The organism is Streptomyces sp. NPDC048383 (genome assembly GCF_040651775.1).
In the GTDB taxonomy this organism is placed as follows: Bacteria; Actinomycetota; Actinomycetes; order Streptomycetales; family Streptomycetaceae; genus Streptomyces.
Window position 1 is genome coordinate 1 of sequence record NZ_JBEZKS010000039.1, and the last position, 80,808, is coordinate 80,808.

Below are 80,808 nucleotides of genomic sequence, written 5' to 3' on the forward strand. Positions count from 1 at the left end.
GGCGGGCGAGCTGCGCCGGGGCCGTGCCGGACCGCGCCGAGGCCGGGCGCCGGGCGCAGGCGGCGGGGGCCCGGCGCAAGCCGGGTCCGGGGCAGGGCGGCGGGCGGGCAGCGGCCGGGGCCGGGCAGCAGGCGGCAGGAACCGGGCGCGACCGGGCCGGGGCCGCGCCGGAGCCGGGTGGGCGCAGCCCGTACCAGGAATGGGCCGCGAAGGTTGGTAAAGCGCAGTACGAGTTGATGAAGTTGGATGCCGCGATCGTCGAGAAGGACGACGGCCAGGAGGACGGCTCACTGCCGACCTGGTTGTTGCCGAAGCTCCCGGCGAACACCGCTGGGCATCATCAATCATCCGAGCGAGACGTTGACGTCAAGGAGCGTCAGGACTCCGGGGCGACGGGGCCCTGGACCAGTCGCAGCTGGATCAATGCGAATCCGCGGCGGGGTCTCCCCGTGGTGGTGGTCCCGCAAGAAGGTGATGACCTTCCGCAGGCGACGTGCGACATAGCCCCCTGGTGGGACGAGTAAGCAGCCGACCGTCAGAGTCGGTCGGCAAGAAGCAGTGCGAGCGGTCCGCCCTGGAGGAGGAAGCGGCCTTCGGTAGCCGCCGTGATGGCATCTTGCATCGGCCACCACATGAGTTTGAAGTCGGCCTCGGAGGGCTCCAGCTGCTGAGGCCCCAGGGTCAGCCCTTCGGCGATGAAGAGATGGACCCGGGCGGTAGATCCAAGGGTGATGGCGTACGAGCCCAGGGGGCGCCAGGACTGCGCGGTGATCCCTGCCTCTTCGCGCAGTTCCCGGTGCCCGCACTCTTCTGGTGTCTCGCTGGGCTCCATCCGGCCGCCGGGGAGGAAGAAATACTCGCCACCGTGGCGGGGAAATCGTGACGTGAGCAGGGCGACCAGGCCGTGCTCGTCTCGGGCTACGACTACGGCGGCGTCGCGCATCTCTGAGTCCATGTGTCGAGCGTAGGGACCGTTAGACGAGCATGGCGGCGAACGGCACATTCATCACCGTCGGGTGGGCGATTCCGCGGCCGTGGTGGCCGTCTTCACCGAAGGCGTCGCCGTGGTCCGCGCAGATGATGACGAGCCACTGCTTCTTCGTGGTGAGGCCGGCGACCAGGCGCCCGAGGTGCCCGTCGGTGTAGGCCAGGGCCGCCGCTTGGGACTCCCATGTATCGGTGCTCTGGCCGAGGTAGTGACTGTGGGGGACATGGGTGGCGGAGACGTTGACGAACAGGAACAGCCGCCGGTCCTCGTACTTGAGGGCGAGGCCGAGGGCTTCGTCGACCTGGTGGCGGGTGGAGTCGGGCTCCGGTGAGCAGAACTCCGGGCGCCAGTGGTCCTCGTCGAACAGGTCCGGCAGGACGGAGCCGAGCGGGGTTTCTCGGGAGAAGTAGGTGACCCCACCGACGCACACGGTGCGATAGCCGTGCTGGACGAGTCCGGCCAGCAGGCTCGGAGCGTCGAAGACGAACGTGCCCGGGTTGACGGTCTTGAACGCGGGCGGGCGGCATTCCCACATACGCGGGGGCTGCTCGGGCTGCGGGAGCTTGGGGAGGAAGCCGGAGAAGAACGCCATGTGCGCGGGGAGGGTGAAGGTGCCCGGGGTGCGCCGCTCCTCCCACTGGCCGCCGGGGAGGAGCTTGGCCAGGTGCGGGGTTTGCCCGCCGTGCATGGTGGCCCGTGCGACGTCGTAGCGCAGGGAGTCGAGGGTGACAAAGAGGATGTTCGTGCCGGACTCGATGACCTCGGCCGTACTGATCACTGGGCGGCCTCCGCGTAGGGCTGGATGGAGCCCTTGCATTCGGCGTTGACGGGGAGGGGGATGCGGTCCTCGGCGATCATGCGGCGGATCAGGTAGAGGCTGGGCCGTTCCGTCAGAGGGACGCCCGCGCGATCGTAGAGGGTGATGGTGACCTGATCGACGGTCGTGGTGACGCGCATCCCGGGGGCCCGGTCCGCCTCCTTCATGGCGATCACCAGTTCGTCCTCGTCGGCGACACCCAGGTCCAGAATCCGGCTGGCGTAGTGCTGGGCGTTGATGGCGCCCTGGCACAGGAGGTCGAAGAACTTCGCGGTGGCCGGCTGGCCGTCGTGTGCGACGACGAGCTGGTCGGCTCGGAGGGTGACGACGAAGCAGGCTGCGAGCCACCAGGCTGCGGCGGGGTGCATCTCGTCGGGGAACCTGCCGGTGGCTCCGCCGTCGCGGATCACCTTGTCGGTGTCGATGGGGTTAAGCACGCTGGCTCTCCAGGTAGGCGGTGATCAGGTCGGCGAGGTCGTCGAGGGTGAGGCCGTCGGTGTCGAGCACGGTCGCGGTGGGGTCGTCGCTGGCGACGGCCTCGAAGTTGGTCGTGAGCTGCTTGAGGCGGCCGGGGATGGCGAACAGGTCGGTGTCGTCCTGCTTGGTGTCGCCCTTGACGGCCATGCGCTGGCGCAGGGTTTCCTCGGAGCACCGCAGGTAGAAGGTGTGGTCGGGGACGACGAGGTAAGGCCGGAACGGGGCGATCAGCCGGTCTACTTCGGTGATGTCGACGCCGTGGATCGCGGCCTGGCAGGCGGTGACCGAGGACGCGTAGCGGTCGGCGATGACGGGGCCGATGGCGAGGGCGCGGCGGATGCGGTCGGAGACGTGCAGGAGTCCGGAGAGGTAGAAGGCGAGGTTCGGCAGCGGGCTCATGCAGTGGGCTGCGTCCGACCAGCCGGAGTGGGGCGGGGCCAGGGTGTGTATGCCGGAGCCGTTCAGGCGGTGGGCGAGGATCGCGGTCAGTGCGGACTTCCCGACGCCGGAGACGCTTTCCAGCGCGATGAACGGGACGTCCTGGTCGTCGTAGGGGACGGGGGCGAAGGCCGGGGGCAGGGCGATGGTCTGGCTCACAGGGTCCCCTCGGTGAAAGCGGTGACGTGTCCCGCGATTGCCTCGGCGAGGCGTCCGGGGTCGTCCAGGAGGTGCTTGACGTCCAGGCGCAGGTCGTCGCGGAGGAGGCAGGGTTGGATGCCGCCGGCGTGGTCGGCGCGCAGGGCCCAGAATCCTTCGACGCACTTGGGGCGGATGGGGCAGGTGCCGCACTGGCCGACGTGGTGGCGGCCGAGGTCGCGGTGGATGACCTCGATCTCGACGCCGTCAATGTCGAAGATGCGGCGGCCCTGGCCGACCCCGACGATCTCGATCCGCTCGTTGCTGGTGAGGGTGCGCAGGTGGCTGATGATGTCGTCGGCCGGGACAGCGGAGGAGGCGCGGGCTTCGTTGAAGTCGGTGCCGACCAGTTCGATGAACTGCACGGGCATGCGCCGGTTGAGGGCGAAGGCGAGGATGTCGCGGACCTCGTGCGCGTTCTCCTTCTGGAGGAGACAGTTCAGCTCGACGTGTTCGAACATCTCGCGGGCGGCTTCGGCGCCGTCCAGGACACAGTTGATTCCGATGCGGGTCCCGGCGACGGCCTTGAAGCTGTCGTCGGAGAAGTAGTGCAACGACACCTTGATCTTGTCGAGCGGCGCCGTCGCGAGCCACGACTGGTGGGTACGGACCAGCGTGCCGTTGGTGATCAGCGTGTACGAGCTGTCGGAGCCGCTCGGCCGGAGCCCGGTCAGTACCTCGCGGGCCAGCGGCGACGCCAGCGGCTCACCGCCGGTGAAGAAGATCCGCTTAAGGCCGGCGTCCATCATCGCGTTGATGAGGGTGAGGAAGTCGGCGACCCCGTAGTGGCGCTCGCGGGGCTTCTGGGTTCGGTCCATGCGGGTCAGGGGCGGGGGTACGTCGGCCTCGTTGTGGCAGAACCAGCAGGCGATGTTGCAGCGCGGCGTCAGGGAAATCCGGCCCTGGCCTCCCAGAGCGGCGAAGTTGCGGAACGCGGTCCAGTCGGTGCTCGGTTCGGCGAACGGTAAGAGCGTGGTGGGCACGGTGGTGCTCCTCTCGGCGAAGCGTGAGTGGTGCAGATGGGCGTGGTCTACCTGCCGGGGTCGCCGGCCAGGGCCAGGACGACCACCAGGACGCCGACGGCGATCACGTAGAGCAGGACGGCCAATTGCTGGCGCCAGCCCCACGGGTTTTGGCGGTCTAAGGCAGAGTTCATGCCCCGGGCTCCTGGACCGGCTCGCCCGCGAAGCCGCGCAGAAATCTCTCGATGCCGGATTCGGCGCGGGCCCGGAGGGCCGGGCTCGGGTCGGGGCTTTCGGGGGCGTCCCAGGGCGCGTACTCGGGCTGGTCTTCAAGCTGGCGGGCGAGCGGACGGCGACGGAGAGGCTGCTGGGGCATGGGGCGTGACTCCTTGCCTGCGGTGGAAGCAGCAGGGCACCGTGCGACGCGGGAGACGGTGTGGTGCCCTGCTGCGAGGGGGAGTCACTAGGGGGCCGATGAACACCCCGAGTGACGTTCCATCACCGTAGGGAAGGGCGCGAGCTGACCTCAATGAAGTTGCGCAGAATTGCGTTATCTCACCCGCAGGCGTCGATGGCGTCCTCGATCAAGGCCCGCGCCGCATCGCCGTAGACAGCCATCTTCGCCAGGCCGGCGAACGCCTTCGCATAGTCGGTGAGTTCGCGGGGCTGCGAGACGTTGATCTCGGCGGTCAGGGTTTCGACGGCGACCTGGCGGTCGTCGAAGAGGTAGAACGCTTCCAGAGGCCAGATCACGCGCTGGGTGGTGGTGGGGATGATGCCCAGTGACACCGAGGCCAGGGGCTGCACCGTGAGGAGGTGGCGCAGCTGTGCGACCATCGTCTCCGATCCGCCGAAGCGGGCCCGCAGGACCCAGTCCTCTATCACCACGACGAAGCGGTGCCCGCCCTGGTACAGGAACCGGGAGCGTGCGACGCGGGAGGCTACTGCCTCGGTGACGTCGTCCGGGGTGCCCTGGAAGGTGGTGATTGCCTGCATGAGCGCGGTGGCGTAGGCGGGGGTCTGGAGGAAGCCGGGCACAGCGTTCGACACGTACACCCGACATAGGCGGGTCTGTTCATGCCGGGTCGTCCAGTCCTCCTGGGCCGTGCGCATACCGTTGCGGTGCAGCTTGCGCCACTCCTGGTACATGGAGTCCACGACGCGAGAGGTGGCGATCAGGTCGCCGACCTGATCCTCGGCCCCGCAGACGGCACACCAGGTGCGGATGTCCGCGTCCGAGGGCGCCATCTCGGCCTTCTGGATCCTGGTCGTCTTCGCGGGATGCCAGCCGCACCGGGCGGACAGCTCGCGCCCGGTGAGACCGGCGTCCTTGCGGATGTGGGACAGGCGTACAGCGAGGGCCTCGCGGGCCGACTGCGCGCGGGAGGAGGGGGAAGAGGGCATTGGAACTGTCGGGTCGGGGCTAGACGGTGTACTCGGCGTGAGGGATCGCGCGCTCCCACACCGTTTCGAAGGCGTCGGTGACCATCTTGACCACCGCCGGATTTTCGGTGAACTCGTGGCCGGCCCAGTCGCCCTCACCGGTCCACCAGTGGAACATCACCAAGCGGTCGTCGATCAACCACAGGTCGTTGCCCGGCAGGGCGATGTCCGACGCACGACGGCGGGGCAGCCAGCGGACATCCTCGCCGATCGCGATGTTGACGGGGGTGAGGGCGTGCTCGTAGCGGATGTAGTCGGTGACCGGCTCGGAGACGATCCGGGCCCGCCGCATGACCACGCCGCGGCCGACCGCCTCGCGGGCGATCGGGGTCCAGCCCACCCAGAGCGGCGACTCCGGGTCCAGGTCAGCCTCGCCGGTCGACAGGAACCGGTTGAAGGTGTCGGCCTCCTCGCCCACGCTGTAGACGTCGCGCATCTCCAGGTGGGCCGCCGTGTGTCGGGCGGAGCCGAGGAGTTCAGAGAAGTCCGGCGCTTTCTGCGTCATCGAGAGCCTTCCTCAGGATCGCGGCCATACGGAGCGGCACGCGGGTCACGTTCTCACCTTCGGGAATACCGGTGTCGTGGCCGGATACCCACTCGGTCGTGCTGATCTTCGTCAGCAGTTCCTCGTCCGGACCCCAGCCCTGGATCACCAGCTCCCGCTTCACGTCGTCTACCCACACGGTGGGAGATCCGCCGCCCGTGGTGTTGGGGTCCATCCCGCCGAACCGTAGCGTCACGGGTCTCTCCCTTGTCCAGGTGATTGCGAGGATTTGCGGACGACGCTCGTGGAGGCGAGGGAGGTCGTCAAGAGGGAGGGTCGGAACGGCCGTGAGGTTGGCCGGATTTGAGTCCGGAAAATGCCGAAGTCCCCGCCTGATCCGGACCGCCCCATCCGGGAGTTTTCCGCACCGGCTATGTCCCACTGTGGGAGGATCTGCCGGTCGGAACCAACGAAAGAGGCCATGATGCGACGAGCCCGTTTCCGCACAATCCTGACCGCGTCCGCCCTGGCGGCGGCGTCGGTGGCCGCGTCCCTGGTCGCGGCGCCGACCGCGCAGGCCGCCGGGAAGTCCTGGGGGCCGATCCACGCCCGCGTCTCCGCCGGGAACGTTGCCTCCGCCAACGGGGACTTTGCCAACAACGGCGGCGTATACGCCACCGTCGGCGCGAACTGGCGTGACCTGCGGGCCGGGGATGGGGATCCGGTCTACGTGGAGGCCGAGTTCTTCTTCCTCAAGAACGGCAAGTGGGAGAGCGCCGGGTCCAGTCAGACCTTGCGTACCGACACCAGCGCGTCCGGTTCCCTCTCCCGTCGGTTGCGCCAGGACGCGCACGGGGCGCGCGCGGTGATCAAGGTGTGTGTCGACCGGACGCGGTGGGCAGACCTGTGCTCGTCGGAGGCGGTCGTCTCGTTCAGCTACTGACTCCGGGAACGACGAAACTCCCGCTGGCCAGCGCGGTGCCGGGGCGGGGCCTGGCGATGGGCGGGATCAGTCCCAGCCGCTGAGACCGGTCTGGCCGGGGAACGACTTCTTGCAGTCGTTGAAGCTCCAGGAGTTGCTGCTCGACTCGTTTTCGCAGCGCTGCCGGTCGTTCATCGGGCCGTCCTCGGCGCCGCAGCCGGCCAGGCTCGCCAGGCCCACGATCGTCAACACGACGATGTTGATCAGCAGGGCCGCAGTCAGTTCGGATGCCGGCTGATCCAGTTGGCGAGCGCCAAGATTTCCTCCTCGGTCCGCGGGGGACGCGAGTGTCGCTGATCTTCTGTACGTTCGGAAGGGGGCGAACGACGAAGACCCCCGCCGGCCGGCTCGCTACCGGTGCGGGGTCTCATCGTGAGGCTGTTACTCGCAGGCGACGCCGTCACCGTCGCGGTCGAGGTGCCTGCCGTATCCGGGGTCACCCCGATGGATGGGGGCGGCGCCGGCCGCGCGCACGGCGGTGCAGTGAGCATTCTGACCCGACCAAATTCGAACGGAGCAGAAGCTCCGCCCCAGGTCGCTCAGGGAACCGATCACCTTGACCCATTCCGATGTCCAGCGACTCACCACCCTCTTTGCGGCAGCGGCGGCTATCTTCGTCCACTCGCCCGGCCGGCGGGATGGGACCGTGTCGGGGGTGAAGTCCCGGGAAGCCTCCGACTCGGGAGAAATGGATGGCATGGGCAAGACAGGGTTTCTCGTAAGAAGGATTGGCCCCGGGGATGAACGCGGCGGGCGAGCACGCAAGGGAGCGGCGAACGGACATGCGGTAAAGGCTGTGTGAGGACGTCAAGGAGGGGGCACACGGCCCTCACCTACCGGAAGGAACAGTGATGTTGGGTATAGCGGCCGCAGTCCTGTTCTTCATCGCATTCTTGATCAACGCGGCGGAGATCTCGACGAACCCGTGTCACATCAGACAATGTCATGATCCTCGGACTGATGCTACTGGCCCTCCACGTTGCCGGAATCGGTAACGGTTGGAGCACCCGCTCCCGTCGTCGCTGACGATCCGGGCTGTCCCGCCCCGCACGCGCGACAGCCCCTTCGATGTCCCCGGCAGCCGACTCGCCATACCGGCAGTGCGGATGGCGGCCGGACACCGCCGGACCGAGCTCACCCTGACCACCAGCCCGCAGCTCACCGACCCAGAGGTCGCGTCCATCCCCTGTACGGCGCTGTCAGCCACCCTTCGATCGCGCCGAATGCACCGCTGCATGAAGTGACCGGAACCGGGTACCCGCCGTACTCCCCGCACCAGAAGGAGACTTCATGCTTACCACCGTCCTGGCCGCCGAGAAGGAGACCGGCCCCCTCCTGCTCATCATCGTCGGAGTGGCCGTGGCCGCGCTCCTCCTGGCGGGCTTCTGGTGGGGCAGCAGGCGCGCCGCCCGACGACGCAAGCCGCCCGTCGAACCCCTCCAGGGCACCCAGCCCCGCCAAGCCTCCTGGCAGACCCCCCAGGACGATCCCGAGCAGGGCCACCCTCACCGCTGACCACCACATCCGCGCGACGCTCCGGCTGCCATGACAACGAAGCCCCTGTTCAGGCAGCACGTCCCACGGAGCAGGCGCGTCATCCCTGCGGGCCAACAGATCGCCACGGTTGCGCCTCGGATTCTCTCGGCTGCCTGCGCCAACATCGACTTCACCGGCGATCGCAACACCATCCCCCCAGCCCCTCCCGACCGTCGCACGGGTTCGGGTCCCGACCATCAGCGCACCGGAACCACGACGCGGGTCCCATCGGATCCCTCTCGTGACAGGACGCGACCGGCCTGAACCGGGGCGCCGGCCGGGTCCTGTGTGGGCTGTCCGTCGTCGTCGCCGGTTCCCACACCCGCACCCCAACACGCCCCCGATCCCTCGCCAGCCCTGGCGGGCGGATGGCAGCACGCTCCGGCACGTTCCCACGGGACGCGGCCACGGGCGCCGTCAACGGGCCGTAGGAACAACCGTCGAGAGGCAGTGAGCAGCACCGCTGCGGCTTCTGCTTTGTGCGGCGGCCGGGCTCTCGGAGTCGACAGGTGCAAGGACGCCGCTATGACGATCATGATGAAGGGGGCCAACTCCCCACTACCCAAAGGCCCCTTCCGCATTGCCGTAACGCGTGCGGCACGGCCGGACACCCCTGCGGTGGCCGCCGTGGCGGTGCTGCTGGACGGCACGGGCCGGATCCGCGGGGTGGCTGACGTGGTGCTCGGGGACCGGACCCCACACCCCTCCACTCGGTCCGCCACAACGGCGGGGCGGCCGTCGGCGAGTGCCTCGTACAGGTGCTGGAGGTTGACGAGGAAGCGGTAGAGGCCGCCGTGCAGCGGGTCCTGATCGTCGTCCTCGCGGTGGGCGGGACGTTCGGTGCGGTGCCGGGGCTGTCCATGGAGGTGTTCGGTGGCGAGGGCCGGTCGGTGGCGGCACGAGGTCGCCGACGCAGGCGCGGAGAGCGCGCTGGTCCTCGGCGAGTTCTACCGCCGCGACGGGGCTTGGCGCTTTCGCGCGGTGGGCCAGGGCTACGGCCACGGACCGGACGGGCTCGCCGCCGACTACGGCATACCCGAGCACGCCCTTCCGGCAGCACCGGTGTCGGGCCCCGCGATGACCGAGGTCCGCAAGGACGATGCCGCGCCGCCACACTCGAACGGAAGCGAACCGGCTCGGGCCGGGGATGCCCCTGAGCAGGTCGGGAGCCAGCTCCCGGCCGCGAGGCCGGCTTCTCTGGCGAAGCTCTTGGGGTCGTGGGTGGCGGGACAGGAGTCCCCGGCCGTGCCCTCGCCCGAGGTGTTTCACGAGGTGCACGGTGAGGGCGACCGGGTCCTCTCCCTCGGCGGGCCGGCCGCCAAGGGCCTTCTCATCATCGAGACGACCGTGCCCGGGGGCGGGCGCTTCACCCTCACCGCCCTCGAACGTGACTGCGCGGACTGGTGCTCATCGACACCACCACGCCCCTGGATCGGGCCCGGACCCTGGCCGTCCGCGACGGGCGCGCCCTGCGGCTGCGCGTCACCGCGGAGGAGGCCTGGAGCCTGCGGGTCTTCTCGCTCGGGGCGGCCCGTCGGCTCGCCAGCACCCTCTCGGGTACCGGCCCGGACGTCCTCCTTATCGAAGGACCGGCCGCCGACCTGACCCTGGACCACCATGAGTCCCAGGACGCTCCCTTCTAACTGATCGTTTCAGAATGAGATTCGGAGTCGTCGTAAGCAGATGATGCTGCAGGCGAGTTGGAGGAGACTGAGGTGGAGGTCGGCGCGTATCTCGTAGCGGATTCGAAGACGTTTGAACTGGTGGAGCCAGGCGAAGGTCCGCTCGACGACCCAGCGGGTCTTGCCCAGGCCGGAGCCATGGAGTGTGCCCCGGCGGGCGATCTTGGGCGTGATCCCGCGGGCGCGGATCAGGCGCCGGTACTTGTCGAAGTCGTAGCCGCGGTCTGCGAAGAGGCGGCGGGGCCGGTGACGTGGCCGTCCGCGAAGCCCGCGGATGCGGGGCACCGCGTCGAGCAGAGGCATCAGCTGGGTGACGTCGTGACGGTTTCCGCTGGTCAGGGAGACGACGAATGGGGTTCCGTGTCGGTCGACGATGAGGTGGTGCTTGCTCCCCGGACGGGCGCGGTCGACTGGCGAAGGTCCCGTGTGAGCCCCCCTTTGAGAGCTCTGACGTGCGAGGCGTCGATCGCGGCGTCATCCATGTCCAACAGCCCGGAGGTCCGCAGCTCGGTCAGCAGGACTTCGTGGAGGCGGGGCCACACGCCGGCCTCGGTCCAGTCCCGAAGCCGCCGCCAGGCCGTCACACCGCTGCAGCCGATCCGCTCGGCGGGAACGTCCCGCCGGCTCACGCCCTTGCACAGCACGTAAACGATGGCCCTCAAGGCGGCACGGTCATCCACCGGCAGCCGCCCGGGATACCGAAACCGCCTGGGCGGCCGCCCCGGCAACAACGGGGCCACACGTTCCCACAGGTCATCAGGCACGAGATCAGCAGACACACCCCAGATCCTGCCGACAGCACACCCAACTGCCAAGCCCCTCAACGAATCTCATTCTGAAACGATCAGTAAGGCGTCACCGACCCGCAGGTCGTCGACTCGTTGATGCGGATGGCCACGGAAGCGAACCAACAGGGCTGGTGGGTCGCCTGCAGCGACGTCCCCTACGCCATCTACATCGGCCTGGAGACAGAAGCCTCCTCCATCCGCTCCTACGAGCCCCCGGTCATCCCCGGGCTGCTGCAACCCCCCGCCTACGCCCGAGCCGTCATCGAGGAAACGATCCCGCTCGCTACCGCTGATCAGATCGCCACGCGTCTTGAGGTCCGGCTACGCCGACAGGCCCGGGCCCACCACCCGGGCCGACCCTTCCGCTTATGGGTCGTGCTGGACGAATCAGCCTTGCGCCGCGTGGTCGGCAGCCCGGAGACCATGCGCGAACAACTGGAGCACCTGACCCATCTCGGCGCACAGCCGCACATCACCGTGCAGGTACTCCCCCACGACGCCGGGGCCCACCCGGGCGTGGCGGGACAGTTCTCCATCCTCCACTTCACGGACACCGCCAGCGACGCCGGCGCCTGCGCCGGCGGGACGGTGTACCTGGAACGGTTCACCAGCGACCTCTACCTGGAAAAACGATCCGACATCCGGCACTACAACGTCATGTACGACCACCTCCAGGGCCAGGCCCTGGGCCCGGAGGCCACCCGCCACTTCATCACCCGAGCCACCGAGGAGCTCCTGGCCGGATCGCCGCGCGGCCGGTCGTGATCACCGCACCGGCCGCGGGCTGGCGGTCATCGCCTCGGAAGAGGTCGGCACCCGCCATTCACAGAGTCAGGCCGCCCAGGTCGCGAACCACCTGAGCAAGGGTCCGGATAGGGTCGGATTCCAGGGCGCTTGACCAGACCAAGCCCCATCTCAGGCACGGCCCGTCGTGGACAGGCAGATACACGATATCCGGGCGAGCGTGAAATCGAGTGACGTGGGCGGCGAGAACGGTGACGGCTTGGCCTGTGCCGACGATGGTGAACAAGTCTTCCAGGCTCGGCACGACGATGCGGCGCTCAATAGGGCGTCCGCTGGGGGTGCAGAAGGGCGAGAAGGCATCCTCCCAGTAGTCCGGCAGACTGTCCGGGCCTTTGAGGACGCCGTGGTCGCCGAACGCTTCGGCGGACACCGACCGGGCACCGGCCAACTCATGGTCGGGTTCCACCACCATCACGCGAGGCTCCGTGAAGAGGACCGGTCCGACGGTCAGATCCGGCTCTTCGACAGGAAGCCAGGAGACCAGGACGTCGATCTCCCTGGTGCGGAGCGGCTCGAACGGCGTCGGGAAAGGAACACTGCGGATCTGGAGCCCCCACTTGGGACAGCGGGCGCGGAAGGCCTGCCAGTAGGGCCGCAGTTCGTAGGCGTTGCTGGACAGCACGCCGATGCGGAGAACGCCCGTCTTCCCCTGAGCGGTCAGCCTGGCCCGCTCCAGACTCTCGCTCAGGCCCTGATAGATCGGCCGGAGATCGGCTCTCAACTGTTCGCCGACTGTCGTCAGCCGTACGGACCGGCTCGTACGTTCGAACAGTTCCGCGCCGACCCCGCGCTCCTGTTTCTTGATCGCCTGGCTGACTCGGGCCACCGAAACTCTCAGCCGGTCAGCAGTCCTACCGAAATGAAGCTCCTCTGAGAGAGTCAGGAAGATCTCAATGTCCCTGATGTCCACGCGGCCCCCCGATCGTGAACCTCTAGGTTAATGCACCGTGTCGATCTTCGCCGTTGTTCCGGAAGTGCCCGGATGTGACGCTGTGCCGGTCAAAAGACCCGATGGCGGTGCGACCGGGGGCCCTATGAAAATCACGAACGGCTCCGTGTCACTGACCGTCGATGACGTCGCCGCGGAGCTCGTCCTGCTACGCCGCGGCACCAGCAGGTGAGCGGGCTCATCGGGGCGCTCAGCGTCGACGACATCGCCGCTGAGGAGGCGCGGCTGAGTGCGGAGAACGCGAACATCTCCATGCCGCCGCGCACCGAGCCGTGCGGCGCGCGTCCTTCAACTCAACGACGCCAAAGGCGACCCGGCGCCCTGGGCGTCGCACTGAAGGCGGACTGGCCGGGCGCACATCCTGGACGGTCTCCGCGTGGACCGTACGACTGGCCCAACCAGGACCACGAACGACGCCGTGAGCACCGTCTACCGGTGACGTCCGGCCAACCACGAGCCTCTTGGACAGCATGTTGTCCCGGTCAACGGCCCATTACTCATCGTCTCGACGTGCAGGCCTGCCAGTCTGCATCGTCGTATCCCTAGGGGGAATCACACGTGACGTCGCCGTCGTTTTGGAGCAGGCGCCGGATATTAACCACCATGGCCGGGGCAGTTGCTGTCCCCGCCCTGCCGTCCATCCTGACCGCCAGCCCGGTCCGTGCCGCTGCGAGCAGCCCCACCGCCACGGATAGCGGCCTGCCCGACACCGATCGGGGCAAGGCCGTGTGGGCGTACAAGACGGGCGGCCGGGCGGTCCGCGAGGCCGCTGCCGTCGCCCTCGGCGGCCCTCCGGCCGCCGTCTCCGCCTTCCTCGCCAGCGAACTGTCCGTCGCGCAGGCGGATGACGACCGCTTCGGCATCCTCGCTGTCCTTCCCTACGCGGACAAGTCGGTCCGCGAATCGGCCAACGCGGCTTTGTCCGCCGGGGACATGGCGATGGCCTCCTACCTGCGCGACGGCTATACGCAGTCTCTGGAGACAGATCTGCGGGCGGCGGTGTTCACCGTCATGAACAACAGCGGCCTCGCCGTCAAGCGGGAGGGGACCAAGGCTCTGGAGTTGGGCACCCCGGCGGCTCTGAGGGAGTTCCTGGCGGAGACTCAGCACACCGCGCAACAGGAGGACGAAAGGGCCGAGGTCTTCACGATCCTCACCACCGCCTCTCCTGAGGTCAAGAAGTACGCGGAGCGTGCCCTGAGCGAAGGGTCGCCCCAGGCAATCCACCAGTTCCTCATCTCCGGCCAGTACATCGCGCGTGCCCGCGACGAGGAAGCCGCGACGATCGACCAGTTGGTCGAGATCGTGATCCGGGAAGGCAATCGGGCGAAGCTGCAGACAGAGCAGGCGGTTGCCGCCTCCATCGGGGCGAAGGAAGCCGCCGAGAAGGCGAAGGCCGCTGCTCTGAAGGCGGCGGATGAGGCGAGGGCCGCCCAGAACGATGTACGGAAGTCGGCCAGGGCGGCGAACGACGCCGCGAGCGCCGCACGGGGCGCCGCCAGCGCCGCCAACACCGCGATCTTCGCTTCCCGTACCGCTCAAGCTGCCTCGAGCCGCGCAGCGCAGGCCGCGCAGGCTGCTGCCGGCGCCGCCGCTTCCGCGGGCAATGCCGCCGCCCGGGCTTACAACGGGGCCATCGCCGCTTCGAAGGACGCAACCAAGGCCGCGGCCGCGCGCCAGGCCGCCCAAGCTGCACGCGACGCGGCCGGCCGCGCGCGTACTACGGCCAAAGCCGCCGGCCAAGCGGCTGATGCCGCCCGGCAGGCGTCCTCCGCAGGTTCCGATGCCGCGATCGCGGCCCGGAGCGCTGCGGGCGCCGCCAACGCCGCCGCCGACGCCGCCGCCGCCTGCGCCGGCGTTGCCCAGTCTCAGGCCGCCAAGGCGAAGGCGGCGGCAGCCGAAGCCGACGCTGCCGCCGCCCGGGCCACCCGCGCCGCGGGCACCGCCCAAACCTTGGCAAACAGGGCCGCCACCGCCGCCGATCTGGCACGCGCCGCCGCCGAGAGCGCCGCCGCGCACGCGGAGAAGGCCGCAGCTGCGGCGGACGAGGCCGCGGCGAACGCGGGCAAGGCGATCGAGTACGCCAAGCGGTCCACCGCCCATGCCGAGGCCGCGGTGCAGGCGGCCACCACGGCCGCCGACGCGGTCAAGGAGGCTCAGGCCGTGGAACAGGCGGCCCGGGCGGCGGAGACCGCCCGTATCGCCGAGGACACCAAATGGGGGATCGAGGAGGCCCGTCTCATGGCGCGGGCCGAGATCGACGAGACCAACCGGGTCATCAGGGAGCGCACGCAGGCGGACAAGACCGACACGGACACCAGGGACCTCATCGCGTCCGCCGCGACGGCGTTGCAGGGCGGTGATATGGCCACGGCTGTAACCACCGGCCGGAAAGCCGCTGTCAGGCTTCTGGACTCGACGGGCACGTGGACGCAGCAAGCCGCTGAGTTCGCCCTCGCGGGCTCCGACCACGATGTCGCCAACTGGATCGAAGTCGACCGCCTTCTCGCTGAGCAGCAGGATGACCGGGAGAACGTTCTGGCCGTTGCCAGGGTGGGCTCGGCCGTCGTCGCCGAGGCTGCCCATCAGGCCCTGGCCAGTGACGCCCCGAATGCCGTCCGCGACTTCCTCACCATGGGGGTCGTCGAAGCCACCGCGACGCAGAACCGTGTCACGGTGTTCGAGATCCTGAACCAGAACCCGGGCACGGCCGTCAAGGCGAAGGCTCAGTTGGCGCTGAGCGAGGGAAGTGCCGCCGCCCTGCACCGTTTCCTCACCGTCGAACTGGCGGAGGCCGTGAAGGAGGACGACCACGTCGAGGTGTTGAGCCTCCTGTCCTCCGGCGGCCTCTACATGCGGGCGGCCGCGCAGATCGTTCTGGAGGGCCCCGCCCGCATGCGGCGGCACTTCGTCCTCCGCGACAAGTTCAACATCACCCGCCTGGATCAGGATCACGCCGTTCACGTCGCCGCGATACGCGCTTCCATCGCCCATGCCGCGAAGGTCGCGGCGAAGGCCCTGCAGGACGCCGCTCTTGCCTCCAAGGCGGCGGCGGAAGCCCGCCAGGCGGCAGCGGAGGCGTCCGCGTGGGCGGCGAAGGCCCAGGGGTACGCCACGGACGCCGTCAACTCGGCGCAGGAGGCGAAGAAGAACGCGGACGCCGCTGACGCGTCGGCAGCCGCAGCGGCCCAGTCAGCGGCCAGTGCGAAGCAGGCGGCATCTGTGGCCCAGGGCGCGGCCCGGTCCGCGAACTATTCGATGCGGCAGGCGATGTCGTCGGCGCACCAGGCGGTTGCCTATGCGGCCGACGCGCAAGCGTCCGCCACTTCGGCGGGCGCCTCCGCCACTCAGGCAGGTCAGGACGCACAGGCCGCTGCCGACGCCGCCAGTGATGCCCGCCACATCGCGACCGTCAAGCGGAAGGCCGAGGTGGCGGCAGACGCGAAATTGGCGGCCGAGCGGGCGAAGCAGCACGAGGCGAGCGGAACCAATCCCTCGCAGAATGCCGACCAGGACAAGCCCTGGTACGTGGATTGGGGACTGTGGCCCGGGGACGTCAGCAGCGACAAGGACTGGGCCAAGGTCACCAAGCACTGGAGCACGATCACCGGCACCGCCTCAATCGTGCTCGGTATCGGTGCCGCCCTTACTACCCACAATAAGCCGCTCTCGGGAACCCTCGAAACGGCGGCTCTCTTGCTCAACGGCGTCTCCGTGGTCCTCAAGGGGGCGAACGTCTACTTCACAGGCAGCGCGTACGGCTGGCGCAGCGCCGAATTCCATACCTCGCTCGGCATGTTCATGCTCGGTGGGGCCTCCTTCGTCGGAAAGAAACGCCTTCTCGGAAAGTCCGGTGCGGCCAAACACATCGGTGAAACGGTGGCCGAGGGAGTTGAGGTGCTGATCGTCGCCATTGGCTGGGCGGCCTGGTAGGCACCTCAGGCGTACCAAAATCTCTCTGAATGAAAAGGAACTGACAAAATGAAGCCCGCACAACGCCTTATCGCGACAACTGCTGCGGCCATGGCTTGTATCGCCGTCGCCGTTACCGTCACACACGCCAGTGAAATCCCCGCCAGTGGTGCGGCCGGCGTGACCAGTGACCAGCCTCCGTACGCCATCGAAGACTTCGCCTACCCGGATGCCGCCAGGATCCAGACCGAACTCGGCATCACCCTCAAGCGCGGTGACGGGCACATCACCCTCGCCGACTGCGCCTCCGCCACGGGCCTGATGGAGGTGTACTCGCGAACCAAGGGCAAGATCTGCTTCCGCGTCTCAGGGAAATCCGGCCACCTCAGCCTGGAAATACCCGCGGTCTACGGCATGAAGGGTGACGCCTCTCATCAGGCCGATGTGACGCTGACCGCCGAGGGCAGCGAGCAGAATATCACGGTGGCCCCGAACGAGTGGAAGGGCGTCGGGGAAGCCGCGGACCCTGAGCGCCGGGACCACGTCCTCGTCGAGATCTCCGTTTCCGAGTGACCACCCCGTCCCGCCGCCTGTTCGAAGGAAGACTCATGTCCGCTCACCGTCCACGCCCCGTGTGGATCACCGCCACCGTCGCCACCGCTGCCGCTGCCGCTGCCGGCATCCTGACGGCCGGATCGGCTTCAGCCGTCATCGGTACGCCAGCGGCTGACGGCCAGTACACCTATACCGCCCGCATTAATGTCGGTGAAGGCGACACCACCCGCGCCTGTTCCGGTGTTCTCATCTCCGCGCAGTGGCTGCTCACCACCGCCAGCTGCTTCGCCGACAATCCCGGCGATCCGGTCCCGGCCGGCAAGCCGAAGCTGAGAGCCACCGCGACCCTGGGCGCGAACGCCCAAAAGGTGACGCTACTCGTACCCAGAACCGACCGCGACGCAGTACTGGCGAAGCTTGCGCAGCCGATCGCGGGAGTAGCCCCCGCCAAGCTTGCCGCAGCTGCTCCTGCCCAGGGAGCCGTCGTATCGACGGCCGGCTTCGGGCGCACGAAGACCTCCTGGGTACCCGGCACGGTGCACACTGGCACCTTCGACACCCTCTCCGTGGACGCGACCACTCTCGCGCTCAAAGGCAAGGGTGACACCGGCGACACCATTTGCAAGGGCGACGCCGGCGGCCCCGTACTCAATGCGAGCGGCGAGCTCATCGGGCTCAGCAGCCGCTCTTGGCAGGCCGGGTGCCTCGGCACCGACCCGGCCGAGATACGCAACTCAGCCATCGCCGTACGCGCCGACGGCCTCGGCGACTGGATCCAGCAGAGCCTCGCCCTGCCCAGCGACTCACAGATCGCCTCGGGCGACTTCAACGGCGATGGCAAGAAGGACCTGGCCGCCCTCTACGACGCGGGCACCAACACGGACGGCAAGTCCCGCTCCTCGCTGTACACCTGGTTCAGCAACGGCACAGGCTTCAACGCCCCCGTGAAGGCGTGGACCTCGTCGGGCGCGTTCACCTGGGCATCGAGCAAGCTGACGGCCGGCGACTACAACGGCGACGGCAAGGACGACGTCGCCGTGTTCTACAACGGCGGCAAGGACGCCGAGGGCAACAACAAGTCGCTGCTCTACACCTTCAACAGCACCGGCGCCGCCTTCGCCTCGCCCCGCAACACCTGGACCTCCAGCGGCGCCTTCTCCTGGGGCGCCTCGAAGGTGACCTCCGGCGACTTCACCGGAGACGGCAAGGACGACATCGCCGTCCTCTACGACCGCGGCACCGACGCCGAAGGCAAGGCCTCCACGGGCCTGTTCTCCTTCGCCAGCGACGGCACCAACTTCGCCGCGCCCCGTACGGTGTGGACGAGCCCGGGCAGCTTCAGTTGGCCCGCCAGCCAGCTCACCGCCGGCGACTACAACGGCGACAAGAAGACCGACATCGGCATCCTCTACAACGGCGGCAAAGACGCCCAGGGCAACAACGAGACAATGCTGTTCACCCTCAACAGCACCGGCACCGGCTTCGGGGCCGCCCGCAACACCTGGACCTCCGGCGGTTCCTTCTCCTGGGGCGCCTCCAAGGTGACCTCCGGCGACGTGACCGGCGACGGAAAGGACGACATCGCAGTCTTCTACGACCGCGGTGTCAACGCCGAGGGAAAGCGCTCCGCCACGCTGTTCACCTTCCCCAGCGACGGCACGAATTTCGCAGCCCCGCAGGAGGCCTGGGCCAGTACTGGCAGCTTCAGCTGGTCCGCCAGCCAGCTCACCGCCGGCGACTACAACGGCGACAAGAAGACCGACATCGGCATCCTCTACAACGGCGGCACCGCACCCGACGGACGCCCGGCCGACACTCTCTTCTCGTTCCTGAGCACCGGCACCGGAATGCAGCCCCCCGCCAGCCGCTGGAGCGGCGGCGTCAGCTGACCTGCGCCCCTGCCTGAGCAGGGGTCGGCCCGGCACAAGTACTCACCGGCCTGGGCAGCACTCGGCCGCCCCTTTCTCCGAACACAGCGAGCCCGCTGTGGGTGATCTTCATGACACCCACAGCGGGCTCGCCGCGAACCACGTTGCTCGCGCGTAATGCCACGCGGTGGGCACGGCTGCCTGCTGGAGAGTGGGGGCAAGGGCGGCCAAGACCTCAACCGCCTCGGCGATGTACCGGTAGACGGTGGCCAGCCCGATCCCGAAGCCGGCCGCGAGCTGGGCGTACGTGTGCCCGCAGCGCAGATGGGCCAGCGCGAGCAGAGCCTGTCGGTCCGCGGTCAGGCGGCGCCAGCGCGTGCCGCGCTCACGACGCCGGGCTCTCAACAGGTCAGACAGGTAGCGCAGGGTCGAGTTGGACAGATCGATCCCCGATGGGTAGACAAGCACGTGAAGCTCCGGGCGGACACCAGCGGCGTGCGTTCCGGGCCAGACAGATGTCCGGGGAACGGGCGGCCGAACTGGAGGCGCTGGGGATCGTGAGGGACACCGCCGCCGGCTTCGAGCGGAACCTGGATGCCGCGCGGGCCTACTACGAACTCCATTGGCGTCCACGGACGCCAAACCGAACGGTGTGAGTGATCGTGCAATCCTTCAGGCGCCGTTCGTGCTGTGCTGGCTGCCGGTTCAGGTTCCTCGGGCGGTTGGCAAGTTCCTGCGGAGGGGGAAAGTTTATGGCTGAGGTGCGGACTCGTGTTTCCGCGTATGCGCTCGCGGTTGAGAACGGGCGGCTGCTGCTTGCCCGGCTGTCTGAGGCGTCGCCGGTATTTGCGCCGGGCCTGTGGCATCTGCCAGGTGGCGGGATCGATCACGGTGAGCAACCGGTGGAGAGCCTGGCACGTGAGCTTCGCGAAGAGACCGGGCGTGAACTAGTTGATGCACGGTTGGTCGATGCACGGACGTATGCAGTCACTCGGGACGGGGTGGACTGGCATCTGACTGGGCTGTTCTATGCGGTCGAACTCAAGGTTGATGCGCGGGAGGTGGTCGAGATTGACGGTTCTACCGACGCGGTGAGCTGGATCTCGCTGGCGGACCTGAAGGAGCCGATGCTCTCTCCGGCGGCCGTCGACGGCGTGCGGATGGTCAGCGGCCGAAGGGGTCCGGACTGAGAGATTTCGCAGGTCGCGGGGGGTAGGAGGTCGTTAGTAATAGCGCTTTCCGTTCGGTTAGGCGTCGATAGACGGGCAGTCGAACGGCTGCGGAGGGATCTTCAGGCGGCTGCCGCAAGAGCGGTGGTGGCCGCCTCGGCCCGGCGCTGTTGGCGGGCGAGGCGGCGGGACATCAAGGTGATGAAGGTCCACTGGATGTGGGCTTCGGCGTGGGACGTCAGGCGTTCGTAGTCCCTTGCATTGCGCCTGGCCCGCATAGTCCACGAGTTGCTCCGCTCCACCACCCACCTCTTGGGCAGCAGGACGAAGCCGTCGGCGTCATCGGGGCGGAGGACGACCTTGATGGTGATGCCCAGGGTGTGCTGGGCCCAGGCGGCGAACTCCTCGCCGCGGTAGCCGTTGTCCGCCCAGACCAGCACGATCTCGGGGTGTTCGGCATGGAGCCGGGTGAGCAGGATACGGGCAGCGTCGCGCTCCTGAACGTCCGCGGGGGTGACCAGCAGGGTGACCAGAAGGCCGCCTGGTCGACAATCAGATGTCGCTTCCGCCCATCGATACGTTTGTTCGCATCGAATCCGCGGGTGGCCTGGGAAACGGTCTCCGCGCCTTTGACGGACTGGGCGTCGATGATCACGCGATGCGGCGGCTATTGAATGGCAGGCGGGCCGGGTGTAAGGGGGAGCCGGCTCCACCGGGCCGGGCGGGCGTACCGTGGAAGTGCGGGTGACCGTCCCCGGCACTGTCGCGAGTGCCGTCCCGCACGGACTGCCCGCGCGTGCCCGACCTCCCAGGACACGCCCGGGTGAACGTGACCCCCTTCATCCACCCGCACCCGAGCGACAAGGCCCCGCTGCACCGTGGTGCAGCGGGGCCGACGTCGGTCCGGTCGTACTGCCCCCAGAGCGCCTGACTGAACCCGACCCTACCCAGGCACAACCGTCAGGGACCCGTACACGGCCACCTGCGGGCACAACCGCCAGGAACTCACGGACTCAAGAACTCAGGGACTCGACACAGCCAAGGGTTCACCTGTGGGCAGCAACGGCAGGGACTTCAACACAGGCAGCAGGCAGGACCGAACACCAACCCGAGAACCAGACAGCACCCACCAACACCCACGAGCAACCCAATCCACAGAACGAACAACCAATCAACTACCTACAAGAACCCAAAAAGAGAAAGTCCGGGAAGTCACCACCCGCAGAACGGCACCTGACCAGCCACAACTCGGAACATCACCAGAGTCACCTTCCCCCCATGGTTCCCCCTCCATTTCCCCCTCCAGGTTCCCCCCATGGTTCCCCTGATGTTTCCCCCTCCATCGAGGAAGTGCCCAGGGGTTCAGGCGGTGTCGCCGCGCCACCGGAACGGGCCGCAGGCGGCATCGTCGGGGGCGTTCAGCGCGGCCGCCCGACCCGTACAGGCCGAGATCAGCGATCAAGAGCGCACCTCCCGCCCGATCCGCAACCGTCCACCCGGTCACGTCGAGCAGCTGACCATCGAGCGGGCCGCCGACCAGTAGGAGAACGGCAGGGCGAGCCCGGAGGGGTGTGCGTCCCGCCGCTTACAACGCCGCACACCCCAACGGTTCCGAGCCCGCCCGCCGACCACGCCGGCGCGGGTTACCGGTTACCGGCCGGGAGCGCCCCGCCCCTGCCCTGAGCAGCGCGAACCCGCACACGAGGGGGCTGTAACCGGTAACTCGCGCCGGCCGCCCTCGCCGGTCGGGTTCGTGGGCCGGGAGAATGGACCGGTGAGCACCAGGCGTCGCCAGCTCGGTACCGGCCCCGAGTCCGACGATCCGCAGATGTCCCGCGCCCGGGATGACGTTCCGCGCGCCCGGCTCGCCGCCGAGCGGCCGGCCGACGTCCAAGCCGTCACCGCTCCCCCCGCCCGCGGCACCGGCCGACGCGTCCTGGGCACCGGCCCCACCCCGCGGTGACCTCACCAAGTACCCGGTGACCTCACCGATAACCTCCCCAGCCCAGGTCAGCGGTCTCCGAGAACCTGCACCTCACGGACGTCGACCGTGAACGCGATCCGCAGGCTTTCGGTGAACCGGTCAGCTCGACCGGGAGTCGTCATCTCACCGGGTACTTAGAGCGTCCGCCAGTAGGACGTGACCACGGCTGAGTGATAGTCAAACAGGCACGTTGTCCCCATCGTGGAATTGTTAACGCTTTGCGACCGAGGGGAGACCGTGCCTGCCTGCGGCTCGCTGCAGGGGTGAGCCGCAGGCTCGGGCCGGGTCAGCTGAGGGCCTTGGCCAGGCGAGTCAAGCCGTCTGCGATCTCGGCGGGGGTGTGGGTGGTGAACGACAGGCGCATCGTCGCCGGGTCCGGGTTGCCGACGAAGAAGGGAGCTCCGGGGACGTAGGCCACGTTGCGGGCGACCGCTCGCCGGAGCAGGGCGGTCGCGTCGTGGCCGGAGGGAAGTCGGGCCCAGAGGAACATGCCGCCGTCCGGCCGGTTCCAGCTGCTGTCAGTCGGCAACGCGTCGGCCAGTCCGGCGAGCAGGGCGTCGCGGCGCTCGCGGTAGGCGTCGCGGACGGTGGCGAGGTGAGTGTCCAGGTCGCAGTCGGCGAGGTAGCGAGCTGCGGCGGCCTGGTCGACCGTGGACGTGTGCAGGTCGGCGGACTGCTTGGCGATCACGCAGGCGCGCCGGAGCGCGGCCGGGCCGCGCAGCCAGCCGAGCCGCAGCCCGGGGGCCATCACCTTGGAGAAGCTGCTCAGCAGCACCGTTCGGTCCTCTGCGCCAGCGCAGCCTGCGATCCATTGCACCGGTTCGCCGCTGAAGCGCAGCTCGCCGTACGGGTCGTCCTCGATGACCCAGAGCCCGTGCTGTGCCGCCACCTCCGCGACCGCTCGCCGGCGCGCGAGCGGCAACGTCCGGCCGGTCGGGTTCTGGAAGTTGGGCACCAGATACAGCAGTTTGGGCCGTTCCGCCGCGACGAGCGCGTCCAGCGCGTCCGGCACGATGCCGTCCGCATCGGTGGGGACCGGGATGATCCGCGCGCCCGCGAGTCCGAAGCACTGCAGCGCGGCCAGATAGGTCGGATCCTCGACCAGGACGATGTCGCCGGGCTCCAGCAGGGCCGAGGCCAGCAGCGACAGGCCCTGCTGCGAGCCGCCGGTGATCAGCAGGTCCTCGGGATCGGTCGGCAGGCCGCGCGTGGTGAGCCGGGCGGCGACGGCCGATCGCAGCGACGGGTCGCCCTCTGTGGTCGAGTACTGCAGCACCTGCCGCGGTGACTCGCGCAGCACCGCGTCGTAGGCCGCGCGGATACCCTCCGCGTCGAAAAGCTCGGGGGCGGGCAGGCCACCCGCGAACGAGATGACGTCGGGGCGGGCGGTCAGCGCCAGAATCTCCCGGACGGGGGAACCGCCCACGTCGGCGGTGCGGGCGGCAAGAGCGGGGACGGCGGCGGTGCCGGCATCGGCTGTGGTCGTCATATCCGCTCACCCTACGAAGACTGGGGCCTTCGGCCAGGGGGATTTCACGATGCGGTCGCCATGCGGCCGCACACGGTGGCGGCCATGCGAAATAGCTGACAGCGTCCGCCGGGAGGGCACGACCAGGGCTGGGTGGTAGTCAGACAGGCACGGCGCCCCCATCGTGAAGTTGTTGATGCTCTGTGACCGGGGAGGGACCGTGCCTGCTGTTCCAGCGTGCATCCTGGAGCCGCTGCGTGAGGAGTTACTTGCGTTGCTGCCTGTGCATCGCGATGACCATCCGTGGGGGTGCCACAACCCCTCCGGCAGCGTTGGGGGCGCGGTGAACCGCATCAAGAAGATCAAAAGGCAGCTCTATGGCCGAGCCGGATTCGAACTACTCCGCAGGATGATCCTGCTCCAGTGACGCTCAGGGACGGCTCCCCAAGATCTGTGGCGGACCGAGTTTCTCAAGGCACCTGCTCATTCAGGCGAGTCGGGTCGGCGGCTTGCGACAGTGCTGTCACAGCTTCGAAGATCGCTTGACCTTGCCCTAGAGGGAGAGAGGACAGTGTCTGAGTCGATCACATGAGCAGGCGGTCTGCGCTCGCTGGTCAGACCAGGACGAAGAGGGGGAGTTCGCGTGACCGCGACCTGCGTCATTCTCGACATCGGCGGCGTGCTGGAGATCACGCCGGAAACGGGATGGGTGCAACGGTGGGAAGAGCGGCTGAGGCTGGCTCTGGGCACTGTCCATGAACGGATGCACGAGGTGTGGCGGGCTGGGAGCGTTGGGAGCATCAGCGAGCGAGAGGTGCACGAGCAGGTGGCGGCCCGTTTGGGTCTCGACGCCCCCCAGGTTGCAGCCTTCATGGCTGATCTCTGGGCGGAGTATCTAGGGACGCCGAACGAGGAGTTGATCGACTATGTGCAAGGGCTGCGCGGAAGCTGCAGGCTGGGCATCCTGAGCAACAGCTTCGTCGGCGCCCGGGAGAGGGAGACGACGCTTTACCACTTCGACGAACTGGTGGAGCAGATCGTCTACTCGCACGAGATCGGTGTCGAGAAGCCCGACCTACGGGCCTTCGAGGCAGCATGCGCCAGCTTGGATGTGCGGCCGGAAAACTGCCTGTTCATCGATGATGTCGCAATCAACGTTGCGGCCGCCCAGGCGGCGGGCATGCAGGCGCATCTGTTCGAGGACAACGCCCGGACCGTAACGCGCATCGCAGCTCATCTGAATGCCGGGCCCTTGGCCTCAGAACGGGTCCCGCTCGGATGACGTCGGCCTGGCCGGTCTTCAGCGGTTGCCGGCCAGGCGTTGAATCGGTTGACCAGCGCGCCTCTGCGTCTTCGGCTCGGGCGCGGGTGCTGGCGAGACGGTAGGCGTCGGTGCGTCCAACCAACGGGGCTGGCGGGGTTCGTGATCATCCCTTGTAAATCGAACGATACCGTGACCCTCCGCAACGGCTACCCAAGATCTGTGCCAGAACCGAGAAATGAAGTCGGTGCATGAGGGCGGCCCGCCGCCGACCGCTTGATTCTGACCCTGACGGTGCAGGTCACTGGCGGTTCAGCCGGAGCATCGGAGAACCGTCCCGTTCGCGGCGTCACCGTGACGGACCCGCGAACGGAAGCCTGGGGCTCCGAGCAGCTGCAGCAGGCAGCGAGAGCAGCCGCCGTCGCCAGGGAGCCGTGCTGAATGGTCCTCAGGCCAGCGCTTCCATGCCCATGTGGCCCATGACGACGATGGAGCTGAGCTCTCCGTCTTCTGTACGGCCGAGCCAGGCTACGGAAAGTCCTTCAGTGGCGGAGAAGGTGATGAGGTCTGCGCCCCAGGCCTCATCGCGGACCATCTCGAACTCGCCACCGCCCACGCTCTCGGTATCACGGGACACGAGAGTGCCCCGTGCTGCTGTCCTGCGCTGCTCCCAGAACGTGCGGAACGGCGCTGTCAGCGCAGGCCAGGCTGTCGCGTCGCCGAAGCTGCCCGTGGAGGTATCCGTGTTGAATCCGACCTCGTCACCCTGACGAAGGCGTTCGATGTCATCGCCCGCGGCGAGGCCCATCTCCCAGACCGCCACCGTGCCCTCCCACACGCACAAACGCGTCGCGGCTACCTCGCGGCCGGAGAAGTGCTCCCCCATGAACTCGTACGGGGCCTCCGTCCATGCCGCATCCACCCCGTATGCACCAGGTGGGATCCGAACCGTGAGCTCCCGCGGCTCTCCGTCCTCGTCCTCCAGCCATGGGGTGTCCACCACGAGCCGGCCGCTCGGCACGCGGATCGACGTCACCCGAGCCACCTCTACCACCTCAACGAACGTCCGTTGATCATCACTCCGCACCCCCAACCGGGTGCCCGGCGTGAACACCGCATCGAGATAGGCGCGCACCTCCGGCGCCGCCACCAGTCGACCATCCCCCACGTACGCCACCCTGTGTCCTCACCACGACCCAACCAGAACTTACGACGATAGGCCCACGCTCGGACGTCGCGTCCGACTACAGTTACCCCCGCCAGTTCAGACGAGGCACCGAGGCAGAAAGCAGCGGAGGTCAGTCAGCCTTGACTGACTCTTCGGCGCGAGCTCGGGTGCTGGCAACGACGGTAGGAGTCGGTTCCGGTCTCGATCCCTGGCAAGCACCCCAGCGACTTCAAGACTCGTGAACATCACCCGGGCGTGGATCCGGGCCAGCCGCCTCCGCCAGGTTCGCTGCATCCGCCAGCGCGCGCAGACCGCGGGGGGCACGAGCAGGTTCATACCAGTCGGGATGGCCCGGTATGGCACCCCAGTCCACTTCGTTAATCGCATCCAACACGACAGCATCCTCGCACCTGGCTGCTACCCGCAGCCCCAGGGCCGGACGAGGCCACGTGGGTCATTCCGTTAGGAGTTCTTAGCCCGCGTCCCACATGCGTTCCAGAGCGGCCGCGGTCCGGGCGCTGCTCCTGGCGCGAGCCACGATCCCCGTGCACACGTCGTGCAGGGCGGCGGGATCCTTGAGGAGGTGGTCTTCGACGACTGCCCAGCCGGGAGTGCCACCGGGCGTGGCCAGGGGTACGACGTGGTGGTCGGTACGGCCGGTGATGAGGACGGCCAACAGTGCCAGGTACTCGCGTTGCAGGCGGGGGCCGAAGCCGTCGTCGTCCGGGCCTGCCAGTGTCGCGGGCTGCCCGCCGGCCAGCAGGACGCAGGTGGCCTCGGCCGCCCGGACCACCGCCTCGAACCCGGCCGGGCCCAAACGGATGCGTGCCTCGCGGAGGTAGAGGTCGAGCAAGTCGGGCGCCTCGCCTTGGGTGTTCATCCCTCTCCTTCATACCCGGATACTCGTAGCGACAGTACGCCCAGCCGGAGGCACTGTCCGGCGCGGGCGTACCCACGCCGACCGGACCGGTTGGGGGCGCGTGTGAACGCGCCGGGCTCAGTGCGCGGAGCCCGAAGTGGCGGACGGTGAGCGGCTCTACGGGCAACGGATGGCGGGCTTCGACCTCGCGATCATTGAACGAGGCGCACGTCACCGCCGGAGACTTCGGGCGGTCTTGGGCTGCGATCACGACAACGTACGGATCCCGGCGGACTTCCGGCTCTACCTGACCGCGCTGCCGCGCGTCCTCGCCGTGGCCCGCCCGCAGGGGCTTCGATGGCGGATGACCTGGAGGGCACGTACGCCGCGTGGCTCGCGGAGCTGGGGCTCTCGAAGGCGATCGAGCGGCAGATTCTCGCCGGGTTCGAGATCGACGTGCTGGAGATCCGCGATCCCTCACCGGTTCTCGGGGAGTCGGAGTAGGCGCGGCGGGGCCGGCGCCTGGCGCTCCTGCCGCGCGATCCCGTTGGTGACCTCCTATGACGTCCACGAACGGGTCTGGAACCCGCCGATGCCGCTGCTGTTCCAACGCGAAATCGGCACCGAACACCGCGCTTTCACTCCGACCGCGCTCCGCAAGCTTCTGATCAACGCGCTGGCCACCACGGGCCTGACCGATGCCGTCGGCGAACCGCTCGTCTTCTCCCCGCACGACTTCCGCAGGATCTTCGTGACCGAAGCCATCATGAACGGCCTGCCACCGCACATCGCGCAAGTGCTCTGCGGGCATCGGAGTCTTGACACGACGATGGGCTACGAGGCGATCTACCCAGCCGAGACCATCGAGGCTCACCGCGCCTTCATCGCCCGTCGCAGGGCTGCCCGGCCCAGCGAGGAGTACCGAACCCCCACCGAGGAGGAATGGGACGCTTTCCTCGCGCACTTCGAGAAGCGCAAGGTCTCCATCGGCACCTGCGGTCGCGCCTTTTTAAGCCCTTGTGTTCATGAACACGCTTGCGTTCGTTGCTCGCTTCTCCGGCCGGACCCGGCCCAGCGCGGCCGGTGGGAGGAGATCCGCGACAACCTCGTCGCCCGCATCGCCGAGGCCGAGCGCGAGGGCTGGCTCGGGGAGGTCGAAGGGCTGAGGGTCAGCCACATGGACCGACGAGCTTCCGGCGGTACGGCGATCGACCTCGGCATGCCACGCATAGCCCCAGCTCAAATTACACAGGTGGAGGGAACGGCTTCGCTGACACAATCACTGGATGACCAGCAATGACATCCGGTTCGACTGCCGGCACCATGTCGACGGCGGCCCCCTCGTGGTCGTCCCCCGCATCGACGGAGCACCACTCACAGAGCTGATCGACGGGTTCGAGATCGCCGCCGGGATGCAGCCCGCAGGCGACGCCTATGGCGGTCTGATTCCGGACAACCTCCGGAGCTCTATCCTGGACCACTTCCTCGGGCGGTCCACCGATGTGATGGGGCCGAAGACACCCGTTCTAGGCTGCGATTGCGGAGTGTGGGACTGTTGGCCGCTCATGGTTCGCATCACCGCGATGGCCGACCTCGTAACCTGGGACCTTTTTGAGCAACCCCACCGCAAGGAACGCGACTACACGGCCTTCGGCCCGTTCCAGTTCGACCGTCGCCAATACGATGACGCCCTGCGCGCGCTGAACGCCGCAATCGGCCCCGACGAGTCGTAGCCCGTACCCGCCACCGATAGTTCAGAGAAGCCTGCGTCCGCTGCTCCCTCCTCCGGCCAGACCCGGCCCAGCTCGGCCGGTTGGAGGAGATCCGCGACAACCTCGTTGCCCGCATCGCCGAGGCCGAGCGCGAAGGCTGGCTGGGAGAGGTTGAAGGGCTCCGTGTCAACCTGGCCGGAGCGGAAGACAAGCTCGCGCAGATCACCAGACGCGCAGCCAGTACGTCGGTCGCCCTCCCGATGCCGACGCTCCGAAGGGAGCCGTGAGCATACCCGGGATGACGGCGCCTGCGCCAACGGGACGAAGCGTTGCTTTTTCGCTATGCACCGGAGGACAGCCGGCTCGCGGCCTGGTCCCATGCCTGAGGCTCTATCAGGTCGTCCCTGTCGAAGGCGTCCTCCTCGAACCAGCCCGTCCCCGCGAGCCATGTCTCCAGCCACGCTGCGAGGCTGGCGGAGTCGAGGAACCAACACTGCTCCCACGATCCGCCGCTGTACGGGTTCGGCTCGAAGAGCAGGACCTGACCGTCCTCACTGAGACAATCAACGCCTGCATACATGGCACAGCCCCAGGTCAGGATCGGTACGACGCCTTCGGGCCACTCCGGATGCTCCACCCCAACGGACGCTTCACGTCGCGTCAGGTATTCGCCAACGACGCTGGAGCCCGAACCAAGCAGTGGCAGCAGTCGGTAGTCAGGGCCGAAGCCGCCGTCAGCGACCTCGCGATACAGGCGCGCAAGTAGGGGATGCAGCGCGATGCCCAGTTGCCCCTCGGCCTCCGCAATCTGGGCTTCGTCGACAGGCGCCGGAAGGTCCTCGCTGTCCGATGCGGCCCGGGTGGCAACACGTTGCACGAGGTCATCAATGTCGGTCATGGCCGTGATGCTGTCAGAGCCCACTGACATCTCGGCGGCCAGGGCCGCCGGGCGGACAGATGGGCGACAGGAAGTCCGGCCAGCGCAGCCGCGGCCTCCGTCCGGGCAGTCTCGGCTCTCTCCTACCCCCGCTCCTCGATCCCGGAGCAGGCCGGACGGGCGCTGGGTGGTTAAATGTGGATCTTGAATGGGTGCGGAAACGATGGAGATCAGGGTGAAGTACCTCGTGCGGGGGACCGTGTGTGCGGTGGCGCTGGTGGCGGCGTTGACAGGTTGTGGGGGTGGCGGGGATGCAGATGCGGGCGCGGCCGTAGGCATCGCCGGAATCGGAAGCGGCGGTGAGAAGGGCAAGAAGACCTCCGGCACGCTGTCCGTGCCGCAAGTCCGGTCGGCGCTCCCGACCAACGAGACCCTCGGTGGTGTCTGGGTCGGCGACGACTTGGCGGTGGTTGACGGGGAGCCGGCGCGACAGCACTGCGCCGAGGAGACCGGCACCCCGTGCGACGGGATGGTGGCCGTGGGCCACAAGGAGGCCGCGGTCAGAGGGAACGCGGACAGCGACGCGGTCGAGTTCACTCTCTTCTCGTTCGATTCGCAACAGGCCGCGAGCGCGGCGGTAAAGGGCCTGGCCGCGAAGATACGCAACCGCGAGCCCGCGCCCGAGCCGACGCAGGTCGCGGCCGGCGCTGACGAGACCGAGGCGTTCACCAACGGCAATCACGGTACTCGTGTCGTCATGCGCGTCGGCAATGTCGTGGCCTACGTCCAGGCGAGTCTTTACGCCGACGACGGCGCACGGCAGATGGCCCTGCTTCAGGTCGACCTGATCAAAAAGGCCGCCTGACGCGAAGGAACGGCCTGAGTAGGACCAAGGCGGAATGGGTGTCCCGGTCGATCGCTTCGGCGTCCCGGGCCGCCTGTTCCAGGCGCTCGCGGTGGGCCTTTTACCAGGACGAGTCGGCCAGGGCCGTTGTTGGCCGGCTCCATGCCCACCGCGCCGTCGATCAGCGCGCGGAGGAGTAGCGGCAGCGGCCCGCGGGCGCCGAGTGAAATTCCCCGCTCGTCCTGAAGGGTCATCGCTGAGCCGAGGCCGGTGCCCGCGGCGGTTGTCACTCCGCGCGCGTGCGGAGGACTGCGGCATGGCCGACGGTCACCTCCGCGTCCCTCTCTGGCCCGTGGACAGCGCAGTGAACCGGCGGGATTTCCGCAGGGCGGCACCGTGCTGGACCACGCACCAAGCGGCGCAACCCCCAAGGGGTCCCGCCAACAAGACCCCGAGCCCGGGCCCATTCAAGGAACCCCAGCACCTCCAGCAGAACCCGTCGTACAGGCTTACGGCAACGGTGCGCGCACCGTCGTGCTGCCGCGCCCCGGCAGTGGGCCTCGTCTGCGTGCAGTCCGCCGCCGAGGACCTCAAGAAGGCTGGAAGAGCGAGTAGTCGCGGTGTGTGACGGCGTAGAAAACTCCGCCGAGTCCGCCGATGACGTCGGCGGCGGCGGGGAAACGGCCGCCGCCCGAGCATCGCGTCAAAGCCCCCGCCTCCACTGCGAGGGCGCTTCTGGAATTCGAGGCCTTGGCCGATGACGACGATCCGCACGCGTACTCCGACCCGAAGAAGATGTCCGGTTCGGGGTTCGCGAGGAGCTCGTCGAGTGGAAGGAGTTGTTCGGCGGCCGCGACCACGCCGGGGATCTCGTCGGTCGGGCAGTCCTCCGTCAGCAAGTACCAAGCGGTCGAGTCCAGGGGCGCCGCCCCGATGCGGCGCAGCACGGTATCCCGGTAGGGCAGGCCGAGGGCGCGGGCGGCCCAGGGCGCTTGGTGAGCGTGTCGGATCGTCGTCATCGGCCAAGGCCTCGATCACCGTTCGGCGGGACTCCGGACGGTCGATGATGGCGGTGATCTCCGCTCCGGCTCGCGCCAGTTCGCCCTCGGGTGGCTTGCCGAGGGCGAACCAGTCCCGGATGCCTGTGAGGGCGAGGAGGTCCTGCGGAGTCACGGGGGTGGCCGTCAGGTGGCGCAGGTAGTGCCGCAGGGCGGGTGCGGCGTCCTCGTACGCGTCGAGGGAGGCTCCGGGGCCGTCCATGTCGGTGAGTGCGTGGATCAGTCGGGTGGCGCCCTTGAGGGTCGGTTCGTCGAGTCGCTCGCGGGCGAGTACTCCGGCGAGGTCCCCGGTGCGGGCGGCGACGAGGCAGAAGTAGCTGTCCAGGACGTCACCGGTGCAGGCGTCCCGGATCAGCCACTCCCTGATGTGTGGGTGCCGTGCGCCGTCGAGGTGCTCGACGGCGGACACGCGTTTTGCCCAGCCCTTGGTCGCGCGGGCCAGCGGGAACACGGCGAGCTGCGGGTCGCTCGGCCGGGACGCGGCGAGGGCGGTGCAGGCCTCGTCGCTGAAGTTGGGGTGCGCGCCGACCTCGCGCAGCAGCGCGCGGTCCCCGGCCGACGGGTGCCGGCGATGGTCAGCAGGACGAGGCCAAGCCGGACGAGATTGCCGTGGGCGGCTTCTGTGACGCAGCGAAGGCCGAGGGCGTGCACCCGCTCGCTCGGCGGGGCGCTCGCGCGCAGGAGGGCGGGGAGGTGGGGAGCGTGGTCGTACCAGACGAGCCGGCGCACGCGCCGGTCCAGTGCGGCAAACACATCCGGTGCGGCTTCGGGGTGTGACAGGGCCTTGCGGACCAGGGCGACGATCCGCGGCCGGGCCGTCGGGCGGCCGCTTTCACGGCGGCTGGGGGCCGAGGTTCGGTCGGGGGCGGGGAAGACGCTGAGGTTGTTCACCGGGCGGACACCCGGTGGTCCTTTCGTTCGTTCATGAGCTGATCTTCACTGGCGACGGTCTGTGGTGGCAACAGTGTTTTTCGAGACTTGTTCGACGCGTGCCGGATCCTCGGGCTCTTCGCTCCGAAGGAGACCGGCCGATGTTGCGGGGAAGGATCGGCCTGTCCCGTCTTTACCGGCTGATTCGGTGATCAAGACAGGGGAACCGGCTACCGCCGATGGACAAAACCCGCACGCCCGAACCCTGGCGCATTGCCGACGCGCTCTGTCCGGGCCCGTGCACGGTGGCCGCTTTCGGGGCGGCGGACTCGGGTCGGCCCGTCGGTCGGCGGTTTCGATCGGAGCCGGCGTTTCGGCGGCGAGCTCCTCCGGGTTGCGGAAGGCCCGGGTGCTGAGCTCCGCACGCGGGTCTGCCGCACGGCGGCTTCTGCGGCCGCCCAGCCCGTGAGTAGCAGCTGCCGGGACGACACGACGCCGCCATGATCAGCTGCCCACCCCACGACGCGGCCAGCAGCTGACGCCCCGACACCGCGCGCGGCACCGGACAGGGAGGGCGGCCTACCGCTGCGAGCAAGGAATGGGTAGTGGCCGTTGCCCCGGTCACATGCAGGGGCAACGGCCACTACCCTTTGGATGCGAAAAGGCATCATTGAGTGCCTGATTGAGAACCGGATCCCTCGTGAGCGCCGTGCCTGGACCCCAGTGGCAGATCACTGAGGGTGGGGCTTGGAACGAGTTCTCGACCGGCGTCTACATCGCTGCCGACTTCGAGGAACGTGATCCGCTACACCGGAAGCGCGATCCGCAATGGGTCGGTCGGCGACCGCGTCCAAGAGCACGTACTGCCCGGACGCGCCGCTCGGTGGACCCGCCTGATGGTGGTCCCGCTAGCGCCGGACACCGAGGAAGACCTCGTTCGAAGGATCGAGGGTCGGATCGGAACGGTCCTGCGGCCGCTCGACACCAGGCGACTCCCTATGCTCGGCGCTCCCCGGCGACCGGCCTCACACAGGACCTCCAAATAACCGAAGGAAGAGGACACACCGAAGGCCCCCAGCGCGGAAGCGTTGGGGGCCTTCGGCATCTGCGGTCACAGGTCGATTTTGCGGCCGGAGTGAGGGACGCGGGTCAGGCGATGTCGCGGATCACCGCGACGACGCGCTTGGTGACCTCGTCCAGGCCATCCGATGCGCTGGTGCAGTCGAAGTACTCCATGAGGAAGGTCGGCTCCGGGCTGTCCCCTTGGACGTAGAAATCTCCCTCGTGATCCACACCCACGATGAATCCGGCGCCGTCCGGAGCGGTGATCTCGCCGGTGACGCCCCAGTAGCCGGACTCAAGATCCCCCAGCGCTGACAGCCAGGGTTCACGAACAGGCCTCGCCGACAGCGCCGGCGCGCTACAACTAGGGCTGGCCAAGGCCACGGCGAAAGGGGAGAACGATGGAGGTCTTGCAGTGGGGGGCGCGGGCGCTGATCGTCGTGGCGGTACTCGTCGCCTGGCACCGCTACCGCTATCCGGGCGGCTGGGGTCCCGCCTTCAGCCGCACCTACGCACCCGAACGCCGGGAACTGGCCCGAGCTCGTCGGCGCCTCACGGCCCGGGCCGTTCAGGCATGGTTCCAGCGGACCGCCGTCCAACTCCGCCTCAGCTCCGCCCAAGCCGCCCGTCGTCGCCGCGTCACCGCCGCCGAACAGGCCCTGCGCGAAGCCCAGAATCCTGGCAGCGGTCCGGTGGTGGGCAATCTCGGCACCCTGATCCTGCACCAGCACACTCTCTCGATCGGTGAGGAAGAGGAGCTGCCACTGGCCGACCTCACCCTGCGGATCCATCACGGGCCCAAGAGCCACCACCTGATCGTGACCGAGGCGGACGGGCACGTCCGTCACGTTCCGCTATCGCATAGCGAGCACGAGGAGGACGCCGTACACGTCTTCGTCACTCTCGTCACGAACACCGCACGCCTCGACGCGGCCTTCCAGGCAAGCCTGGAAGACCGCGTGAACGCAGCCCGAGCAGCACTGGCCGAAGTCGAGGGCGACACCGCGGAGGAGGACGCCGTCCGCACCGAGCTCCACGACATCACACAACAGCACCAGCTCGACCCGGAGCAGGCAGCCGCACTCTCCCGCCTCAAAGCAGCACGTCAAAAATGGAAAGACGCCACCGGCCGACTCCCCGCAAGGTGATCAAGCAGCCACGATTCACACGGGGCATCCCCCACGCGCCGCAGATGCGGCCTCAGCCGCCGTACCAGTACGGCGGCGAGCCAGGTCGGCGCACCGGATCCCGCCGCCCGGGTGCCACTCCATAACCGGCTCGGCAGACGTACCGTGCTCCTCGCACCAGTGGGCCGGAACAGCACCACCACAGCCATGTCGCTTGCACACGCAGGCCTCTCCCAGGCCCGCGTACGCCAGCCCATGGCGCACCACCCCGCCCGCCTGCCCGTCCGAGGCGGCGCCCCGGAGGGCGGCCGGCCACGCCAGGGTCACCTTCAGTCCCCCCGACCCGTTCCTGAACAGGTCGATCAGCCGCACCTCGCCGGGCACCGCCAGCGGGGCCGCCCCGGGCACGGTCAGCCTGCGCAGCGACGCTCCGAACTCCCCGGCCGTGAGCTTGGCCAGCTTGTCGGCGTCGTCCTTGGTGGTGCAACCCGTCAGCTGGTCCCCGTCCTCGGCCTCGTCCGCCAGGAGTAGCAGCGGGCCGTCGAGCAGGAGCCTGGTCGCGCCTTCGGCGCCGTCGAGGAGCAGCATGGCCGGCGGGATCTGCGACGGGATCTCGATCTTGTCGTGGTCGAGGAGCCAGGCGGCCACCGCGCTGCGGTCGAATTCCGGGTGGACGTCCGTCCCGCCGACCGGGTCCGGGAAGTCGGCGTGCAGCCGGCGCCAGTTCACCACCGCGGCGCGGCCGACTCGGGCGATCCGCGCCACCTCCGCCAGCAGCACCACGTCTCGCCCGGGTGCGACCGGCGCGAGGCCCGCGAGCGGAGAGCGACGGCCGGCGGGCACCGTGCGCAGTGCTTCCCAGTCCACTCCGGGCCGAAGGACCGGGAGCAGGGCCAGATCGGCCCCTGAGTAGAGGGGGCCTTGGTCAAGCCGCCGTGGGACTTGTAGTCGATCACCACGGAGCCCGCCGGGGAGATTCATCCGAGCCTGACGACCTGGTCGTAGTCGACCCTGCGCACGCCGAGGCAGCGGGCGGCCTGGTCGGGGCCGAGGGGGACGTGGCGGTCCAGGAGCGGGGGCAGGTCCCGGCGGCGCGCCTTGACGGCGGCCTGGTCCGAGTGGACGTCGGGGAAGACCGGCTCACCGCCGAGGTAGGCGAGCAGGCCGGCGCGGACAAGGTGGCCGACTGCGGAGGGCGGTCACGCGCGGACGGCCGCACGGCAGCGGCTGCCCCAGCGCCTCGGTCAGTCGCTCCGCCGCCCAGGACTCCCCCGCCGGGCCCCGCAGCGCCGCCCGGATCCCTTCCGCGTCGGCGGCCTGGACCACCGCACGCGACCACTCCCCCGGCCGCGCGCCGACCGCGGGGACCAAGCTCGAGGCGAGTGTCCACCGCCAGGCCGCCGCCGACACCTTTGGCCGGCCCGCCCGCCCCGTACTCGTCGCATGACTCACACATCACGCATCTCCCGTTCTCGCGCTCCGAAGCAGCGAGGCAGAGAAACGGGGAGCAGGGCCAGGAGTATGAGGAATGAGGCACGCCCGGGGACGCCGCCTGCGCCGTACAGCATATGGCAGCCGGGGCGTGAACGAAGGTTCGCCGGGTATGCGCGGTCACACGACGAAGCGTCACCGCACTATCGAAGAAGTGGGGCCCAACCATGATGATCGCTGCAATCATCGCCGTCTGCGTGGTACTCGCCGTTCTGGCGTTCTTCCTACCGCGCCTCTCCAAGCACCCCGAGCGCGGCACCCAGAAGACCCTCGGCCTGGGCTCCCGCGCGGGCGGCAAGGCCCCCGGCCCGCTGGGCCGCCTCTTCAGCAAGCCGTTCCGCAGCAGTTCGAAGGCGGTCGGCAAGAGTGGCTCCGCTGGCCGCCGCATTCGGGGCCACATGCCATTCTGACCTCGCGCCCCTATCAGCCCGGCCCCCGACCCCCGTCGAGCTCGAGGTCCCGGAGCGAAACCGCGGCACCGCCCGAATACGTCCCGTGTCTCCCCCGGTGCCGACTCCGCTGGACGTCCGACGGGCCGCTGCGGCACGCGCGCGCTCCCACGTGGGTCACCTCGTCCGCCGAGCACCAGCGGCGTCCGCAACGACGGGCAGCCCCAGTGCTGTCCCACCGACCCGCCTCGCCCATCGACGGCGGGCCGCTGCGGCACGCTCGTGAACGGCAGCCCTCACCGACGGCCTCTCACGCGCACTGGCACGTTCGACCACGATGCAAGTAGAGGCCGCTCGCGCCCACTCAACCGAGGCGGTCGGAGTCGTCCCTACGGGTACCCAAGACGCCGGCCGGGCGGTGGCTCCCGGCACCACCAGCCCGGCAGCTCACGTCGGCCCCACGACGCTCCAGGTGAATTCGCCCCCGCCAGCGCCCACCGCCTCCGCCAGCTCCTCGACGCTCAGATCGATCCGTCTGCCGTCCGCCATGCGGGATCGGCCCAAGGACGCCGCTACCACGTCATCCACGGTCTCGTCGTACGTACCCATCTCGTGGTCCAGCACGCCGCTCTTCCCGCCTTCCATCGGTCGCCCCGGAAACAGCTCCCGGGGCGACCGATCCATTCCTTCGAGTGGTCACATGCGGGCGCTGCCGTAGCCAGTTCGCCCACGGCAGACGCCTACCTCTGGGAAGGACTGGAGACCTACTCCTCGACCATGTCAACGTACGACCGCTTCGAAAAACCACAGGTCAACGAAGGGTTTGCTGTTCGTGACGCTTACCGCCACAGCCCCGTACCATGTCCCCGCCGCACTTCGTCACTCGGCGCTCGGCGACCGCGAGTGGCTGCTCGACTGCCACTGTGCGGGCCCGGTCGTAGACCTCCTCAAAGGCCGGGGGTGGGACGTCATCCCCGACCTCGCCGCCAATGTCCACTGCTCCAGCCCCGACCAGCGTGTGTACGTCGGGTTCCTCCCCGAAACCAAGGAGGCGGAGCGCGGCGAGTTGTGGCACATCCAGGTCAAAGAAGCCGACGGACGGGTGGCTTGGAGCCAGACCTTCGGGTCGAGCGTCCCGGCCCAGGCCGTCGCCGGGTTCCTCGCGGCACTCATCGCCTTCCCCAACCGCCACTGCGCCTGCGTCCGACCTACGCCGCCTCCTTCACCAACTCAGGAGTCTCTCTTGCCTCGCGAGATCACCGTTCGCCAACTGATCCACCAGCTCCAGGCAGTCGACCCGGGTCTCCCCGCGTACTTGGCCATCAACCCGGACTGGCCCCAGACCCACCGCATCGGTCACGTCATCGAGATCAGCGGCCCGAACGGCGCTGTCTACCTTGCCGAGCGACTGGGCCGACGTGTGAACCGCTGGTCACGCTCGCAGTTCGCGGCGGGCGCGAAGAGCCCTCCGGGCCCGCCCTTGCTCCTCGGCAATGTCACCCAACGCCCGGACGAAGAGGAGCGCGGTCTTGCGCGGACACCCAGGTCGTGGGAACCGGCTCGCTGACGCATCGGGGCACGGAGCGGACGAGAGCACCGCGTACGCCTGGAGGCATAGGGTGGGATGGACGTCACCGCCTACCTCGGCCTGGCCTCAGCGGACGTCACCCTCGCCACGTGGCCGAGCCTTCACGGGGACTGGACCCCGGTCGTCCACCCCACTCTGCTGGAGACCATCGGTCTGCACGCCGCGCTGTCCGTGGCCATCGACGCGCTGCGCCTCGCCAACCACCTTGCTGCCGAATGACTCCAAGACGCGTCTCGAACGCCGAGGGGCTGTCCCGACCCGCCGTTCATCCTTCTACTCGACCCACCCCATTACGACGACGAACTCCGCGCCCTGATCGAGTGGGTGGAAGGAGTCCTTGTCCCCTGCTACCTCGGCGAACCGAGCGCCGACACCCGCTGGTGCCCCCGCGTGGTCCGAGCACCCGTCGCCATCGCCCCTCTCCACGCCTGCTGGCTCGCCTGGCAGGAACTCACCGACGCCGCCACCTGCGGATACACCGGCCTCAGCACATGGCACCGCGACCACCTCGACCCCTGCATCCGAGAACTCCACGCCCCGAACGGCCTCTTCGCCAGGTGCAACAAGGGCGAGCACCAGATCGACCACCGCATGCCCAGCCTCGTCCCCAGTACGTGGAGCCGCGGCGTGTGACCGGGACGGTCGGGGCCTCGTCTCACCCCACGCGGTTCACGACAGACCAGCCGAGGTGAATCTCCGGGCTCGCAGCCACTCAGCGCTGCAACGAGCCCAGGCCGATGAAGTCCGTGATCATGGGGAGCGTGTCCTCGTGGGTGAGGTTCGGTACCACCAGATCCGCGCCGGCCGCACGCAACTCCTCGACCGCGTAGGCGCCGGTGGCGACGGCCAAGCAGGGCAGGCTGTTGGCATGAGCTGCCCTGATGTCATCGACGGTGTCGCCGATGACGAGTCCGTTCGCACTGGGGGCGCCGAACGCGGCGGCCCCATGCGCCACGAGAAGTCGTCGATCGCGTGCACTGTCGCCAAATCCACCGGTCCGCAGCACAGCCGTCAGCCCGAGTCGGTCCACCTTCCAGCTGGCCACCTCGCGTGCGTTGCCAGTGCTCAGCCCTGCAGCAATGCCGGCTGCGTGGACGTTCCTGACGAGCTCGGTCGCCCCAGGCAGCCCCTCGTCGACGTAGGAACCGGGTTCCATGAGGTCTAGGTGCCCGCCCAACCGACGCAGCATGAGGTCGATCGCCTCGGCCACCATGGCGTCGCTGTCGGGAGCGCCGTGGATCCGCAGCATGGCAGCGATGGTGCCGGCATCGGTGAAACCCGAGAGGTTGGTCTCTCGGTACCACAGATCCCCGTCGGCGTAGCGGAAGTCTTCGACTCCGTCACAGAGCTCAGCCACGGCTTCTCGCATGGCACCCATGTGAGCGCGTTGCAGACCTGACCCGGGGCGTACGAGCGTGCCGTCCAGGTCGAAGAGAACGAAGGGGCGAGTGTGCGCCACTGCGGCGTGCATGGAACCTCTCTCACGAGTCTCTTACTGGGAAGCAGCAGTCAGGGTGCCAGCAGCTCGGCGCAGGCCAAGGCGTAGCCGACCCACTCCGAATCGTCGTCCTCCACGGCCCAGCAGGCGGAGAGCACGGCCTGGGCGTAGGCCCAGGAACGGACTCGGGCTCGGTCCAGGCCCAGTTTTTCCGACATCTGGTCGATGCGGAGGCTGAGGAGAGCCCGGACATCGGGCGTGCGGATCAGCGTCGGTGCCGGGTTGCGCAGCAGCGCTCCAAGGTCGAACGCACGCTCGCCGACGAGGCCTTTGGGATCAATCGCCAGCCAACCACGCGGGGACAAGAGGATGTTTCCGTGATGCAAGTCGCCGTGCAGCAGTACCTCCTCGTCCCCCGAGGCGGCGAGTTCGGTGTAGCACTGCCGGGCGTGGGCCAGCCGATACTCCGCGATCGCTCCGGCGGGCAGCCGTTCCGGGCGGAGCAGTGCCTCTCCCCAGGTCAGGACATCGGGAAGTCCAGCGGGCGGTACGCGCCGCCACAGCTGCGCCAGTACCTTCGCCGCGATGTCGTTCGCCCGGTGCTCGTGGTGCGGAAACAACTCGGTGAGCGTGGTGCCGGGCAGTAGGCGCTCAAGAAGGACGGCTCCCAGAGCAGGGTCACGTTCGAGTACCCGCACGCTGCCGTGTCCACCGTACGCGTCGAGGACTGCAAGTTCGCGGTGGTACTCAATGGAGTCGGGAGGGCTGACCTTGAGTACGACCGGTTCGTGCCCCGATCGCGTCGCCGGACATACATAGTTGAAGGTGAGCGTGAACTGCTCGGGTTCGAGTTCGAGGTCCCACGCAGAAAGGCAGGCGGCCACTTGGCTTGGGAGGGCTTCGGCTCTGGCGGAGCTCCCGCCACCAGTTGTCCCTGAAGCTGCGTTGCTGTCGTTCATCGTCTGGGGCTCCTCCGTCGTTGCGGCACCGTAGGCAGACGCCTGCGCCTGTATCGCACTCTGCCCTGGGTGAGCATGGCTCGGCCGAGTGTTGCCAACCACTGGACGTCCTGTTCGGTGACGGACAGGCGGAGTGCTTTGGGGGAGACCCGTACGGGCCCAACGGACCGTCAGTGCCTCGTCCAGCGGCCGCGCCCGCCCGAAGTCAGCCCGAGGCTGGGTGGATTCGATCGCGGCGAGTTCTTCGGAGGTCCAGCCGAGAAGGAAGCAGGCGATGGCGAAGTCCTGAGCGACCTGTTCCCAGAGCTGTCGATCGGCGGTGTCGGCCGCGGTGGACGGCCGTCGGATCAGCGCGGTTCGCGAAGCGGTCAGGGCGGCGCCGATGCCGATGCCCAGACGTCGGCACGCGGTGGCCCAGTCGAGGTGGATGACAGAGCCACCGTTCTCCGCCCCGTCCCGGAACTCGATCCGCGTGCTTCCCTCCCGGAAGTGCACGAACGGGACGGCGCCGTATTTCTCTGGCGGTGTCTGCCGGAGCCATTCATCCGGGTTCGGTACATCAGGCAAGTAGCAGGCGGATCGACGTGGGCCTTGGACGGCGCAGCCACTGAGACTGTCTCCGTCGTCGTGCTCGACGAGGTGCGGCACGATCTGGTAGCCGGAGATTCGGTATGCGTCCCTGAACTCGCCGAGGACATCGTCGTCGCCGTCGAAATCCATCGGTACGCCGCGCAGATAGTCGTTGAACTCGTGTACCCGGTCGGATGGCACGCACACGGCGAGAGTGGGAACGTACTCGCCTGTCACGAGCGGGGCCCAGCGCCGGCCGGCGGCGGCAGCGGTCCGCGCTCGAAAGCTCGCTGACCTGGTGTGACGATGAGGGACAGCGGACGGCAGCGGCCGTCCGCGCTCAGGTGGAGCTTGCTGGTGAACCCGCCGCGCGAGCGGCCCAGGCCCTCGCCTCCAGCACCACCTCCACCAGGCGGGCGTGCAGACTGTGCCACGGCACTTCGTCCTGATGTTCTGGCTCCTCGGCCCCCTTTAAGCCGGGCGTCGGCGGTGGGTCGGTGCGAGCGCCCGCCGCATGCTGATGCGCCCGCACGATGGTGGAGTCGACCGAGATGTCCCAGTCGATCTCGCCTGCGGCGTCGGCCGCGGCCTGGACCTGCTGGAGGAGACGTTCCCAGGTGCCGTCGGCCGACCACAGGCCGTGGCGTTCATAGACGGTCTTCCATGGACCGAACCGTTCGGGCAGGTCACGCCACTGAACCCCGGTCCGCACCCGGTGCAGGATCCCGTCGATCACCGGCCGGTGATCCCGCCACCGGCCACAACGCCCATTGCTGACCGGCAGGAATGGCCGCAGCCGTTCCCACTCGGCATCACTCAGATCACCCCGCCCCATGCTCCATTCAACGGCTGGGACATACCGGCCGTCACGTGACCGGCACGACACCCTCGCACCGGGCGACCTTCGGCCTGGAGAGGAGAACCCGGCGGGTCGGCAGGTCGATTTCCGTGACGACGACGGTGACCTTCTCGCCGGCCTCGAAGTCTTCCACCGGACTCACCGCAGGCCGACCGGGGCCTTCCCTGCTGGGGACCAGCCCGGCGATCCCATCCCCGAGGCCGACGATGATGCCGAAGGGAAGCACCTTCTCCACCGTCCCACGGAGTTCCTGGCCCACCGCTGTGCAGTCGGCGAAAGCCCGGAGGGGGTCGGACTCCAGTGCTCTCAAGGACAGTCTGGCCTCCGCGTTGTAGGTGTCGAACTGGAGGAACTCGCACGAAACACGCTGGCCTACCTGAACGACATCGGTGGGGGCGTCGATGTGCCGCCATGACAGTTCGGGGATGACGATGAACCCGACACCGGGGAAGAGCGGGTGGGCAGGCCCGTCGTCCAGGGCCACGAAGACCCCGAACCGCTCGATTGCCGCAACAGTGCCGGACAAGATGTCGCCACAGTGCAGGGACTCCAGGAACGCCCAGAGTTCCGGGCTCTCAGACTGCCAATCCATACCGTCACCCTGGCACACGACATCGCGGGCCGACCATGACCTCGACAGACTGAAGCCCCGCCGTGCCCCAGCAACCGGAACCATGATCGGCCGGACAGGTCCTAGCGGCGGGTGATGCTGGATTTCTTGCCGGAGGCCCGGGTGATGGGCGAGGCGCCGGCGTATGCCTTGAGGCCGCGGGCGTCGGCGAAGCGGTGCCGGTCGTCGCCGATCTCGGCGAGTACCCGGGCGCCGAGCTGGGTGCCGAGGCCGGGGAAGCTGAGGATGGCCTCAGCTTCCGGGTGCTGAGGGAACACCTCCTCGACCGCCTCGGCCAGGTTGTCGGTGGCGGTGCAGGCGGCCTCCAGCTGGACCAAGAGGGTGAGCATCTGCTTACCGAGCGCGTCCTCGACCAGCGACGGCTGATGGACCCAGTCGGCCCGGAAGACCTCGTGGAGCCGCTCGGCTTCGGCTGCGATACCCCGCCAACCGCCGGCCCGCTTGAGCGCGGCCTGTAGCTGCGTGCGGGTCAGGCGAGCGGGTCGGTACGCACTCCACGCGGTTGTGAACTTCACGCCGGCCCGTAGGTGCCCGGGATCAGCCGCGGTGAGGTGCTTGGCGACGTATCGGGCCTGGTCGGGGCGCAGGGTCACGGTGCGCAGTCGGCCCGTGGTGTCGGTCAGGCCCAGGGGGTGAGGTCGTAGATGGCATCGCACAGGGGGTCGGTTGCGGCGTGCACCTGGTGGGCGGCGAGGGTGGTGGTGTCCTCGGGGCGTAGGAGGGCGGCGAGTTTGGTGGAGGCCCACCAGCCGACGGTGCGGGGTTCACGGGTGGTGTCGGCGAGGTCGATGCCGATGGTGCGGTGGTCGTGGTCGAGGTAGACGCGGACGATGTCGAGGTGGCAGTGGTCGAAACCGGCCAGAATATAGAGGTTGGGGTCGATGGTGGGCGGTTGGTTCTGCCACAGCGGGTCGCCGGCCAGGTCGGCGATGAGGTAGTCGATGCCGTCGTCGAGGGTGACTTCGACCTGGTCGGCAACGATGGTGCCGATGAGGGTGGCGACGTCGATGTACGGAAGTCCGTCCGCGCCGGCCGGGGGCATCGTGGCCGGGGTCGGCACCTGAAGCAGCTCCCCGCATTACTGAGGATTTCAGGGCGGGGTCGGTGGGTTGATAGCCAGGCCGGTGGCGGTGAGGCAGCCGTCGATGAGGTGGGGTCGGAGCTGGATTCTGCGTAACTCGCGGCGGAGTTTGCGGTCGAGGTCGTCGGGGGTGTCGAAGGCGGTGTTGGCCGTGGCTCTGCGCACGAGAGACCAGACGGCTTCAACCGGGTTCAGGTCTGGTGCGTATGCCGGGAGGCGGATGGTGGTGAGCCAGTCGTGTTCGGCCTCGTAGCGTTTCAGCCCGGCGGCCAGGTGGGTGTTGAGATTGTCCCAGACCACCACGATGGGGCCGCCGAGCTGAATATGGGCCCTCACCAGCAGGTCGCGATAGTCCTGCCAGGAGAAGCTCTTGCGGGCGCCCTTGAGCAGGAGATGGTTGCGGGGACGGTGGATGAGACGGCTCTTCTCGCCGGGTTTGTAGCAGCACAGTGCGGCGACCGAGGTCCGGCGGCGGGAGCGGCCGCGGACGCGGATGACGGGGGTGTGTCCGCGCCGGCCCCAGGTGCGGGCGCGGGGCGGCGTCATGGAGAATCCGGCCTCGTCCTCGAAGACGATCCATGCCCCGGAGGCCGCCGCGAGGCTTTTACCTTTGGCCACACCTCCTTCTTCCACAGCTCGACCGCGTGCTCGTCATGTTCGAGTGCTCTGCGGGCGGGTGCCTGCCAGGACCAGCCGTGCCGTTTCAGCAGCCGCCACACCGTCGGCACCGAGAGAGTCACTTGCAGCCGACGGCGGATCACCGTCTGGACCCGGGCAAGCGTCCACCGCTCATCGTCGAAGCCCTGCGCTGAGGGGCCCGTGCCGAGTTCTTCCTCCAGCGCGGCGAATTGGGCATCGGTGATGGTCGGGGAGTTCGCCGGGCCCGCGGAGCGCAAGGCCTCCATGCCGATCACCGCGGTCTTCTCACCCGCCGCGAACCGCCCACCGGCCTGAAGCCGGATCCCCTCACGAAACGCCCGACGCTCAGCGGTCAGGCCCCCACCCTCCGGATAACGCATATCACCGGCATACCGCAGGGATCATGAACCGTCACTCCCCGACGACAACCCGCAAAGCTCAGTAACAGCCCCTACAGCTGCGGGAGCACCTCTGTCGGCGTCGGTGAGCGCCGTCCTCGAGCCAGAAGAGGTAGGCACGCAGGTGCGGGACGAGGTCGCCGGCGAGGTACGCGGCGTAGTCGCGGGCGGCAGCCGGCGTGCGCTGCCCCGACTTCACGTCATCGGCCTCGAACCTGCGGCGTTGAATTGCCAGGTATTCCCGGATGCGGCCCCGGTCGCGCCACCACTCCCGGACAGCTGTCGGTGTCCAGTGCACGTCACCGTCGCAGCCGTAGCCGTAGCCGTAGCCGTAGCCCATCATCGGATCGTCCTCTGCAGCACCGACCCGCTGCCAGAGCTCTTCCGTCGTCCGCGGCTGACGGTAGACGTACTCGGCGAAATACCTGACTTCGTAGAGCACAAGTTCCGGTGCGTGGATCCGGCCGGTACCGCAGTTGTCGGTGTCGGCACCGTAGAACGGGCCCGGGACGTTCATCCACTTCCGGTCCGCCCACTCACCACGGAACGACATGCGCGCGTCACCGAGGAGGGGCACGGGATCGAAGTAGGTTTCCACAGCGGCAGGGTGCCAGCGTCCGGCAAGATGTGAAAGAAGCGCCCTGGTCTAGTCATCTCGGCAGGGTGGAGCCGGGGCGGCGCCCGCCGACCCGCCTTCGTCATGACGTCTCCAGCAGCCAAGGGCTCGCAGAGAATCAACATGCTGACGTGATCTCCGTGGTGTTGCTGTTCGTGAGGAACGCGGTGACGTCGGCGGGTGTGCGGAACCTGGCTGTCGAGGGTCGAACGGTGTAGCCGTGGTCGGCGAGTAGGGGCTGGATGTGGTGAACGGCCCGGGTGATGGTGCTGCCGTTGACGCCGAAGAGCTGGGCGATCAGGTCTCGGGTTCCGAGTTGGCGCAGGTAGAGAACGCCGGCCAGGACTCGATCCGCGGTGGTCAGCTTGTCCTTGGCGCCGGCTCCGCGAGCCCGGATGCGCTCGCTTCCTCGCTGATGGGACCGTCCTCTTTCACGTACTGTAGGAGTTCTTAGCCTGGCAGAGACAGCAACGGAGCCGCGTACTGACGAGGCCGTTCGACGATCAGCCGATCGCGCAGCCGACGAGCAGCGCCGCCGGTCAGGCCCAGACCTTCGGCGGCGGCCCTGTAGGTAACGTAGCGGGCCTGCTGGTGCTGCTCTTGCAGCCGCTCCAGCCAAGTGTCTATGCGGCGCAGGGCCTCTTCGACCGAGCCGTCGGGGGAACCGGCCTCGTGCAGTCGAAGTGCGCGGTCGCGTTCCCGCTGGAGCTCGGAGAAGCCGCAGACGTCGAGACTGATCTGCTCGGCGGCCTTTAGACTTCCGTTGCCCGAGAGGTACAGCTCCCGGGCAAGCCTGTTGCGCTGGAGGACTCGCTCTGTGCTGATCCGGTAGACCCTGGCGCTGGCATCGGTGAGGTTGACCGGGAGCCCGGTGTCGCGGACGACGCAGCTGCCGCGCAGTCCACGCGCGGCAGCTGCCAGCAGCGCGCTGGCCTCGGACGGGTGCCAGTTGAAGACGTGGTCCACGCTGTGGGTGTCAAGGTCGGTCAGCGCGAACCAGTCGTCGCCCATGGCGGGCAGCAGATCTTGCTCGGGGATCTCGCAGTCCAGCCCAGGGCCGGCGAGGTACAGGTTGGCGTTGACCCCGGCGGTGGCGCACGCGGCCATCACCAGGGCGTCCGGGAGCGGGCTCAGCAGCGTGGGCTCGTCACCCCGCGCGAAGACGTCGCCGCCGATGTCGACGACCTTCACCTCTGAGGCCCCGTACCGCTGTGCTGCTTGCGCGATCTGGCGAGCCAGCCCCCGTACTCCACCGTACGGGTTCAACAGGCCCAGCGTGATGGGGAGCTCGGCGGCCAGTCGGGGGAGGGTGGACCCGGCCGGCGCGATGGGGGTACTGCGTGCGGTGATTTCCGTGAGGTGGGGGGTCAGGGCGCCCAGGCCGGAGAAGTCGCGGTCCGAACGAGGGCCGGGAATCGGGTCGACCACCAGGCGCTCCCACGAGTAGCTGAGCACCACGGCGGGTTCGTCGCCGTGGAGTGCACTGTGCACGAGCGTCGTCCCGATAACGTCGCCGCCGCCGCCCGCAGCAATCAAAAGCTGAGTCATGGCTTTTCCTCTTTAGTAAGTAGTCCGAGTCACCGATTCCGGTAATTCGAGGCCGCTCTTTCCGATGCCAGCGAGTCTCGTCCGTGAAACGGGAAAAGTCGATGCGAGTCGATGTCAGGTTCCTGCGCCGGCAGGACCCTGCAGTTCGAGGAGTGTCCGGCACGCGGTGGAGTGACGCAATGCTCGGGGCGGATGACTGTCGACACCGGCCCGCTGCCCGGCGCCTACCCCATCTGACCTGCGAAGTTGCTGGAGTGGCGGACTCCGCGAGCGGAACCGGGCGAGGCAGAAGACTGCCATTGCAGGACCCTGACAGCTCAGATTGCTGACATGGTGGGCTCGATGGGCAAGAATTCAATGCATCAGGAGCGGCTCATAAAAAAGGCCGCTCCGAAACTCGATCAGAGCAACACGCTGTTTCCTGTGCTACATGTTGAAAGGGAATTTCGATGAACAAAAACGGCGCCTTTTCCGCCCGCCGCACCGTGACCGCCGCCCTGCTCGCGCTGATCGTCTCCCTCACCGTCTCGGCCGGCACCGCGCAGGCCGCCGAGGCCGCGACTTCGACCCCCGCGAACGCCATCAAGCTCACCAATGGCTGGGGCTGATCCGTGTACATCGTTACGGTGCGCCTTGGCGCCGGTCGCAGCTCAGGTGCGTCACCGATGAGCGCGTCTCTGCTGTCGGACCTGTTCTGGGTGCATGCCGACCCGCTCGACGGTCTGGAACACATCTACGCTTCGTGCGATGTGCGGGGCGCGGATCTGGTGATGTTCTTCCTCAGGCCCCGGCTGGCACTCGCGGAGGTTGCGGCTGAACAGCTCGCGCGCCGCTGCCTGGCAGGCGCGCGACAGCTGACCGGCTGGGATGTCCGGCGCTGTGGTGCGGACCTGGTCCCCGTATTGGCCGAGCGTGTGCTGCTGAGCCCCGGCGCCGCACCGGTCCGGTGACAGCGGATCAGTCTGCGCGGAAAGACGAAAACGTGCCTCCGACCGGACACGGGGTCCAGCCGCAGGCACGAGTTCATTGCACACGTTGCGTCTTGGTTCTTTTATTGCCCCTCAACTATTAGTGGTGTGGCGGTTTGTTCCCTCCCTGGAGCCAGCCGCGCTCGCCGGCGATGACTCCCGCTTGAAACCGGCTCCGGGCGCCGAGATGATCCATGAGCTCGGCGGTGATCCGCCGAGCGGTGCGTACCGAGACCCCCAACTTGCGGGCCACCACGTCATCCGTGTGCCCTTGGGCCAGCAGTCCGAGTACGGCATGGGCCTGTCTCGCCAGCCCGGAACCAGAGTGCTTCTGGCTGTGCGCGTCCATCGGAGTGGCTTCCTGCCAGACGTGCTCGAACAGTGCACACAACGCTGCCACCAGGCCGGATCCACGCAGGACGAGTGCCCCGACCGTGGCGTTGTCGGGGTCTGTTGGTACGACGGCGGTCTGACGGTCGTAGATCGTCATCCTCATCGGGAGCGAGGTGCTCGTCCGCACCGACCCACCCATCGACACCAGCCATCGCGCGTACTCAACGGTCGCAGTCGAGTTGACGATGCTGGCGAGATAGACGGTGCGCATCTGCACACCACGCTCCAGATGCTCCCGATCCAGTGGTTTGCTGGCCTCCATGGTCCGTACGGTCTGCGGTCCGCCGTTCGCAAAGGCCATGAGCTCTCCCTTGCACACACGGGCCAGCTCGCCGATCCTGTACCGGATCTCCTCGATCCCGTTCCACTGGTCGACATCCGGACGGCGCCGGGTCGTCTGCAACTGATCCCAGTCAGCGAGGATCCGGGCGACGGTTCCCTTCGTGACAGCCAGATCCTTCTGGCGTTCCGCCAACTCCTCCTCTTGCTTGGCCAGCAGGCTGGTCAGGCCGACATCGGGACTCACCGCGTATCCGCTGGACCCTGCACCGCTTCCCTGGGCTATCAGCGCCATACGGGCCAGATCGTCGAACACCCGGCGGATCCGATCGGTTGAGACTCCCAGTTCCGATGCGATGCCCGAAATGCCCAGGCCCGGGTGGGACAACATGGTGCGGTAGACGGTCTCGGCCTCGCTGTCGAGGCCAAGCGCACTCAACAAAGCGATCTCCTTCCAGAAGACACGACCGGCCAAGGCGGCCGGTCCGCCTGCTACCAGCTGGTATGCAGGGGCTTGCCCTCCGCGTATCCGGCCGCGCTCTGGACACCGACGACGGCGCGTTCGCGGAACTCGTCGAGCGTGGCCGAGCCCGCGTACGTGCATGAGCTGCGGACCCCGGCCACAATCTCGTCGATGATGTCCTCGACCCCGGGAGTCTTCGGGTCGAGGTACATGCGGGAAGTGGAAATGCCCTCGTCGAACAACGCCTTCCTAGCGCGGTCGAAGGAAGACTCCTCGGCGGTGCGGTGACCCACAGCCCGGGCTGATGCCATGCCGAAGTTCTCCTTGTAGCGGCGGCCGTCCAGGTCGAGGTGAATGTCGCCCGGCGATTCGTGTGTCCCGGCGAACCACGAGCCGATCATCACGTTGGAGGCACCGGCGGCCAGGGCGAGGGCGATGTCCCGGGGGTGGCGTACCCCACCGTCGGCCCATACGTGCTTGCCCAGTTCCCGGGCCTGCTCGGCGCACTCGAGGACGGCGGAGAACTGAGGCCTGCCGACGCCCGTCATCATCCGGGTGGTGCACATCGCGCCAGGGCCCACTCCCACCTTGACGATGTCGGCGCCCGCGGCGACGAGGTCGCGCACACCGGCGGCGGTGACCACGTTGCCCGCGACGACGGGTACCTGCGGGCGCAGGGCGCGTACCGCTCGGAGTGCGTCCAGGGTCTTTTCCTGGTGGCCGTGGGCGGTGTCGACGACGAGGACGTCCACCCCCGCGTCCAGCAGTCGCTTGGCCTTCAGGGTCACATCCCCGTTGATGCCGACCGCGGCGGCGATCCGTAGTCGGCCGCCGGCGTCCACCGCGGGTCGGTATGCGGTGGCGCGCAATGCACCCGCGCGGGTGATGATGCCGCTGAGCCTGCCGTCGCTGTCGGTCACGGGAGCCAGCCGGTGGCGGCTCTCGTGGAGCAGGTTGAACGCGTCGCGCGGCTGGATGTCATCGGGCAGTGTGAGGAGTTCGGAGGACATGACCTCACGCAGCTGGGTGAACCGGTCCACTCCCTGGAGATCGGATTCGGTGGCGATACCAACGGGCCGGTCGGCCTCTACGACGATGACGGCGCCGTGTGCCCGCTTGGGGAGCAGCGACAGGGCCTCTCCCACGGTGGCCTCCGGGGTGAGAGCCACCGGGGTGTCATGCACCAGATGTCGGCTCTTGACCCAGGAGACGACCTCGGCCACGTACTCGGCGGGAATGTCCTGTGGTATCACACAGATGCCGCCGCGGCGTGCCACGGTTTCCGCCATTCGCCTGCCGGCCACCGCCGTCATGTTGGCGACAACAAGTGGAATAGTCGTTCCTGTTCCGTCGGAACTCGACAGGTCCACCGACAGACGGGAACCCACGGCCGAGTGGTTGGGAACCATGAAGAGATCGTTGTACGTCAGGTCGTACGGAATGGGATGGTCCGAGAGGAAGCGCATGGAATTACCTGGTCCGTCGTGTGAGCGAATGAGTAAACGGAATACGGGCCGCCTAAGGCGTGCATGATCCACCGCTGCCCCGGCGCATCCCGGGAAGGGGGTACCGGAATGGACCGAGGCAGCGGTGGATCAGATGTTCCCGAATCAGGGTGGACGCACCCTCACTTCATGAGGGGGTGTCGGGACGGGTGGCCGACCGGCATATCAGACTGCGGTGGTCTTCAGACCGGAGATGCGGATGGGCTCTCCGCCCATGTGCTTCTGTGCCCGCTTGTTCTGCTGGTGCAGCTTCTCGTAGTACTCGCGGTCGAGTTCGATGACGTTCTTGGAGAAGAACATCCAGGAGAGGATGTCGCGGTACTTGAAGCCGTCCGCAGTGAGCTGGATGCGGTCGGTCGGCAGACGGCGTAGCAGTCCCAGTTCTTCGCCTGCGGCAAGCACGGGCTCGAAGAGGTGGGCCTTCTCCCGGTATCCGAACCGGTCCAGCTCGTGCAGGTCCAGGTCGAAGGTGTCCAGGACCAGGCGCTTGCGGATGATCTCCTCGTCGTCCAGGACGAAGCCGGTCTGCGGGGTCAGCTCGTGCTTGCGTGCCTTGTGGATGTAGTCCGCGACCTCGGTGAGGCTGGGCTTGACACTGCCGACCATGTAGTCGACCGAGCTGGTATAGCTGCGGGCTCCAGCCCCTAGCCCCAGCAGCGGAACGCCGTGGAAGGTGAGCACCTTCTGCTGGTACCCGCCGCGGCCGAGCTTCTTGTAGCGGACGTTCGACTCCTGGATGTATCCGGCCTCACGGAACTTGGCATTCGCGTAGTCGTAACGCTCGTAGAGGTCCGGATTCCACATGTACTGGTACGAGCCGGTCTTGGAGAACCAGGCGTCGGGCCGCACTGTCAGGAAGTACGTGCTGATGGTCTCGGGCGCGAGGGCCGTCAGCTCGTCCACGGAGTGCCGCCAGCTCTCCGGACTCTGGCCGGCGAAGCCCATGATGAGGTCAGTGCTGAGGTTCGGCAGCTGCTTCTCGCGAGTGATCTCGATAGCCCTGCGGATCACCTGCTCGTTGGCCTGGCCGCGGCCGGCCTCGCGGATCTCGGCCGGAACCAGCGATTGGATGCCGATGTTCGCGCGGGTGAGACCCATCGCGATGAGGGCTTCCAGGGTGCCGGGTTCCTTGACGATGGAGTCCGGAGTGGCCTCAATGGCCACTTCCTCCACCGTGGAGCGCCAGTTCGGGTAGACCTCGTCGAAGGTGGCGAAGAGCTGTTCGAAGTGCTTGGGGCTCAGGAGGCTGGGCGTGCCGCCGCCGATGTAGATCGTGCGCAGACGGCGGGCCTGGATGATTTCGGCGTGATCGCGGATCTGCGTACACAGGGCGTCCATGTAGGCGTCATAGACGTCCATGTCCTCAGAGATCACGGTGTAAAGGTTGCAGAAACCGCACTTGTACCGACAGAACGGCACATGGAGGTAGAGGTTGAGCTCCGGGATGGGATGGCGTTTCAGGTCCTCATCCCAGATGTCCTTGATGTTCCATGCACCGTTGAGGGGTCGGTATGCGCTGCGCGACGGATATGCATAGTTGAAAGGCGGAATAACTCCCTGCTTTATGTGGCTGGCGAGTTCATCGCGGATCGCACTCACGTGGAAATCCTTTGCTGCAGTGTGCGAGGTCGGGACGCGGCACATCCACGGGCCGGACTCCTGCGGTAGGTGCTACCGGCTGCTGCCCGAGAGAAGGGAAAGCGGAAGTGGCCATGCCCCCGGGGAGTGGCACCCCCATGGCAATGCGATCCAAAGAAGAGGCCCTGGGTCATTCGCGCTACTGCGGCGCTGAAGGAAGGCCCGGGCTGGACGCACCATCAAGTAGATGGGTAATCCCACGTCGTCCGATAGGGTTGAAAACTACAAAGCAGAAAGCTGTCTCGCGGATCGAATTGGAGGATACAACAAGGCCGTCTCGGTGACTGAGATAGCGCGGTTTCAAAGGCGATCGAGAGCCACATCTGCGGCTAGCGTCATCGGCTCATGCACAGAACCACGGGGGGTTCGCTATGAGGCTTCAAATCCCAACCGGCATGTCCTGTTCCAGTTTGACGAATCGTCAGGGACACCGTGCAAGGCCGCATCGGACCAGACGTCAGGCGGCACAGTCGAGCGCTCGGCCGGCTGGAAGACCGGCGCGAAACGGAACCCGGCGCTAGCAACTCCCCCGGCCGCCGCACCCACAGCCCTGTGCCTTGCAGGCACCGGCTCGCGGCGAAGACCCGTCCCGGCAGCACCCAGTCTGTTGCTGATGATCGTTCAACCATGACCGACCGTGGCGATCCACCGGTACTGCCCCTGAGGGGCGCGGCGGAACCTGCCTGACCGGCATAGAAGAGAGCCCTTACAGCACATGAGCACCACAGCCATGCCCAGATGGCGGAACACCCCGCCTGCAGGACCCGAGCAACCGACCCACCCATTAGGCGCCCCCGCGCCAACAGCGGGCCGCAATCTCGCACTTGAGCTGGTCCGTGCAACCGAAGCCGGAGCGATGGCAGCCGCACGATGCGCGGGCCGAGGAGACAAGAACGGCGCGGACGCCGCTGCCGTACAGGCGATGCGCGCCTTGCTCGCCACCGTCTCGATGAACGGTGTAGTCGTCATCGGCGAGGGAGAGAAGGACAAGGCTCCCATGCTCTTCAACGGAGAGACGATGGGCGACGGCACCGGCCCCGCCTGCGACGTGGCCGTCGACCCGGTCGATGGAACGTCCCTGACAGCGATGGGAACGGGCGCCGTCTACCACATGGACAAGCTCGTCACCGGACCCGAGGCCTCAGAGTTCGTCGACATCAACGCACCGGTCTCGGTCAACATCCGCCGTGTCGCCCGTGCCAAGGCACGCACCCCGCAACAGCTCACCGTCGTCGTACTGGACCGGCCCCGCCACCAGGGCCTCATCCGCAGCATCCGGGCGGCCGGCGCCCGCGTCAGGCTGATCGCCGACGGGGACGTAGCCGGCGCCGTACTCGCCGCCCGCGAAGGCCCGGGCGCCGACCTGCTGCTGGGAACCGGGGGGCACCCGAAGGAATCATCGCCGCCTGCGCCGTCAAATGCCTGGGGGGCGTCATCCAGACCCGCCTGCACCCCATGAGTGCGGACGAACGGCAGCGTGCCAAGGACGCCGGCCATGACCTGCAGCGCGTCCTCACCACCGACGATCTGGTAAGGGCGACAACGTGTTCGTCGCCGCGACAGGCATCACCAGGGGCGAACTGCTGGACGGCGTGCGCTTCGGCGCCAGCACCGCCACAACCCGTTCTCTCGTGATGCGCGCGAAGACGGGCACCTTGCGACAGATCGACTCCGAGCACCGGCTCTGATTCCTCCCTTGTCACCTCCGGGCGCCCTGTGCCCGCGGGGTGTGCGCACCATGCGCAGATCCGAGCCGCCAACTCCGTGGATGAGGTATTCCATGAGCTCCACCCCTGTGGGTGCCCCCGATGCGGTCACCGTGCGCCAGACGATCGGCATCGGCGGCCGCCCCCGACGACCGGACGGCCACCAAAAGGTCGACGGGACCTTCGCGTACTCCTCGGACCTATCCGCCGACGGCATGCTCTGGGGCGCCACACTGCGCAGCCCCCACCCCAGCGCCCGGATACTTTCCCTGAGCACGGGCAGGGCCCGGGCCCTGCCCGGCGTCTTCGCGGTCCTCACCCACGAGGACGTCCCGGGCCGCAAGTACTACGGCCTGGAACGCCGTGACCAGCCGGTCTTGGCGATCGACGAGGTGCGCTACGAGGGCGAGCCCATCGCGCTCGTGGCCGCCGACCACCCCGAGACGGCCCGCCGTGCGCTGGCGCTGATCGAGGTGGACTTCGAGGTGCGAAGGCCGCTAACCGATCCCCGGCTCGCCGCCTTCGACCCCGACCAGCCGCATCTGCATCCCGGGGGCAACCTGGTCCGACACCAGCCGATCCGGTTCGGCGACACCGGCACGGCTCGCACCCGGGACGACCTCGTTGTCATCACCGCTGATTTCGAGATCGGCATGCAGGACCAGGCCTTCCTCGGGCCCGAATCCGGCATGGCGGTCCCCGACGCAGATGGTGGCCTCGACCTGTACGTCTCCACGCAGTGGCTGCACCACGACAAGCGGCAGGTCGTGCCGGTGCTGGACCTCCCGGAAAACGGTGTCCGCCTGGTCCTGGCCGGGGTGGGCGGAGCCTTCGGGGGACGCGAAGACATCTCCGTACAGATCCACATGGCGCTGCTGGCCCTGGCCACCGCGCGGCCGGTGAAAATGTCCTACCGGCGGGACGAATCGTTCGTCGGCCACGTACACCGCCATCCCGCCCGGCTCAGCTACGAGTACGGAGCCACCCGCGACGGCAAGCTCGTCTACGCGGACGTCGACATCATCTTCGACGGCGGCGCCTACACCTCCGCCACCCCCGGCGTGGTCGGCATCGGATCCTCCCTGTGCCTGGGCCCGTACGAGATTCCGAACATCGCCGTGGACGTGTACGGCGTGTACACCAACAACCCTCCCTGCGGCGCGATGCGGGGCTTTGGCGGAGTACAGGGCTGCTTCGCCTATGAGTCGATGATGGACCGGCTCGCCTCCGAGCTCAGCCTGTCGCCGCTGGAGATCCGCCGGATCAACGCCATCGGACCGGGTTCCCGGATCGCCAATGGGCAAGTGGTCGACGGTCCGCAGCCGTTCAGCGAACTCCTCGACCGCATCGAGTCGATCCCGTTGCCCGCACCACTCCCGGCGGAAGCCGACCCCCGGGACCTGCCCGGCGGGCTGTCCGGCTCCACTCGCGCCGACAGCGTCGTACGCGGCATCGGCTACGGCGCCGGCATGAAGAACGCCTGCTTCTCGGGCGGTGACGACGACTACTCCACCGCCCGCGTCGTCCTGGCCCTGGCCGACGGCCAGCCGACCGCCTACCTGCACACCTCCGCCGCCGAGGTCGGTCAAGGCCTCCTCACCGTCGAGGCACAGATCGCCCGTACCGAGCTCGGCATCGAACGGATCGTGCTGCAACCCGCGGACACCAGCGTCGGCGACGCCGGCGGCAGCTCCGCCTCCCGTCAGACCTATATGACCGGCGGTGCGGTGAAAGCCGCCTGCGAGGCGGCCCTAGACGAACTGTTCGCACTGGCCGTGCGATGTCTGGGGCTGCCACCCCGGGCCGCAGGCGACCTCTCCCTCTCGGATGGCAAGCTGGTGTCCGGGCTCGATGGCGTCCTTGCGGACCTCGCGGATGTCCTGGAGGGCGAGAGGGTCGACGTCACCCGGGAGTACCACCACCGCCCCACCAGTGCGGTGGACCCGCTCACCGGCCTCGGTGACTCGCACGTCCAGCTGATCATGTGCCTGCACCGGGCCGTGGTCGACGTGGACGCCGAACTCGGGCTGGTCCGTGTGGTGGCTCTCGACGCGGTGCAGGACGTCGGCCGGATCATCAACTGCGACGGGCTCGAGGGCCAGATGCACGGCGGTTCCGCCCAGGGTCTGGGCCTGGCGCTGATGGAGGAGATCCTCGTCGAGGACGGCCTCGTCCAAAACGCCTCCTTCACCGACTACCTGATTCCCACCGCCCTGGACGTGCCACGGATGAAGCTCGACATCGTCGAGCATCCCGACCCGCACTCCCCCTACGGGGTCCGCGGCGCCGGCGAGGCCCCCACTCTCTCGGCCACTCCCGCCATCGTCGCGGCAGTCCGCGCTGCCACCGGCCTCGCACTGACCCGTATCCCCCTGCGGCCGCACGACATAGCCCTGGGCGATTCCACACCCGACATGATCACTGGAGAACAGGCATGAGGAAAGTACTACTCATCGAGGCGATGGGATCCGCGGAGGACCTCCTCGACGCCGGCCGTGAACTCGGTGTGGAAGTCGTCGTCGCCACTCACCGGGAGATCTACGAGAGCTACTCCCCAGCCCTGAAGCAGAAGATCGCCGCTACGGTCTTCACGGATTTCTCGGACCAGGACGGTGCTCTGAAGGATCTGGCCGCGTACGCCCGCGCCGAAGGGATCGACGCAGTGGTCGGCTGTTGGGAGTTCCTGACCCCGCTCGCCGCCCGGCTCTCCGCCGAACTCGGTCTCCCGGGCAACGATCCGGAGCGCGCCGCGGGCTGCCGCAACAAGCGGGTGATGGCGGGCCTGTTCGAGGAACACGGAGTACCGGCACCGCGCACTCTCCTGGCAGCGGACCTGGAGTCGGCCATTTCCGCGCTCGCCGCGAGCGGCCTGGAGTACCCGGTCGTCGTCAAGCCTGCCGAACAGGCCGGCTCCTGGGGAGTGTCGGTGGTCGACGGGCCGGACGAGTTCCCGGCTGCCTTCGCAGGCGCGCAGGGATGGCCGTTCGAGTCCCCGCATGGCTTCCCCCTGGACACCACCGTCCTCATCCAGGAGTACGTCGGCGGTGTCGAATACAGCGTCGAGAGCGTGGCATACCAGGGCCGGGTGATTCCGCTGACAGTGGTGCAGAAGTTCACCACCGACGGGGTGTTCCGGGCCGAGACCGGCCAGACGGTGCCCGCCGCGCTCAGTGACGAGGACACCCGGACGCTGTACGACACGACCATTGCCGCGGTCAGGGCCCTCGGCATCACCGACGGCGTCGCGCACACCGAACTCAAGCTGCTTCCCGGGGGCCACGCGAAGATCATCGAGGTCGGTGCCCGGCTGCCCGGCGACCGGGTCCCGGAGCTGATCCGGCTGGCCAGCGGCGTGAACGAGGCCCGGGCGTTCATCCAGGTTGCCCTCGGCATCACACCCGAGCTGACACCGACCAAGGACGAGGCCGCGGCCATCCGCTTCTTCGTCCCGCCCAGGGCCGGCCGCTTCAAGAGCATCGACGGCCTGGTCCGGTCCCCGCAGGTGCACCGCATCGCCGTCTACCCGAACCCACACGACGAGGTACGCGGTCCCGGCGACAACGACGGCCGCGTCGGATACGTGATGCTCCGCGCCCGCACCCCCGAAAAGGTCAACAAGGCGGCCGACGCCGCCGTCGCCAACCTCACCGTCGAACTGGAGTAGTCACATGACCGAGTCGGACATCAAGCGCATCGCCTACATCCGGTCCATCCCCATCTCGCGCGCCGGACCGTACATCCCTGAGATCTCCCGCACCGTCACCGCCGACGGCACCACCCAGGCACGGATCTTCTTCACCGACGGCGAGTGCGGAGCGCAGGACTTCCCCGGCGGCAGCTGGGAGAAGCTCCCCGACAACGCCCGCCCCGACGAGATCGTCGAGCGGATCCTGGCCTGGGGCGCCGACGGCGTGGTCTCCCTCTCCTTCCCCGACGAGGCCGGACTGCGCGACGCAGTGGTCAAGGAGAAACTGGCCACGCATGGGATCCCCATGGTCACCAACGGCCTGGAGCCGGGCCGGCTGTTGGCTGACAAGTGGGAAACCAAGAAGATCCTCGCCGACTACGGCCTGGACACCCCCGCCGGCATGCTCATCGACGGCACGTTGCTGAAAAACGGCGGCGAGGACATCCCCGTGTATGCCGACATCATCCGCTGGAAGGCCGAGCAGATCGGCTATCCGCTGCTGACCAAGGCGGTCTGGGGCAGCTCTGGCAACGGCATTCGGTTCATCCGGGACCGGGCCGGCCTGGAGGAGTACCTGGCCGACCCCGACGAGGGCAACTTCGTCATGGAGCAGTGCATCGCGGGCGAGCTGTGCACCGTGGAGCTGGTCGGCGCCGACGGCAAGTACGCTGTGCAGCCGCTGTGCTTCACCGGGCCGACCGGCGGCGAGCCGACCTTCGCTTTCTGGGAACTGCGCTCCTCAGCGCCGCGCGCAGCCGACGACGCAGCGTTCCTGCCGGTGGCCGAGAAGCTGAAGAAGCTGTGTGCCGGCATGGAAATCACCGGCGTGATCAACCTGGACATCATCTACAGCGGCGGCACCTACTACGTGCTGGAGATCAACCCGCGTGTCTCGGGCGCGACCGCTCTGGGCATTGCCGCCTCCGGGCGCAACAGCTATCTGGCCATGACCGACATCCTCCTCGGAACGTGGGGGCCACAGCCGGAACCGGTGCTGGAACGCCGCCGCTGGTCCCTCGAGTTCCCGGTGAACAACGTCACCGACGCGTTCACCGCCGCTGCCGCGGCTCAGGTGGACGTGGTCCAGGTGACTCCGACGCTCGTGGTCGACGGCAAGGAATACGGCGGACTGATGATAGCCACGTGCGAGTACGGGTCCGAGGATGCCTTCCTGGAGTCCATGGCCTCGCTGAACGCCAAGTACGACGTGCTCTCGGCGGACATGGCCCAGCAGCTCAAGCAGCTGCTCACGAGCCCGTCCGCACAGGCCGTCCGCTGACGCCCAGCCCCGGCGGCCCGCCGTCCCCGCGCACCGATACACCGCGCAAGCGAAAGGTCAATCCCCCATGCCCAAGCCGTACGTCCATCTGTCCGCGGCGCACGTCCTCGACGCACTCGGTGAAAACGCACACAGCGAGCTGAAGCTGTTCCGCGAGTCCTGGCACGACATGCCCGTCGACGCCTACCTCGAGGACGGTGCCAGTTACCGCCGCCGCCGCTACAGCGAGTTCCGGCTGACCGGAGAGGGGCTCGTACGCATCGCACACGGGGCCTTCCACCAGTCACTCGACGTGAACCCCCTGCATGGCGGCGTTGCCAGGAAATTCGAGGCCGTCGAGGACGCCGTCGCCACCTCGCCGGTGCTGGCCGCGTTGGTCCGGGAACTGGCCGCACAGCTTCCCGGAAGCTTCGACCTGGTAGGCGGCACCCTCGGAATCCACCAGATACGAATCACCGCCACCCGGGACGCGGCCGGCCAACCCGCCCCGGAGGGCATCCACGAGGACGGCCATCACTTCGTCGCGCAGGTGCTCATCTGCCGCGACAACGTGAAGGGCGGCCACTCCCAGCTTTACGACCGCGACCTGAACCCAATCTTCAGCACCCTGCTCACCGAACCCCTCGAAACAGTGATCATCGACGACCGGCGGGTCTTCCACGGGGTCTCGGCCGTGGAGGCCGGTCCGGCCATGTCCTGGGCCATCCGCGACATGATGCTCGTCGACTTCTTCCCGGCTCGGGCCGCGTTCCGCACACCCGACGAGAACGGTCAGGTGGCGGCATGAGCAGGCTCCTGTTGCTGGAGGCCATGGGCAATACCGGCGCCTACCTGATCCGCGCAGCCGCCGGCCTCGGCCAGAAGGTTACCGTCGTCACGCACGAGGACATCTACCGGAAGTTCTACACGCCGGAGCTGAAGAAACTGATCGGGGAAGACATCGTCTTCACCGACTTCTCAGACGTCGACGGATGCCGCGATCAGCTCGCCACTTACAGCCGGAGCAACCAGGTGTCCGGAGTGCTATGTGGCTGGGAGTTCCTCAGCCCGCTCGTCGCGGAGCTGGCCGCCGAACTGGAACTCCCGGGCAACGATCCTGTACGGGCACTGGGGTGTCGCAACAAGAGGGTCATGGCCGAGCTGTTCGCCCAGTTCGAGGTGCCCTCGCCCCGGACGATCCTCGCCTCCACATACGAGTCGGCGGTCGAACAGATCGCCGCACACGGCCAGAACTACCCGCTCGTCGTCAAGCCGGCCGAGCAGTCCGCCTCGTGGGGCGTGTCCGTGGTGCGCGCGCCCGAGCAGCTTGCCGCTGCCTTCGAGCTGGCCCGGTCCTGGCCGATGGAGACTCCGCACTACATCGCACTCGACACCACGGTGATCGTTCAGGAGTACGTGGGCGGCGTGGAGTACAGCGTGGAGGCGATCGCCTCCCGGGGCCGGGTCATGATGCTCCCGGTCACCGAGAAGTTCACCACACAGGACTCCTACCGGGTGGAAACGGGCCACACCGTACCCGCCGTCCTTCCGAACTCCACTCTGGACACCATCCGCAGCATCTCCGAGCAGGCACTGCGCGCCCTCGGGGTGCACAACGGCGTCGCCCACATCGAGCTGAAAATCCAGACCGATGGCAGCGCCCGGATCATCGAGGTCGGCGCCCGCCTCCCCGGCGACCACGTGGTCCGCCTGATGAAGGAGGCCTGCGGCATCGACGAGGCCCGCGCGTACATCCAGGCCGTCACGGGCGTCGAGCCCGAGACGACACCGCTGCTCGGCCGGGCAGCCGCGATCCGCTTCTTCACCTCCTACCGGGAGGGGACCTTCAACGGACTCACCGGCATCGGCTCCTCCCCGCATGTCGTCGAGACGGTCACCGCGGAACCCGGCACCCCGGTCGGCGGGGTCCGCAGCAAGGGCAACGACGCACGCGTCGGCCACACCCTCCTCATCGCGGACAGCACCGGCCAGGTCAACGCGGCCGCCGAAGCCGTCATGGCCCGAGTCACGGTGGAGGTCAGCTGATGCCGAACGCACCCACCCGGGCCTACCTCGCCGGGCCACGCCCCGGCAGCGCCCTCGCCCAGGCCTGCGCGGACTCACAGCGACTGCGCACCGCCCTCGGGGACCGCTATCTCAGCCGTCCGGTCTTCCTGGAAGCCGCTCAGGCGCAGGAGGCCGGCCGCCGCCTCAGTGAACTCTACGACTTGCTCCTTTCCCTGCCAGGCCGGCTCTACGACGGAGACATCAGGGCCTTCGCCCGTGCCGTGGGCTGGTCAGAGCGGCAGATCAACACGGCCCTGAGCCCGGACGGCACGGCCCGCCCGGTGCCACGCTTCGCTCGTTCCGACCTCTACATGGAGGAGTCCGGCTTCCGGATCCTGGAGCTGAACGTCGGCAGCCCGCTGGGCGGTTTCGACACCCCGCTCATCGATGACGTACTCCTCGCCGACCCGTACGTGGCCGCCTTCGCCCAGGACCACGGACTGGACACCACCGACACCACCTGGGTTCTCGTCAAGATGCTGCAGGAGACCCTGCCTGCCCTAGGACTCGGCACAGGCACGGCCGTCGATGACGGTCCGGTGATCGGTCTGGTCGACTGGCCCGGAAGTTTCCCCTACCTGCGCCTACGGCTAACGGCCATGGCCGAACTGCTGAGGCCGTACGGCATCGACGCGATCCCCTGTCACGTAGGCCAGGTCGAATCCCGTCCGGACGGACTGTGGGTGAACGGGCGCAGGCTCGACGCCGTACACCGCTTCTACTGCATCGACGACGTGGTCACCGCCGAAGACGCGGCGCTCCTCCAGCCGATCCACGACGCGGCCGCAGAGGGCAGAACGCTGCTGTTCACCGCACTCGAACCCGAGGTCTACGGTAGCAAGGGCTGCTTCGCAGTCCTCAGCGACGAACGCAACCGGGCCGCCTTCACCGCGGCGGAACTAGAAACGATCGACCGCTTCCTTCCCTGGACGCGGATCTTGCGCGAGGAGAAGGTGCACGTCGACGGCGCCCTCGTCGATCTGATCCCGTACACGAAGGAGCACCGCGAGGAGCTCGTGATCAAGGCCACCGGGTCGCACGGGGGACTCGACGTGCTCCTCGGCTGGGAAACCGACCGGGCGCAGTGGGAGCGCACCCTGGACTCCTGCGCGGGCCGGCCGTACATCGTGCAGCGCAGGGTCAGGCCGGTCGCCGAGGCATTCCCGGTCGGTGACGACACCGAGTCGACGCAACCCATGGTGCTCAACTGGGGTGTCTTCCTCGCCGGGTACGGCTACGGCGGTGCCTTCATCCGGGGGACGACCGACCTTCAGGGCGGCGTCATCAGCCAGGCCAACGGGGCCGCCATGGGCACCTGTTTCCACGGCAGTCTCGAGCGGTCGTGAACGGCCGGCGCCTGCTGGCGTACTGGGGCATGCCGGACGTCACCGGCAACGGCAGGTTCGTCGGCGCGAACGTTCTCGACAGCCTCGGCAACGGGCTGGTCCTCGCCTTCACCGTCGTCTACTTCACCTCCACGACCTCACTGTCCCTCGGCGCGATCGGCGCCGCGCTCTCCCTCGGCCAGCTCCTGGCGCTGCCCACCCCGGTCCTTGCGGGCTCGCTCATCGACCGGCTCGGACCCCGCCGGGTGGTGCTCGGTGCCAACGTCGTGTCGGCGGTGGGGTTCACCGGCTTCCTGTTCGCCGACGCGGTGTGGTCGATCGTGCTGGTCCAGCTGGTCGTCCAGACCGGTTCCAGCATGTACTGGACCTCCAGTCGGGCCCTGGTCATGATGGCGGCCGCCCGCCGGGGCGACCAGGCCCGCTGGTTCGGCTTCATCGGCTCGCTGCGCAACATCGGCGCGGGCTTCGGTTCTGCCGTGGCGTCCGTCGCGGTCGCCCTCGAAAGCAGTGCCGGCCTGCGGGCCCTGGTCCTCGTCAACGCACTGACCTTCGTGATCGCCGCCTGGCTGATCGCGAGCTGGCAGCCCGACCCCGCGCCCCCCGCCGAGACAGCCTCGGCTTCGCCGAAGGGCAACGCGGAAGCCAGAGTCCGGGCCGGCTACGCGCAGGTCCTGCGGGACGGCCGATACCTGCGGCTGATCATTGCGAACCTTGCCTTCGTGCTGGCCGCAAGCGTGCTCCCGGTGCTCCTGGCCCTGTACACCACCGAGGTGCTCGGCGCTGGCGCGTGGCTGATCGGCATCTGCGTTGTCGGCAACATGGTCTTCGTCGCGGTCGCCCAAACCCTGGTGGCCCGCTGGGCCGAACGCCACCGGCCCGCACGGGTCCTGGCCCTGGCCGGTGTGGTCAATGCCGCCGCGTTCACCGTTTTCGGATCGCTCCTCGCACTGCCCGGCTGGATGGTCGCCACCGGGCTCCTGACGGCAATGCTGATCTTCACCGTCGCCGAGATGCTCAGCCTGCCGCCCAGCAACGAGCTGAGCGTCTCGCTGGCCCCGGACCACATCCAGGGCCGCTACCTCGGCGCCTTCCAGCTCTCCTGGACCCTCGGCAACGCCCTCGCGCCGGCCCTGCTCACGATGCTCCTCGCCCAGGGACCTGCCTGGCCCTGGCTGGTGCTCGGCGCGCTCAACCTGCTCGCGGTGCCCCTGGTCATCGGTCTCCATCCGGCCCCGACGGAGACGGCCGCTGCCCCCGACCTGTCTCTGCCGACTCCAGCAGAAGAGGCTGCCCCATGACCGAGACCCTGCCCTACGCGCCTGCCCCGACCAGCCCGGTACTCGCCGGGGTTCCCGCCCTCCAGCCGACCAGGCTGCGACTGGAGGACTTGCACGGCTCGCTGGCGGATCCGGTGCTCGGCTCCATGACCCTGCTCAACGAGATCGCCGGGCGATATCCCGAAGCCGTCTCATTCGCGGCGGGGCGCCCGTACGAGGACTTCTACGATCTGGGCCAGCTCCACGACCACCTGGCCCGGTTCACCCGCCATCTCGAAGAGGACCTGGGGCACACACCGGAGCAGAGCCGAACCGCACTCTTCCAGTATGGCCACACCAAGGGGCTGCTGACCGACCTGCTGGTCCGCTACCTCGCCGTCGACGAGGGCATCGCAGCGGACCCCGACGCTGTCGTGGTTACCACCGGCTGCCAGGAGGCGATGATTCTCCTGCTGCGCGCCCTGCGCACCGACGAACGGGACGTCGTTCTCGCTCCCGCCCCCACCTACGTGGGATTCCTCGGAGCCGCCAGGCTGATGGAGATGCCGGTCCGCCCCGTCCGTGAGGGCACCGGCGGCATGGACGTGGACGACCTCGTCACGCAGATCCGTGAGGTACGCGCCGAGGGACTGCGCCCGCGCGCCTGCTACGTGGTCCCCGACTTCGCCAACCCCAGCGGTCTCAGCATGAGCGTGGCCGACCGGCAACGTCTGCTGGAGGTCGCCGCCGCAGAAGGAGTCCTCGTCATCGAGGACAACCCGTACTCCCTTTTCGGCGTGGGCACCGAGCGGCCACCGACACTGAAGTCGCTGGACCGGCACCAGAACGTTGTCTACATCGGCTCATTTGCCAAGACAGCCTTCCCTGGCGCCCGCGTCGGCTACATCGTCGCCGACCAGCCACTGGACGCAGTTACCCGGGAGGGCGGTGGTCTCCTCGCCGACCAGCTCGCCAAGCTAAAGAGTTTCCTCACCCTCAACACCTCGACCGTTTCGCAGGCGATCATCGGGGGCCGCCTCCTTGAACACCACCACAGCATGGCCGCCGCCACCCGTCGCGAGGCGCAGGTGTACGCCCGCAATCTGCGGGCCGTGCTCGACAGCCTGGACCACCACTTCCCAGGCTCCCGATCCCCGGTGACGTGGAACGTCCCCGGCGGCGGCATGTTCATCGTCCTCACGCTGCCCTTCGAGGCCGACGACGCGATGCTGGAGTACTCGGCATCCCGCTTCGGCGTGCTGTGGACCCCGATGCGCCACTTCTACGCGGGCGCCGCAGGCAGCAACCAGATCCGGCTCTCCTTCAGCGTCCTGGACCCCGAACGGATCCGTCTGGGCATCGCACGCCTTGCCTCGCTCGTCCATACCCAGATCACCCAGAAATGAGCCAACACGCCATGTCACGTCGCCTGTTCACCTCGGAGTCGGTGACCGAGGGTCACCCCGACAAGATCGCCGATCAGATCAGCGACACCATTCTCGATGCGATGCTGGCCCAGGACCCGGCATCCCGCGTGGCCGTGGAAACCCTCATCACCACAGGACTGGTGCACGTCGCGGGTGAGGTGACGACCAACGCCTACATCCCGGTCGCCCAACTGATCCGACAAAAGATCACGGACATCGGCTACGACTCGTCGAAGAAGGGTTTCGACGGCGCTTCCTGCGGCGTCTCAATCTCCATCGGCGCGCAGTCCCCCGACATCGCACAAGGTGTCGACACCGCGTACGAGAAGCGGGTCGACCATACCGGCGCAGATGAGGAATACGACGAGCTGGACCGGCAGGGTGCCGGCGACCAGGGCCTGATGTTCGGCTACGCGTGCGACGAGACGCCCGAGCTGATGCCGCTGCCGATCCACCTGGCGCACCGGCTCTCCCGCCGGCTGTCCGAGGTCCGCAAGAACGGGACCATCCCGTACCTGCGCCCCGACGGCAAGACCCAGGTCACCATCGAGTACGAGGACGACCGGCCCGTCCGGCTAGACACGGTGGTGGTCTCTTCCCAGCACGCCCCCGACATCGGTCTGGGCGCAGAGCTGGACCTGGACTCGCTACTCGCTCCCGACATCCGCGAGTTCGTCGTGGAGCATGTGCTCGCGCAGCTCGCGGAGGATGGCATCAAGCTGGAGACCGAGGGCTATCGGCTGCTGGTGAACCCGACCGGCCGCTTCGAGATCGGCGGCCCGATGGGCGACGCCGGACTGACCGGCCGCAAGATCATCATCGACACGTACGGCGGGATGGCCCGCCACGGCGGCGGTGCCTTCTCCGGCAAGGACCCGTCCAAGGTCGACCGCTCCGCCGCGTACGCGATGCGCTGGGTCGCCAAGAACGTGGTCGCCGCGGGCCTCGCCTCGCGCTGCGAGGTCCAGGTCGCCTACGCCATCGGCAAGGCCGAGCCCGTCGGCCTGTTCGTCGAGACCTTCGGCACCGCCACGGTCGACACCCAGAAGATCGAGGACGCCATCGGCGAGGTCTTCGACCTCCGCCCGGCCGCGATCATCCGCGACCTCGACCTGCTGCGCCCGATCTACGCCCAGACCGCCGCCTACGGCCACTTCGGCCGCGAGCTGCCGGACTTCACCTGGGAGCGCACCGACCGCGTCGACGCGCTGCGCGCCGCGGCGGCGGCGATCTGAACTTCTGCGGGTCCCCCACTCCCACCTGTACCAGTCTAAGGATTCTCGTGTCCACTGCCGTGAGCCCGCGTTCCATCTCCTCCGTTACCGGGCCAGCCCTTCCTCTGATCTCCTTCCTGGCCCGGCTGCCCGCGGGGATATGCCCGATCGGCACCCTGCTGATGCTGACGGAACTGCACGGCATAGGACGCGCGGGGCTGGCCGCGGGAATGCTGTGGACCGGACAGGCCATCGGGGGCCCTCCCATCGGCAGGCTGGCGGACCGGATCGGGCACCGCCGAGTCATCCTGGTCGCCTCTCTCGCCAACGCCGGAGCCATCGCCACGTTCGTGGGCGCTGTCCTTTCCGGCATGCCGACTGCGGTGGAGATGGCGCTGGCAGCCGTGGTGGGACTGACCGTGCCGCAGATCGGACCCCTGTCCCGAACCCGTTGGATAGCGCTGACCAGAGGGAAGCCGGACCTGACCGGCAGGATGCTGTCGCTCGACACGACGATCGACGAGATCAGCTTCATGGCCGGCCCGGCTCTCGCCGGCCTCGCCTTGGCGCTGGTGCACCCAGTGGCGGGCCTGGTGCTCGCCGGCGCACTGATGGCCGTGTTCGGAGTCCTGTTCGCCGTTCACCCGACCGCTCCGCGCGGGGACGGCGTGACGGGAGAGGCCGGCCTCCGCGCCGTGACGCGCGTTCCGCTGGTGACACCCGCTCTCGCAATCCTGTTCACCATGGCCTTGCTGCAGGGGATGATCTGGGGCAGCGCCAACGCCGGGGTCAGCGCCCTCGCCCAGCATCTCGGGAATCCGGGAACGGCCGGGTTCGTTTGGGGCGCCATGGCTGTAACCAGCGCACTGGCAGGGGGTGTCGTCACCTTCCGTCCCGGCACCCGTGACCTCACCGTACGGCTCCGCACGGCCATCGTGGCCCAGACCGTCCTGCTGATACCTCTACTCGCCGTGGACGGCTTTCTGGGCGCCACGGCTGCCATCGCGGCTATCGGCCTCGCCGTGGCCCCCCACTTGATCGCCGTGTTCGGCCTGGCCGAACGGGTGGCACCGCCGACCCGCATGGGCGAAGCGATGTCGCTCCTCGGCAGCGGCCTGATCATCGGCCAAGGCGTCGCGGCCCTCGCCGCCGGCCAGCTCGCCGAACAGTTCGGTCACCGGGCTGCCTTCACCCTGACCTGCGCCTGCGGCGCGCTGGCGGCCCTGGTTGCCCTCACCTTGGTCCGCCGTAACCCCTTCACCCCTGGAATCCAGTCATGACCTATGTGATCGCTGAGCCCTGTATCGACGTCAAGGACAAGGCCTGCATCGAAGAGTGCCCTGTCGACTGCATCTACGAGGGCCGCCGGTCCTTGTACATCCATCCGGACGAGTGCGTGGACTGCGGTGCGTGCGAACCGGTCTGCCCAGTGGAAGCGATCTTCTACGAAGACGACCTGCCGGTGGAATGGCAGAGCTACTACACGGCCAACGTGGAGTTCTTCGACGACCTGGGATCCCCGGGCGGCGCAGCGAACCTCGGACCGTTCGACCGGGACCATGCCTACGTTGCGTCTCTGGCTCGGGCTCCCGAACCGGGCACGGACGCAGTCACGGGTTGAGCCCCGGAATCGCCGAACGAAGGGAGGCGGCCTCGCCGGTGTCCGGGATGCAGTCAGGTCCTCCCCACCTCTGAGCGCACTGGCCCCCGCTGTCCAACGACCCCTGAGAAGGACCCGATGCCCGACCAGCATGACTTACTCGCGTACCTCGAACCGCTTGTCCAGGAGAAGCAGCCGCAGGCGGGTGAGGTCGGTGAGTGACACGGCGACCGATACCCGCCCGCACCTGCTGATCCTGCACCGCTGGCGGGACACCCACGCCCGGTACGCCGACTACATCGACCATGCCGTCAACCGTGTCACGTACATCAGCACCGAGCTTGGCAGGTCATCGGTGCCCACTAGCGCGGAAGTCGTCGTCACCGTGCCGTCTACCGACGACCTTCCCGCGGTGCGAGCGGCCGTGACAGAGCTGCAGATCCGCTTCGGCGTCCCAGAGCGGCTGGTGGCCCTCAACGAGGGAGACCTGGACACGGCCGCGCAGATCCGCCAAGAGCTCGGCATCGTCGGCCAGACGCCTGCCGCACTCGCCGTCTTCCGGGACAAGCTCATGATGTGCAGGCAGGTCGCATCGGCCGGGCTCCCGGTGCCGGCTTTCGCCCCCGCCCCGGACTCGGACGCGGTGCGCGCGTTCGGTGCCGCCCACGGCTGGCCGCTGATCATCAAGCCATACCGGGGGACCGCCAGCCGGGGAGTCGTACGGCTGGACTCCAAGGCTGCGCTGGACCCGGCGGCCGGCCTGGACTCGCAGCTGGCCGCCGAGCGGCACCTCGTGCAGTCCTACGTCGACGCGCCGATCCTGCACATCGACGGACTGTGGGAAGGCACATCGCTCGGCAGCTGGACCGCCTCCCGCTATGTGGGCGGCACCTGCGCGGACTTCACCCGGGGCACCTACCTGGGTTCCGTGGAGGAGGACGACCCGCAGTTGCTGGCGGCAGTCGACATCTTCACCCGGTCCGTCGCCGCAGCACTGGGCGGCTGCCGGCCGTTGGTGTTCCACCTGGAAGCCTTCGTCACCGAGACCCCCGACGGCGGCCCCGCACTGACCTTCCTGGAATGCGGGGCGCGGGTGGGGGGCGGTGAGATCCCGTTCGTCTGGCGCGAGGTCCACGACGCTGATCTCATGGCTGCGGCCGCCGACATCCAACTCGGCCGCACACCGGTGCTGCCCGCCCTCAAGACCGATGAGGTGGCGGGCTACCTGCTTCTGCCGCTTCCGGTCCCTGCCCCCTGCACGGTGGAGCGCGCCGGCTGGGAGACCGTACCGCCTGAGAAGCTCCTGCCCTACGCAATCGTGCACGCGTCTGTCGGCACCTTGGTGCAGCCAATCAGCGGATACGAGCACGTCGGCACGCGATTCCGCTTCCGCGGGCAGTCAACCTCGGAGGTGGAGCAGGCCATCGAGGCCGCTGCGGCTGGCTTCCGCCTGGACTGCACGCCTGCGTGTCGACTGACTGAAGGAGCCCGCCCGTGACGATGACACGCCAGTCGATATCCGCTGATCACCTCGTCTTCCGCCTGTTCCAGGTGATCGATTCCCGTTCCTGGGCCGAGCTGGGCGAGGTATTCACCGAAGACGCCCTCTATGAGCGTCCCGGCTACGCCCCCCTGGAGGGGCTCGAACGCATCCGCCACTTCTACGAGCACGAGCGCATCATCGTTGCCGGAGCCCACGAGGTCACGCAGGTGACCGGCGCATCGGCGGCTGCCGCCTGCTGGGGCCTCTTCCAGGGCACCAGCAGCGACGGGGAACCACTCAACGAGGCGTTCGCGGACACCTACCTCGTACGCGAGGGCAAGATCGAGCACCGCAAGACCTTCTTCTACCGTCCGGCGATCTGACGGGGACACACGTCCGACGAGCGCCACACCGCCACACTTCTCCTCTTTCGTTACCCCGGCACCGTCGCTTCGGAGACATGGATGAAAATACTGATCCTGCAGAAGGCCGCCTCGTCATCTCCCTGCGACCGCTGGATCGCCGAGGAGTTTCCGCACGCGGAGATCAGGATCCTGGGTGAACGAGAGAGTGTTCGCTCCGGGGCGGACCTCGACCCGCGAACCGAACGCCTCCTCCTGGACGATCATCAGTCTGACGAGTTCACAAGAGCACTGTTCGATCAATGTCGCACGTGGCGACCAGACCGAATCCTCTCCAACTCCGAGTTCGACGTGCTCAGGGCCGCCGAGGCGCGCAGCATTTTTGGCATCCCAGGCCAGAAGTCCGCGAGCGCCCTCTGCTTCCGGGACAAGGTGGAGATGAAAGACCTGTTCGCACGTGCGGGTATCGCGGCCGTACCCTATGCGGTCCCTGGCTGCGCTGACGATCTGTTCGCCGACCTGGCTGCCATGGGGTCGGTGGTGGTCAAGCCCAGGCTGGGAGCGGGATCCGTAGGGGTCCGGCTCCTGGACTGCGCCGACGACGTTCGCACAGCCTATGCCGCAGACCCCGCCTTTCCCCGTGGGCTGCACGAGGGGCAACTGATGCTCGAACAGTTCGCGTCCACCGATGTCTACCATGTCGACGTCGTCGTGTCCGGGCAGACGCCCTTCCTCGTCTCACCTTCTCGCTATCTCCATCCACCCCACAAGTTCGCTGATTTCAACACCAGTTCGGCGATGCTCGATGAGGAGAGTCGCGACTTCAAGGTGCTGGACGGCCTTGCACGCGATTTTGTCCATGCCCTCCCGCGGGGTCACGGGGCAACTGTTCTCCACCTGGAGTTCTACAAGATGGAGGACGGATCGTTCCTCGCGGGCGAGGTGGCCTGCCGGGCAGGAGGCGCCCTGGTGGAGGACTCGATTCTGCACACCTACGGAGTAGACATCGGCAGGATGTCCTTCCTCATCGCCTGCGGAATAGCACCCCCCGAGCCCTTGGAAAAGCGCCTGGCCCCGCCCACCGCTTGGTCCGTTGCCACCGCACGGCCCATCGCCTCGGCCGGCGAATGCCCCGACTGGGTGATCAAACGAGAAGACCGTGGCACCCCTGGCGCCGCATCTAACTCGGTCGACGGAGAACAGGTCCTGATCGAGGCAGCGGATCACCGCGGGCTGCTGGCCCGACTCGACGAACTCAACCGCTAGAGAAATCTGCGACGGCAAAGTCCAGAGCTCTTCGGTGAACATTATCCGTGGCCGAAAGTCTGACGCATCAACGAAAGGCGCGACACAGCATGGCCCACCAGATCGACGAACAGGAGCATACGCGCCGCAGTGCGCGTGGCCGCCGGACCGCGCGGCTTGTCAGCAGCCGCTTCGGCGGCCTCCCTCCAGGATTCGGCGTCCTCTGGTCCAGCACGCTCATCAATCGTGCGGGCACCTTCATAGCACCGTTCCTGATCATCTATCTGACTGAATACCACCAGTTGCCCTTGACCTCCACGACACCGATTCTCATCGGTTACGGCGTGGGAGTGATGTTGAGCAGTCCCCTGGGCGGCGTTCTCGCAGACCGTATCGGCCGCCGACACACCATGGCCGCAGGCCTCTCAATGGCGGCCGTCTGTCAAGTGTTCATCGCTGTCGCCCACGGCAGCATCCTGATCGGCGCCGCCGTCTTCCTGCTCGGTCTGGTGGGAGACATCTTCCGTCCCGCGGCCAACGCCTTGGTTGCGGACTCAGTACCCGAAAGCGACCAGACCCGGGCCTACGGGCTGCTGCACTGGGCCCTCAACCTGGGGATGCCTGTCGCGGCGGTGGGCGCGGGCTGGTTCTCGACCCACAGCTGGACTTTGCTCTTCCTGATCGATGCGCTCAGTTCCCTCGTGTGTGCAGTCCTCGTCCTCACCAGGCTTCCGAGCTCCCTCGAGATGCGGAAGAAGCCCGCATCACGTCAATCACCGCCCGACCGTGGGAAGGACGCCGTTCTCTCGGGTGTCTGCCTGCTGACCCTGATGTCTTTCTTCCTGTACTTTCAGACCTCGTATGCCGTCCCACTCCAAGTGCTCGACTCAGGTCTGCGGCCGAGTGACTACGGCGTCATGATGGCCGTCAACGGCATCTTCGTGGCCGTGGTCCAACCCCTCGTCGGCCCATGGCTCTCCGTCCTCCCGAAGGCCCATGCGATAGGATCCGGCGCTCTCCTGATCGGCACGGGCCTGTTCCTGACCGGCCAGGCGGACACCCTGTGGCTCCTCCTGGTCGCGGTTGCGTTGTGGAGCGTTGGGGAGATCGCGCTGGCCGCACTGCTGCCCTCACTGGTGGCAGGCCTGGCGCCCACGGGGCGTCGCGGCCGCTACATGGGCGCTTTCGGCGCCTGCATCGGCGCAGCCGGAGTTGCGGCCCCTCTGGGAACCATGGCCTACCACCCCAACCCGACCCTGTTCTGGGGACTGTGCCTGGCGTTGGGCGCGGCCATATGGCCGGGAGCGGTACTTCTGCTGCGGGCCTCGGCATACCAGGCGGCTCGAAAGGCGCCGACTGGATCTGAGCTGCGGCGGTGATCAGCGGATTCCGGGCCTCCGGGTAGGGCGACGGTCACACAGCGCTGGGCGATCGCCGACTACAGCGCCCTCGATCAGGACGTCCGCAGGCCGCGTGCCCGCCGCCTCAAACCACGTGCGGACGTCGGGGCGATGGTGCCGTGCCCTGCTAGATCACGTCACGTCCTAGCTGATGACTCCGAGCAGCCTATCCATGTCGTTGCCAAGGGAGCCAGGGGCCGTGGTGTCACGCACGTCTTGGCGGGCCCCGACGGCCAGGACGGCAGGGCTCACTCCCGTGGAGCGGGCCATCACCATCGATGAGCTCCGCTCCGGCAAGGCCGATGGATCCATCACGGAGGTATTCGCCGCCGGGACGGCGGCGGTCATCACCCCGATCGTCGCTATCAAGGGACCTGACTACGCGTTCACGATCAGCGACGGCCAGCCCGGCAAGCAGACGCTGGCCCTGCGCGAGCACCTGATGGACATCCAGTTCGGACGCAAGCCTGACACCCACGGCTGGATGCGTCGGGTGCTGTGAGTGACCGCACTTTCACACCGATCGTGTACCTCCACGGCACCTACTGGACCAAGCGTGGCCCCTTCGGCACCGCGAACACCAGCCGCGGCTGTGTCGCACTGAGGGAGGTGAAGTGCGGCGGCGAGACCTCCGCCTCAGGGGGGCTTCAACGGTTCGCTGATCGGCGATGTGGTCGAGGTCGTGGCCCAACGGCTGGTGGCGGGCGGGAGCGAACGACTGCCCCACGGGCGAGAGGGGCTTCGCCCCCGACCACCGTCAGCAGCGGTTGATCAGGTGTCGGACCGGTGTGCCGCCCGTTGCGGCCGACGCCTACCGCGGTGTCGAACGAGGACGAACGCGGCCAGCCCCGCCACGCCTCCCGCGGCCCAGATCGCGCCCACCGGGTTGCTCGACCCGTCCGAGGTACTGCCGGTGGAGTCGACGGCCTCCTGCTGGAGTTCGACCGCGGGGCTGTCGTCGGCCACCGTCGTGCACGGCCCGGACGATCCCCTCGATGAGCCGACGGACATCGGGGTCGAGATCGGTGGGGCCGGCCGTGGCCCAGCCATGACCGGCCGGCCCCGCCGGACCGTACACCCCACCGCTCATCGCGTCGCCCGGCCCGGTGCCCACAAGGCGAGGAAGAACCATGGCAGTTGGGGGTTGTGGTTGATGCGGTGGATGCCTCGTTCGGTGGAGGGTGCGGTGGAAGCGTTCGACCTTGCCGCCGGCTGCCGCGACTGCGGACCCTTGGTCACCTCCCAGCGGCTCCACTGCGGCCGCTGCCGCCTACGCGACAGCCGCCGTGAACCGGCTGTCTCTGAAGAGCTTCGGATTGTGGTGTGGCGTCGGCCCACCTTCGTGCCGCGGGCCGACGCCGCAGGGCTTTCCTTATAAGTCAGCGCAAAGGGATGATCCGTCGCCGTCGTGCGCGGACCCAACTACGCCGCCGGCCGCCCCGAGGGCTACGGTCCCTGCCAGGGCTGCCGACCGCCCGGATTGGCAGGCGCGGAGCGGAAGGCCGCCCCGTCAGCGGGTGTGCCACAGGTCGATAGCGTATTCCTCAAGAACGGGGCATTCCTTACACGCTTGTCCAATGCGGACTGCGTTCCATTCCTCCTCGACGGCGCGGGCCATGCACGCGTCGAAGTAGTCGGAGGTGGCTTGCCGGTTGTTCCACGCGGCGTGGCCTTCGTAGACGCCGGGGCGGGGAAGCGTCATGGAGGCTGCCGATCCCTTGGTGAGCTCATCCACGGAGATGAGCCCGGTCGGGGATTCGAAGGACACCTGGTTGAGCCCCTCGGCGTCTGTGGGCGGGGCTTGCGGGCTGTCCCAGATCCGGATGATGACCTGTACGTAGATTTCGCGCTGCAGGCTGGTGATGTATATATGGGGGCCGCTACCCACCACGACGCGGGTTCGTGACGCGTGGGCGGCTTCGTCATCCCTGTCTATGGCGTCGGAGTCCCGAATCTCCAGAAGACGGTAGTCGGGGTAGGCAAGGGTCTTGAGTTCCGTGATGAGTGACATGGCTCTGTTCTCCGCTCAGTGTCCGTCAGGGGACGATGGTGACGTGGAAGGCGTCACCGTCAAGAAGGCGGTCGGCGAAGTACAAGTCCTTGATGCGCCTACCCGCCTCCTGATTGTCACCGCTCTCGATGAGCCGGGAGGAGTAGCGGTTCAGGCATCCGGTCAGCTGGCCTCCGGCGAGTTTGCAGCCTGCGTAGGCGCCTTCTTTGCTACTGGAGAAGGGGTACTCGTCGCAATCGAGTCCGGATCCGCTGTAGTCACCCCACACGTCGTTGCAGGTAGCGATCGCGGCCTTCCGGTTGGCCTCCTGCAGGTCCTGGTCGATGAGCCGGTGCAAGGGAGTGCTGCCTCCCGGGACCGTTTTACCGGCCCAGGAGGGAAAGGTGCGGTCGGGCAGGGTTTGCGCATCGAGGATGTGCCGGGCGCTCTCGTTGACTGCCGGGTCCCGCAGGCTGAGTTTGAGATCTGATCGGGCACCGGGGAAGACCGTCCCGCGGTGTTTGCCGGCGGGGGCGCCTTGAGTGTCGTAGCGGACGCCGGACTGGACCTCGCTTGCTTGGATATAGGGCACGGCTCCGGGCGCGGTGACCTCCAGCGCCAGGTGCACCGTTCCACGCACGATCTGCGGATTTCCGTCGATGACCGCTCCGGTGTCAGGGGAGGTGTAGACGTTCAGCAGGTCGCTGGAGGCTTTCCAGCCGGCGATGGTATCGGTCCGGTTGGCTGCCCCGCCGGCCGCCTCCATGACGGGGTTGGCGTTGCTGTTGGACATGTCGATGGTGCGGGAAAAGTTGAGGGCGATCCGCCAGCCCGCGGAGCTGACCCCGGCTGCCGGCTTGGGGACGATGTTGACCGCCCGTGCGGTGTGGGCCACGCGGCGGGCGCCGTTGTCGGCGTAGCCGATGAGCTGAAGGTCGAAGTGCAGCTCGCCGAGAAGCTTGGTGTGGCGGTCGTTCCACAGTTTCAGCCGCATGGGCTTGTTGCTGCAGGATTCGTAGCGGTTCTTCCGCCAGCCCTCCGGGCCCTTCGCTTCCAGGTCGTGCTGGTCGACGCATTCCTTGATCAGATCGTGGAAGGGTGTCCCGGTGGTTGCGACCGGAGTCTGCGCCCTGGTGTCCGCGACGGCTTGATGGGCAGGCAGAACAAGGAGGAGGAGCGCTGCCGCGATGGCGGCTCCTGTTCGTGCCGGTTTGATGGGTATTCGAATGCTGGGCATGAAGATTCCTGGGGTTGGTGACGGCGGCGGCCGACGACGGCCCGTCCGTCAGGACTGCGGTGCGGAATGAGAGGCGCGGGACACTTACCGTTTGCAGGCCTCGCCCCAGCAGGCGGAGAGCAGTTCTCCGGTGGTGGCGGAGTACGTGGCGCGGAATCCTTCGAAGGTGAGTCCGCGTTTGTCCAGGCCCTTGGTGGGCGCCGACGACTCGACCGTGACCACCGGGACGGTCGTGCTCATGAGTTCACGGCCCGCGGAGAGGGCCGACGGCGACGGGGTGGCCTGCTTTACGCGCACAGTGGCTTGCGGCACGGCAAAGAGGGTGGCGGCGCGGTTCTTGAAGTCTTCCTTCCGCGGCGCGGGGGTGTGGGTCGGCTGCGGGGTGCCGCTGGGGTCGAGTGCGGCCTGATTGCACTGCCGCACCGTCTGCAGGCACTTGGTCAGGCCGGGCACGGTGGACAGGCAGTCACCGTCCTCGGCCAGGCACTTGCCGAGTGCCTGCTGGTCGACGCCATTGAAGAACCGGGCCCTGTCGCCGCCGGCGGGCGCTGCCTGACCGCCCCGAAGAGCGGAAGGTGCGGGGGCAGGGGTGGGAGCGGGTGTGGTGGCGCCGGGTTTGGCGACCGACCACTGTGTGAACTCCGTACCACCGGTGAGCCGGGTGGCGAAGCACCATGGCCCCGGCATCGTCGGGCCGCAAGCGTTCAGTCCGAGGCTGAAGCTGGAGACCTTGGCCATCGAGGTGCGTTTCCAGGCCCCGGTGGTCAAGGGCATGTACTGCATCCGGTTCGCGATGTTGGGAACAGTGACGTGTTCGGGCCCTCTGACCCCCAGGCCGATGTCGATGCGGCTCGTGGTGGACCGGGGTGACGCGCCCATGCGGTCGGTCGTGCCCACGAGGTTGAAGTCGTACAGCACATCCCACTCATTGCCCACCGGCTGCAGCAACGCCATGTACGTGTGGTTCGAGTTGTCGGCGGCTGACGGATTTCGTCCTTGGGTGATGACGTGCGTCGCGCCCCCTTGCGGGCTCTGCTGCGTCCAGTGCGGCTGATATCTCGCAGAGCCGGGAATGCCTGGTCCAGCCGCCAGCCAGTCCGCGGACAGGCCCAGAATGATGCTGTGGCTGTCCTTCGTTACGTCCGGTATCACTTCCATTTGATTGTCGACGTTCACGTTGGTGCCGGAAGGAATCGATCCCCCGAAGCCGATGGGAACGTTCCTCCACGTCCCCATCGCCCCCTTGATCCCCTCCTCCGGATAACTGCAAGCCATGGCCCACGATGTGTCCGGGTTGTAATAGTCCTCGATACAGTTCGGCGTCGCCGCCTGCGCCGGCGCCGCCGAGGTCAACGGCAGCAGCAGAGCTGACACTCCAGCAGCCATGACAGCCTGGGTTGTCCTGGACGACGTCCAGTTCGCCCGCCGCGACTACCAGCACCGCACCCGCCTGGGCGCCCTGGATGACGCGGAGCGGTGGAGGTGGCTGTCTGTCCCCAGCCATCTGCCTCACGGACGGAGGACGGCCATCCGGGACGTTCTGATCGCCGACCCGGATCCGGCCCGAAGACGGGCTGCGGCGATGGTCCGGCAGGAGTACCGGGCCAGCCCCTACTGGCCCGCCCTTGAAGCGGCCTTGGATCCGGTGTGGGCCGCTTTCGACACCGGCCGGACCTCCGCCGTCGCTGAGGCCTCCACCCGCGTCCTGCTGGACGTGCTGGGCTGGAGAGGCCGGGTCCTGACCGCGAGCCGGCTACCGGCCCGGCCGGGACGCTCCCAGCGGCTCGCCGACCTCACGGCGGCTGCCGGAGCAACCACCTACCTGTGCGGGACCGGCGGGATGACGTACCTCGACCCGGCGCCGTTCACCACCCGCGGGCACACCGTCGCCCCGTTCCTTCTCCCGGCCACCGGAGTCCGGACGCCCGCTACGCGGGTCACCTCGCTGTGGGCTCTGGCCCGTCTGGGCCCCGTCGGCCTGGCCGCCCGGCTCCGGGACCTCACCGGCCCCGGGCTCGCTCCCAGTGAGTCAGGGGGCGGCAACCTCGGCGAGAGCCGCCTCATCTAGCAGCGGCCCGTTCCTTCGGCGCCGAAGGCCGCGAGGTCCCGAGCGCGTTGTGCCCGTTCCTGGAGTAGGCGGCGGAAGCCCGCCACCGCGTACCGCTCGCCGGTGGCCGAGCGGGGTCCCCGGATGCCGGCGACCTCGGCCATGAGCTGCTGGGGCTGGGGCTGCCAGCCGACGGCCAGGACGCGCAGGCCCAGACACTCCGCTCGGCGGTGCAGGTCTAGGAGGTGGAGCAGCCCGTCGGTGTCCATGGACACGATGCCGTGCAGATCGATCATGAGGTCCCGCTCATCGGCGGTGACGTGGTCGAGTGCCTGCTGAAGCAGTGTGCCCGCGTCCTCCGCGAGTTCTCCGCTGGCGCTGACCAGGAACGAGCTGTCTCGGCGCTGCACGTCCATGGTGATCAATACCGTCTCCTTGTTGTCGCGTGAGGCGGCCTGTCTGCGGGCCACCATCCTGGTGCGTCGCTCAGGGCTGCCCCGGATCTGCGCTGGGATCTGCCGATAGTCTGCGGGATCGCGGCGGTCCGGGGAGGGAGCCGTGCGGTGATCCCGGTCGGGGGTGGCCGACCAGTTGATGTGGTGCACGGCGAGGGGCGCGGCAGTGATGTGGGCGGTAGCGGTCGTTCTCACGTTGGTGACGGGCGTGCTTGGCGCGGGCCTTGCCGTCCTGGCTCGCGTCTGCGACCGGGCCGTGAGCAGCGCGATGCTGGGTGGCGTACTCGGGGTGGCCGGAGGTGGGGCGGTCGGTTGGGCCGTGTTCCGGTTTGTCCCGCTGGGGGGTGTGCCGGCGCCGGCCCCTGGAGAGGCGGGGGCGGCCTGTCTGGCTGTGTTCGCTGTTGTTAGCGCCCTGTCCGTCTCGGAGCGGCGTAGGCGGCGCCGGTTGCTGGCGCTCACCGAAGGGCTGGACGAACGGGGCCGGGCGATCTGGGGGCCGGTGGCCGACCGCATCGCCGAGTATGAGGCCCGGGTCGGCGGTCCCGTCCCGGACGCTGTGCGACAGCACTTCGCCGGGGCAGGCCAGGCCCTGAGGAAGAAGGACGGCCGCCGCGCCCTGGCGGCGTTGCGGCAGGCCACCGTGCGCATGGTGATCGCGCTGCGTCCCCTTGTTCGCGCCCACCCCGAGGACATGCTCCTTGCCCAGGCCCTGGCGGACGTCCTTGTGGTGCGCGACCAGGTCGTGGCTCGGGTCGCTGAACATCAAGTCGCCCTGGTGGCGTTCCGCACGGTGTTCGGCGGCCTGGGAACTCTCCACGTAGCAGGTCACCAGGCCCCGGCCGGCGGCGAGACGGTCTAGCTAGATCGGCAGGCCGATCACCCCCCACCCCCTGCGCTCCGCTTCGCCAACCACCTCCGCCCAACCGCGCACCAGCTCGGCGAACTCCTCGAACCCGGCGATCCACTGCCCCGGCTCCCGCCCCGCCAGCTCCGCGTACGGCGCCCGCAGCTCCTCCAGCCCGGGCGCGGCCTCGCACCACCTCTGCCGCAGCCGCGCCACCGACTCCGGGCCGCGCGCGATCACCGGACCGGACCGCCACAGCCCCTCCAGCGAGGGGAACACCCCGGGGTCCACTTGCTCGGCGTCGACGTCGGCCCGCGGCCCCCACCAGATCAGCCCCTCCAGAAACTCGTCCAGCGCCGCCCGCACCTCACCGCCCGCGGCTCCTCTGACCTTCTCCCACGCCTCCGCCGCCCAGAAGTGCGGCTTGTACGAGCCGAGCGTGCCCGGGAACTCGTAGCGACCCAGCCAGGACCGTTGCGCCGCGGCCGGCCATACCCACCCGGCGACGACGTCGCCGTCCGCGTCGGCGTCGTCGTCCCCGTACGCCGCCTCCTGCACCACCCGCAGCCGCTCCTCCGCAGGCTCCTGCGCCAAGCGCGCCCAGTCCACGACCAGGACCGTGATGTCCATACCCATGTGGCGATGCTAGATCGTCTCTCTCGGATCTTGCCGGGCCCGCCTTATCCGAAAGCCAGGCCCTAGTGACCTGAGTCAGAGATTCTTCGTTAGATCGGCGCCGCGCAATCAGGACCTTCCATCCCCTTCGGACCGCGATCGGCAACGAGAAGCCGGGTCGCTGGCAAGCCGGACGTCGTGCGAGAACTACCGGAAGATCTCTGACTCAGGTCACGGGTGCTGTCAGTGCCCGTTGATAACGTGCTTCGTCCAGTCGTGGAGTTCATGAAGGGACGGGGTACGTGCGCAATGTGACATGCCATCAGGTCGGCGAGCAGCGGTTGGCCGAGGCGCTCGACGACATCGACGGGCGGGCCTACACACGATGGCACTCGCTGCGGTACGGCAGCATCTCGCCGACGCTGATCCGGGCCATGGCGGACGAACTGCTGGACCATGTCGCCGCGCGAACGGTGACGGAGCCGGGGCTCGACGCTGCGGCCGGCACGGTCGCCATCACCGCCGCGGAGTGTGTGCAGGGAGTGTTGAGCATCATGTGCTTCCCGAACGGGGACCAGGAACTCCGGTTCCCCCTCGTCGCGGAGCAGATCAGCACGGACCCGGACGACGACGAGTTCGGGGACGGGCCCATCACCTTCCAGGACGTCGTCAAGGAGGCGCCCACCGCGCGGACCTGGCTCGACATGTTCGAGATATGTGTCGTCAGCGGGCATGTGTGGGACTGGGAGCGGGTCACCGGGCTGCTGCTGCGCGGCGACTACGCGCCCGCCATCCGTGACGGCGTGCCCTACAACCGGTACACCTCCGTCTCCGACCCCGCCGACCTCGCCGCCGTGGACGCCCTGTGCCCCTATCTCACCGAGGCGGCCGGGCATCTGCCCCGCGACTGGCCCACGGTTCCGCTGCGCAAGCCGGGCACCGGGGAGCGCACGGAGGCCGCCCGGCGGCTCGACGAGGTCGGCGACGCGCTGAGCGCGGACCAGCAGCTGCTCCGCGTACTCCTCGACGACGACCAGCACGCCTTCGAGGACGCCCTCGTCGCCCGGCTGGTCGCGTACCGGGAGAGCGTCGAGGCCGATGCCGGTGATCCCGCGCCCCGGTCCCTCCTCCCCCTCGGCACCCTCGCCCTGGCCTGCCTCGCCGTCCAGGTACATGGGTGGGAACTCGGTGTCCGGTCCGGGTATCTGCCGTACGGTCTGCTGGGATCGCCGGACGCGCCGCGCCGGGCGGCGGAGGGGAACCGGAACAATTTGGGCTGCTGGGCCGCCAAGTAGGCCACTCCGGGGTTCGGAAGTGGGTCTGGCCCGACAACCAGGACATCGTCGTGGAGATGGACTCGTCCCCACCGAGGCAGCACGTACGTCTGTGCGATAGCCAAGGACGGAAGACCACCCTGCCCCACGTCGGCGAACGCCATCTGCCGGATCTCCACGCCCTGCGACCCCGGTAGCCCCGACGGCGCCGAGCCTCAGTCCGGGTCTTTCGCGATGATCCGAAAGACACGGCCCAGTCACCTGAGTCAGAGATCTTCCGGTAGTTCTCGCACGACGTCCGGCTTGCCAGCGACCCGGCTTCTCGTTGCCGATCGCGGTCCGAAGGGGATGGGAGGTCCTGGTTGCGCGGCGCCGATCTAACGAAGAATCTCTGACTCAGGTCACTAGGTTCTGTTTCTTGGATCTCCTGATGTGATCATGCGTCTCGGTCCAGGCTGGTCAGCATGGTTGGCCGGGGAGATTTGACGAATGCGGAGTG

General features: G+C 68.1%; 79 protein-coding genes and 11 pseudogenes. 46 read left to right on the top strand and 44 right to left on the bottom strand.

The annotated features are described in order from the left end of the window. Positions 1-524 (top strand): annotated as a pseudogene (locus AB0D46_RS24585) (hypothetical protein); the annotation flags it as partial. Between the two features lie 11 nt (positions 525-535). Here the strand turns inward: AB0D46_RS24585 and AB0D46_RS24590 are convergent. The 10 genes from AB0D46_RS24590 to AB0D46_RS24635 all read right to left on the bottom strand — a co-directional run bounded on the left by AB0D46_RS24590 (position 536) and on the right by AB0D46_RS24635 (position 6,063). Further along, positions 536-955 (bottom strand): NUDIX hydrolase, encoded by a 420-nt coding sequence (locus AB0D46_RS24590; protein WP_362880452.1) that lies wholly within the window; start codon positions 953-955, stop codon positions 536-538. Between the two features lie 19 nt (positions 956-974). Beyond that, complete coding sequence (locus tag AB0D46_RS24595) at positions 975-1,766, bottom strand: STM4013/SEN3800 family hydrolase (RefSeq protein ID WP_362880453.1); 792 nt, start codon at positions 1,764-1,766, stop codon at positions 975-977. Then, positions 1,763-2,242, bottom strand: a complete 480-nt coding sequence (locus AB0D46_RS24600; RefSeq protein WP_362880455.1) for a hypothetical protein — start codon at positions 2,240-2,242, stop codon at positions 1,763-1,765. The genes AB0D46_RS24595 and AB0D46_RS24600 overlap by 4 nt, the downstream gene beginning before the upstream one ends. Continuing rightward, positions 2,235-2,879, bottom strand: a complete 645-nt coding sequence (locus AB0D46_RS24605) for a thymidylate kinase (RefSeq protein ID WP_362880456.1) — start codon at positions 2,877-2,879, stop codon at positions 2,235-2,237. Before AB0D46_RS24605 ends, AB0D46_RS24600 begins: the two co-directional genes overlap by 8 nt. Further along, positions 2,876-3,901: a radical SAM protein gene (locus tag AB0D46_RS24610; protein WP_362880458.1), complete on the bottom strand. Its 1,026-nt coding sequence runs from the start codon at positions 3,899-3,901 to the stop codon at positions 2,876-2,878. The genes AB0D46_RS24605 and AB0D46_RS24610 overlap by 4 nt, the downstream gene beginning before the upstream one ends. A gap of 47 nt (positions 3,902-3,948) precedes the next feature. Further along, positions 3,949-4,074: a hypothetical protein gene (locus AB0D46_RS24615; protein WP_362880459.1), complete on the bottom strand. Its 126-nt coding sequence runs from the start codon at positions 4,072-4,074 to the stop codon at positions 3,949-3,951. Then, complete coding sequence (locus AB0D46_RS24620; protein ID WP_362880461.1) at positions 4,071-4,256, bottom strand: hypothetical protein; 186 nt, start codon at positions 4,254-4,256, stop codon at positions 4,071-4,073. Before AB0D46_RS24620 ends, AB0D46_RS24615 begins: the two co-directional genes overlap by 4 nt. A 179-nt stretch (positions 4,257-4,435) precedes the next feature. Then, complete coding sequence (locus AB0D46_RS24625; protein WP_362880462.1) at positions 4,436-5,284, bottom strand: helix-turn-helix transcriptional regulator; 849 nt, start codon at positions 5,282-5,284, stop codon at positions 4,436-4,438. Positions 5,285-5,303: 19 nt separating this feature from the next. Then, positions 5,304-5,828, bottom strand: a complete 525-nt coding sequence (locus AB0D46_RS24630) for a DUF6879 family protein (protein ID WP_362880464.1) — start codon at positions 5,826-5,828, stop codon at positions 5,304-5,306. Beyond that, a complete protein-coding gene (locus AB0D46_RS24635) occupies positions 5,800-6,063 on the bottom strand; it encodes a hypothetical protein (RefSeq protein ID WP_362880466.1) in 264 nt (87 codons plus the stop codon). The genes AB0D46_RS24630 and AB0D46_RS24635 overlap by 29 nt, the downstream gene beginning before the upstream one ends. A 228-nt stretch (positions 6,064-6,291) precedes the next feature. On the opposite strand from AB0D46_RS24635, the gene AB0D46_RS24640 reads away from it, so the two are divergent. Next, positions 6,292-6,750 (top strand): hypothetical protein, encoded by a 459-nt coding sequence (locus tag AB0D46_RS24640; protein WP_362880467.1) that lies wholly within the window; start codon positions 6,292-6,294, stop codon positions 6,748-6,750. Positions 6,751-6,816: 66 nt separating this feature from the next. On the opposite strand, the gene AB0D46_RS24645 is transcribed toward AB0D46_RS24640, so the two are convergent. Beyond that, complete coding sequence (locus tag AB0D46_RS24645; protein WP_362880469.1) at positions 6,817-6,978, bottom strand: hypothetical protein; 162 nt, start codon at positions 6,976-6,978, stop codon at positions 6,817-6,819. A 192-nt stretch (positions 6,979-7,170) separates the two neighbouring features. After that, positions 7,171-7,278 (bottom strand): annotated as a pseudogene (locus AB0D46_RS24650) (excalibur calcium-binding domain-containing protein); the annotation flags it as partial. A gap of 801 nt (positions 7,279-8,079) precedes the next feature. Here AB0D46_RS24650 and AB0D46_RS24655 point away from each other — a divergent pair. The 3 genes and pseudogenes from AB0D46_RS24655 to AB0D46_RS24665 all read left to right on the top strand — a co-directional run bounded on the left by AB0D46_RS24655 (position 8,080) and on the right by AB0D46_RS24665 (position 9,968). Then, the gene (locus tag AB0D46_RS24655; RefSeq protein ID WP_362880471.1) at positions 8,080-8,304 is read left to right on the top strand and encodes a DUF6479 family protein; all 225 of its coding nucleotides are present in this window, start codon (positions 8,080-8,082) and stop codon (positions 8,302-8,304) included. A gap of 894 nt (positions 8,305-9,198) precedes the next feature. Beyond that, positions 9,199-9,342: pseudogene (locus AB0D46_RS24660) on the top strand (TerD family protein); the annotation flags it as partial. Positions 9,343-9,728: 386 nt separating this feature from the next. Next, a complete protein-coding gene (locus AB0D46_RS24665; RefSeq protein ID WP_362880579.1) occupies positions 9,729-9,968 on the top strand; it encodes a hypothetical protein in 240 nt (79 codons plus the stop codon). Positions 9,969-9,977: 9 nt separating this feature from the next. On the opposite strand, the gene AB0D46_RS24670 is transcribed toward AB0D46_RS24665, so the two are convergent. After that, positions 9,978-10,786 (bottom strand): IS5 family transposase gene (locus tag AB0D46_RS24670; RefSeq protein ID WP_362880576.1). Its coding sequence is split into 2 segments (ribosomal slippage): positions 9,978-10,447 and positions 10,447-10,786, totalling 810 coding nucleotides; the frame shifts between segments, so codons are not numbered across the junction. A gap of 105 nt (positions 10,787-10,891) precedes the next feature. Here AB0D46_RS24670 and AB0D46_RS24675 point away from each other — a divergent pair. Further along, positions 10,892-11,560, top strand: a complete 669-nt coding sequence (locus AB0D46_RS24675; protein WP_362880472.1) for a DUF5753 domain-containing protein — start codon at positions 10,892-10,894, stop codon at positions 11,558-11,560. Between the two features lie 58 nt (positions 11,561-11,618). On the opposite strand, the gene AB0D46_RS24680 is transcribed toward AB0D46_RS24675, so the two are convergent. After that, positions 11,619-12,509 (bottom strand): LysR family transcriptional regulator, encoded by an 891-nt coding sequence (locus AB0D46_RS24680; RefSeq protein WP_362880473.1) that lies wholly within the window; start codon positions 12,507-12,509, stop codon positions 11,619-11,621. 642 nt (positions 12,510-13,151) lie between these two features. On the opposite strand from AB0D46_RS24680, the gene AB0D46_RS24685 reads away from it, so the two are divergent. The 3 genes from AB0D46_RS24685 to AB0D46_RS24695 all read left to right on the top strand — a co-directional run bounded on the left by AB0D46_RS24685 (position 13,152) and on the right by AB0D46_RS24695 (position 18,904). Beyond that, positions 13,152-16,481: an ALF repeat-containing protein gene (locus AB0D46_RS24685; protein WP_362880475.1), complete on the top strand. Its 3,330-nt coding sequence runs from the start codon at positions 13,152-13,154 to the stop codon at positions 16,479-16,481. A gap of 159 nt (positions 16,482-16,640) precedes the next feature. Continuing rightward, positions 16,641-17,033 (top strand): hypothetical protein, encoded by a 393-nt coding sequence (locus AB0D46_RS24690; protein WP_362880476.1) that lies wholly within the window; start codon positions 16,641-16,643, stop codon positions 17,031-17,033. Positions 17,034-17,068: 35 nt separating this feature from the next. Continuing rightward, positions 17,069-18,904 (top strand): FG-GAP-like repeat-containing protein, encoded by a 1,836-nt coding sequence (locus AB0D46_RS24695; RefSeq protein WP_362880478.1) that lies wholly within the window; start codon positions 17,069-17,071, stop codon positions 18,902-18,904. Between the two features lie 180 nt (positions 18,905-19,084). On the opposite strand, the pseudogene AB0D46_RS24700 reads toward AB0D46_RS24695, so the two are convergent. Further along, positions 19,085-19,351, bottom strand: a pseudogene (locus AB0D46_RS24700) (transposase family protein); the annotation flags it as partial. Positions 19,352-19,635: 284 nt separating this feature from the next. Here AB0D46_RS24700 and AB0D46_RS24705 point away from each other — a divergent pair. Further along, positions 19,636-20,073, top strand: coding sequence for an NUDIX domain-containing protein (locus tag AB0D46_RS24705; RefSeq protein ID WP_362880479.1), 438 nt, complete (start codon positions 19,636-19,638; stop codon positions 20,071-20,073). Positions 20,074-20,174: 101 nt separating this feature from the next. Here the strand turns inward: AB0D46_RS24705 and AB0D46_RS24710 are convergent. Beyond that, positions 20,175-20,707, bottom strand: a pseudogene (locus AB0D46_RS24710) (transposase). Between the two features lie 714 nt (positions 20,708-21,421). Here AB0D46_RS24710 and AB0D46_RS24715 point away from each other — a divergent pair. Together AB0D46_RS24715 and AB0D46_RS24720 are read left to right on the top strand one after the other, a co-directional pair. Further along, complete coding sequence (locus AB0D46_RS24715; protein ID WP_362880481.1) at positions 21,422-21,595, top strand: hypothetical protein; 174 nt, start codon at positions 21,422-21,424, stop codon at positions 21,593-21,595. A gap of 231 nt (positions 21,596-21,826) precedes the next feature. Beyond that, complete coding sequence (locus AB0D46_RS24720) at positions 21,827-22,015, top strand: hypothetical protein (protein WP_362880483.1); 189 nt, start codon at positions 21,827-21,829, stop codon at positions 22,013-22,015. A 307-nt stretch (positions 22,016-22,322) separates the two neighbouring features. Here the strand turns inward: AB0D46_RS24720 and AB0D46_RS24725 are convergent, their stop codons facing one another. Beyond that, entirely contained in the window at positions 22,323-23,525 is a 1,203-nt protein-coding gene (locus tag AB0D46_RS24725; protein ID WP_362880484.1) for a PLP-dependent aminotransferase family protein, read from the bottom strand. Positions 23,526-23,724: 199 nt separating this feature from the next. Here AB0D46_RS24725 and AB0D46_RS24730 point away from each other — a divergent pair. Both AB0D46_RS24730 and AB0D46_RS24735 read left to right on the top strand, forming a co-directional pair. Continuing rightward, positions 23,725-23,826, top strand: a pseudogene (locus AB0D46_RS24730) (IS5/IS1182 family transposase); the annotation flags it as partial. Positions 23,827-24,147: 321 nt separating this feature from the next. Next, a complete protein-coding gene (locus AB0D46_RS24735; RefSeq protein ID WP_362880486.1) occupies positions 24,148-24,786 on the top strand; it encodes an HAD-IA family hydrolase in 639 nt (212 codons plus the stop codon). A 427-nt stretch (positions 24,787-25,213) separates the two neighbouring features. Here AB0D46_RS24735 and AB0D46_RS24740 read toward each other — a convergent pair whose 3' ends face one another. After that, positions 25,214-25,915, bottom strand: coding sequence for a DUF4241 domain-containing protein (locus AB0D46_RS24740; protein ID WP_362880488.1), 702 nt, complete (start codon positions 25,913-25,915; stop codon positions 25,214-25,216). Between the two features lie 490 nt (positions 25,916-26,405). Then, entirely contained in the window at positions 26,406-26,813 is a 408-nt protein-coding gene (locus AB0D46_RS24745; RefSeq protein WP_362880489.1) for a hypothetical protein, read from the bottom strand. A 136-nt stretch (positions 26,814-26,949) separates the two neighbouring features. Here AB0D46_RS24745 and AB0D46_RS24750 point away from each other — a divergent pair. The 4 genes and pseudogenes from AB0D46_RS24750 to AB0D46_RS24765 all read left to right on the top strand — a co-directional run. Beyond that, positions 26,950-27,293, top strand: a pseudogene (locus tag AB0D46_RS24750) (helicase); the annotation flags it as partial. A gap of 49 nt (positions 27,294-27,342) precedes the next feature. Continuing rightward, the gene (locus tag AB0D46_RS24755) at positions 27,343-28,092 is read left to right on the top strand and encodes a site-specific integrase (RefSeq protein WP_362880491.1); all 750 of its coding nucleotides are present in this window, start codon (positions 27,343-27,345) and stop codon (positions 28,090-28,092) included. Continuing rightward, positions 28,079-28,525 (top strand): hypothetical protein, encoded by a 447-nt coding sequence (locus AB0D46_RS24760; protein WP_362880492.1) that lies wholly within the window; start codon positions 28,079-28,081, stop codon positions 28,523-28,525. Before AB0D46_RS24755 ends, AB0D46_RS24760 begins: the two co-directional genes overlap by 14 nt. Positions 28,526-28,605: 80 nt before the next feature. Continuing rightward, positions 28,606-28,791: a hypothetical protein gene (locus AB0D46_RS24765; protein WP_362880494.1), complete on the top strand. Its 186-nt coding sequence runs from the start codon at positions 28,606-28,608 to the stop codon at positions 28,789-28,791. A gap of 53 nt (positions 28,792-28,844) precedes the next feature. Here AB0D46_RS24765 and AB0D46_RS24770 read toward each other — a convergent pair whose 3' ends face one another. Further along, the gene (locus AB0D46_RS24770) at positions 28,845-29,402 is read right to left on the bottom strand and encodes an SMI1/KNR4 family protein (protein WP_362880496.1); all 558 of its coding nucleotides are present in this window, start codon (positions 29,400-29,402) and stop codon (positions 28,845-28,847) included. A gap of 214 nt (positions 29,403-29,616) precedes the next feature. On the opposite strand from AB0D46_RS24770, the gene AB0D46_RS24775 reads away from it, so the two are divergent. Next, the gene (locus tag AB0D46_RS24775) at positions 29,617-30,246 is read left to right on the top strand and encodes a hypothetical protein (RefSeq protein WP_362880497.1); all 630 of its coding nucleotides are present in this window, start codon (positions 29,617-29,619) and stop codon (positions 30,244-30,246) included. A gap of 569 nt (positions 30,247-30,815) precedes the next feature. Here AB0D46_RS24775 and AB0D46_RS24780 read toward each other — a convergent pair. Continuing rightward, the gene (locus AB0D46_RS24780) at positions 30,816-31,244 is read right to left on the bottom strand and encodes a hypothetical protein (RefSeq protein ID WP_362880499.1); all 429 of its coding nucleotides are present in this window, start codon (positions 31,242-31,244) and stop codon (positions 30,816-30,818) included. A gap of 2,058 nt (positions 31,245-33,302) precedes the next feature. Further along, a complete protein-coding gene (locus tag AB0D46_RS24785) occupies positions 33,303-33,599 on the bottom strand; it encodes a hypothetical protein (RefSeq protein ID WP_362880500.1) in 297 nt (98 codons plus the stop codon). Between the two features lie 17 nt (positions 33,600-33,616). On the opposite strand from AB0D46_RS24785, the gene AB0D46_RS24790 reads away from it, so the two are divergent. Further along, complete coding sequence (locus AB0D46_RS24790) at positions 33,617-34,363, top strand: hypothetical protein (protein WP_362880502.1); 747 nt, start codon at positions 33,617-33,619, stop codon at positions 34,361-34,363. 15 nt (positions 34,364-34,378) lie between these two features. Here the strand turns inward: AB0D46_RS24790 and AB0D46_RS24795 are convergent, their stop codons facing one another. After that, positions 34,379-35,209: a hypothetical protein gene (locus tag AB0D46_RS24795; protein WP_362880504.1), complete on the bottom strand. Its 831-nt coding sequence runs from the start codon at positions 35,207-35,209 to the stop codon at positions 34,379-34,381. Positions 35,210-36,000: 791 nt separating this feature from the next. Between AB0D46_RS24795 and AB0D46_RS24800 the strand changes: the two genes are divergently transcribed. Beyond that, positions 36,001-36,243, top strand: coding sequence for a DUF6411 family protein (locus AB0D46_RS24800; RefSeq protein WP_362880505.1), 243 nt, complete (start codon positions 36,001-36,003; stop codon positions 36,241-36,243). A 426-nt stretch (positions 36,244-36,669) separates the two neighbouring features. Here AB0D46_RS24800 and AB0D46_RS24805 read toward each other — a convergent pair whose 3' ends face one another. Continuing rightward, positions 36,670-36,846 carry a hypothetical protein gene (locus AB0D46_RS24805; protein ID WP_362880507.1) on the bottom strand — a complete coding sequence of 59 codons (177 nt, stop codon included), beginning with the start codon at positions 36,844-36,846 and terminating at the stop codon, positions 36,670-36,672. A 208-nt stretch (positions 36,847-37,054) separates the two neighbouring features. Between AB0D46_RS24805 and AB0D46_RS24810 the strand changes: the two genes are divergently transcribed. From AB0D46_RS24810 to AB0D46_RS24820, 3 genes are all read left to right on the top strand, one after another. Beyond that, on the top strand, positions 37,055-37,789 hold the full coding sequence (locus tag AB0D46_RS24810; protein ID WP_362880509.1) for a DUF317 domain-containing protein: 735 nt from the start codon (positions 37,055-37,057) through the stop codon (positions 37,787-37,789). A 57-nt stretch (positions 37,790-37,846) separates the two neighbouring features. After that, complete coding sequence (locus AB0D46_RS24815; protein ID WP_362880511.1) at positions 37,847-38,029, top strand: hypothetical protein; 183 nt, start codon at positions 37,847-37,849, stop codon at positions 38,027-38,029. A gap of 105 nt (positions 38,030-38,134) precedes the next feature. Then, on the top strand, positions 38,135-38,443 hold the full coding sequence (locus AB0D46_RS24820; RefSeq protein ID WP_362880513.1) for a DUF4913 domain-containing protein: 309 nt from the start codon (positions 38,135-38,137) through the stop codon (positions 38,441-38,443). Positions 38,444-38,522: 79 nt separating this feature from the next. Here AB0D46_RS24820 and AB0D46_RS24825 read toward each other — a convergent pair whose 3' ends face one another. From AB0D46_RS24825 to AB0D46_RS24875, 11 genes and pseudogenes are all read right to left on the bottom strand, one after another. Further along, positions 38,523-39,281 (bottom strand): HAD family hydrolase, encoded by a 759-nt coding sequence (locus AB0D46_RS24825; protein ID WP_362880514.1) that lies wholly within the window; start codon positions 39,279-39,281, stop codon positions 38,523-38,525. A 38-nt stretch (positions 39,282-39,319) separates the two neighbouring features. Next, positions 39,320-40,978 carry an aminoglycoside phosphotransferase family protein gene (locus AB0D46_RS24830; RefSeq protein ID WP_362880516.1) on the bottom strand — a complete coding sequence of 553 codons (1,659 nt, stop codon included), beginning with the start codon at positions 40,976-40,978 and terminating at the stop codon, positions 39,320-39,322. A gap of 92 nt (positions 40,979-41,070) precedes the next feature. Continuing rightward, a pseudogene (locus AB0D46_RS24835) lies at positions 41,071-41,612 on the bottom strand (IS5 family transposase); the annotation flags it as partial. Between the two features lie 31 nt (positions 41,613-41,643). Further along, the gene (locus AB0D46_RS24840; protein ID WP_362880518.1) at positions 41,644-42,228 is read right to left on the bottom strand and encodes a S1 RNA-binding domain-containing protein; all 585 of its coding nucleotides are present in this window, start codon (positions 42,226-42,228) and stop codon (positions 41,644-41,646) included. 104 nt (positions 42,229-42,332) lie between these two features. Further along, a pseudogene (locus tag AB0D46_RS24845) lies at positions 42,333-42,752 on the bottom strand (transposase); the annotation flags it as partial. A 134-nt stretch (positions 42,753-42,886) separates the two neighbouring features. Next, positions 42,887-43,327, bottom strand: coding sequence for a hypothetical protein (locus tag AB0D46_RS24850; protein WP_362880519.1), 441 nt, complete (start codon positions 43,325-43,327; stop codon positions 42,887-42,889). 30 nt (positions 43,328-43,357) lie between these two features. After that, complete coding sequence (locus tag AB0D46_RS24855) at positions 43,358-43,894, bottom strand: transposase (protein WP_266791566.1); 537 nt, start codon at positions 43,892-43,894, stop codon at positions 43,358-43,360. After that, positions 43,891-44,367 carry a winged helix-turn-helix domain-containing protein gene (locus AB0D46_RS24860; protein ID WP_362880521.1) on the bottom strand — a complete coding sequence of 159 codons (477 nt, stop codon included), beginning with the start codon at positions 44,365-44,367 and terminating at the stop codon, positions 43,891-43,893. Before AB0D46_RS24860 ends, AB0D46_RS24855 begins: the two co-directional genes overlap by 4 nt. Positions 44,368-44,425: 58 nt before the next feature. Continuing rightward, positions 44,426-44,983, bottom strand: a complete 558-nt coding sequence (locus AB0D46_RS24865) for a ferredoxin (RefSeq protein WP_362880523.1) — start codon at positions 44,981-44,983, stop codon at positions 44,426-44,428. Positions 44,984-45,119: 136 nt separating this feature from the next. Then, positions 45,120-45,440, bottom strand: a pseudogene (locus AB0D46_RS24870) (transposase family protein); the annotation flags it as partial. An 11-nt stretch (positions 45,441-45,451) separates the two neighbouring features. Next, on the bottom strand, positions 45,452-46,549 hold the full coding sequence (locus AB0D46_RS24875; protein ID WP_362880525.1) for a DUF1152 domain-containing protein: 1,098 nt from the start codon (positions 46,547-46,549) through the stop codon (positions 45,452-45,454). Between the two features lie 449 nt (positions 46,550-46,998). On the opposite strand from AB0D46_RS24875, the gene AB0D46_RS24880 reads away from it, so the two are divergent. Then, positions 46,999-47,157 carry a hypothetical protein gene (locus AB0D46_RS24880; protein ID WP_362880527.1) on the top strand — a complete coding sequence of 53 codons (159 nt, stop codon included), beginning with the start codon at positions 46,999-47,001 and terminating at the stop codon, positions 47,155-47,157. A gap of 57 nt (positions 47,158-47,214) precedes the next feature. Continuing rightward, positions 47,215-47,499, top strand: a complete 285-nt coding sequence (locus AB0D46_RS24885; RefSeq protein WP_362880528.1) for a hypothetical protein — start codon at positions 47,215-47,217, stop codon at positions 47,497-47,499. A 118-nt stretch (positions 47,500-47,617) separates the two neighbouring features. Here the strand turns inward: AB0D46_RS24885 and AB0D46_RS24890 are convergent, their stop codons facing one another. The 3 genes from AB0D46_RS24890 to AB0D46_RS24900 form a co-directional block, all read right to left on the bottom strand. Then, complete coding sequence (locus AB0D46_RS24890; protein ID WP_362880530.1) at positions 47,618-48,664, bottom strand: helix-turn-helix transcriptional regulator; 1,047 nt, start codon at positions 48,662-48,664, stop codon at positions 47,618-47,620. A 17-nt stretch (positions 48,665-48,681) separates the two neighbouring features. Continuing rightward, entirely contained in the window at positions 48,682-50,118 is a 1,437-nt protein-coding gene (locus AB0D46_RS24895; protein WP_362880532.1) for a GuaB1 family IMP dehydrogenase-related protein, read from the bottom strand. A 204-nt stretch (positions 50,119-50,322) separates the two neighbouring features. After that, the gene (locus AB0D46_RS24900; RefSeq protein WP_362880534.1) at positions 50,323-51,801 is read right to left on the bottom strand and encodes a radical SAM protein; all 1,479 of its coding nucleotides are present in this window, start codon (positions 51,799-51,801) and stop codon (positions 50,323-50,325) included. Between the two features lie 724 nt (positions 51,802-52,525). Between AB0D46_RS24900 and glpX the strand changes: the two are divergent. From glpX to AB0D46_RS24985, 17 genes and pseudogenes are all read left to right on the top strand, one after another. Further along, a pseudogene (gene glpX / locus AB0D46_RS24905) lies at positions 52,526-53,483 on the top strand (class II fructose-bisphosphatase). A gap of 92 nt (positions 53,484-53,575) precedes the next feature. Further along, a complete protein-coding gene (gene pucD / locus AB0D46_RS24910) occupies positions 53,576-55,939 on the top strand; it encodes a xanthine dehydrogenase subunit D (RefSeq protein WP_362880536.1) in 2,364 nt (787 codons plus the stop codon). Further along, on the top strand, positions 55,936-57,165 hold the full coding sequence (locus AB0D46_RS24915) for an ATP-grasp domain-containing protein (protein ID WP_362880538.1): 1,230 nt from the start codon (positions 55,936-55,938) through the stop codon (positions 57,163-57,165). Before pucD ends, AB0D46_RS24915 begins: the two co-directional genes overlap by 4 nt. 4 nt (positions 57,166-57,169) lie before the next feature. After that, positions 57,170-58,468: an ATP-grasp domain-containing protein gene (locus tag AB0D46_RS24920; RefSeq protein WP_362880539.1), complete on the top strand. Its 1,299-nt coding sequence runs from the start codon at positions 57,170-57,172 to the stop codon at positions 58,466-58,468. A 67-nt stretch (positions 58,469-58,535) separates the two neighbouring features. After that, positions 58,536-59,255 (top strand): 2OG-Fe dioxygenase family protein, encoded by a 720-nt coding sequence (locus AB0D46_RS24925; RefSeq protein ID WP_362880540.1) that lies wholly within the window; start codon positions 58,536-58,538, stop codon positions 59,253-59,255. Then, positions 59,252-60,493, top strand: a complete 1,242-nt coding sequence (locus tag AB0D46_RS24930) for an ATP-grasp domain-containing protein (RefSeq protein ID WP_362880542.1) — start codon at positions 59,252-59,254, stop codon at positions 60,491-60,493. The genes AB0D46_RS24925 and AB0D46_RS24930 overlap by 4 nt, the downstream gene beginning before the upstream one ends. Beyond that, complete coding sequence (locus AB0D46_RS24935; RefSeq protein ID WP_362880544.1) at positions 60,493-61,860, top strand: hypothetical protein; 1,368 nt, start codon at positions 60,493-60,495, stop codon at positions 61,858-61,860. Before AB0D46_RS24930 ends, AB0D46_RS24935 begins: the two co-directional genes overlap by 1 nt. Beyond that, a complete protein-coding gene (locus AB0D46_RS24940) occupies positions 61,857-63,158 on the top strand; it encodes an MFS transporter (protein WP_362880546.1) in 1,302 nt (433 codons plus the stop codon). Before AB0D46_RS24935 ends, AB0D46_RS24940 begins: the two co-directional genes overlap by 4 nt. Beyond that, the gene (locus AB0D46_RS24945; RefSeq protein ID WP_362880548.1) at positions 63,155-64,522 is read left to right on the top strand and encodes a PLP-dependent aminotransferase family protein; all 1,368 of its coding nucleotides are present in this window, start codon (positions 63,155-63,157) and stop codon (positions 64,520-64,522) included. The genes AB0D46_RS24940 and AB0D46_RS24945 overlap by 4 nt, the downstream gene beginning before the upstream one ends. An 11-nt stretch (positions 64,523-64,533) precedes the next feature. Continuing rightward, positions 64,534-65,778 carry a methionine adenosyltransferase gene (gene metK, locus AB0D46_RS24950; protein ID WP_362880549.1) on the top strand — a complete coding sequence of 415 codons (1,245 nt, stop codon included), beginning with the start codon at positions 64,534-64,536 and terminating at the stop codon, positions 65,776-65,778. A gap of 47 nt (positions 65,779-65,825) precedes the next feature. Beyond that, complete coding sequence (locus AB0D46_RS24955; protein WP_362880551.1) at positions 65,826-67,037, top strand: MFS transporter; 1,212 nt, start codon at positions 65,826-65,828, stop codon at positions 67,035-67,037. Next, positions 67,034-67,378 carry a ferredoxin gene (fdxA, locus tag AB0D46_RS24960; RefSeq protein WP_362880552.1) on the top strand — a complete coding sequence of 115 codons (345 nt, stop codon included), beginning with the start codon at positions 67,034-67,036 and terminating at the stop codon, positions 67,376-67,378. The genes AB0D46_RS24955 and fdxA overlap by 4 nt, the downstream gene beginning before the upstream one ends. A gap of 193 nt (positions 67,379-67,571) precedes the next feature. Beyond that, on the top strand, positions 67,572-68,855 hold the full coding sequence (locus AB0D46_RS24965; protein ID WP_362880554.1) for a biotin carboxylase: 1,284 nt from the start codon (positions 67,572-67,574) through the stop codon (positions 68,853-68,855). A gap of 2 nt (positions 68,856-68,857) precedes the next feature. Continuing rightward, complete coding sequence (locus AB0D46_RS24970) at positions 68,858-69,223, top strand: nuclear transport factor 2 family protein (RefSeq protein WP_362880577.1); 366 nt, start codon at positions 68,858-68,860, stop codon at positions 69,221-69,223. An 81-nt stretch (positions 69,224-69,304) separates the two neighbouring features. Further along, the gene (locus tag AB0D46_RS24975; protein ID WP_362880556.1) at positions 69,305-70,468 is read left to right on the top strand and encodes a hypothetical protein; all 1,164 of its coding nucleotides are present in this window, start codon (positions 69,305-69,307) and stop codon (positions 70,466-70,468) included. A gap of 89 nt (positions 70,469-70,557) precedes the next feature. Then, complete coding sequence (locus AB0D46_RS24980; protein ID WP_362880558.1) at positions 70,558-71,826, top strand: MFS transporter; 1,269 nt, start codon at positions 70,558-70,560, stop codon at positions 71,824-71,826. A gap of 277 nt (positions 71,827-72,103) precedes the next feature. Continuing rightward, positions 72,104-72,349 carry a hypothetical protein gene (locus tag AB0D46_RS24985; protein ID WP_362880560.1) on the top strand — a complete coding sequence of 82 codons (246 nt, stop codon included), beginning with the start codon at positions 72,104-72,106 and terminating at the stop codon, positions 72,347-72,349. 269 nt (positions 72,350-72,618) lie between these two features. Here the strand turns inward: AB0D46_RS24985 and AB0D46_RS24990 are convergent, their stop codons facing one another. The 4 genes from AB0D46_RS24990 to AB0D46_RS25005 form a co-directional block, all read right to left on the bottom strand. Next, complete coding sequence (locus AB0D46_RS24990) at positions 72,619-72,813, bottom strand: hypothetical protein (protein WP_362880562.1); 195 nt, start codon at positions 72,811-72,813, stop codon at positions 72,619-72,621. A gap of 544 nt (positions 72,814-73,357) precedes the next feature. Beyond that, complete coding sequence (locus AB0D46_RS24995; protein ID WP_362880564.1) at positions 73,358-73,858, bottom strand: hypothetical protein; 501 nt, start codon at positions 73,856-73,858, stop codon at positions 73,358-73,360. Between the two features lie 25 nt (positions 73,859-73,883). Beyond that, entirely contained in the window at positions 73,884-75,074 is a 1,191-nt protein-coding gene (locus AB0D46_RS25000) for a NucA/NucB deoxyribonuclease domain-containing protein (protein WP_362880565.1), read from the bottom strand. 84 nt (positions 75,075-75,158) lie between these two features. Then, a complete protein-coding gene (locus AB0D46_RS25005) occupies positions 75,159-76,448 on the bottom strand; it encodes a hypothetical protein (RefSeq protein ID WP_362880567.1) in 1,290 nt (429 codons plus the stop codon). 10 nt (positions 76,449-76,458) lie between these two features. Between AB0D46_RS25005 and AB0D46_RS25010 the strand changes: the two genes are divergently transcribed. Then, the gene (locus AB0D46_RS25010; protein ID WP_362880569.1) at positions 76,459-77,142 is read left to right on the top strand and encodes a WbqC family protein; all 684 of its coding nucleotides are present in this window, start codon (positions 76,459-76,461) and stop codon (positions 77,140-77,142) included. Here AB0D46_RS25010 and AB0D46_RS25015 read toward each other — a convergent pair. Next, complete coding sequence (locus AB0D46_RS25015; RefSeq protein WP_362880570.1) at positions 77,139-77,771, bottom strand: STAS domain-containing protein; 633 nt, start codon at positions 77,769-77,771, stop codon at positions 77,139-77,141. The two genes, AB0D46_RS25010 and AB0D46_RS25015, sit on opposite strands and share 4 nt — an antisense overlap. Positions 77,772-77,967: 196 nt before the next feature. Here AB0D46_RS25015 and AB0D46_RS25020 point away from each other — a divergent pair, with 196 nt between their 5' ends. Beyond that, complete coding sequence (locus AB0D46_RS25020; protein WP_362880571.1) at positions 77,968-78,435, top strand: hypothetical protein; 468 nt, start codon at positions 77,968-77,970, stop codon at positions 78,433-78,435. Here the strand turns inward: AB0D46_RS25020 and AB0D46_RS25025 are convergent, their stop codons facing one another. Beyond that, entirely contained in the window at positions 78,436-79,056 is a 621-nt protein-coding gene (locus AB0D46_RS25025) for a hypothetical protein (RefSeq protein ID WP_362880573.1), read from the bottom strand. 281 nt (positions 79,057-79,337) lie between these two features. On the opposite strand from AB0D46_RS25025, the gene AB0D46_RS25030 reads away from it, so the two are divergent. Further along, positions 79,338-80,330 (top strand): immunity 49 family protein, encoded by a 993-nt coding sequence (locus tag AB0D46_RS25030; protein WP_362880574.1) that lies wholly within the window; start codon positions 79,338-79,340, stop codon positions 80,328-80,330. Positions 80,331-80,808: the final 478 nt, after the last annotated feature.

Excerpts from the sequence above, each read along its gene's own strand:
- AB0D46_RS24590 (WP_362880452.1), bottom strand. The coding sequence starts at position 955 with ATGGACTCAGAGATGCGCGACGCCGCCGTAGTCGTAGCCCGAGACGAG.
- AB0D46_RS24615 (WP_362880459.1), bottom strand. The coding sequence starts at position 4,074 with ATGAACTCTGCCTTAGACCGCCAAAACCCGTGGGGCTGGCGCCAGCAA.
- AB0D46_RS24620 (WP_362880461.1), bottom strand. The coding sequence starts at position 4,256 with ATGCCCCAGCAGCCTCTCCGTCGCCGTCCGCTCGCCCGCCAGCTTGAA.
- AB0D46_RS24625 (WP_362880462.1), bottom strand. The coding sequence starts at position 5,284 with ATGCCCTCTTCCCCCTCCTCCCGCGCGCAGTCGGCCCGCGAGGCCCTC.
- AB0D46_RS24630 (WP_362880464.1), bottom strand. The coding sequence starts at position 5,828 with ATGACGCAGAAAGCGCCGGACTTCTCTGAACTCCTCGGCTCCGCCCGA.
- AB0D46_RS24640 (WP_362880467.1), top strand. The coding sequence starts at position 6,292 with ATGCGACGAGCCCGTTTCCGCACAATCCTGACCGCGTCCGCCCTGGCG.
- AB0D46_RS24655 (WP_362880471.1), top strand. The coding sequence starts at position 8,080 with ATGCTTACCACCGTCCTGGCCGCCGAGAAGGAGACCGGCCCCCTCCTG.
- AB0D46_RS24675 (WP_362880472.1), top strand. The coding sequence starts at position 10,892 with ATGCGGATGGCCACGGAAGCGAACCAACAGGGCTGGTGGGTCGCCTGC.
- AB0D46_RS24685 (WP_362880475.1), top strand. The coding sequence starts at position 13,152 with ATGGCCGGGGCAGTTGCTGTCCCCGCCCTGCCGTCCATCCTGACCGCC.
- AB0D46_RS24695 (WP_362880478.1), top strand. The coding sequence starts at position 17,069 with ATGTCCGCTCACCGTCCACGCCCCGTGTGGATCACCGCCACCGTCGCC.
- AB0D46_RS24705 (WP_362880479.1), top strand. The coding sequence starts at position 19,636 with ATGGCTGAGGTGCGGACTCGTGTTTCCGCGTATGCGCTCGCGGTTGAG.
- AB0D46_RS24725 (WP_362880484.1), bottom strand. The coding sequence starts at position 23,525 with ATGACGACCACAGCCGATGCCGGCACCGCCGCCGTCCCCGCTCTTGCC.
- AB0D46_RS24745 (WP_362880489.1), bottom strand. The coding sequence starts at position 26,813 with ATGAACACCCAAGGCGAGGCGCCCGACTTGCTCGACCTCTACCTCCGC.
- AB0D46_RS24760 (WP_362880492.1), top strand. The coding sequence starts at position 28,079 with ATGACCAGCAATGACATCCGGTTCGACTGCCGGCACCATGTCGACGGC.
- AB0D46_RS24770 (WP_362880496.1), bottom strand. The coding sequence starts at position 29,402 with ATGACCGACATTGATGACCTCGTGCAACGTGTTGCCACCCGGGCCGCA.
- AB0D46_RS24780 (WP_362880499.1), bottom strand. The coding sequence starts at position 31,244 with ATGACGACGATCCGACACGCTCACCAAGCGCCCTGGGCCGCCCGCGCC.
- AB0D46_RS24790 (WP_362880502.1), top strand. The coding sequence starts at position 33,617 with ATGGAGGTCTTGCAGTGGGGGGCGCGGGCGCTGATCGTCGTGGCGGTA.
- AB0D46_RS24800 (WP_362880505.1), top strand. The coding sequence starts at position 36,001 with ATGATGATCGCTGCAATCATCGCCGTCTGCGTGGTACTCGCCGTTCTG.
- AB0D46_RS24815 (WP_362880511.1), top strand. The coding sequence starts at position 37,847 with ATGGACGTCACCGCCTACCTCGGCCTGGCCTCAGCGGACGTCACCCTC.
- AB0D46_RS24825 (WP_362880514.1), bottom strand. The coding sequence starts at position 39,281 with ATGCACGCCGCAGTGGCGCACACTCGCCCCTTCGTTCTCTTCGACCTG.
- AB0D46_RS24840 (WP_362880518.1), bottom strand. The coding sequence starts at position 42,228 with ATGGATTGGCAGTCTGAGAGCCCGGAACTCTGGGCGTTCCTGGAGTCC.
- AB0D46_RS24855 (WP_266791566.1), bottom strand. The coding sequence starts at position 43,894 with ATGACGCCGCCCCGCGCCCGCACCTGGGGCCGGCGCGGACACACCCCC.
- AB0D46_RS24860 (WP_362880521.1), bottom strand. The coding sequence starts at position 44,367 with ATGCGTTATCCGGAGGGTGGGGGCCTGACCGCTGAGCGTCGGGCGTTT.
- AB0D46_RS24875 (WP_362880525.1), bottom strand. The coding sequence starts at position 46,549 with ATGACTCAGCTTTTGATTGCTGCGGGCGGCGGCGGCGACGTTATCGGG.
- AB0D46_RS24880 (WP_362880527.1), top strand. The coding sequence starts at position 46,999 with ATGAACAAAAACGGCGCCTTTTCCGCCCGCCGCACCGTGACCGCCGCC.
- AB0D46_RS24885 (WP_362880528.1), top strand. The coding sequence starts at position 47,215 with ATGAGCGCGTCTCTGCTGTCGGACCTGTTCTGGGTGCATGCCGACCCG.
- AB0D46_RS24895 (WP_362880532.1), bottom strand. The coding sequence starts at position 50,118 with ATGCGCTTCCTCTCGGACCATCCCATTCCGTACGACCTGACGTACAAC.
- AB0D46_RS24900 (WP_362880534.1), bottom strand. The coding sequence starts at position 51,801 with ATGTGCCGCGTCCCGACCTCGCACACTGCAGCAAAGGATTTCCACGTG.
- pucD (WP_362880536.1), top strand. The coding sequence starts at position 53,576 with ATGAGCTCCACCCCTGTGGGTGCCCCCGATGCGGTCACCGTGCGCCAG.
- AB0D46_RS24915 (WP_362880538.1), top strand. The coding sequence starts at position 55,936 with ATGAGGAAAGTACTACTCATCGAGGCGATGGGATCCGCGGAGGACCTC.
- AB0D46_RS24920 (WP_362880539.1), top strand. The coding sequence starts at position 57,170 with ATGACCGAGTCGGACATCAAGCGCATCGCCTACATCCGGTCCATCCCC.
- AB0D46_RS24925 (WP_362880540.1), top strand. The coding sequence starts at position 58,536 with ATGCCCAAGCCGTACGTCCATCTGTCCGCGGCGCACGTCCTCGACGCA.
- AB0D46_RS24930 (WP_362880542.1), top strand. The coding sequence starts at position 59,252 with ATGAGCAGGCTCCTGTTGCTGGAGGCCATGGGCAATACCGGCGCCTAC.
- AB0D46_RS24935 (WP_362880544.1), top strand. The coding sequence starts at position 60,493 with ATGCCGAACGCACCCACCCGGGCCTACCTCGCCGGGCCACGCCCCGGC.
- AB0D46_RS24945 (WP_362880548.1), top strand. The coding sequence starts at position 63,155 with ATGACCGAGACCCTGCCCTACGCGCCTGCCCCGACCAGCCCGGTACTC.
- metK (WP_362880549.1), top strand. The coding sequence starts at position 64,534 with ATGTCACGTCGCCTGTTCACCTCGGAGTCGGTGACCGAGGGTCACCCC.
- fdxA (WP_362880552.1), top strand. The coding sequence starts at position 67,034 with ATGACCTATGTGATCGCTGAGCCCTGTATCGACGTCAAGGACAAGGCC.
- AB0D46_RS24970 (WP_362880577.1), top strand. The coding sequence starts at position 68,858 with ATGACACGCCAGTCGATATCCGCTGATCACCTCGTCTTCCGCCTGTTC.
- AB0D46_RS24975 (WP_362880556.1), top strand. The coding sequence starts at position 69,305 with ATGAAAATACTGATCCTGCAGAAGGCCGCCTCGTCATCTCCCTGCGAC.
- AB0D46_RS24980 (WP_362880558.1), top strand. The coding sequence starts at position 70,558 with ATGGCCCACCAGATCGACGAACAGGAGCATACGCGCCGCAGTGCGCGT.
- AB0D46_RS24995 (WP_362880564.1), bottom strand. The coding sequence starts at position 73,858 with ATGTCACTCATCACGGAACTCAAGACCCTTGCCTACCCCGACTACCGT.
- AB0D46_RS25000 (WP_362880565.1), bottom strand. The coding sequence starts at position 75,074 with ATGCCCAGCATTCGAATACCCATCAAACCGGCACGAACAGGAGCCGCC.
- AB0D46_RS25010 (WP_362880569.1), top strand. The coding sequence starts at position 76,459 with ATGACAGCCTGGGTTGTCCTGGACGACGTCCAGTTCGCCCGCCGCGAC.
- AB0D46_RS25025 (WP_362880573.1), bottom strand. The coding sequence starts at position 79,056 with ATGGGTATGGACATCACGGTCCTGGTCGTGGACTGGGCGCGCTTGGCG.